Annotated in this window: 91 protein-coding genes and 4 pseudogenes; 38 read left to right on the forward strand and 57 right to left on the reverse strand. The window is 40.7% G+C overall.

What is annotated here, in order from left to right:
• A partial coding sequence (locus tag BV372_RS35865; protein WP_086682508.1) for a hypothetical protein occupies positions 1-1,535 on the forward strand: 1,535 nt, incomplete at its 5' end.
• Between the two features lie 141 nt (positions 1,536-1,676).
• On the opposite strand, the gene BV372_RS02055 is transcribed toward BV372_RS35865, so the two are convergent.
• Positions 1,677-2,141 (reverse strand): CYTH domain-containing protein, encoded by a 465-nt coding sequence (locus tag BV372_RS02055; RefSeq protein WP_086682511.1) that lies wholly within the window; start codon positions 2,139-2,141, stop codon positions 1,677-1,679.
• Between the two features lie 215 nt (positions 2,142-2,356).
• On the opposite strand from BV372_RS02055, the gene ppk1 reads away from it, so the two are divergent.
• Positions 2,357-4,525 (forward strand): polyphosphate kinase 1, encoded by a 2,169-nt coding sequence (gene ppk1 / locus BV372_RS02060; protein WP_086682514.1) that lies wholly within the window; start codon positions 2,357-2,359, stop codon positions 4,523-4,525.
• 29 nt (positions 4,526-4,554) lie between these two features.
• Positions 4,555-4,713: pseudogene (locus tag BV372_RS34950) on the forward strand (ISKra4 family transposase); the annotation flags it as partial.
• Positions 4,714-4,855: 142 nt separating this feature from the next.
• On the opposite strand, the gene BV372_RS02065 reads toward BV372_RS34950, so the two are convergent.
• Together BV372_RS02065 and BV372_RS02070 are read right to left on the reverse strand one after the other, a co-directional pair.
• Positions 4,856-5,059: a ChaB family protein gene (locus BV372_RS02065; protein WP_086682516.1), complete on the reverse strand. Its 204-nt coding sequence runs from the start codon at positions 5,057-5,059 to the stop codon at positions 4,856-4,858.
• A gap of 252 nt (positions 5,060-5,311) precedes the next feature.
• Complete coding sequence (locus BV372_RS02070; protein WP_086682519.1) at positions 5,312-5,755, reverse strand: pyridoxamine 5'-phosphate oxidase family protein; 444 nt, start codon at positions 5,753-5,755, stop codon at positions 5,312-5,314.
• Between the two features lie 305 nt (positions 5,756-6,060).
• Between BV372_RS02070 and BV372_RS02075 the strand changes: the two genes are divergently transcribed.
• Together BV372_RS02075 and BV372_RS02080 are read left to right on the forward strand one after the other, a co-directional pair.
• Positions 6,061-6,504, forward strand: a complete 444-nt coding sequence (locus BV372_RS02075) for a CAAD domain-containing protein (RefSeq protein WP_086682522.1) — start codon at positions 6,061-6,063, stop codon at positions 6,502-6,504.
• 200 nt (positions 6,505-6,704) lie between these two features.
• Positions 6,705-6,899 (forward strand): hypothetical protein, encoded by a 195-nt coding sequence (locus BV372_RS02080; RefSeq protein WP_086682525.1) that lies wholly within the window; start codon positions 6,705-6,707, stop codon positions 6,897-6,899.
• 31 nt (positions 6,900-6,930) lie between these two features.
• Here BV372_RS02080 and BV372_RS02085 read toward each other — a convergent pair whose 3' ends face one another.
• Positions 6,931-7,356, reverse strand: a complete 426-nt coding sequence (locus BV372_RS02085) for a hypothetical protein (RefSeq protein WP_086682528.1) — start codon at positions 7,354-7,356, stop codon at positions 6,931-6,933.
• Between the two features lie 153 nt (positions 7,357-7,509).
• Between BV372_RS02085 and BV372_RS02090 the strand changes: the two are divergent.
• Positions 7,510-7,701, forward strand: a pseudogene (locus BV372_RS02090) (hypothetical protein); the annotation flags it as partial.
• A 36-nt stretch (positions 7,702-7,737) separates the two neighbouring features.
• Here the strand turns inward: BV372_RS02090 and BV372_RS02095 are convergent.
• The 9 genes from BV372_RS02095 to BV372_RS02130 form a co-directional block, all read right to left on the reverse strand.
• Complete coding sequence (locus BV372_RS02095) at positions 7,738-9,087, reverse strand: hemolysin family protein (RefSeq protein WP_086682531.1); 1,350 nt, start codon at positions 9,085-9,087, stop codon at positions 7,738-7,740.
• Between the two features lie 318 nt (positions 9,088-9,405).
• Positions 9,406-10,188: a nucleoside phosphorylase gene (locus tag BV372_RS02100; protein ID WP_086682534.1), complete on the reverse strand. Its 783-nt coding sequence runs from the start codon at positions 10,186-10,188 to the stop codon at positions 9,406-9,408.
• 101 nt (positions 10,189-10,289) lie between these two features.
• Entirely contained in the window at positions 10,290-16,307 is a 6,018-nt protein-coding gene (locus tag BV372_RS02105) for a hybrid sensor histidine kinase/response regulator (protein ID WP_086682536.1), read from the reverse strand.
• 257 nt (positions 16,308-16,564) lie between these two features.
• Positions 16,565-16,789 (reverse strand): DUF433 domain-containing protein, encoded by a 225-nt coding sequence (locus tag BV372_RS02110; protein ID WP_086682539.1) that lies wholly within the window; start codon positions 16,787-16,789, stop codon positions 16,565-16,567.
• Positions 16,790-16,885: 96 nt separating this feature from the next.
• Positions 16,886-17,284 (reverse strand): type II toxin-antitoxin system VapC family toxin, encoded by a 399-nt coding sequence (locus BV372_RS02115; RefSeq protein ID WP_086682542.1) that lies wholly within the window; start codon positions 17,282-17,284, stop codon positions 16,886-16,888.
• Complete coding sequence (locus BV372_RS35870) at positions 17,274-17,411, reverse strand: hypothetical protein (RefSeq protein ID WP_179197944.1); 138 nt, start codon at positions 17,409-17,411, stop codon at positions 17,274-17,276. Before BV372_RS35870 ends, BV372_RS02115 begins: the two co-directional genes overlap by 11 nt.
• A gap of 49 nt (positions 17,412-17,460) precedes the next feature.
• Entirely contained in the window at positions 17,461-17,682 is a 222-nt protein-coding gene (locus BV372_RS02120) for a type II toxin-antitoxin system HicB family antitoxin (RefSeq protein WP_086682545.1), read from the reverse strand.
• Entirely contained in the window at positions 17,679-17,906 is a 228-nt protein-coding gene (locus tag BV372_RS02125) for a type II toxin-antitoxin system HicA family toxin (protein ID WP_086682548.1), read from the reverse strand. Before BV372_RS02125 ends, BV372_RS02120 begins: the two co-directional genes overlap by 4 nt.
• Before the next feature lie 39 nt (positions 17,907-17,945).
• Entirely contained in the window at positions 17,946-18,188 is a 243-nt protein-coding gene (locus tag BV372_RS02130) for an antitoxin family protein (protein ID WP_086682551.1), read from the reverse strand.
• 269 nt (positions 18,189-18,457) lie between these two features.
• On the opposite strand from BV372_RS02130, the gene fusA reads away from it, so the two are divergent.
• The 5 genes and pseudogenes from fusA (at position 18,458) to BV372_RS02155 (ending at position 23,541) form a co-directional block, all read left to right on the forward strand.
• Positions 18,458-20,470: an elongation factor G gene (fusA, locus tag BV372_RS02135; RefSeq protein WP_086682554.1), complete on the forward strand. Its 2,013-nt coding sequence runs from the start codon at positions 18,458-18,460 to the stop codon at positions 20,468-20,470.
• Between the two features lie 264 nt (positions 20,471-20,734).
• Positions 20,735-21,268, forward strand: a complete 534-nt coding sequence (locus tag BV372_RS02140; protein WP_086682557.1) for a DUF433 domain-containing protein — start codon at positions 20,735-20,737, stop codon at positions 21,266-21,268.
• Positions 21,243-21,644 carry a DUF5615 family PIN-like protein gene (locus BV372_RS02145; protein WP_256973062.1) on the forward strand — a complete coding sequence of 134 codons (402 nt, stop codon included), beginning with the start codon at positions 21,243-21,245 and terminating at the stop codon, positions 21,642-21,644. The genes BV372_RS02140 and BV372_RS02145 overlap by 26 nt, the downstream gene beginning before the upstream one ends.
• 156 nt (positions 21,645-21,800) lie before the next feature.
• Positions 21,801-21,980, forward strand: a pseudogene (locus BV372_RS02150) (hypothetical protein); the annotation flags it as partial.
• A gap of 64 nt (positions 21,981-22,044) precedes the next feature.
• The gene (locus tag BV372_RS02155) at positions 22,045-23,541 is read left to right on the forward strand and encodes an NAD(P)/FAD-dependent oxidoreductase (protein WP_086682562.1); all 1,497 of its coding nucleotides are present in this window, start codon (positions 22,045-22,047) and stop codon (positions 23,539-23,541) included.
• Between the two features lie 344 nt (positions 23,542-23,885).
• Here the strand turns inward: BV372_RS02155 and BV372_RS02160 are convergent, their stop codons facing one another.
• Positions 23,886-24,665, reverse strand: a complete 780-nt coding sequence (locus tag BV372_RS02160) for an RDD family protein (RefSeq protein WP_086682565.1) — start codon at positions 24,663-24,665, stop codon at positions 23,886-23,888.
• 133 nt (positions 24,666-24,798) lie between these two features.
• Entirely contained in the window at positions 24,799-25,653 is an 855-nt protein-coding gene (locus BV372_RS02165; RefSeq protein WP_086682567.1) for a DUF975 domain-containing protein, read from the reverse strand.
• A gap of 79 nt (positions 25,654-25,732) precedes the next feature.
• Here BV372_RS02165 and BV372_RS02170 point away from each other — a divergent pair, with 79 nt between their 5' ends.
• Positions 25,733-26,701, forward strand: a complete 969-nt coding sequence (locus BV372_RS02170) for a stage II sporulation protein M (RefSeq protein WP_086682569.1) — start codon at positions 25,733-25,735, stop codon at positions 26,699-26,701.
• A gap of 91 nt (positions 26,702-26,792) precedes the next feature.
• On the opposite strand, the gene BV372_RS02175 is transcribed toward BV372_RS02170, so the two are convergent.
• The 6 genes from BV372_RS02175 to BV372_RS02200 form a co-directional block, all read right to left on the reverse strand.
• Positions 26,793-28,115: a DUF58 domain-containing protein gene (locus BV372_RS02175; protein WP_086682571.1), complete on the reverse strand. Its 1,323-nt coding sequence runs from the start codon at positions 28,113-28,115 to the stop codon at positions 26,793-26,795.
• A 29-nt stretch (positions 28,116-28,144) separates the two neighbouring features.
• A complete protein-coding gene (locus BV372_RS02180; protein ID WP_218776668.1) occupies positions 28,145-28,690 on the reverse strand; it encodes a type II CAAX prenyl endopeptidase Rce1 family protein in 546 nt (181 codons plus the stop codon).
• 40 nt (positions 28,691-28,730) lie between these two features.
• Complete coding sequence (locus BV372_RS02185) at positions 28,731-29,681, reverse strand: MoxR family ATPase (protein WP_086682575.1); 951 nt, start codon at positions 29,679-29,681, stop codon at positions 28,731-28,733.
• A gap of 51 nt (positions 29,682-29,732) precedes the next feature.
• Positions 29,733-30,839: a DUF4350 domain-containing protein gene (locus tag BV372_RS02190; RefSeq protein WP_086682577.1), complete on the reverse strand. Its 1,107-nt coding sequence runs from the start codon at positions 30,837-30,839 to the stop codon at positions 29,733-29,735.
• A 63-nt stretch (positions 30,840-30,902) separates the two neighbouring features.
• Complete coding sequence (locus tag BV372_RS02195) at positions 30,903-31,511, reverse strand: DUF4129 domain-containing protein (protein WP_086682580.1); 609 nt, start codon at positions 31,509-31,511, stop codon at positions 30,903-30,905.
• A gap of 56 nt (positions 31,512-31,567) precedes the next feature.
• Positions 31,568-32,077, reverse strand: a complete 510-nt coding sequence (locus tag BV372_RS02200) for a DUF2243 domain-containing protein (RefSeq protein WP_086682583.1) — start codon at positions 32,075-32,077, stop codon at positions 31,568-31,570.
• 181 nt (positions 32,078-32,258) lie between these two features.
• Here BV372_RS02200 and BV372_RS02205 point away from each other — a divergent pair, with 181 nt between their 5' ends.
• The 4 genes from BV372_RS02205 (at position 32,259) to BV372_RS02220 (ending at position 38,307) form a co-directional block, all read left to right on the forward strand.
• The gene (locus BV372_RS02205; protein ID WP_086682587.1) at positions 32,259-32,744 is read left to right on the forward strand and encodes an NADAR family protein; all 486 of its coding nucleotides are present in this window, start codon (positions 32,259-32,261) and stop codon (positions 32,742-32,744) included.
• A 490-nt stretch (positions 32,745-33,234) separates the two neighbouring features.
• On the forward strand, positions 33,235-36,018 hold the full coding sequence (locus BV372_RS02210; RefSeq protein WP_086682590.1) for a GAF domain-containing protein: 2,784 nt from the start codon (positions 33,235-33,237) through the stop codon (positions 36,016-36,018).
• Positions 36,019-36,689: 671 nt separating this feature from the next.
• Positions 36,690-37,460 (forward strand): hypothetical protein, encoded by a 771-nt coding sequence (locus tag BV372_RS02215; RefSeq protein WP_086682593.1) that lies wholly within the window; start codon positions 36,690-36,692, stop codon positions 37,458-37,460.
• A gap of 67 nt (positions 37,461-37,527) precedes the next feature.
• Positions 37,528-38,307, forward strand: a complete 780-nt coding sequence (locus BV372_RS02220) for an MBL fold metallo-hydrolase (protein ID WP_086682597.1) — start codon at positions 37,528-37,530, stop codon at positions 38,305-38,307.
• Between the two features lie 23 nt (positions 38,308-38,330).
• Here BV372_RS02220 and BV372_RS02225 read toward each other — a convergent pair whose 3' ends face one another.
• Entirely contained in the window at positions 38,331-39,557 is a 1,227-nt protein-coding gene (locus tag BV372_RS02225; protein WP_086682600.1) for a glycosyltransferase family 4 protein, read from the reverse strand.
• Positions 39,558-40,082: 525 nt separating this feature from the next.
• Between BV372_RS02225 and BV372_RS38290 the strand changes: the two genes are divergently transcribed.
• On the forward strand, positions 40,083-40,211 hold the full coding sequence (locus BV372_RS38290; protein WP_373270736.1) for a hypothetical protein: 129 nt from the start codon (positions 40,083-40,085) through the stop codon (positions 40,209-40,211).
• Positions 40,212-40,240: 29 nt separating this feature from the next.
• Here the strand turns inward: BV372_RS38290 and BV372_RS02235 are convergent, their stop codons facing one another.
• A complete protein-coding gene (locus BV372_RS02235; RefSeq protein ID WP_086682606.1) occupies positions 40,241-40,996 on the reverse strand; it encodes an amino acid ABC transporter ATP-binding protein in 756 nt (251 codons plus the stop codon).
• Positions 40,997-41,244: 248 nt separating this feature from the next.
• Between BV372_RS02235 and BV372_RS35875 the strand changes: the two genes are divergently transcribed.
• Positions 41,245-41,382 carry a hypothetical protein gene (locus BV372_RS35875; RefSeq protein WP_179197945.1) on the forward strand — a complete coding sequence of 46 codons (138 nt, stop codon included), beginning with the start codon at positions 41,245-41,247 and terminating at the stop codon, positions 41,380-41,382.
• Here the strand turns inward: BV372_RS35875 and BV372_RS02240 are convergent.
• Together BV372_RS02240 and BV372_RS02245 are read right to left on the reverse strand one after the other, a co-directional pair.
• Complete coding sequence (locus BV372_RS02240; RefSeq protein WP_086682610.1) at positions 41,353-42,177, reverse strand: ATP-grasp domain-containing protein; 825 nt, start codon at positions 42,175-42,177, stop codon at positions 41,353-41,355. The genes BV372_RS35875 and BV372_RS02240 overlap by 30 nt on opposite strands.
• Before the next feature lie 181 nt (positions 42,178-42,358).
• Positions 42,359-42,787 carry a Fur family transcriptional regulator gene (locus BV372_RS02245; RefSeq protein WP_086682614.1) on the reverse strand — a complete coding sequence of 143 codons (429 nt, stop codon included), beginning with the start codon at positions 42,785-42,787 and terminating at the stop codon, positions 42,359-42,361.
• Between the two features lie 337 nt (positions 42,788-43,124).
• Here BV372_RS02245 and BV372_RS02250 point away from each other — a divergent pair, with 337 nt between their 5' ends.
• A complete protein-coding gene (locus BV372_RS02250) occupies positions 43,125-44,069 on the forward strand; it encodes a pentapeptide repeat-containing protein (RefSeq protein WP_086682617.1) in 945 nt (314 codons plus the stop codon).
• A 75-nt stretch (positions 44,070-44,144) separates the two neighbouring features.
• Here BV372_RS02250 and BV372_RS02255 read toward each other — a convergent pair whose 3' ends face one another.
• The 4 genes from BV372_RS02255 to BV372_RS02270 all read right to left on the reverse strand — a co-directional run bounded on the left by BV372_RS02255 (position 44,145) and on the right by BV372_RS02270 (position 50,067).
• A complete protein-coding gene (locus BV372_RS02255) occupies positions 44,145-44,948 on the reverse strand; it encodes an isopentenyl phosphate kinase (protein WP_256973063.1) in 804 nt (267 codons plus the stop codon).
• Complete coding sequence (locus BV372_RS02260) at positions 44,902-47,943, reverse strand: poly(A) polymerase (RefSeq protein WP_086682749.1); 3,042 nt, start codon at positions 47,941-47,943, stop codon at positions 44,902-44,904. Before BV372_RS02260 ends, BV372_RS02255 begins: the two co-directional genes overlap by 47 nt.
• A gap of 128 nt (positions 47,944-48,071) precedes the next feature.
• Complete coding sequence (locus BV372_RS02265) at positions 48,072-49,208, reverse strand: AAA family ATPase (RefSeq protein ID WP_086682752.1); 1,137 nt, start codon at positions 49,206-49,208, stop codon at positions 48,072-48,074.
• 73 nt (positions 49,209-49,281) lie between these two features.
• The gene (locus tag BV372_RS02270; RefSeq protein WP_086682623.1) at positions 49,282-50,067 is read right to left on the reverse strand and encodes an RNA ligase family protein; all 786 of its coding nucleotides are present in this window, start codon (positions 50,065-50,067) and stop codon (positions 49,282-49,284) included.
• 118 nt (positions 50,068-50,185) lie between these two features.
• Between BV372_RS02270 and BV372_RS02275 the strand changes: the two genes are divergently transcribed.
• Complete coding sequence (locus tag BV372_RS02275) at positions 50,186-50,731, forward strand: hypothetical protein (RefSeq protein ID WP_256973064.1); 546 nt, start codon at positions 50,186-50,188, stop codon at positions 50,729-50,731.
• A 61-nt stretch (positions 50,732-50,792) separates the two neighbouring features.
• Here BV372_RS02275 and BV372_RS02280 read toward each other — a convergent pair whose 3' ends face one another.
• The 3 genes from BV372_RS02280 to rsmA all read right to left on the reverse strand — a co-directional run bounded on the left by BV372_RS02280 (position 50,793) and on the right by rsmA (position 53,081).
• On the reverse strand, positions 50,793-51,116 hold the full coding sequence (locus BV372_RS02280; protein ID WP_086682626.1) for a DUF3082 domain-containing protein: 324 nt from the start codon (positions 51,114-51,116) through the stop codon (positions 50,793-50,795).
• A gap of 90 nt (positions 51,117-51,206) precedes the next feature.
• Positions 51,207-52,160 carry a 4-(cytidine 5'-diphospho)-2-C-methyl-D-erythritol kinase gene (gene ispE / locus BV372_RS02285; protein ID WP_086682629.1) on the reverse strand — a complete coding sequence of 318 codons (954 nt, stop codon included), beginning with the start codon at positions 52,158-52,160 and terminating at the stop codon, positions 51,207-51,209.
• A gap of 33 nt (positions 52,161-52,193) precedes the next feature.
• Complete coding sequence (gene rsmA / locus BV372_RS02290) at positions 52,194-53,081, reverse strand: 16S rRNA (adenine(1518)-N(6)/adenine(1519)-N(6))-dimethyltransferase RsmA (RefSeq protein ID WP_086682632.1); 888 nt, start codon at positions 53,079-53,081, stop codon at positions 52,194-52,196.
• 489 nt (positions 53,082-53,570) lie between these two features.
• Between rsmA and BV372_RS02295 the strand changes: the two genes are divergently transcribed.
• Together BV372_RS02295 and BV372_RS02300 are read left to right on the forward strand one after the other, a co-directional pair.
• On the forward strand, positions 53,571-53,960 hold the full coding sequence (locus BV372_RS02295) for a hypothetical protein (protein ID WP_086682635.1): 390 nt from the start codon (positions 53,571-53,573) through the stop codon (positions 53,958-53,960).
• Between the two features lie 58 nt (positions 53,961-54,018).
• Positions 54,019-54,798, forward strand: a pseudogene (locus tag BV372_RS02300) (formylglycine-generating enzyme family protein); the annotation flags it as partial.
• Positions 54,799-55,207: 409 nt separating this feature from the next.
• Here BV372_RS02300 and BV372_RS02305 read toward each other — a convergent pair.
• The 3 genes from BV372_RS02305 to BV372_RS02315 all read right to left on the reverse strand — a co-directional run bounded on the left by BV372_RS02305 (position 55,208) and on the right by BV372_RS02315 (position 61,348).
• On the reverse strand, positions 55,208-55,843 hold the full coding sequence (locus BV372_RS02305) for a Uma2 family endonuclease (RefSeq protein WP_086682642.1): 636 nt from the start codon (positions 55,841-55,843) through the stop codon (positions 55,208-55,210).
• 132 nt (positions 55,844-55,975) lie between these two features.
• Complete coding sequence (locus tag BV372_RS02310) at positions 55,976-59,746, reverse strand: PAS domain S-box protein (protein WP_086682645.1); 3,771 nt, start codon at positions 59,744-59,746, stop codon at positions 55,976-55,978.
• An 84-nt stretch (positions 59,747-59,830) separates the two neighbouring features.
• A complete protein-coding gene (locus BV372_RS02315; RefSeq protein WP_086682648.1) occupies positions 59,831-61,348 on the reverse strand; it encodes an integrase in 1,518 nt (505 codons plus the stop codon).
• Positions 61,349-61,562: 214 nt separating this feature from the next.
• Between BV372_RS02315 and BV372_RS02320 the strand changes: the two genes are divergently transcribed.
• Complete coding sequence (locus BV372_RS02320) at positions 61,563-62,231, forward strand: sporulation/spore germination protein (protein ID WP_373270737.1); 669 nt, start codon at positions 61,563-61,565, stop codon at positions 62,229-62,231.
• A gap of 39 nt (positions 62,232-62,270) precedes the next feature.
• Here BV372_RS02320 and BV372_RS02325 read toward each other — a convergent pair whose 3' ends face one another.
• From BV372_RS02325 to BV372_RS34955, 5 genes are all read right to left on the reverse strand, one after another.
• Complete coding sequence (locus BV372_RS02325; RefSeq protein WP_086682758.1) at positions 62,271-62,552, reverse strand: CopG family transcriptional regulator; 282 nt, start codon at positions 62,550-62,552, stop codon at positions 62,271-62,273.
• A gap of 134 nt (positions 62,553-62,686) precedes the next feature.
• A complete protein-coding gene (locus BV372_RS02330) occupies positions 62,687-63,286 on the reverse strand; it encodes a ParA family protein (protein WP_086682654.1) in 600 nt (199 codons plus the stop codon).
• A gap of 250 nt (positions 63,287-63,536) precedes the next feature.
• Entirely contained in the window at positions 63,537-64,802 is a 1,266-nt protein-coding gene (locus tag BV372_RS02335; RefSeq protein WP_086682657.1) for a response regulator, read from the reverse strand.
• Positions 64,803-64,863: 61 nt separating this feature from the next.
• Entirely contained in the window at positions 64,864-67,251 is a 2,388-nt protein-coding gene (locus tag BV372_RS02340; RefSeq protein ID WP_086682660.1) for an MASE1 domain-containing protein, read from the reverse strand.
• 1,467 nt (positions 67,252-68,718) lie between these two features.
• Positions 68,719-68,919 carry a hypothetical protein gene (locus tag BV372_RS34955; RefSeq protein WP_143844934.1) on the reverse strand — a complete coding sequence of 67 codons (201 nt, stop codon included), beginning with the start codon at positions 68,917-68,919 and terminating at the stop codon, positions 68,719-68,721.
• Here BV372_RS34955 and BV372_RS02350 point away from each other — a divergent pair.
• Positions 68,918-70,585, forward strand: coding sequence for an MBL fold metallo-hydrolase (locus BV372_RS02350; protein WP_086682666.1), 1,668 nt, complete (start codon positions 68,918-68,920; stop codon positions 70,583-70,585). The two genes, BV372_RS34955 and BV372_RS02350, sit on opposite strands and share 2 nt — an antisense overlap.
• Before the next feature lie 107 nt (positions 70,586-70,692).
• Here BV372_RS02350 and BV372_RS02355 read toward each other — a convergent pair whose 3' ends face one another.
• The 4 genes from BV372_RS02355 to BV372_RS02370 form a co-directional block, all read right to left on the reverse strand.
• Complete coding sequence (locus BV372_RS02355) at positions 70,693-71,004, reverse strand: DUF6679 family protein (protein WP_086682670.1); 312 nt, start codon at positions 71,002-71,004, stop codon at positions 70,693-70,695.
• A gap of 566 nt (positions 71,005-71,570) precedes the next feature.
• Entirely contained in the window at positions 71,571-71,786 is a 216-nt protein-coding gene (locus BV372_RS02360; protein ID WP_086682673.1) for a hypothetical protein, read from the reverse strand.
• 319 nt (positions 71,787-72,105) lie between these two features.
• Positions 72,106-72,894 carry a Nif3-like dinuclear metal center hexameric protein gene (locus tag BV372_RS02365; RefSeq protein ID WP_086682677.1) on the reverse strand — a complete coding sequence of 263 codons (789 nt, stop codon included), beginning with the start codon at positions 72,892-72,894 and terminating at the stop codon, positions 72,106-72,108.
• Between the two features lie 108 nt (positions 72,895-73,002).
• Positions 73,003-73,416, reverse strand: coding sequence for a secondary thiamine-phosphate synthase enzyme YjbQ (locus BV372_RS02370; RefSeq protein WP_086682680.1), 414 nt, complete (start codon positions 73,414-73,416; stop codon positions 73,003-73,005).
• Between the two features lie 134 nt (positions 73,417-73,550).
• On the opposite strand from BV372_RS02370, the gene BV372_RS02375 reads away from it, so the two are divergent.
• Both BV372_RS02375 and BV372_RS02380 read left to right on the forward strand, forming a co-directional pair.
• Positions 73,551-74,057, forward strand: coding sequence for a pentapeptide repeat-containing protein (locus BV372_RS02375; protein ID WP_086682683.1), 507 nt, complete (start codon positions 73,551-73,553; stop codon positions 74,055-74,057).
• Between the two features lie 191 nt (positions 74,058-74,248).
• Positions 74,249-75,202: a DUF4351 domain-containing protein gene (locus BV372_RS02380; RefSeq protein ID WP_086682686.1), complete on the forward strand. Its 954-nt coding sequence runs from the start codon at positions 74,249-74,251 to the stop codon at positions 75,200-75,202.
• A gap of 72 nt (positions 75,203-75,274) precedes the next feature.
• Here the strand turns inward: BV372_RS02380 and BV372_RS02385 are convergent, their stop codons facing one another.
• On the reverse strand, positions 75,275-76,348 hold the full coding sequence (locus BV372_RS02385; protein WP_086682690.1) for a glycosyl transferase: 1,074 nt from the start codon (positions 76,346-76,348) through the stop codon (positions 75,275-75,277).
• An 849-nt stretch (positions 76,349-77,197) separates the two neighbouring features.
• Between BV372_RS02385 and BV372_RS35880 the strand changes: the two genes are divergently transcribed.
• Together BV372_RS35880 and BV372_RS02390 are read left to right on the forward strand one after the other, a co-directional pair.
• Positions 77,198-77,371, forward strand: a complete 174-nt coding sequence (locus tag BV372_RS35880; protein WP_179197946.1) for a hypothetical protein — start codon at positions 77,198-77,200, stop codon at positions 77,369-77,371.
• Positions 77,372-77,482: 111 nt separating this feature from the next.
• Complete coding sequence (locus BV372_RS02390) at positions 77,483-79,459, forward strand: response regulator (RefSeq protein WP_086682693.1); 1,977 nt, start codon at positions 77,483-77,485, stop codon at positions 79,457-79,459.
• A 321-nt stretch (positions 79,460-79,780) separates the two neighbouring features.
• Here BV372_RS02390 and BV372_RS02395 read toward each other — a convergent pair whose 3' ends face one another.
• On the reverse strand, positions 79,781-80,077 hold the full coding sequence (locus BV372_RS02395; RefSeq protein WP_086682761.1) for a DUF3288 family protein: 297 nt from the start codon (positions 80,075-80,077) through the stop codon (positions 79,781-79,783).
• Positions 80,078-80,366: 289 nt separating this feature from the next.
• On the opposite strand from BV372_RS02395, the gene BV372_RS02400 reads away from it, so the two are divergent.
• Positions 80,367-82,817 carry an ATP-dependent Clp protease ATP-binding subunit gene (locus BV372_RS02400; RefSeq protein ID WP_086682697.1) on the forward strand — a complete coding sequence of 817 codons (2,451 nt, stop codon included), beginning with the start codon at positions 80,367-80,369 and terminating at the stop codon, positions 82,815-82,817.
• A gap of 148 nt (positions 82,818-82,965) precedes the next feature.
• Here the strand turns inward: BV372_RS02400 and BV372_RS02405 are convergent, their stop codons facing one another.
• From BV372_RS02405 to BV372_RS02430, 6 genes are all read right to left on the reverse strand, one after another.
• Complete coding sequence (locus BV372_RS02405; protein ID WP_179197947.1) at positions 82,966-84,114, reverse strand: PD-(D/E)XK nuclease family protein; 1,149 nt, start codon at positions 84,112-84,114, stop codon at positions 82,966-82,968.
• A gap of 88 nt (positions 84,115-84,202) precedes the next feature.
• On the reverse strand, positions 84,203-84,793 hold the full coding sequence (locus tag BV372_RS02410) for a 2OG-Fe(II) oxygenase (protein ID WP_086682703.1): 591 nt from the start codon (positions 84,791-84,793) through the stop codon (positions 84,203-84,205).
• Between the two features lie 277 nt (positions 84,794-85,070).
• A complete protein-coding gene (locus BV372_RS02415) occupies positions 85,071-85,640 on the reverse strand; it encodes a peroxiredoxin (RefSeq protein WP_086682706.1) in 570 nt (189 codons plus the stop codon).
• Positions 85,641-85,671: 31 nt separating this feature from the next.
• Entirely contained in the window at positions 85,672-85,935 is a 264-nt protein-coding gene (gene sipA / locus BV372_RS02420) for a regulatory protein SipA (protein WP_086682709.1), read from the reverse strand.
• Between the two features lie 76 nt (positions 85,936-86,011).
• Complete coding sequence (locus BV372_RS02425) at positions 86,012-86,533, reverse strand: Coq4 family protein (RefSeq protein ID WP_256973065.1); 522 nt, start codon at positions 86,531-86,533, stop codon at positions 86,012-86,014.
• A gap of 397 nt (positions 86,534-86,930) precedes the next feature.
• Positions 86,931-87,458: a Spy/CpxP family protein refolding chaperone gene (locus BV372_RS02430; protein WP_086682713.1), complete on the reverse strand. Its 528-nt coding sequence runs from the start codon at positions 87,456-87,458 to the stop codon at positions 86,931-86,933.
• 344 nt (positions 87,459-87,802) lie between these two features.
• Here BV372_RS02430 and BV372_RS02435 point away from each other — a divergent pair, with 344 nt between their 5' ends.
• Together BV372_RS02435 and BV372_RS02440 are read left to right on the forward strand one after the other, a co-directional pair.
• On the forward strand, positions 87,803-89,011 hold the full coding sequence (locus tag BV372_RS02435) for a sensor histidine kinase (RefSeq protein WP_086682716.1): 1,209 nt from the start codon (positions 87,803-87,805) through the stop codon (positions 89,009-89,011).
• On the forward strand, positions 89,008-89,670 hold the full coding sequence (locus BV372_RS02440; RefSeq protein ID WP_086682719.1) for a response regulator transcription factor: 663 nt from the start codon (positions 89,008-89,010) through the stop codon (positions 89,668-89,670). Before BV372_RS02435 ends, BV372_RS02440 begins: the two co-directional genes overlap by 4 nt.
• A 59-nt stretch (positions 89,671-89,729) precedes the next feature.
• On the opposite strand, the gene BV372_RS02445 is transcribed toward BV372_RS02440, so the two are convergent.
• Positions 89,730-90,155 (reverse strand): nucleoside deaminase, encoded by a 426-nt coding sequence (locus tag BV372_RS02445; RefSeq protein WP_086682722.1) that lies wholly within the window; start codon positions 90,153-90,155, stop codon positions 89,730-89,732.
• A 91-nt stretch (positions 90,156-90,246) separates the two neighbouring features.
• Between BV372_RS02445 and BV372_RS02450 the strand changes: the two genes are divergently transcribed.
• The 6 genes from BV372_RS02450 (at position 90,247) to BV372_RS02475 (ending at position 95,195) form a co-directional block, all read left to right on the forward strand.
• Complete coding sequence (locus BV372_RS02450) at positions 90,247-91,038, forward strand: ion transporter (RefSeq protein ID WP_086682725.1); 792 nt, start codon at positions 90,247-90,249, stop codon at positions 91,036-91,038.
• A 175-nt stretch (positions 91,039-91,213) separates the two neighbouring features.
• Complete coding sequence (locus BV372_RS02455; protein ID WP_086682728.1) at positions 91,214-92,188, forward strand: TIGR04222 domain-containing membrane protein; 975 nt, start codon at positions 91,214-91,216, stop codon at positions 92,186-92,188.
• Positions 92,189-92,209: 21 nt separating this feature from the next.
• Entirely contained in the window at positions 92,210-93,001 is a 792-nt protein-coding gene (locus BV372_RS02460) for a TIGR04222 domain-containing membrane protein (protein WP_086682730.1), read from the forward strand.
• Between the two features lie 17 nt (positions 93,002-93,018).
• Positions 93,019-93,876 carry a DUF692 domain-containing protein gene (locus BV372_RS02465; protein WP_256973066.1) on the forward strand — a complete coding sequence of 286 codons (858 nt, stop codon included), beginning with the start codon at positions 93,019-93,021 and terminating at the stop codon, positions 93,874-93,876.
• The gene (locus tag BV372_RS02470) at positions 93,867-94,445 is read left to right on the forward strand and encodes a hypothetical protein (RefSeq protein ID WP_086682733.1); all 579 of its coding nucleotides are present in this window, start codon (positions 93,867-93,869) and stop codon (positions 94,443-94,445) included. The genes BV372_RS02465 and BV372_RS02470 overlap by 10 nt, the downstream gene beginning before the upstream one ends.
• Positions 94,446-94,466: 21 nt before the next feature.
• A complete protein-coding gene (locus tag BV372_RS02475; protein ID WP_086682736.1) occupies positions 94,467-95,195 on the forward strand; it encodes a DNA polymerase beta superfamily protein in 729 nt (242 codons plus the stop codon).
• Between the two features lie 36 nt (positions 95,196-95,231).
• Here BV372_RS02475 and BV372_RS02480 read toward each other — a convergent pair whose 3' ends face one another.
• The 3 genes from BV372_RS02480 to bchM form a co-directional block, all read right to left on the reverse strand.
• Positions 95,232-95,612, reverse strand: a complete 381-nt coding sequence (locus BV372_RS02480; protein ID WP_086682739.1) for a DUF423 domain-containing protein — start codon at positions 95,610-95,612, stop codon at positions 95,232-95,234.
• 68 nt (positions 95,613-95,680) lie between these two features.
• Complete coding sequence (locus tag BV372_RS02485; RefSeq protein WP_086682741.1) at positions 95,681-96,172, reverse strand: hypothetical protein; 492 nt, start codon at positions 96,170-96,172, stop codon at positions 95,681-95,683.
• A 277-nt stretch (positions 96,173-96,449) separates the two neighbouring features.
• Positions 96,450-97,136, reverse strand: coding sequence for a magnesium protoporphyrin IX methyltransferase (bchM, locus tag BV372_RS02490; protein WP_086682744.1), 687 nt, complete (start codon positions 97,134-97,136; stop codon positions 96,450-96,452).
• Between the two features lie 86 nt (positions 97,137-97,222).
• Between bchM and BV372_RS34965 the strand changes: the two genes are divergently transcribed.
• The gene (locus BV372_RS34965; RefSeq protein WP_143844936.1) at positions 97,223-97,429 is read left to right on the forward strand and encodes a hypothetical protein; all 207 of its coding nucleotides are present in this window, start codon (positions 97,223-97,225) and stop codon (positions 97,427-97,429) included.
• Positions 97,430-98,205: 776 nt separating this feature from the next.
• Here the strand turns inward: BV372_RS34965 and BV372_RS02495 are convergent.
• Positions 98,206-100,563 (reverse strand): AtaL-like protein (locus BV372_RS02495; RefSeq protein WP_143844938.1); only part of this gene is annotated, 2,358 nt, incomplete at its 5' end.

The raw sequence follows: 100,563 nt of genomic DNA on the forward strand, positions 1-100,563 counted from the left end.
CGATTGCAGATGAAGCTACCTTCATACAACCCCAGGATTTAATTAGTCCTGTACCGGAGGCGGTGAATGAAGTTCCCGCAGATCTCGATGATGCAGGTGTGAATGTGGGTACACCGATTGCAGATGAAGCTACCTTCATACAACCCCAGGATTTAATTAGCACTGAGACGGAGGGGGTAAGTGAAGTTCCAGTAGATATCAACGATCAGGATATTGATTGGGATGCAGAAATTCCGCAAGAATTCACCATTGTACAACCCCGTACTATAGTTATCCAACCATCTCAGGCGGTGAGTGAGGTTCCCGCAGATATCAACGATCAAGATATTGATTGGGATGCAGAAATTCTCCAAGAATTTACCAATGTGCAACCACGTGATATTGTTAGTCAACCATCAGAGACAGTGAGCGAAGTTCCCGCAGATGTGGTGGAAATTCTCCAAGAATTTACCAATGTACAACCACGTGATATTGCGAGCCAACCACCAGAGGCGGACACTGAAATCAGTGAAGCTATCAGTAATGAAGATGTTGTAGATGAGTTTCGAGTCGATATTGCAGCAGTAGAAGCTCCAGAATTTGTCAATAGCTTTACGCCAGAGTTTAGCCATGAAGACAGTACATTTATAGAAGAAATCGTTAGCGAACCATTACAAATAGTCTATGAAATACCGGAAGCTGTTAGCAATCAAGTTGCTGAAATTAGTAGTGATGATGCAGCAATAGTTGAATCAGTTTCAGAGACTATTATTGAAATGTCGCCAGTTGAAACACCTGTAGAACTCAGTGAAGTTAACGAATTAGAGGCATTAAATAATCAAGACGTTAATCTGAGTACGACAGATACCAAAGAAGTGATTGCAGAAGCTAGGTATTTAGAAACTCCAGAAGCTATTGGCTTTGTACCTTCAACATTCAATGAAATCTCAGACTCAACTAATATTGACTTTTTGGAGAAAACAGAAGAACTAAATGTTATATCTAACCTAGCGAATGAAGAACTAGAAGATGAAACTATGCCTGAATTAACTAGTTCAAAATCTGAGTCAATTAGTCAAACTCTTGAAGAAATTTTTGGAGCAGAACAAGCACAATCTGATGAAATTGCCAACGAAATCCCTGTCAGTGAGCCTCAACAAATGATCACTCAAAAAAACATAGTTCTCATCGCTCACGAAAGCAAAAAATCAGAACTAGCTGATTTTGTGAGTCAGCATCAAGAGTTTTTCTCACAGAGTCTCACTGTTGCGTGGCCATCCATTAGTGAAGTCTTGCGTCAACAGGCTGGTATAAATATCAGTCAACAAATCCCAGCAGCCACATCTGGAGGTTATCAAACAATTAATTCATTAGTGAACTCAGGAGATATTTTAGCAGTAATTTTTCTCAGAGATTTTCTTATACCTCAGCCTGGTCAAGCAAATGAAGAAGCACTGTTGAGAAGCTGCAATATTAACCAAGTTCTACTTGCAACCAATGTACCAACAGCAGTGGCGATCGTGCATTATATTAAACATTTATTGGAGCATCAATAAAAGCATATACTCTACTGCCATTGTTCTCTGCATATGGCAAGTGGTTGATGAACTTGACCGAACACTAATGACGCTGCACCGCACTTATATATCGGGATAATCCCTCTTTTATTCCTCTGGATAAATAAAAGAAGGCAATCATTACCATTGGGAAAAAGGATGCTTGACTAAATTGCTGTTGAAATATTTGGGGTTGTCTGAAACTTCCTCGCCAATCCAGATTGGCAGTTCAATTTGTTGTTGTTCATCACTAAGTTCAACTTCTGCTAATATCAGCCCTTTATTGACACCATCAAACTCATCTATTTCCCAAATCAAATTACCGTACTCTATCCTATATCGAACTTTTTCTATTAAAGGGCGATCGCACAAAGTATCGAGCATTTCCTGAGCATCTTCCAGAGGTATAGGGTACTCAAACTCTGACCTGCTATATTTGACATTAAGACCCTTAATTGTTAAGTAACCTTGGGTTCCTACTATACGCACACGTACTGTAGCTTGTTTTGCCGTAGAAATATATCCTTGAATAAATAGGCTACCCTCAGCTAGCTTTCTCCAGCTATCTCCGCTGACTAAAAATTTTCGCTCTATTTCTTTCGCCATTGTATTTGAGATTGACTGTAATTTGTATTTAAATTTATCATTTAACCTAAATTAAACCTTTATTTAATTAAAATTAAACCAACATGGAAGTATAAAATTAGCTTTATTTAATCGCCATACAAAAATCAAAGATAGCTGATTTAAAAGAAATAGCCCATGTTATCGTAAGTAAAAAATAATTCTGCTTAAATCATTTTAATTTGCTAAAAAGAATTATGGGTAAAGCGAAAAAGACTAGCAAAGATATTAATCTGAATGCTCCTCAGTATTACTTTAATCGCGAACTCAGCTGGTTGGAATTTAATCGGCGTGTTTTACATGAAGCACTAGACCGCCGCACTCCACTACTAGAAAGATTGAAATTTACTGCTATCTTCAGTTCTAATCTAGATGAATTTTTCATGGTGCGTGTTGCACTTCTCAAAGAACAATTTCAAGCACAAATAAACCGGCCAACTATCGATGGACTTACCCCACAACAACAATTAGAAGCAATCTATCAATGCCTACATCCAATGGTGATTGAACAGCATCGTTACTTTGAGCAAGTACTACGTCCAGAAATGGCATCGCATGGCATTCATCTTCTTAATTACATTGATCTTAGCCCAGAACAGCGTAGTTACTTACAACAAATATTTCAAAAAAAGATTTTTCCCGTTCTTACCCCTCTAGCAGTAGATCCTAGTCATCCCTTCCCTTTGATGGCGAATCTTAGTCTCAATTTAGCAGTGGTAGTAAAAGCTCCAAACACAGGAGAAGAAAAGTTTGCTAGAGTTAAAGTCCCAAATATTTTACCTCGTTTTATTTGCCTACCTCAGGAATTGCAACCACAAAATGGTAAGTTAAACCACTGGACAGGTGTTGCTGTAGAGCAGATTATTGCTCACAATTTAGAAGTTTTATTTCCAGGGATGATTATTAAAGAATATCATCTGTTTCGCTTAACTCGTGATGCTGATTTAGAATTAGCAGAAGAAGCTAATGACTTATTATTAGCAATTCAACAGGAATTACGTAGGCGTCACTTTGGTGGCTCTGTAGTGCGATTAGAAATACAACCATCAATGCCTTCTTCAGTACGACAGATGCTGATGGCAGAAATGGAATTGGTTGAGAGTGATATTTATGAAATAGACGGCTTACTAAATTTGAAAGATTTGATGTCTTTGATGAAGTTGCCTCTGCCTGAATTGAAAGATCCAACTTGGACACCGATTATTCCACCTCGGCTGCGTCCTTTCCTTCAATCGCGTAAAATTGCCAATGTCGATAGTCAGAAAACCAGCATTTTTTCGGCAATTCAACAAAAAGATTTGCTAGTGCATCATCCCTATGAATCGTTTAGTTGCTCTGTAGAGAAATTTATTGCGCAAGCTGCCCGCGATCCTAATGTATTAGCAATTAAGATGACACTTTATCGCACTACCGGAGATTCTGAGATTATCGGTTCTCTAATTACTGCTGCTGAGAGTGGTAAACAAGTTGCTGTTATTGTAGAACTTAAAGCTCGCTTTGATGAAGAGAATAATATTACTTGGGCTACTCAATTAGAAAAATCTGGTATTCATGTAATCTATGGAATTGTAGGCCTAAAGACTCACACTAAAATTGTACTGGTAGTACGTCAGGAAGGAGAAGATATACGTCGATATGTGCATATTGGCACCGGAAATTATAATGCTAAAACAGCGAATTTATATACTGATGTGGGGCTACTAAGTTGTCGAGAAGATTTAGGGGCAGATTTAACCGATTTATTTAATTATTTGACAGGCTATTCCTGTCAAGAGTCTTACCGCAAATTGCTAGTATCTCCCGTCAATATGCGCGATCGCATTATTGCCTTAATTCACAGAGAAATCGAACACTGTAAAAACGGCAACAGCGGTCAGATCATTGCCAAAATGAATTCTTTGGTTGATTCCCAAATTATTGCTGCTCTATACGAAGCTTCTCAAGCTGGGGTAAAAATTGACTTGATTATCCGAGGTATTTGTTGTTTGCGTCCTGGAATTCCTGAAGTCAGTGAAAATATCCGTGTTATCAGTATTATTGGTCGTTTTTTAGAACATTCGCGGATATTTTACTTCTCGAATAATGAACAAAATGAAGTATACATTGGCAGTGCTGATTGGATGCCTCGCAACTTAGATCGCCGCGTGGAAGCAGTTACACCAGTTGAAGATGCTGAGATTGTCCAAACCTTGCAAAATATCTTAGCAATCATGCTGGGAGATAATCGACAAGCTTGGGAACTAAAGTCAGATGGTTCTTACGTTCAACGTTGCCCTGAGCAAGATGGAGCAGAACTTTGTGCCCAAAATATTCTGATGGAAAAGACGCAACAATTATCAGTTAATCAGTTGTTTGCCACATTATAAATGCTACAACCAACGTTGATGATTAAACCGAACAAATTTGTTCTATTGGCTCTGGTGCAATTGAATCTACTATTAAACAGATTGACCGTAGAACTAAAATCTTCGCTGCACAATGGCAACTTGAGAATATTCCTCAAGTCATTGCTCATCGTTGCGCTTATCTTAATGAATTAATCTTTGCTCGCTAAATAAAAACTGGGATGCTCCCCTGTTCCCTACCTCTACTTTGTAAGTTCAGCAATTAAATCGGATTACTATATATAAAAACCGAGTCAAACAAATAATGGGTTTCAATAAATTTAGAGTTCATTTATCAAGCGTAGGTATGAGCTATTCTGGCTTTTTATGCCATTGCCCATCATCACCTTTTTCGTAATCGCGTTTTACTGCGCTCCAAGCAACACGAAAGGCACGTTCTTCTTCATCATATTCTTCTAAAGCATTATTAAACGCAGCCCGAAAAATTTCTTGGGCGTGCTTAGGTAAATGTTCTCTTACTGAATCTGGTAAGTCGTCAATTTGTTGATAGGGCATAGATTTGACTCCCTTATCTGAATTTAGTCAGCGATCAGTAGATGTACAGAAATATTTCCAGTCATTGCGGGCGAAATCAAATGAAGCGACGCAATCTCATCCTTTGCAATCGCTAGTCTACCTTAAACTGCGCCGTGTCGACATTCCGCTACCCTAGCCTATCTTTCGGGAACGGGAACACTAAGGGCGAACGCTCCATACCTTGTAGGAAGGTGTTCCGCCAACGCAATGTCATTGTGTAATCAATAATATCTACAAATTAATGGTTTGTTGTTGAAAGTTTGATTGACTATCCCAGTAATCAGCCCTGTTAATTTTTACTTTCAGTAAAGCGATATCAGATTCGTCCAATCCTTGGGGAAACCAGGCTTGCAGTTCCGGCTTCCATAGCTCTTGCATCTTATTACGATCTTTTACAAGTTCTGCGATACCTGAGATGGAAACATATCGCGGCTGGTTCGGTGATGTGAAGCTGATATTGACATGCTGACGATGCTCAATCTCAAATACCTTGTGGGTACTGGCGTTGGTAAAAAACCAGAGTGTGCCATCAGACTCGATATCGCTAGTTTTGTCCATAGGACGACTGTGCAAGCTGCCATCCTCATCGACTGTAGTTAACATGCCACAGCCAATATCTTGAATCAGTTCATGCAGCTTATGAATATGTTGATTCTGGTCAATAGAAGTTGTCATTTACCTTACTCTGTTGTTGATATTGCTTGCGGAGTTAAAAGTTTTGATTACAACCAATTGCCGTGTTTGGTAATTCCCTACTTCAGTATCAACATTTTTTCTTTTTAATTGCGTGAGCCTAAAGATATACTTTTGCTGATATTCACTGACAACCTGAATATTTATAAAGAGAGTTTTGAAAATTAATATTTATTTTCTAACTTTTGAAGGAAATAAATTTTATTCCAATTGGATGATGAAAAGCAACTGAAATAATGCAGGAATGGTAGTGTTATCTCAAAACTCAAATTTTTTTTCTCAAACTTATGCAAGTTCAAGAACAACAATCAGAATATGTTGACGCTACTTTGGCCAACGGCATGGCTACAGTTAAAAGTTCTGAGCCAGGAAATCTGTCAACGATAGCCAGTGCTGAGAAATCTGATGATAAATTTTCAGAAATCGGCAGAGAAATTTCAGATTTTCTGGAGAGACTGCCGCAAAATATAGTTAGTTTCTTTAACGAATACAAGCTGCCAGTCGTCAGCTTTGGTGTGCTGGTTGCATTGATGATTGGTCTGAGAATATTACTTGCAATAACAGATGCATTAAATGATATTCCGTTAGTTGCTCCATTCTTTGAAGTGATTGGATTCGGTTACGTAACCTGGTTTGTCTCTCGCTATTTTCTTAAAGCTTCCACTCGCCAAGAGTTAGCTGGAGAAATTGAAATGGTTAAGAAGCAGATTGCAGACGAGAATGCTTCATAATTACATGGCACGATCGCGCAACTAAATGGCAATCAACCATCGCGAATATAAACAACGCAGAGGGAGTATCTATGAATACTTCCCTCTGGAAGCGATCGCTCAAAATTTTTAGGAATTAAAACTGAAAAACCTACTGGCTAGAACTCAGTCTAGTTGCTGGATTTGAGTAAAATATAAAATAAAATCCAAATTTATAAAAAATGCAACAAGACTCAGTTTTTGTGATATTTCTTGCCTTCGGGTTTATCTGGCTGCTGATGGGAGTTGGCGGTTGGATTGCGCTGCTCAAATCTGAAGGTGAGGAGATTAAGGTTGGCAAATGGGGGCTGATAGTTGCTATCCCGATTTTAATACCGATAATTATTACCCTAATTATTGGGATATTTTACCGCTAATTAGGGTAGGATTTCCTCACCTCAGTTGTCATCAAGTCGGTTGAGGTTGTCTTTGAGAATAAAGTTGATCGCAGTAGATTGCCCAACCAACACCAAATAAACCACTCAGAGAACCTGCGATCGCAGCTACAACACCCCATCCTAAAGGTCCAGTCCAGTTGGTAATCTCTTTCAGAAGTGCCGTACTAGCTTTGCTGACTACATAAGCCGTCCCAGTTGCAGCAATTGTGACTAATCCTAACTCTGCCAGAATTTCCACAAGTTCTTTTCTAGATAAATCCTCTTCAAAATAAATTTTCCAAATGCTGGTGTACATGAGGACATCAGAAGCAGTTAAAAGAATTTGTTTAGGAATTTCTCCACCAGGAGTTGGTGCGGCTGAGGCTGTACCACTACCAACAGCATAAGTAGCGATCGCTAAACTAGCTTCTAATCTTTTTTTACCTAGACTACTCACAGTCTTGTCTCCGTAATTATTTAAATATTATGTGCGCTGTCATGTTCATTACTATTGTGGCAATTTAATTTTGGGACTTCTGATTTTTCGAGTTGTAGCTGAACCATGTTCCATAATTAAAAATGAGATTCTCACCGTCAGGACTGCTTCACGATGTATCAAACAGACCCACCGCGATCGCCAAAAGATGTCCTACCCACGATGTACGATCTCAAGAGCGAAGACCCAGAGGAACCTGGTTTGCCAGATCGGGTTCATATATTCCAACCTCGTCTCTTAGACGAAACCTTTCGTCCTCCTAATTACCCGCCAGACCAAATTTTGGTTGCTAGCGACCTAAATCTTATAATTAGCCATCTTCAAAGCAGACAATTAAAAAATTTAAGAAGATACTTCTGATTTTTTGTGCATAGGTACAACCAACACTTTATCTACTCGGTTGCCATCCATACTAACTACTTCAAAGCGTAGTCCCAACCACTCAAAATGTTCAGCGATCGCGGGAATATGTCCCAGTTGGTTGACGACAAACCCCCCTAAAGTTTGATAGTTAACTCCTGCTTGAGGCGACAATTTTCTAATTTCTAAAATTTCTTTAAATTCGTCAATCGGTAATAATCCATCTAACAACCAAGACCCATCTTCACGCTGCACCACATCAGGGTCAGCTATATCTTCACTCGATGGGATTTCACCCACGATCGCTTCGACAATATCAGTGAGTGTCACCAAGCCCTGGATTACGCCATATTCATCCACGATTACGGCAATATGATTGCCCGATTTTTTAAATAACTCCAAGAGTTTCAGTGCGATCATGCTTTCCGGCACATACAAGATTGGTTTTAATATGGCTTGCAGTTCAAAGGGTTGAGTCGGATTTTGGGCTAAAAATTCTTTGGTCTGCACGACACCTAATAAGTTATCGATGCTGTCCTGACCGACTGGAAAGAAAGAATGGATACTTTCGATGACTTGGCGGCGAATTGTTTCTAACGGGTCATTAATATCAAGCCAGACTAGTTCTGTGCGTGGTGTCATAAATGCACTGACTCGTCGATCGCCAAGATTAAACACCCGTTCTACTACATCTTGTTCAGCTTCCCCTAACAAACCCGCTTCATGGCTAGCCGCCACTAAAAGTTTTAGTTCTTCAGTGGAATGCAGCAATTCTTCGCTACTTCCTGGTTCCAAGCCAATCAGCTTCAGAACAAAATTTCCTATGTTATTTAAAGCCAGCACAGCCGGGCGAAATATAGCCAAGTAAAGTTCTAATGGTTTGATGACCGCAAAGGCTGTTCTTTCTGTGCGCTGGAGTGCTAGGCTCTTGGGGGCTAATTCTCCCAAGACAATGTGCAGAGCCGTGATGATTATAAAGGCAATCAATACTGATAGGGTATGAGCGCTAGTCTGCGCTAAAGATGTTGGCAGCCAATGGAAAGCAGGTTCAATGAGTACAGCCAGTGCTGGTTCTCCCAGCCAACCTAAGCCTAAGGAGGACATAGTAACGCCAAGCTGGGTAGCTGCTAAATAAGCATCCAGTTGATTCACTGCTCGTTGTAAAGCTTTTGCACGAGGGTGCTCTTCCGCCACCAACTGCTCGACACGACTACGGCGTAGCGCAACTAAAGCAAATTCAGCTGCTACAAAGAATCCATTGGCTAGCACCAAGACAATTACAGATAGTAACTTCCCGGCGGTAAGCACACTGAATGGACTGCTGGCAACCATTTATTTTAGACCTCGTCTCAACTTTAAACGCTTTTATCTTGTCCTACTCATACCCTGATTAGCAATCCGCCCTAAACTACTATCAAAAGGTTAAATAACAAAAATTAGTAGGAAAGCGCGATCGCCTGTATTAAATTAGTAAATTTAACGCCAAACGAAAATTCAATAGATCTGTAGTAACTACTAGTCTAATTACTATTTGCAGAGGTATTTATGCCCAGTTCATATCACTTTAAAAAAACACTGCCGGACTGGAAGTTTTAGCTAAAATTTGGTAATAATCAGTCCAATAGCAGATGAGGCACTGTTGTTTGACGACTAATCAAATTTTTCTAAATTCGTGGCTGCATATACAGCAGTAGTGATCGCATTTTGCACAGCAATATCTTTCTGGGGATAGATGATATTTTCTGAAACAGTTCGCTGAGCAACTACACCACAAACAGCAGCAGCCGCAAATTGATACACTCCTGCCATTTTAAACAGTGTGCCGCATTCCATCTCATAGTTTAAGATATTCAAATGTCGATATTCTTCCGTAATCCCATGCAGCGATCGCATCAAATATGGATTGGCTGAATCTGTGCGTTCCTGTCCTTCGTAAAATGTATCTACCGATGCGGTAATTCCTAAATGATGCTCAAAGCCTAAATCTTGCGCTGCTTTCACTAAAGCGACTGTAAGAAAAGGATCGGCTGCGGCTGGATACTCCACAGGTGCAATATCATTAGCTGCACCTTGGCGACACAATGCTGCACTGCTAATGATAATGCTACCAACCGACACATGAGGTTGAATTGAACCACAAGTCCCAATCCGAATAATTTGCCGGATTCCTACCTGTACCAACTCATTCACTACAATACTTAAGGAAGGCGCACCCATGCCACTTGTAGCAGATAAAATCGGGCGATCGTTGCCTAAGTATCCTATATAGGTATTAAGTCCACGATTCTGTGACAATAATCGCACATCCCGCAAATGAGTTTGAGCAATTAAATGCGCACGTTCAGGGTCGCCAGATAACAATGCGATACTGGGAGGTAATGCACCTAGATCTTCTTGACCAAAGCCAATATGATAGAAGCGTTTACTAGCCATACTGTTTTTCTAAAATATCGTTTCTAAGTAAAACTAAAAATTAGATTGAGTTGGGCATATTCTGCTTTGGCATTTGCAATATACTTCTAGTGAAAACCCGATTAATCAAACCTTTGAGGATTTTTCAGAAACTCTCGAAGTTGTTTACCTTTAAAACTTTTAGCAAGTTGACTTACATGAGTGGCAAACGCTACCCATTTTCTATCTAATTGTTCTAGTTTTTCGGCTTGTCGGATAATAGCTCGTAAGTCACCCTTCTTTGCTAAATCTAGCAAGATTGCAACTTCTGCTGCGGGGGGAACAATAAATTCTGCATTGAGTATTTTAGATTTTATATTCGGATCTTCTTGCTCTTGATTACCAATTTTCACCTCTTCATAAACCCATTCCAAACCTAAATGAATCCCTATTTTTTCTAAAAGCTCAGATAGTCTGAATGGTTTGAGAATAAAATCATTGAAACCAGCTTTTTGACTCTGTTGTTTATCCAAGTCAAAAGCGCTAGCTGAAAGAGCAATTACTACAACTTCTTTTAAGTCTGGTAACATCCTGAGACGACGAGTTGCTTCAAAACCGTCCATCACGGTCATGACTAAGTCCATAAAAATTAAATCTGGCTTAAATTCACGCGCTATCCTCAGGCTATCTAAGCCATCTACTGCTTCCATGACTTCAAACCCTAAAGGCTCTAGTAAATTTGCCAAAACAGAGCGATTTGCCCATTTATCATCTACAACTAAAACTTTGCGTTTAGAACTAACAAAACTGATGATGTTACTTTGATCGATATTTTGAATATTAGTTTGTTGGAAAACTTGAGGTAAATCTAAATCTAGCCAAAAAATACTTCCTTTGCCTAAAGTACTTTTAACCTTGAGTTCACCACCCATCATCTGCACTAATTGTCTACTAATTGCCAGTCCTAATCCTGTTCCTTCCGCTTTACGACTATACTCACCAACCTGCTTGAACGGCAAAAATATTTCTTCTAATTGCTCTTGTGCAATGCCGATACCTGTATCTTCAACTTGAAACCGCAGTTTCCCATTTTCAGAGCCAACCTGGAAAGTTATACTACCTTTTTCAGTAAATTTTACTGCATTACTCAGTAAATTAATTAAAACTTGGCGCAATCGTTTTTCGTCTGCTCGAATGGCTTTTGGTAGAGGAGAAAGCGCCTTGTAATTTAGTACAACTCCCTTTTGTTCAGCACCAATGCGGCAGATTGCAACAATACTTTCTAGAAATTCTACTAAATTAAACTCTTTAATATAAAGCTCCATTTTACGAGCTTCTATTTTAGAGATGTCTAAAATATCACTAATCAGTGTTAATAGATGTTCACCACACTGATGAATTATGTTAATCCCATTTTTTTGCTGACTAGTTAAAGTTTTATCTTTCTGAAAAATTTGCGTATAACCTAAAATACCATTGAGTGGGGTACGGAGTTCATGACTCATGCTAGCGAGGAATTCACTCTTAGCGCGGTTAGCGGTTTCGGCTACTTCTTCTGCACGTTGGCGATCGCCAATTTCCTGTTGTAGTTGTAAATTTTTATCTTGTAACTCTAGCGTTCGGTGTTGTACTTTTGCTGCCAGGTTCCGGTTATATTCCTCTAAATCATTATAAAGACGCGCATTTTCAATCGAGATTGCTGCTTGAGATGATAAAAGTTGTAAAACTTCCAATCGCTGTGGTGTAAATGCTCCCACAGTCAAGTTATTTTCTAAATACAGAATGCCAATAACTTTACCTTGATTAATAATCGGCGTAGATAAAATTGATTTTGGTTTATGGTTGATGACATAGCTGTCTGTTGTAAATACTCCTTCACGGGTAGCATTGTTTAAGACAACATACTGCTGAGTTCGATGCACATAGTTTATAACAGATATGGGTAACTGTTCGCTTGATTCTACAGGTATGGGTTGCTGTATATTTATCTCATTTTTTCCGATACTGCCTGAAGCTTTGATAAATAGTTTCCCTGAGTCCTCTAAAATCAAAAATCCTATTTCTGCACCAGCACTTTCAATAACAATGTGCATTAATTTTGCTAGTAGCTTATCTAACACTATTTCCCCAGAAAGAGCTTGTGAGGCTTTCATGACTGTGGCTAAATCGAGAACTTGAGAATTACTTCCAGTCGTGGCTATTTTTGTCAAAGTATTTTCTGTATTGATGTTTGCGATGTTCTGCGATGTCTCAAGACAAGCCACTTCGTGTCTACGCATAATCAATTGGGGATAGCGTGCTTCTAAATCTTTGACTTTAGCCATCGCTCCCCAATGGCTATAAGCTTGGTAAGCATTAGTCATATAGATGCGGGCAATGGTTTGTTTACCCCATGACAGATAAAATTTAGCAGCAAGTTCGTGAGCGAGGGCTTCTTCGTTGATGTACTGGTTTTCCTTAGCAAGTGCGATCGCTTTCTCATAATTTTCTATTGCCTCTATTTTTTCACCTAAAACTCGATGCTGTTCTGCCTCCACTAGATAGAATTTGTGTAGATAATTCATTGGGGCATGATGTGCCCATTTCAGCAATTTTTCTTGATTATTTTGTACGCGTTTAAGAATTTCTTTTTGCCCAAACTGTGGACTATCGATATACAGGGCAATCCGCACTAAAGAATCATAGAAATAAAAGAGACCAACCGTTACCATTCCTGTAGCTGCCGCAAAATAACTTTCTAATTGAACGATATTTTCCAGCGCTTGAGAGTAGTCTTCAAACCAATAACAAAGAACAAATTTGTGGAAGTATAACAATTGAATAGCTACTTGGTCGTTGCTTTGCTGATGAATGGGAAGCATTTTCTGCTCATCGTAGGCTTCACCCTTTAAAATGCAAGAATTTTCAGCCTTTCCCATCATGTTTAAAACGGCTTGCCAAGTGATTTCGTGATAATGAAGTGCTGTTTCTTGCTTGAGTTGTTTAATAGTATCTCCGTAAGTTACTGCTTCTCGTTCAAGGACAGTTAGTTGTTGACCACTTAAATATAAGAAAAGACAGTATTCAAATGCACTAAAGGCAGCATATTCTAAATCTCCAGTCTCTAGTCCGTTAGAGTAATCTGAGCGAAAATGTTCTGAGGTATTCCTAAGGTGTTCTTTCCAATGTCGGACAAAGACATTTACCATGTGGCTGGTCTTGGTGCTGATTTCTTTAGCATTCAATTTTGACAGTAAATTCAAAGCTAATTGACCAAACTGATAGCCTTGCTCAATATCTCCCGCAACCCCGCACAGAAGAAAGCCATAAAGGGCATAAGCAAAGGGAGAAACAGCAGCATTGCCGTATTCGACGGATATACCGACCTGTTTCAACACCATTAGAGGTATCAGTTCTGGCGTAACGATGAAGGTAGCAACAAATAAACTTGATAGCAGCCTCAAGATTGCCAATTTATCAGGGTCGGTCATTAGAGGTAAGTCAATTAAATCAGAAGGTTCTTTTCCATTCAAAATTAATGCAATTTCCTCAAATCCTTGCCCAATATCTGAGTGGTTCACTTTTTCAGGAAATTCCACCCCCAATAACTTTAAGATTTTTAGCCCTGTATTAACCGCTTCTTTGGGCTGGTTCTGTGATACGTAAGCTTGAATCTGGACTGTGTACAGCTTCACTGTATCTATTAGGGAATTAGCGCGGTTTTGCACTATCTCAACAAATCCCTGCATCCGCTTAAAGTCACCACTGAGGTAGTTTGCTTCTACTGCTTCGGTATGTAACGCTAATGTTAGTTCATACTGACTATGCCAACTATCTTCTGTAAGCAGTGCTAACCCTGCTGTGAGGTATTTAACAGCAGTTTCATAGGCTGTTGCTGCTTTAGCTTTTTTACCTGCTATTAAATTCAGTTTAGCTAATTCATATTTTTGAGTTTCTTGGGAGATTAATTCAACTCCAATATTTAAATGATTAACAATCTCAAATATATTTTCTTCTATATCTTTTTCTGATGTATTTTTCAGCAGCAATTCACCTAGTTTTAGGTGTGTTTGCTTTTGTAAACGATCAGAAATTAAAGAATAAGATGCTTGCTGTACTCGGTCATGCAAAAATTTGTAAGTAATTTTTAAATGCTCAGTTGCAATTTCGGATTCAAAAGTCAGAGGGATTTTGTAGGCATCACTTAAAGGTATAATTAAACCTGCTTGCAAAGCTTCCCACAAATCATGAGCAGTTTCAAGCTGAGATTTTTCATTAACAATTGCTAAAACTTCTAAAGTGAACTTATCTCCTATACAAGCAGCTATTTTCAAAACATTAATTGTTTGCAATGACAGTTTTTGAATCTGGCTGACCATCAATTCGACAACATTATCTGTAATATTAATACCTTGTAGCTGCTCAATATCCCATTGCCAAATACCTTGAGAAAAATTAAATTTTATTAAATTATCTTGATGCAGATATTTAAGTAACTGTGTTAAGAAAAATGGATTACCTTGGGTTTTATCAAATACTAAATTAGCTAGTGGCTTAACTATTAATGTGCTGCTATGTATAGTATCAGCCACTAATTCATTCACGCAGTCAATGTTCAAAGGTCGCAAAATAATATTATTAATACTTCTAAACTGTTGAATCTGCTCTAATGTCTGTATTAAGGGATGAGTAGCACTGACTTCATTATCCCGATAAGCTCCGATTAATAATAAATATTTGCTTTCCTGATCGGTAATAATTAACTCTATTAATTTTAGAGAAGCTGAATCCACCCATTGTAAATCATCTAAAAATAAAACTAGAGGATGTTCCTGTTTAGCAAAAACATGAATAAACTGTTGAAATACCCGATTAAAGCGATTTTGGGATTCTGTTCCACCCAATTCTGGTATGGCAGGCTGAGAACCAATAATGCGTTCTACTTCCGGTATTACATCTATGATGATTTGACCATTTTCACCAAGCGCTACTAATAGTTGAGATTTCCAATTTTCTAACGATTCAGTACTTTCGGTTAACAGTTGCTGCATTAATTGTTGAAAAGCTTGAGCTAGTGAAGCATAAGGGATATTACGTTTAAACTGGTCGAATTTACCCGAAATAAAATATCCTCTCTGGTGCACAATTGGCTTATGAATTTCATTTACCAAAGAAGATTTGCCAATTCCAGAGTACCCCGATACCAGCATCATCTCTGTTTGACCGTTGCTGATACGCTCAAAAGCATTTAATAATATATTTACTTCTGCTTCTCTGCCATAAAGTTTTTGGGGAATGAGAAATTGACTGGATAAATCTAGCTGTGCAATAGTAAATTCAGTAATTTGACCGTGGTTTTCTAATTGCTGTAAACATAATTCTAAATCTGCTTTTAACCCCAAAGCGCTTTGATATCTATCTTCTGCTGTCTTGGCTAAAAGTTTCATCACAATCTCAGAAACCATCTGCGGAATTTCTGAATTTATTTCGTGAGGTGAAGCTGGAGTTTTAGCAATGTGGGAGTGAATTATTTCTAACGAATCATTGCTATCAAAAGGTAGCAAACCAGTGAGCATCTGATACAACGTGACACCCAAAGAATAAAAGTCGGTACGATAATCAAGAGAGCGATTCATTCTGCCAGTCTGCTCAGGAGACATATAGGCAAGTGTACCTTCGATTAAATTGGGGTTGTTGATATTTGGGTTTTCTCTTGATAAGTATGATGCAATGCTAAAGTCTATAATATTAATAGTTAAGTTTTTAGAATTAATAACGATATTTTGAGGTTTAATATCTTTGTGAATAATATTATTTTGATGTATCCGAGCAATTGTTGAAGCCAAAGAAATAGCAATTTTTAAAAAATTACTTAATTCAAAGTTATGAGTATCGATGAAATTTTTTAGGGTCTCTCCTGTAAAATCTGACAATATTAATGCCAGCCCATTTTGATAATTTTCTAAAGTCAGGGATTTTACAACTCCTTCTATATTCAAAGATTGGAGTATTTGATACTCGTGTCGCAATCTAGCAAGCTGTTCTATAGTCGGATATTCACTTTTAAGTGTTTTAACGATCGCAGAGGTTTTATCTGACTCTCTGACAGCGCGATAAACACAAGTGTTAGTACCGTCATACAAAACTTGAACGATGTTATAACCAGCAATGTTGATACTCATGTTTATCTTTTCGCTTGTAGAATGGCATTGTTTTACGATCGTGACTAACGAGAATACGTCCCTGTTGTACTGCGCCGCCTACACAACTTTCAGGAACCTCTAACTTCAATCACTTCCCCTGGAGCAGAACCGTGAAGCCTTCTTGACTCATGAGCCGCAGCAATTCACCGTTCTTTTTTCCTGTCCATCCCATCTCGACAACTGTACGTATTTCGTAATCAGCAAGTTCACGCTTTAAAGGACGTGGAGCACATTCATCAAGAAGGATTCGCATAGCCTGTCAGCATTTCCTTCGCTAATTCAAGGGCTGCGATCGCCTGCTCACGACTAACACTAGGAAAATGGTCTAAAAACACATCCAATGAATCACCAACTTCAAGATAATCAAGCAGAGTTTTTATTGGCACGCGAGTTCCCACAAAAACAGGGGTTCCCCCCAAAATATCGGGGTCACTATGAACAACACGGGATGTTAATGTCATAACAAATTCAGCCAAATGGTTGCCAGTCTTTTCTTTAATCCTAATCTAGGTTCTTGTCGTAGAATCTCCGTCACGATTGTCTGATTCAAATCAGTATCAGCCTGATAGAGAACACTCACAAAGGTAAGTACAACACAACTCCCTTCCATTCTGCTTGTTCACTAAAATCAAGTTATGTTGTAGTGCAAGGGCTGCAATCCAAATATCATTCTCAGGTAAAGGACGACCTTGGAGTCTTAACTTGTTTTTGACATCCCCATATCTGTGAGCAGTTTCGGCATCACATACAAGCACTGCGCTGTTGGCAACCAACTCATCCACTCTTGCCAAATTCGCTTGGGTTCGCCCCGATTTTCTTGCGCCGTAATACAACTCACCAATTGCAATACTTGGAATAAAGACTTCGTTGGCTTGAGCAAGGTTGTTTTTGATGACTGCTTCATCTGCGAAAAGAACAATGATGATATTGGTATCCAGCAAGTACCTACCACTCATTGATGTCTACCTGTTCACAGTCTTGCTCAATTGCCTCACGCATTAACTGGAGATCTTCAGGTGGTATTGAACCCGCAAACCGCAGCAATGGGCGATCGCTATCTGTAGTCATAACATTCGCATTCAACAGCAGATAACCTCTCTGCGTTCGGGTGCATTGAGGTTATTATGCCAGCTTAAGAAGCCATTGGAAGCGTCCTAGGCTCAGGAATAAGTTCACCTTCTGATTGCCAAGCTTCCAAATACATTTCAATAACTTCTTCACCGTTATGAATTGCTTCCTCACGAGTTTTGCCGTGAGTACAAGGCATCATGACTAGGTCGGTAAACTCTGGGATTGTGACCAGGAAAAGCTGATCTTCATCAGACCATTGAATAATCATGCTATATCGATTCATGAATCTTCGTCTTCCTCCCTCAACTCCTCTAGTTCAGTCAGTAACTTTTCTAGTTGTTTCTCCAGGTAGAGTGGCACATCATCTCCATCTTTGCCTGGGATTGTCAGTGTTTTTCTCAGGAGAGGATGCCGCCAACGCTCATGGCTACCCTTGCCGCGCTTAGGTAAGTAAACAAATCCTTCACGCGCAATCTGAGCTTTCAACTCTCGAATCTTTCTGGGCATGGATATTATTTTGGCACCTCAGCCTATTTTCTCAATTTGTCAACGGCGTTCATGCAACATATCCCGTGTAAACCGAGGCGCATTAGCGGGAATAGGGTTTTGTTGCATTCGCTTAACAAGTAGCTTGAGAAAATTTTGCCTAGCGCTAATATCAGCGATTTTGGGTGGAACAACTTGGGGTGATTGCACAAAAAGCTCAACTTCAACACCTTCAGGCAAGTCGCAGGCTGTTTGAAGAATGAATGTACCACTACGGTAAATTGCTTTTAAGGCTTGGGGCATAAAAAAACTCCATATTGGGAGTTAGCCAGGTGTATATTGGTTAACGCTGTTTACAGTCTAGACTAGACAATGCCAACTCCGAAACCAAGAATAAACACTATTTTGAGATAACTTCTCATCTCATAACTTTTTCGCCGCCAGCCATTTTAGCGATCGCTACCACTATATTTCTTGGATAATAAATTGTTTTGTATTACAATTGTAATATACATAATGTTACTGCTCAGGCGGTAACTGTTTTTTTTGCTTCAATAATCAAGGAAGTCATTATGATTCCCCGAGAACGCATCCGGAATATTGGTATTTCTGCTCACATCGACTCTGGTAAAACTACGCTATCGGAGCGAATTCTCTTCTACACAGGCAGAATCCATGCAATTGAGGAAGTCCGGGGAGGCGGCAAGGGTGCAACGATGGACTTTATGCCAGAAGAAAAATTACATGGTATAACCATCACTTCAGCTGCTACCACCTGTCAGTGGCATGATACGCAAATCAACTTAATTGATACACCAGGACACGTGGATTTTACCATAGAAGTTGAGCGTGCCCTGAGGGTATTGGATGGGGCGGTGATGGTGCTGTGTGCTGTGGCGGGTGTACAGTCCCAGTCGATCACGGTGGATCGCCAGATGAAGCGATATCGTGTGCCGCGTATAGCATTCATCAACAAAATGGATCGCATAGGTGCAAATCCGTTTCGGGTTGTACAAGCCATGCGCGATCGCTTGCAGTTGAATACCTTGTTACTCCAGTATCCCATCGGTAGCGAAGACCAATTTCAGGGGGTGATTGACCTCATAGATATGGAAGCTTCGTACTTTGAGGGTGAAAACGGCGAACATTGGGTGAAAAAGCCAATTCCTGACGCACTTGTAGAGGAGGCACAACAAGCACGAGATAAAATGCTTGATGCTTTGTCGCTATTCTCGGAACGAATGACCGAGATGCTATTAGCAGGGGAGGAGATTCCGTCAGAACTGATTTGGCAAACCATCCGCCAAGCCACCTTGAGCTTGCAACTAACACCAGTATTGCTGGGTTCGGCATTCAAAAACAAAGGAGTGCAGAACTTGTTAGATGCGATCGCGCTTTATCTCCCATCGCCTATAGATCGGGAAGTGGTGAAAACTGTAGAGTCTGTTAGCCTTTACCCCAACCCTGACGATCCCTTAGTCGCGTTGGCATTCAAACTCACTGTGGAATCCTTTGGACAGTTGACCTACACCCGGATTTATTCGGGGACATTGAAACAGGGCGATACTGTTTACAATTCCCGTACCGGACAACGAGTGCAAATTGGTCGGTTGGTGAGAATGCACGCCAACAAGCGAGAAGAGGTGAAAGTTGCCGAAGCAGGGGATATTATCGCGCTGTTGGGTGTGGATTGTGCCTCTGGCGATACCTTTTGTAGTGGGGAACCACTAGTATCTTTAGAGAAAATGTTTGTCCCAGACCCAGTAATTACACTGGCTGTGACACCCAAAAAGCAAGAAGATAGCGATCGCCTTTCCAAAGCACTCAACCGCTTTCAACGAGAAGATCCAACCTTCAAACTGAGCATTGACCCGGAATCAGGCGCAACTCTGATTTCTGGTATGGGTGAACTCCACTTAGAAATCTACTTGGAGCGCATTCAACGGGAATATAACACTGAGGTATACGTTGGTAAACCCGCAGTAGCATATCGAGAAACGATTGGTAAAAAAGCTTACTTCGACTATCGACTGAAGAAGCAAACTGGGGGATCTGGTCAATACGCTCATGTCAGTGGCTGGATTGAAGCGACAGACGAGCCGTTTGTCTTTGAAAGTAAGGTAGTTGGAGGTGCAATTCCCAAGGAATATATTCCTGCTTGCGAGAAGGGTTTCCGCGAGGCTATGCAATCAGGCCCCCTAGAAGGTTATCCCGTTACTGGGGTAAAAGTCGTGCTGGAGGGTGGTTCCTATCACCCAGTTGACTCTTCCGAATTAGCATTTCGGTCAGCGTCCCATCAAGCACTTGAGGGTGCGATCGCTAAAGCCAATGCCTACATTCTCGAACCAATTATGCTGGTAGAGGTAGAAACACCAAATGAGTATTTAGGTAGAGTGCAGGGTGATATTTCCTCCCGCCGGGGTTTGCTATTGGGTTCCCAAACCATGCAAGCATACTCAGTGATTCGGGCGGAAGTACCCCTAACACGAATGTTTGGCTATTCTACAGACTTGCGATCGCAAACTGCGGGGATGGCAACTTTCACAATGGAATTTGCTTGTTACAGACAAGCTAGTAGCCAATAGTTGATATAACAAGAGGGTAGATCCTTGGATCTACTCTCTTGTCGATCGTTAGGAATTTTTACTACTGCTGGAGTAATCCCCACTTCAAGCGCAAACTCCGCAGCTTTGCTCAAAGGCTAAATTATTGTCAACACTATTGAATAAATGCTAAAATATTCCCTATAAAGGGATTAATTTAAAATAGCAAATTTCATCAAAATATATCTTATAAAAAGTTTCAAAAGTAACAAAATGTTTATAGTTTAAAGCTGGAAGGTAATATGTATGTATATAGAAACTTTTACCCCTACTGAAGCTGCCGCATTTGTTGAATTACCAACAAAGAAAATTTATAAGGAAGTAGAACACAAAATTTTTCCAGAAACTAATCCTCCAAGAATTAATTTTGCTGCATTAGTTTATCTACGTTTAATTAAAGAGATAGACTTCATGACTGTTGATTTTCGTTCATCTCTTTATCAAAGCTTGATTCGAGCATTAGAGCAAAAATTACCAACTATTGAAATAGGAAAATTTGTCAAAATAGAAGTTGAGCTTATTGCCAAGGAGGTATTAGAATTTATCAAACGTTTTCAGGCTTGGAAAGAAAATTTAGTTTCTGATCCCAACATCATGGGTGGAGAAACAGTATTTCCTAATTCTCGGCTTACGGTTCGTCATATTGGTTCAATGCTTGATAAAGGCGAGTCGCTAGAAGTTATACGCGAAGACTATCCTTATTTGACTGAAGAAGATATAAAATTTGCTCAAGTCTACGTGAAAGCTTACCCAAGTGTTGGACGACCTAAAAAGCATTAAATTCCTCATTGACGAGGATATTTCACCAGCCGTTGCACGTTACTTGTGTAACGAGCTTTTTATTGATGCAATTGCTGTTAGAGATAGGGGATTACTTGGTGCAAAAGATTATCAAGTTTTAGAATATGCTTTTAATGAAGAGCGTATTCTTGTAACAGCAAACGTTCGAGATTTTGAAAAGTTTGCTCGTACTACAGAAATATACGCTGGCATTGTATTTATTTGCCAGGGTGATTTATCTCGAAATGAGCAAATCGCTATTGTAAAAGAAGCTGTGAATGCAATAAATGCTGAATTAGAAAATGGACGCGATATGTTGAATCGTGTCCTATACATGGAAGAAGATGGCACTAAAAGGTTTGAGGCTTTTGCGTAAAAGCATCTTATGATGTGCAGACGCATTTGGCTTGAGTGAGATCAGCAACGACCAATTTTGGATGAGAATGGTTAAATTGGTCAACTAAAGGCTGAAGTATGAAGAAATATAAATTACTTATATGGTCGAATTGTGGAATGTCACTGAAATAAGCGTATCTCCTCCCGCCGGGGTTTGCTATTGGGTTCCCAAACCATGCAAACATACTCAGTGATTCGGGCGGAAGTACCTCTAACACGAATGTTTGGCTATTCTACAGACTTGCGATCGCAAACTGCGGGGATGGCAACTTTCACAATGGAATTTGCCTGTTACAGACAAGTCAGTAGCCAATAGTTGATATAACAAGAGGGTAGATCCTTGGATCTACCCTCTTGTCGATTATTAGGGATTTTTACTGATGAATATTCCCCAAAGTCAATCTATAGCACATCAGTTCACAGATACACCTATCAACAAAATCTACGATGTGGTTATAGTTGGTGCTGGGCCTGTTGGTTTAGCAACTGCTGTTGGTTTACGCAAACGTGGTATTGACAATATTGTGGTAATAGACCAGACTCGTGCTTTTCGTCAAGTTGGTCAGGTAGTGGATCTTCTGCCTAATGGGTTAAAAGCTCTGAAATATGTAGATCCTAACGCATATCAAGCAGTCAAAACAGCGAGTCTTACTTTCGCTAATTCACAGCAGTCTGACGACAAGAAAACCACCGAAGTCATGGGACCAAAACCTCCAAAAGCTTCACAAGAATGGGTATCTAAAAACTTTCAGGGGCAAAAAGTTCGGTCAATGTCTCTGAGTTTTGATGTTTGGTTGAATGATTATGGTGAAGGTCGAGTTTCAATTTCTTGGTATGATTTGCAGACTACCTTAAGGCAACTACTTCCCGAAGACCTAGTTAAACCTAATCACCGTTGCATTAATGTTGTGGATGAGCAGGAAAATGGATGTGTCCGGCTCGATTGCGTTAGTAGCGCTAGTGTCGAGGCTAATCCCTATGCATATTGGGCAGAGGAACAAAATAATCATGATACACAGTCCCAAAATTTAGACAGCGCTTCTCGACCATCAATCACAAAATCATTTCGAGCTAAGCTAATTGTGGCAGCAGACGGTATTAACTCTACAGTTCGTAAAATACTTTATGCTGATAGCTCTAACCAAGCATTTGCCACGCCAGAATATTCTGGATTTGCTGCAATATATTGTAGAGAAATACCTGACATACCCAACGAACTGCGATCGCAGATTGAAGAGAAATTTTTGGCAGGCTCGCCAATTGTCACAATAGCTAACTACGATCTGAGCGCTCGCGCTTTTAGTGAATCTGCGAGAATGATGTTAACTAACAGACAAGGAATGAGCTATTTAGTGCATGTACCTGTACCTTTGCATTCAGTGCAAGGGAAGTCTGGTAGTGATTTACTTGAGTTGATTTTGCAAGAGTTAGAAAAAGCTGGTTGTTCCAATGAACTAAAAGAATTAGTGCGATTATCTCCGCCAGAGAATATGTCACAACGTCCTTATTACATTCATCGTGCCGCTATATCTGAGAATATCTTACTAGCCTGGAGTGCAGGACGAGTTATATTAGTTGGTGATGCTGCACATGGTATGCCTCCTTTTATGGCTCAAGGAGCTAATCAAGGATTTGAAGATGCAATGGTAGTTACAACATTAATTACTAATATTGCTAAACAAAATAATTGGGATAACAAGCAAGCCATAGCCTCAGCCTTTGAGAAATATGAGCATCTTCGTCGCCCGTTTATGGAATATATTCAACAGGCAACATTAACACAATTTCCCAACTTATCAAACCAAGCATGGCAAGAATATAGCCAAAAAGTATATACCCGCAACTTTGACCAAATAATTGCGGGATTATTAGTGTAATACGAATTTATTCAAAACCAAATTTGAACGTGCCTATACGCACCACTAGCAGGATCATTCCTGTACATTACAGCAGTTTCCAGGTTATTGAACCACACTTCCAAAGTAGGGGCACGGCACCAGTAAGATTATTGTATGTACCGGAAGATTGTGGATGTTCCCTACCGCGTACTCTAGTTAGTTGAAAAACGCTGTAATTCTTGAAAACGATTAAAAAATATCAACTTACCCTCTACTATTGAAGAGTTACAATCACTTTGATTGTGAGATATTAGGTCTCAATCAAAATCAGACAGGTCGTGCTATGAAATCTCATTCCCACTCTCTTGTGGATGGGGAAAATGTCAATATTCTGTCTGTTTATAAGCTAAATAAATAGCTTCTAAAAATACATCAGGTGCAATACCTACGGGCATTTGCTCTAAGTTAATAATAGCTTGAATTTGTTGGGATAACTTTAAGGATAGTGAGGCTCTTGCCCTAGGCGACATTCCACCACGTCTTTGTAAATACTCTCGAATCACAGCAAAATCGTCTGGTAACAATGGTGATAAATCAGCAATTTGGCTCAGTTCCTCATGGAGTGACTTTGCCTGTTCTGAAATAGTTAAAGTTGCTGAAACTGCGGGTATTTGGTCTTGAATGACAATTGTACCTGCCGCGAAATCACCTAAGCGCTTTTCTTGACGACCCAACATAATTAAAAAAGCGCCGATAAACAAAAACTCATCAATGGGACGCAGCAAACTACGTAAAGCAGCTTGTTGTAATCCAATTGGTCTGCCATCATCTCGCACAACGCGAATTTTAGCAAAGCGTTTACCAAGAGTTTGCCCTTGCCATAGAGTTTCACAAAATACGAAATAACCTGCATAAATTGCAAACGTGATCAGGAAAGCGATCGCCATCATCCACAAAGCTAAAGTAGAACCGAAAACTGTTACCCAAAAATCTGACAGTTGTACTAGAAGTATCCAAAAAATAATGTAAAACGCCAGTAAAATAAGGGCTAAAATATGATAATCAATTATTAAAGCCCAAGCGCGATTACCAATTCCTGCAAGGGTAAATTCTAGTTCTACACTTTCTGGGGTACGGAATTTAACACGATTAAAAAGGTGCATAAGCAATTTAAAATTCGCTCATTAGAAAGCGGTTATAATAAACTACGTTCATCAACAACCTAGGAGAAAAGTACAAGAAGACAAGGGAAAGAGAACAATGACAAATGACCCTTGACTTCAGCAGTACTAGCATTTAAATTTCGCGATCGCGTAACTTCAAACCTAAGCCTTCACGCCGACTCCGCAGGTCATAGTAAATAACAGCTTTGATGGTTTGCCAAAATGGAACAATAACCGCCCCACTGGCAAAACTCAAACCTAGGATTAGTAAGAATGCCAACACAGCAAAAGCACTAGATCCCTGTTGTATCAAAGGCATGAATATTAACTGAATGACAGTGGATAGAATTTGAACCAAAATTTGAAGAGGTATTGTGATCAAAAAGGCCACAAACCCGATCAATAAAATCCGCCACACGTAACCTTGAGTTAACTCCCAGCTACGACCGATGGTTGAGGTAGCATCAACGTTATCCTCAATTGCAAGGGGTACATCCACCAAATAAAAACGTGTCAACAGCCATAAAACTGCTACAAATGCCGCCACACCTAAAATAAAAGCGATTAAACTGACCAACACAACAGCAGCAGGACTTGCTTGTTGACCTATCCCACCCACCACTACAGCGGCTAAAACCCCAACTAAAACAAATACAAACCCGACACCAAACACAACTCCCATACCTACAATCAACATTAACAGCATCGTCAGTAAAAACTGCCATAATCGGGAATTGACATAACGTTCACCAGCAGCGATGCTTTCGGGCTGATCGACCAAATCTCCAAAAGCCAAGCGAGAAATCAGTGCTGTCAGGGCATAAAACTTTGCCCACCCATAAACTGGAACTAGTATCCAAAGATAAGCCCTCAGAGCCAGTAAATAGTATTCCTTGAGGTGAGAACGATACAATCGTATTCCTGCACTCACGACATTTCCAACACTAAGGGGTTGCATGGGGCTGGGAGAACCAAAATCACCAGACATGATGTTAAATTTTCCTCGCAAGTACGGAGATGAATTGAGGCTATCTTAAAGTACACTCAACCCAATCCTTCTAAAATTTATGAATATTCAACGTTGGATTGCACGACGGGAAATAAATTGGCAGCGTTTGGATACCCTGTTACGGCAGTTAGAAAAAAAAGGATTAAAGTCGCTGCGGGCAGTGGAAATTCGGGAATTAGCGAGTTTATATCGTTCCGTGGCGGCAGATCTGGCACGTGCCCGTACTCAAAAAGTCGGCAATACTTTGATACACAGTTTACAATCTTTAACAACTCGTGCCTATACGCAGATTTATCAAGGTTCGCGCCGTCAAGAATGGCAAGCTGTGGTGGAATTCTACAGATGGGGGTTACCAGCTTTAGTACGGCAAACATTCGCATACATCGCTGCTGCTACGTCCTTATTTTTGTTGGGGGCATTAGTGGCTTGGTGGTACGCCTGGCAAGATCCAACTTTTATGTCGCTGATCGTACCCGAAAGCTTGATTTCCCGAGTGCGAGATGATCATAAATTGTGGATGGGGTCAATTGTCGGCATTGAACCCCTAGCATCTAGCAGTATTATGATTAATAATTTGTCGGTTTCCTTTGGGGCTGTTGCTGGTGGGATGACAGCTGGAGCATACACAACATATTTAATGTTATTTAATGGTTTATTGATTGGTGCTATTGGCACGTTGGTAGGTCAAAATCATCTTGCCTATCCGTTTTGGGCGTTTGTGTTTCCGCATGGTTCCTTAGAATTACCTGCTATCTTTTTTGCTGGTGGTGCAGGATTATTATTAGCAAAAGCAATATTATTTCCTGGTGAATACCGTCGTCGTGACGCACTCAAATTCTACGGTTCCCAGGCGGTGCAGTTAGTATTTGGCATTGTGCCAATGTTGATAATTGCTGGCACTATTGAAGGCTTTTTCTCTCCTAATCCCAGCATTCCAGACCCTTTAAAGTATCTTGCAGGGATGGGTTGCTTTGGGCTTTTGGTGATGTACTGTAGTCGCAAACGTCATTCAGGAATGCAGAGTTAATTATTATCTGTACTTATACACATTCTCTTCTTTGACGTTCTACCCTACAAGAAGCCGCTAGCCTGCGGCAACCTGACACGAACGTGTCTATTTATAATTGATTCCGTGCTTTGAGTTGCAAATATCGTTCAACCAACTGATCTGTAATTTGATTAGCTGGTGCATCAAGTACCAACACACCTTTTTGTTTTAATTGGGCAAATGCAACTTGTCGCTGTGCTAATAAATCTAAAGCTACTGCCCGAATATAAGCATCTGTGACATTTTCAGTCAAGCTATGTGCCCGACGATCGACTTGTGGATCTCGGAGTGTGACGCAAAATGGCAGATAACGGGGCGCTAGCCGAGAAAGGGCGGCGAGGAGTTCGGTAGAGGCGGTGACATCAACTATGTCGGTAATTAATACTACTAGTGCCCGGCGACTTTGCTGCTGGACAAAATTGGTTACTGCTCCTAAATAATCAGATTCCAGCAATACTGGTTGAACGGGAGTCAGCCGATCAATTAACTGCGTAAGATGATTTTGACCGCGTTCGGGAGGAATCCATGTATGCATTTGACGGTCAAATACACCCACTCCGACGCGATCGCCTCGATGTAATCCCGCTAAAGCTAAGGACAAAGTTGCATTTAAGCCCCAGTCAAATCGCTGCAATCCCTGCACTTTTGCTGTCATTAACCTTCCGCGATCGAGCAAAATCACCAAAGTTTGCTCTTGTTCTGGTTCTAAAACCCTTACCAATGGTGGTGTATTGCCATAGGCCCCGACTCGACGGGCAGTAGCTTTCCAATCAATCAAGCGTAAATCATCACCAGTGCGATAGTTACGCAGTTCGGCAAACTCTGTACCAATACCCATGCGGCGTTGGCGGATCGATCCAGAAGATTGTAGTGCTAGACGAATTGAAAGCGATCGCAACCCCACTAAATCTGGATAAACTTTCACCCGCAGATTTTGGGGAATCTGCCAATCATCCCAAGCTAATCCCCAAAATCCCAATTGTCGTACCTGAATGTTTCCCCAAGAAAATTCTCCCCGCTGTGTTGGGTTGACGGTATATGTCAATTCCTGGGTGCTGTTCATCGCTACATTAGCTTTTAGTTCCGGTGCAGAAACACCAAAGCCTGTGGGGTAGTAGTCACGGATTTGGATGGCAGCATTAACATTCTCCGATGTTACCTTTAGCACGATGGTATTATCTCGACCAATAGACAATCGCGATGGAATTTCGCGACTAATTTGCACGCGATCGCGCCTCACCCGCAAACCATCCACAATCATCAATCCTAGGACGAGGGCATCAAATAACAGTGCGATCGCAATGCTTGCCGGAATACCGAAAAACATGGCTAAGATAGGGGCGATCGCAATTCCGATAACTAATAACAAATAAACTCTGCTTGCTGGAACCATTTTTGATATCTACAAATTTAATAAATTAATCAAGTATTCAGTTTTTCATAGCCACCAAAAAATACTAACCAGACTACTACAATCACCCAATGCATCACAACAGATGGCCACAAAGACCCACTTTGTAAATAAGCAATAGTACAAATAATTCCTAAAAGTGCTGCCTGTAATAAAAAAACTGGATTCATAAATGTTGGTAATCCAGCTGGATATGCTGTTAAAGCATTTAGAGGATGGTAAACAATGAAAATTGCCAAACTTATACATCCCCAAAGCCAGTTTTTAGTTCTTGAAACATCCTCTGTAATATGAGGCAACAGTAAAACTCGAAAAAATATCTCCTCGGTGATTGCAGGTGTAAACAAGCAAATTAATAAAATTTTGAGGATTTTTTCTAATGTTAATTGGGTCAAACTAAATTTCAAAAATCCAAAATATAAACCAAGTGGTAAAGAAATTAATGTATAAAATCCTAACAGGATTACTACTGAATTCATCCAAAAATAGGAAGCAGGAATCGTTGATATTGCTTTCTTCAGACGATGAATTATCTTTAAATTAACTAAACTATTCAATTGGTTTCGCATTCTGTATTTACTGACTCATCCTCATCTCTCATCGAGGAACTGGAACTTGATTAATTACCGACGCAATTACAGCATCAATTTGTAAACCATCCAGCATTGCTTCTGGCTTGAGAATCAAACGATGACGCAACAATGGTGATGCAACGGCTTTAACATCATCTGGCGTCACAAAATTCCTTCCTTCTAACCATGCAGCGGCTTGAGATGTCTGCAACCAAGCACCAGCTGCGCGTGGCGATGCACCCAAAGCTAATTCGGGATGTTGGCGTGATGTTTTTACCAATGCTAGAAGATAATCAATAATCGCCTCAGATACCTTAACTTCTTTGACTGCTTGCCGCGCCTGTAAAATTTCGTTGACTGTTGCTATGGGTTTGAGACGATTAATATCTCCACGTCGCGCCGCAAACCCAGCCTGACGATTGAGTAACATTTGCTTTTCCGCAGCTTGTTCGGGATAACCTACGGCTAATTTGAATAAAAACCGATCTAGTTGCGCCTCTGGTAAGGGATAAGTACCCTCAAATTCTAGAGGATTTTGTGTTGCAATTACCCAAAATAATTCTGGTAAAGGTAAACTTTCACCATCTAGAGTTACCTGCATTTCTTCCATTGCTTCTAACAGCGCCGCTTGTGTTTTAGGGGGAGTGCGGTTAATTTCATCTGCTAGTAGTACTTCAGTAAAAACTGGACCTTTTTTTAGAGTAAAACTGCGACTATTCAAATCAAAAATATTTGTACCAGTAATATCTGATGGCAGCACATCTGGCGTTAATTGAATCCGGCGAAACTCTGCTTGAATTAACTGTGCCAACACTTTGACTAAAAGTGTTTTACCAGTTCCCGGTACTCCTTCTAAAATTATGTGTCCACCTGCTAGCAGTGCCACTAGTAGCTGTTGTACAAGGCTAGATTGTCCTACAATTATTTGGTTAAGCCCTTTTCCCAGGTGAATTAAACTAGAATGAATTTCGCTCATATTAGGTTATTAAATACTTATGCAAAGATGCAATTAGCGTTATCAAAAATTTCAAAAACTTAATTTAGAATTTTTAATTTCTTTTAAGGTTCGCCATTGCCCCAACCAGCTTAACAGTTCTCGTTCACTCATGGGGCGTTTTTGCGATTGTCGCTTTAATACTGTAGCTAGTTCTATTGAACTAGTACCTGTTTTTTCAACCCAGATATCAATCAAGGCTTGGGGTTCTAGTAAGATTTCCCCTAATCCTAAAGCCTTTTGTAGTTGTAGCTGTTCTTCTTTGCCCACCATTTCCACAACAAAATCGGTGGATTCAGCTTTTTGTAAGACTCCTGCTAAAGCTTGGATATATGCTTCGCTATTATCTAAAATAGGTGTTTCTAAGGCTACTGGTTTACCAAAGCGGCGATTTTGCGCCCAAATTAGAACTAGCAACAAAATACCTGCCTGCAATAAAGCCACAATTAAGGGTTGATGAGCAAAATAACTAAATAAGTCGGCTTTACCTTCTTTTTTGCGCACATCAGCATCTTTATAGCCATGAATGTATTCATCAACAAAGATGGCGTTATTTTGTTTGCTGACCAAATCTGCAAGAAATTTAAAATTACTTAAATAATCTTGATAGGCATTGGCTGCTAAATAGGGAGTTGTCGAAAAAATAACTTTTCCTTTGCCATACTTTTGTTGCCAAACCACAGCACCGAAGCGATCGCCTAAATAAACTTCTTTTTGCTCGGCTTTCTGTTGCCGTCTGCGTGTAGCAATCTTCACATCGCCAAAGGGCGATTTTTGCATAGTGTTAAAGTCTGCTGCTGTTGTTTGGTAACGCACACCCAAAATTACTAAGGTATTACCTTTTTCTATCCATCCGCGTTTTTCCGAATTTATAATTGGTGGATTGAGATTGCTGTTTACCTGTAGCAAGGTAACTGGGCTTTTCTGTGCTTTGATATTATCCCAAGGCTTTTGCCAGCGCTTGATTGAAGTTCCTTGCTCTTGCATAAAAGCATACCAAGCACCATAGCCATCCGCAGCACGGTTATAGGTGGAACCATTACTGATTGTGGTGTTTCTGGGAGCCGCTATCAAGCTTACTAAAATGATGACCGCCAGAGCGATCGCTCCCAGCCAAGCCAAGCGGTTTGAACGCTTCATATTGTATACGAGTTAATGCTGAACTTATTGTCATTTGTCATTAGTAATTTATTCCTCATCTCCCTAATCCCCAGCAATTTCTCGATACGCCTGCTGGCAATGCTCATAATTTTCGGGCAAAATTTCAGCATCGCCAAAACACAATTGTTCGTGAGTAGTAATTAAAGTTTCATAGGGCTGGATGGGCGTTACAGACGATCGCAGAAATTGTAAATATTCGCCATCAGTGCGGCTAGGTTGGTGGCGAACAACGCTAGTATCATGCAAGTGCTGCAATATTGCTTGATATAAACAACGGCAAGCTTCTCGGTAATTACCCTGACGGTAAAATTCTTGCGATCGCGCCAACCACAAACTAACGGATAACTCACTGGTCATGGTTGTTTTGCCAGTTGCAGTATGATTGCCTCTTCTATTCATCCAAGAATACAAATAAGGACTGAATTCTCGCCACAATAGCCAAACCAACCAAACTACGAATACACCTAGTACAAGCCAAAACAGCAGCTTCAGCAATTCACCTAGCCAAGGACTTATTGACCAACCAGGAGGTAATCCTGGTAATGCTGATTCTAAGCGGGAAAACTGATATTCTATCCATTCTCCCACTTGTTGTTGTAACTGAGAAAGCTGCCAATCCCAGCTGGTTTTTTCAAAGGTGTCTGTGGACATAGAGGATGATCAAGGAGATGGGAAGGGAAGGGAGACAAGGAATAAATAACTAATGACTATTGACCATTGATTTTTGACTCTTGACTATTTTGTAATTTGCTACTTTTTATCATGAGCCAACCAATGACAACAAGTAGTGCACCAAAGATGAGAAATCCCAAATCCCAAGCTAACTGATTTGGTCCTGGTTTCACATGGTGGATACCAAGAATTTGGTGATCGATCAGCCCTTCAACTACGTTGAACAATCCAAAACCGAGGAGTATAGACCCGATAAAAGTTTGTGATGACCAAGGAACATCATCACGCCCGCCAGCCCGCCATAACAGGGCTATTCCCACCACAGTCATCACCCAATCTAAAGCATGAAATAACCCATCCCATACCATGTTCAAATCTATATTTGAGGTGCTGTTTAGGGGTCGAACATTACTTAACATATGATGCCATTGGAGAATTTGATGCAGCACAATACCATCGATAAACCCTCCTAGACCTAAACCAAGGAAAATCCCAGCAGTAATTAGCGGCGTAGATCGGTTAATGCTCTCACTTTTGGCCTCCATACTCAACCTCATAGACAGGCATTTTTACCACCATAGAATTTTTTGGCGAGCAATATCTTCTGTCTTGAGGCAAATGCTAGCGTTCTGTTTAAAGTGGACAATTTGCTGTTAGGGAGTCCTTGAAGACGCTAATCACCATATACAGGCATGATATAAGTTGATATTCAAGAGCAATTTTCAAATGACTATTTACTTTTATAAGGTTTGGCAGCCTTATGGCTGTTTTTCTAATTTTTCTCCTCACGGAATTCAAATCCAAGGTATTTACTGGCCAACGGTTGAGCATTATTACCAAGCACAAAAGTTTGTTGGCAGCATAGATGCGGTAATTATACCCGTGATCCATAACGCCCAAACGCCAGAAGAAGCTGCTGCTTTAGGCCGCTGTAGTACTCGCCAAATCCGTGCAGACTGGGAACTTGTCAAAACTCAGGTAATGCGAGAAGCTGTACTCAAAAAGTTTCTCACTCATGCTGAGATTCGAGATATTCTCCTATCTACAGGCAATGAAATTTTAGTGGAAAACTCCCCAAAAGATTATTTCTGGGGCTGTGGTGCAAATAAAACTGGTCAAAACCATCTTGGTAAAGTTCTAATGAGTGTACGTGAAGAAATCTGCAAGTTATTATCTGTGACAGCAATTGCCGAAAAATACTTGCAGCATTAATTACATTGTACGCTTGGTATTTCACAGCCTGAGGGGAATTTAGTTATTCCCCTGATTAAATAGGCTTTCACTCTGTAGCGTTCGTGAGATTTAATTATTCCTTTGCAAATGAAATTTCAGGTTTAATGTAAAGCTTTATACTAACCATAGAAAAAAACGTGAAATTTTTTAATTTGCATAATATTACCGTATACATATTAAGATTTAAGGTTATAAAATTAATTGTTTAATAATTAACTTTTTCTTAAGCATTTAGCTTTGAAACTTCAAGATTTTCCGTAGGAAATTCAGGTAAGCATGAGTTCGATAGACCTTTTCCATGCAGTCTTCTCTTTCTTTGAATAGAGAAGAGTAAAGCCAACTAAGGGTTTTAAATATCTCCCTGACAAGAAGATATTTCTGGAAACAGGTTAAATCAAATTCAGCGAACAACTTTATTTAAGGAAAAGTTGAAGATTATTTTTATACATTACTTTAGTTTATATAACTAATGGCATTTACCGAGCAACCAAGTGGGTTGCAGCAAACCTTTGATCCAGAGGGTTTACTGCACAGAATGACCAACCAGATTAGGCGATCGCTTGAACTCCCAGAAATATTAACAGCTACTGTTGCTGAGGTTCGTTCATTTTTGGGTACAGACCGAGTGATGGTCTATCGGTTTGATAGTGATGATAGCGGTGAAGTTATTGCCGAGTCTATTTACGAGCAGAGGTTGCCATCTCTATTAGGGTTGCACTTTCCGGCAAATGATATCCCCCAGCAGTCAAGAGAGATGTTTATCGCAGCCCGACAAAGGGCAATTGTGGATGTAGCTAATGGCAAAATTGGGTTATCGCCACTCTGCTCACCACAAACCAACGAACCCCTAGAAACAGAGAATATCCACTATCGACAAGTAGACCCATGTCATATTCAATACTTAACGGCATTGGGCGTACAGTCTTCGCTGGTAGTGCCAATTTTACATCGCGACCTGAAAGAGAAATCAGCGAAGCCAGAACTTTGGGGATTGTTGGTATCACACCACAGCCAAGCACGAAGTATTTTGCCCTGGGAACTGAAATTATTACAACAAATTACCGATCAGGTAGAAATTGCGCTCGCGCAAAGCAATCTCCTCTCGGAAGCCCGTTCCCAGCGACAACAACAAGCCCTAATTAACCAAATTGCCATTCTGTTGAACCAACTGCCGACAATCCAATTCCAAACAGCCTTAGAATCTACTATTACGGCTTTTGGTGGTACAGGTGGCAGACTTTACATTGAGCAGAGTAGAGAACTCTATACCTGTGGCGAACAACCACAATTACCTCACGATTCAAAAAACATTGTCATTGAACAGCATCCCGTATGGCAAAACTGGATAGCTGAGTGCAAACAAGGTCAGGTTTTAGCAATTCCAGACCTTTACAAAGAAACGCATTTGCGAGTTTTAGCGGTGGGGTTTCAACCTACTAAGATTCGGGGAATCTTGGTAATTCCGCTATATTACCGCAATAGTTTTCTCGGTGTTCTCAGCATTTTTCGTCCAGAGTTTGATACCGAAATCTTGTGGGCTGGACGCTGCGATCAAAACCAGCGACAAAGACAACCCCAGCTTTCCTTTGATGTTTGGCGAGAACAGAAAAAAGGCCAAGCACCTGAATGGAAACTTGAAGATATTGTTCTAGGACAAGCCTTGGGCTATCACTTCTCAATGGCAATTCAGCAGCAGCAAATGTACCAACAGGTGCAGCTACTGAATACTAACCTAGAACAGCGGGTGCAGGAGCAAACTGGTGAACTAGAAAAATCATTACTGTTTACCAAAGTGATCAAGCAAATCACTGAGCAAATACGCAGTTCATTAGACTTAAAAATTACCCTGCAAACTATTGTGCAGGAAGTCCGCCCCCTGCTAAATTCTGACCGAGTGTTAATTTACCAGTTATCAGGTGAATCTGATGGTCATGTAATCGTAGAAGAAATCAATGGCAGCTATCCATCAGTTTTGGGAATCAAAGCACCGCCAGAATGTTTTCCTGATGAGTATGCTAGTCTTTACGTTCAGGGAAGAGTGCGGGCAATTAACGATGTGTCCACAGCTACTTTAAGTGATTGTCATCGCGAGTTTTTGCTGAATCTGCAAGTGCAAGCTAACTTAATTATTCCCATCAACATGGGTACGCAACTATGGGGATTACTAATTGCTCATCAATGCGATCGTCCGCGAAATTGGCAAGATGCAGAAATTGAGTTAATGCTACAGTTAGCAGATCAGGCAGCGATCGCTATTCAGCAAGCACAACTCTATGAACAAAGCCATACTGCGGAAAATCAGGCCAAGGCTAAAGCTCAACAGTTAGAGCGAACTTTATATGAACTGCGACAAACACAAACACAATTGATTCAAAACGAAAAAATGTCTAGTTTGGGACAGTTAGTTGCAGGTGTAGCACATGAAATTAACAATCCCGTTAACTTTATCTACGGTAATCTGTCTTACGCCAATGACTACACCGAACAACTACTAAAACTTTTACGCCTCTACCAGTCGCACTATTCCCAACCCGATAGCGAAATTCGCTCGTTAGAAAAAGCGATTGATGTGGAGTTTGTGGCAGAAGACTTACCAAAAATTATCTCTTCTATGCAAGTTGGAGCCGATCGCATCTGCTCAATAGTCCAATCTTTACGCAATTTTTCTCGCTTGGATGAGGCGGAACATAAACCTGTTGATCTACATGAAGGCATTGACAACACTTTACTAATTTTGCAACATCGCCTGAAATCCACTGTCAATTTCCCCGGTGTGAAGGTAGTCAAAGACTATGGTGACTTACCGTTAGTCAGATGTTATGCCGGACAAATGAATCAAGTATTCATGAATATTCTTAGCAATGCTCTTGATGCTTTGCAAATGCACGCAGACAATAATCAATCCTTTATCCCTTCAATATGTATTTCAACTAGAGTCTCAGCAGATAATTCCTTTGTGCTGATTCGGATTGCCGACAATGGGCCGGGAATGACAGAAGACGTAAAAAGGCGGATTTTTGACCCGTTTTTCACAACTAAGCCTGTGGGCAAGGGTACAGGACTGGGGCTAGCTATCAGCTACCAGATTATTGTTGAAAAACATGGTGGAATCATTGACTGTGTGTCAGAAGTTGGTAAGGGTACAGAGTTCTGGATGGAGATAGCCCTTAATCCACAATGCAAAGTCAATAGTCAATATATCAATTCTTTACTCCCATCCTCTGAAAGATGGCAGGTTAAAACTAATTTTTAAAACTTAAGCAATAAATGAGCAATAGCTCAGTGAGATAAAAATTTGCATGAGATTATTTGAGCGATTTGTAAAAAATCACTTCATATTTCGACAATATTTATCAATAGCAAAAGTAAAGTTTGTTAGCAAAAAAGACTCTAACAATTCTCAGGTGCTAATCTAGTAATTGAAGCTAATAAGCTTCCCTGGCAGATATAACAGCTGCATTTGAAATTAAGTTAGAGGTATACGCTGTTTGATTTTACGTCTGTCTCGCCAACAAACAGCAACACCCAACGCGAAAACTGATATTTCCTCAAATACTAAACATCAGGGGGCGCTGTAACTACTTTTCATTGCTTTATTACTAAAGTGATGGAATTTAGTACATCCCTGGCTAGGATAAACAATCAGAGGAAAGTGTTCAGGGAGTAGAGGTTTGGGTGTTGTTTTGTTTAATACTCACCTTCGCTGCATTCTGTGAGGTCAAGGGTCAATAGTCAGTAGTTCTTGGATTTGAGACTCTGGACTGAATGGTACGGAGATATTTTTGAATGAATTTTTCCCACGTCCCCGCGTCGGCTTATCTTAGCTCCATTCGACTTTGGACTTTAGACTTTTGACTACCTGAAGCAAAATTGGTATAAGCTTGTACGAAGTTGAATAGCAAAAGTCAGTTGAAATAGCGCCTTATGTCAATTATTGCGCTCAGAGCATGGTACATTCAAGATTATGAGCCGATTCCCGAACTGGAAAAACGTCAGCCAGACATTCGTCTGAGTAAAAAAAGCCTGCTGAGATCGGGATTAAGAGCAGACTTTTTAGAAGACAGTGATGAGGTAAAGAAATCGACTTGGTTTGGGCGCTATCTGGAAGGGGAAAATATTGAATTTTATATTGAAGGTAGTGGTGGCTATTGCGTAGCTAATATTGACTTGATTAGCCATGAAATTTATTTCACTAAGCAGGCGATTTTAGCTCAATTAGACCCAACAATTTTTTTATGCTATCAAACTGAGTATGCCGCAGCGAGTGATGCTTTGCGAGAAGGGGTACAAAAAAGTTTAGAAACTTTGAACTTGCGATCGCGCCTTCCCCTAGCATTAGTAGAATCATACCGTCCTAGCAATGGTCCTTTACGGCTTTCTGTCGGTATTCTGCGAAAAATCCGTAAGAGTTTATTGTTTATTGCAGACACCACAGCGATCACTAGCATTAATGGCAAAGAAACTACGCAATTGATTCCTAGCCCAAATGTCTGTATTGAAATGGGCTATGCCATCCAAAGTAAGCGATCGGAACAAATTTTACTAGCGCAAATGCAACGCCCAGACTTAGAAGGAGACTTTCCTTTTGATTTACCAAAGCAGCAAATTCTCCAATTCCAAGACAGTAAAGAACTGAATAAAATCCTTACAGGCGCAATTAAAGCCCAGCTAGCAAGGTTTAAGTTGTTTTTTTGAAACTCCTACTCTGTTAAGAATTAAAAAGCAATTCATAATATAAGGCAGGTGTTATCTTCACTGTGCTATGCATTTAACTTGGTTAGACAGCAATAGTTGGTTGATTGAAATTGGTGGCAAACGCATACTACTTGACCCTTGGCTAGTTGGTACATTAACCTTCAGCAATTTAGATTGGCTATTTAAAGGTACTCGACCGCAAGAACGGCCAATACCAGAGAATATTGACCTGATTCTGCTGTCTCAAGGTTTGGAAGACCATGCTCATCCACCAACACTTCAGCAGCTCGATCATCAAATTCCAGTTGTGGCTTCTTTGAGTGCAGCAAAAGTAGTGCAGAAGTTGGGTTACACCTCTATCACAGCGCTTACTCACGGTGAAACTTTCATATTCAATGATCAAGTAGAAATCAAAGCTACTCCTGGTATGTTTGCAGGCCCGAATACAGTAGAAAATGGTTATCTCCTCAAAGAGTTGGAGAGTGGTTTAACCTTGTACTACGGCCCTCACGGAACTCATGACCCCCAAATTAAGCAGGCTGCACCAGTTGATGTGGTAATTACACCCCTGATTGACTTGGCACTACCTTTAGTGGGGCCAATTATTAAAGGAACAAACAGTGCTTTAGAAGTAGCAAAGTGGTTGCAACCGCAGATAATGCTGCCCACCGCGGCGGGAGGAGATGTCATATTTGAAGGATTGATCAACAAATTTCTCCAGGCTGTGGGTAGTGTTGAAGAATTTCGTTTGTCGTTAGCAAAGAACAATCTCACCACTCAAGTAATTGAACCATTACCAAGTGATCGCATTGAACTGCAATTAAACAAGCGAGCATTAACCATCTAAGTTTTTCTCAATGCACTGGGAGGTCATTTGGCTTCCACAGTGGTCTTATTCGCCGCATCCTTGATCAGTTGAATATGTTTAGGTAGTAAATCAGCTAAGGCGTAACGCTCTAGCACAGTTTTCCGAGCATTTACGCGAATTTGCTCCATCCGCGTTGAATGGTCTAAGACTTCATCAATGCGGTCAGCAATCTTCTGCGGCGAGAAGAAATCGACTAACAAACCGTTTTCGCCATCTTGAATAATCTCGCTCACCGGTGCAGTATCAGAACCTAAGACTAAGCATCCTGTAGACATGGCCTCAATCATCGACCAAGAAAGTACAAACGGTCTGGTTAAATAGACATGTACAGATGATGCTTGAATTACTTGCAGATATTCTCCATAAGGCAAAGTCCCAGTGAAGTGAACCCGTGATAAATCGAGGGGGACTTTTTTCAGCATCAGGTCTTTGTAGGTACTACCTTCTGGTAAGGATTTGCCGTAGCAAACTCTATCTGCGCCAACAATTACTACATGGCAATTTGGTCTTCGCTCTTGTACATAAGCAATGGCTTCAATGAACTGAGGAAAACCGCGATATGGCTCCATACCCCTAGCTACATAGGTGACAATTTCATCCACACCAGAGAGGTCGAGATTAGGCAATACAAGTTTAGCTTTTGGATTAGGTTGAAAAAATTCTGTATCAACTCCATCGTGCAGCACGGAAATCTTACCTTGAAATTCTGGGGGAAACTGGGATTTTTGCCAATTCGTTGGTGATAGACCGCGATCGCAAGTATATAAATCTAGTAATATCGGTGCGTTTTTTAACCGGATACGTGCTACATCATCAATAGTTAGTGGCTCTGTGGGGTCAAAATCTGCGTCTGAGCCATGAGCATGATAAAACCATTCAAAATAACAGATTAGTGGTGTATCTGGGAATGCATCCTTAACAAATAAAGTTGGTCCCCAACCAGAATGACCGCAAATTACATCGGGTACAAAGCCTCTTGCTTTCAGTTGCTCAGTCAGCTTATATACTGCTTGACCATGCAAAACTGCACCTTCTAATGGGCGGACGTAATGATGGGTTGTAGGGTGAGGATCGCGGCTTGGTTCAAAAATAGCCTTATGGATACCAGGTAGAGTGACTTCTCGATTTTTAGTGGCGAATACAACCAGGTTGTTTGGATCTTGCGCCAGATTTAGAGCTACGTGGCGGTACTGGGCTGGAAAATTGTTATGGAGAAAAAGAACTCGCATACAGTTAAAGCTAGAAGCTGGGGGATCGGGTATGTTTTCAAACTTGTTATATCCTAAATAAAAACATGCGATCGCCTGTATTTTGTGATGGTAGCCCTGTCAAGGTGAATAAATAATCTGCTTTCATGGGCTAATTTTTGGTGATTAGACTTAGTGGATTATGGTTTTAGTTGGAAAACACACCCTAGAGATTTACCATACTCTTTGCCTAAGTTGAAAAGCTAATTCTCACAATTTAGATATGATTGCTATAGTAAAATTGCCTAATTTAATAATATTTTTGATGCCTTCATAGGGGTCATACCCATAATTTCATCTAGCTCAATTTGCTGTGTGTTTATTAATTATGTAAGAATTACTATTATTTCTGCTACAGTGTAATCTCCAAGTTAGAATATGATTGTTTATCAATTTCTAGACTAATTTTTTGCGGCGTCAACTCTAATTTAGCGCGTGAATTATCCAGGAAAGCTACAGATATATGCCCCATCGATTACTTCCCTTGAAGAACGTGACTGGAAGGTTATGACCGAACTCTTTGATAGGGAAGATAGCGATGAAATTGAAACCGATATCAACAGCAGTCTGATGTTGATGATACCTGAACCATTTTGGGGAGATGATCCTTTTGAATTCTTGCGCGAATACCTTTAAAAATTAAAGATTCAAAGCTTTGACAATTTTTAAACAGCCTTGAGGCGGCTGAGGAAAGTTCGCAGGCGATCGCTTTGGGGATGTGTCAGAACTTCATGAGCAGCACCTTGTTCTAACACAAGACCTTGATCTAAAAATATCACCCGATGTGCGACTTCCCGAGCAAATTGCATTTCATGGGTGACTACTACCATTGTCATACCCTCTGCCGCTAGTTGCTGCATGACTTGTAGAACTTCGCCAACCAGTTCCGGATCTAAAGCGCTGGTGGGTTCATCAAACAGCATAATCTGTGGATTCATACATAAACTGCGGGCGATCGCTACCCGTTGTTTCTGTCCGCCAGAAAGTTGTTCTGGATAAGCAGATGCTTTGTCAAACAGACCAACTTTTTCTAGATACAATCCTGCCAATTGGGCACTTTCTCTTGGTGTTTTTCCCAATACTTTACGCGGAGCCAGCGTCAGATTTTCCAGCACACTCAGATGAGGAAACAGATTGAATTGCTGAAAAACCATGCCTACTTGTGTTCGTAGTTGTCGCAAGTAACTATAGTTGATAACAGGTTGGGATAAGTCGATACCGTTTACTACTAAACGCCCATAATTAATACTTTCTAAGCGGTTAAAGCATCTAAGTAGAGTGCTTTTACCACAACCAGAAGAACCAATCACTGCAACCACTTCTCCTCGGTTGATTTCACCAGTGATTCCTTTAAGGACTTTCAGGGAGCCAAAGCTTTTTTCGATATTGTCAAAAATAATGGCGGGAATAGAGTTGTTCATTATCAGTATTAACTACTCTCTAGTCGATTGTAATATTTTTAACCTAGACGCAAGCTGCTTGCAGAGCTACTACTAAAATGCAGAATTAGTACAGAAGAGAGAAGGAAGAAAAAATTAATTATATAACTGGATTCTGTTTGATAGCGTTTTTCGTACAGTACGCTAAGTAGCCTAAACATATCAAGAAACACATGATTTCCTCAAGGCAACCCTACCACAAACCAAGGTTGCACTGGATGCAGCAGTAGGTGTTAGAGCCGAAGGTATTGTTGGGTGGACTATTTCCCGAAATGCGATCGCCGCGTTATGGACAGGCTTGGCTCCTTAGCAGTAGTTTAAATGTAGGCGATCGCAAGTTAACCATTCACAGATGCGTAATCTTCTAAAGCTGCTTTGGCACCAAATTCTATAATCAAACTCAAGTCACATCCATATTCTCCACTACAGCTAAAGGAGCCAAGTTCTAGTATGTGAAGCTCACCTGCTGATTCACAAATGTCTACAGTGTAAAGAGATTCTGGATACCAGTTTACTGTTTTTAGTACGTTATTCAAGTAATCTTCTAAATAGCCTCCTTTGATAATTTCATCTCTTCTTTCCTCCCCTACTAAATATAGTGAACCAGTAATTGCTTGATTTTTGTAAACAAAAAATCTCCATTCTCTAGTAATTGGTTGCTGACCACTGACTAGTACTAAAGTTGTCTCATCTCTTTGCAGTTCGCTGCCTAAAGATTGCATAGTATTTAACACATTCAAATTAAACACTCCAGCACGAAACGATTTCATATTGCTATCAGGTCTAATAAATAAATTTCCATCAGAATCAAAATAATCCATAATTTCTTTTCTTCGACGGATTAGTTCACCTAACGATAGAATAAAATATTTATTATTCAGTAAATAGTGACCAAAATAAGTATAGTATGTAGAACAACGCAGATTCTTTTCATCCATATAAGCTCCTGGAATCCAAGAGGTTCGCAAAATATTTCGACCTAAATTTAGAGTCCCTCGAAATAACACACACTCATGTTCGGGAAAATATTCGTTTGCATCTCTAGGATGAAATCTGAGGTAGTTTGTCTCTTGCCAAAAGTATCCTTGTCTTTTCAATTCTTCTATAAATTCTTCATCCTTATCAAAAATATGTCTTTCAATCAACCAATTAACTTGTTTCATAGCTATCTTATTTGAGCAGATGATGCTCGATACATTTGGGGAGAAGTATCGAGATTATATGTCTTTTACTGGGCGAGTAATACCAAAATTTCTCTCTAGAGCAACTTCATAAAGCTGAAAAATTTTATCCGCTTGGTGAGGCATTGTTGCATGAATAGAGAAAATAGGAAATTTTACCTTTTTAAATCTTTGGTTGGGGCTTACGTGCAAAAAATTCAATCCGATAGTCGCTCACCTCAAGACCTACTTGCGCTTCTACAGCAGCAATAATCTCTTGAGGAAGGGTCACCATCACATCTATGACTTGTCCATCATCCAAACAGTGCACATGGGAGTGGCAAAAGGTGGGATGGCTATAAAGACAACCTTCTGCTTTTTCAATGCGCTCAATTACGCCAGTATTCACCAAAATATTTAAATTTTGATATATCGATGTATAACCAATTTTCTTGTTTTGTTGACGCAGGCGATGGTAGATCGCGCTTGCACTTAGATGCTCATCAGTATCCCATAGCAGTCTCAGGATGAACTGGCGCTGCTGACTTAAGCGCATTCCCCGTTCATGGCAATACTCTAGAGCATCCTCGTAGGATTTGAGTTGCGGAGCCATAAAATTAAGCTCCTAGAGTCACTTTTCAGGGATAGATATATATTACACAAAATCAGCGTATGCATACCTAGTATGACTACACATTGTCAAGTTAGGGTAACGATTGTTATTACATACTCATATCCAGTATGAATAATTATAAAAACCGAGCGTACTTTCCATGTAATTCTTACAAAATTGAAGTAAGCAAAGTTGTGGAGAGCGATCACATCCTCATGTTGTACAACTACAGCAGATGTTTTTTTGAGTAGGAAATAGCCGATGCAATATGCAAGGTAAATTCCAGATCTGAGGTAAAAGCCTACAAGCCTGGAGATGAAGTTGAGAGGCAAATAATATGAACGCCGAAGACCTCCTGAGGCTTTATGCTGTAGGAGAAAGAGATTTTCATACCGCAGATTTACAAGGAGCACACCTGCAAGAAGTAGATCTAAGTGGGGTAATTCTGAAGAAAGCAATCTTGTCTGAAGTAGACCTCAGTGGGGCAAATCTAGTTGGGGCAGACCTAAATGGGGTTGTTCTCAAGCAAGCTAACCTGAATGGAACACGTCTACATGGATCGCACTTAGTTGGGGCAGACTTATATGAGGCTAACCTAACCAATGCAGACCTAAACGGGGCAGTTTTGTGGAGAGCAACTCTTAACAAAACAATTTTGAGTGAAGCAAACCTGAGTAGGGCAAACCTGGATGAAGCGATTCTTAGCGGGGCAAACCTGAGTAGGGCAAACTTAAAGGGAGCAAAGCTGAGTAAAGCGAACCTGAGTAATGCATATCTAACCGAGGCAAACCTTGGTCGGGCAACTCTGATTGAGACAAAACTGATTTCGGCAGATCTGCGTGGAGCCAGTCTGGAGTTTGCTGAACTGGCTAAGGCAAACCTCACAGAGGCAGACTTAAGCCGCACAAATCTAGAGGGTGCCAACTTGAGTGAAGCAAACCTGAGTAGGGTAAACCTGACTGGAGCGAATCTAACTGGAGTAAATTTGCACAAAGCAAATTTAATTGCAGCAAAATTGATTTTGGCTGGTATGCGTGGGGCAAACTTGGAGTTCGCAGAGCTGACTCAGGCAAACTTAACTGAGGCAGATCTAAGTTGGGCACGCTTATCTAAAGCAAACTTGAGTGGTGCATACCTACGCCGAGCAATTCTCACAGACCTAGATCTGGATTCAGCGATCCTGCGTGGTGCAGATTTATTTGAGGCAAAGCTGAGTCAAGTAAAGATGAATAACGTAGACCTGAGTTGGGTAAAAATGCCTGATGGCACAATCCACTTTTAACTAATGTCCATGCTGCTGCACAATACCAATTTTTTCACCAAAAGTAGCAGTATTTTACTGCTACTTTTTATCTGATCATGATGCTCTAATTAATGTGCCTAGAGGCGAATTTCCCAACACAGCATTAGCCAAATTGCCTGGTATATTTCCATCAATTATCCAGCAATCAATTCCTAAATAGGAGATAGACATAAACTCTTCAACTTTTCTGGACATACCACCAGTAACATCTATAGATTTACTTTCACCTAGAAAAGCTTTTATCTGAGAATAGTTCGCTTGAGTAATATTAGATATTATTTGCCTTTTTTGGTCATATACACCTGGATAGTTCCCAGCATTTATTAGCCGAATTTGAAACTTTTGTTTTTTGTGAAAATATTTAGCTAATTCTGCTAATAAAGTGTCTGTAGAGAGGATAGTACCACCAATTGCTTTATCTAAAACCACATCACCAAATACTAAGGGAATCAAACCTGCTTCTAAACTGTTTTCTATAGCTGAAAAGTCAATTTTGATTAGCTTTTTATCTTGAGTAACTGCCATAGTTACAGGTGGTAGGCTAATTACTGGCAAACCCGTTTCTAGAAAAATCTTCGCTAGCAGAAAATTTAGATCTAAAGCATCTTGGTGAACTAAACAAAAACCCAGTTTATCGACATCAGATTTCAAGCCCTCAATGGTATTGTATTTTTTCGCTGACTGATGACCGAACGAGCCAGCACCGTTGCCAATAATTAATTTTAGATTAGGATTTTGATTTACAATCTGAGTTACTTCCACAACCAGTTGTTGCATTATTTCGGGTCGAGCAGTATAAGGTTTATCCTTATCAGTAATTAAAGACCCGCCCAGCTTGATTAATGCCAGATTCATCATGAAATGATATCACCTCAAAACTACTATTTTGAAAATTCAACTGTGATACAAAATCTTTCGCTACCTGCTCTATGGTATTGTTATGAAAATTAGGAGGAAGATTCAAGCCCAGAACTAAACGAGCAGTATTCTCCATTTTCTGAATACCTGTCCAAGGACGCACAAAGATATCTAGTTGCTCAAGCTGAATAATTAACCCAATGATATAACCTTCTAAAATACCGCAGCATTTTTCTAGCTCATTATTATCTTGATTACTCACCCTTAATATTAAGAAAAATTCTGATTCTTGCTGTAATCCTACTGGCTCAAATAAAGATGTCCACTTCTCCTCGCCAGCTAAAATTTGCTTAGTTAGTGTTCCACCTCTAGCAAATTCACGACAGAGTATCTGTGCGGTAGAAAGGGTGACGTTACGAGCAGTATTTTGACATGGTTCTATTGATGTGACTACAGGTAGCCAGTCTCGTGGTGATTGTACCTTATATTGTCTGCCTGCATCTGTAAGAGAGATCGCCTGCTGCCAATTATGTTGGTGTAAAAGTTGGAAAAAATTAACCAGTAATTCCTCTAAGCTCGATTTTGATTTTTTGTAAAAGATGCAACTCCATGCACAGAGTAAAGCCCAAGAGAAACCACCAAGGAAACCCCAAGCATTGCTGTAAATATCTCTGGCTTTAGCCCATGCGCGTACTGCTCGCAATAGCTGTCGGAAAGTGTCAAGCGATACATATTTACCAGCTACATCTGTAATTACATCTGCTTCCCAACAACCGATAATAGCTTTTAAGCTAACTGGGTCAATGTTTTGTGGAGTTTTCATCTCCAATTGCCAGTTTTGGGCCCGTGCGTAAAGTAAATCTAGAGATATTCCTTCTAATTGCAAACGCAGTACTGGTACTCGTGCATCTAATACTAGTTGACTGTGACACAATCCTTGCAACCTTTGTTGGACGCTAACTAGAAAAGCTTCCCCAGATAGATAAGTTGGAATCACACACACAGTATCCAAATCGCTTTCGGGACTTTGTACGCCAAGACGCGCCGAACCTAATAACTGTAGTGATGGTTGAAAACCCAAACATTCTGCACAAGCTTGAGTCACAACTTCTAACACAGTTTCACGCTGTAATTGCTGTGCTGGAGTTAGTTCAGGTTCCAATTGGTTAACCAACTCTCCCAATTCGGAAGAATGCGTGACTCCTCTTTCTCCCAAATACACAATATGTCTCACCTCAAAAGGCTCATCACCTCGACGGCTAATTAAGGCGATAGAGTCAACTGTAAAACTAATTGGATGCCATTGCGGTAATTCAGCAAAGGCTGCTTCCGGACTGGGGAATTGTCCGACGCTGAGGTGGGGTGTAAAACCTGCTTTTGTTTTGCTGCTTTGTTCGTTACATTGCGGAAACAGATTTTGAAGTACCGCCTGTAACTCATGCAATGCGTTTTCAGGTTGGGTGACAGGGCGCAACCAGGCTGTAGAACTTTTGCGGTGTGTAAATGTTTGGAAGTCGGCTAAGGTAATTTGAAATGGTTGCAGTTGAGCAAGTGCAGGCGCAATAATTTCCACGGCTTGAGCAAAATAGGATTCTGGTAAAAAGCCGTAGAGTAAATTAATGTGAGCCATCCAACGCTCAACTCTGGCATCATAACGCTGACGAATGGTTTGGATAGCAGGTAAAACATTGTCTGGCGGAATCACAACTACAGCACTTTGATAAACTGGGCGCACTGTAGATAGAGGAGACACATCACTCGGAGTGAGAAACATAGGCTTCTCTCCGCGTCGCTGCGTCTGTGTTTCTCCCTGTCTTCTTGCTGAAAGAACTGCACGAAGACCAAAATGATCGGATGGATAAATTTTCCCCTCTGTATCTGCTATTGGTTCACAAGCAAACAAGTCAATTGACTGCGCTTGCCAATCATTGTTTTGACTTCGCAGTAAAATGCGATCGAGCCTAGCTGGTATTCCCTGTAAACTCATCAACGCTGCTAAGGGGTTGCGTTGCGGGTCAAATGTATAACCAGCTGCATCGGGATGTAGTTGTTGCCAAATATCAACAAACCCAGCACCCGCTAATATCTCTTCTTGTTCGTTACCTCGCGTATTGAAGTCACCAGCTATCAAGCTATTTCCTGGTAGCTTTTGGAGATATGAAACTATGGTAGCTAGCTGATGCTGGCGTTTTTCTAAGGCATTTTGAGCGTAATCGCTGGTTAAATGTACGGCTGCAATGTGCAATAATTGACCGTTAATTTCACAACTCCCCACCAATACCCGCTTGTGTCCAGAAAACTGATGCTCAACGAGTGTAAAAGGCAGACGCGACAATAATAAATTACCGTAAGGTCGCACTGTTTCGGCTACGCTGGATTCGGATATGTAATAATTGCCTACCCAACTTTGTGATAAAAGCAACTCTACTAAATCTGGCGTCGCTTCTTGGATGGAGATAATATCGGCGTTACATTGACGTAAATGCTCAACAATTGCTGGTAATCTTTTTTCAGTTTCGATTTTATCCTGTTCGTAGAGGTCACAAAGCACGTTAAAACTAGCGATCGCCAAACTTTCTAAATTGACGGCTGCGGCTGGTTGTAAATTTGGTTGCCAACCTTGGATATCGTATTTATAAACAAGTCGCGGATTGAATATTGCTGTGCTATCTAACACAGTGACAACTTTCTCTTCGACATTCTCTGTAGTCTGGGTTTTCCACGCCGCAGCAGGTAACTCTCCACTGGAAATCAAATCCAAATGCTGTTCTCGATCCCAAACAATCACATCTCCACAACGGATATAGCGGATGCGATGCCAAGGAATATCTCCATCTGTCACCCATTGTGCCAGAGGTTTTTCTCGCATTCCTGTAGATGAAAGACGTTCTTGATAACCGACAACAAAAGCGCTGCTATCAAGACGTACATCCCAGATAATGCGATCGTAAACTTCGCGGCTGGTTGCCATTTTTTTCTTTTCTGATTTTGACATCTTCCTTTCTTCCTGAATCACGAGAAAAAACCAAGCTATGTAACGAAAAGTAAAATCTTTGGATTTGGCTCGTAGTTGCGCTAAAGCGCTAAAGCGCAACTACAAACCATGTATCGACTCTGCCTTATTTAATGCACCAGCCAATCCACTGCCTGAGCTTCAGTAATATCAGGCACATCTAGGCGCTGCCTCATCCGGGAAAGTACTTTCTCTGAAACTTTGGCAGTGCGTTCGCAATTTCTCCGCAGCAGTTCTTGCCAAGTTGTTTCCAAGTAAACTATGCGAATGTTGGCTTGATAGCTAGCAAATAGCCTTACCAGCATTCCCCGCAATTGGCGGCTGAGATTGGTTGCATTCCATACAAAAGATTTTCCATCTCGCATATATTCTTTAGCTAAGGCTTTAGCGGCATTTGCTACTACGCCTTGGTCATCTTCTGGCTCGACACCCATTGTCTGCCGCAGTTTATCTAGGGAAATTACTTCCCAGTCTGGTATATTTTCTTGAATCCAAGTATCTTTTCCCGAACCAGGTAATCCTGACATCATCACCACCTGCAAGCGGGTGTCATTGTAAGCTTCATAGTCTGGATTGCCATTTTCTTTTTGGAAATACACAAACCGACTATGCGCCGATGGGAATGTTCGCGGTTGGTGAAAGCAGTGATTTTCCTGACAAAATTCGCGAAAAAATTCGATACGTTCGATTAATTGTGCTTGGTCATCACAATAACGTCCTTTGACATCTGCTTCTGCTAGCAAACTCAGCATATCGCATCGAATGATTTGGCTGGCTTTGATAACTGCGCGTTCGGGGTTGGGTTTGTCCCAAAACCACAGGGGTAGACTGCCGTATTTAACCAAAGATGCGATCGCTTCTCGTTCTTTAAATGGTACTTGCAAATCCCAAAGAATCTGCTGTGCCATTTTTGCGCCTTGGAGTACGTGACCTTTCGAGGAAATGGCTCCGTCTGCTGCTATTTCAGTCGCAGCAGGTTTGGCGACATCATGCAGTAAAGCCGCCGCAAACAAAAGCGATCGCTCTTTAGCAGGTAATGCTCGCCATTGGGGTAAAGCTACTAATGCCTCACATACTAATTTTGTATGAACGAGAACATTTCCTTCTGCGTGGTAACGCGGATCTTGGGGACAATCAGCAAGCGATCGCAGCCAATCAAATTCTGCTTCCAATGCTGACCAATTGATCGACCAATCGGTTTCGCTTGGACAATAAGGAAAAGACCAAGATTGCACAGAGGAATTCATAAATTTTGTAGAGGGAGGGTGGGGAGTGTGGGGAGTATTGCCTATTGCCTTCTTGCCCCATGACAAATGACTACTACCCAAACAAATCAGCATCGGCACCCAGAAGATTAGGTATAATCGGACGGTTGAGCCAATGTCCATCGGATTGTTGGATGGTAGTTAAAAAGCTCGAACGCACGTATTTATAACGCGCAGTCACCGTATCTTCTGGTTCAACTTTGATGTATAAACCTTCCATCAAAGAACTTTGGTCAGTTTGTTTGAGGGAACGCTCAACATCGAGTCTTTTTTCCTGACAAATTTCGCCCAAACGTTGCAGATATGCAGGGGTTTGATAATGAGACTTACCCAGCAATCCCAACAGTTGTTTATAAGATTGGAGTTTGCCAGAAAACAGCACGGGTACAGAAACTAAAGGCAATCCAGTTAGTAATTGCTGGCGGCTTTTGGTGCTGAGAAATACCTGCTTTTCTAAATCCAGCACGTCGTATTCTAGAAAGTAATGGGGTAAGGCATCATAAAATACTGTGTGCTTGGCGTACAGCCATTCTCCAAAGAGAATATAGCGACTTCCCAATACTTGCCAAAATGCTAAAGCGTGAGTATGCGCCCACTGTTTGAACAAGTTAAAATGCTTTTCTCGCACTCCACCTGTTAAATAGTGTCCCCGGCTTTGCAGTCGAATTTGACCATCAGCCGCAAAACTAATTGCAGCATTTGCACCATCAACTTTTTCTTCAACTACTACGTACTGTTGTTTGATTGCATCAAAGGAAATACTATCGAGGTCTTCATCCCCAGGTTGCAATCGCGAACCCTCTATGTGATGGGTACGCGGATATTTATAAATTTGTTCCATGACTTTATACCTTGGCGACTGCAATCAAATAATTTCGCGACGAATTGAAACGAATAAGCAAGTTTCCTAGATGCTTTGATCTCAGGATTGCTAGCATTCGTCATTGAACTGAATTTGATTGAGACGAGGGACTACATATGCCGTTACCGTAGTTTTCCAAGAGTATTACTTTTATAATACATATACTTCACAAGCTGAGGCAATGTTTCCGGAAGCATCCCACTTCGAGGAAAAACTTTTGGGTCTACAAGAAATTGATACTAATAAATTTATGCTCCAATCCCGATGGTTTCAGATATTGCGTTCTCTGGGATTAGAGTTTTGGTTACCCTTACCTTTGTTGGGATTAGCCTTTTGGCTAGGATGCGGGTTTGTCATGGATGGGGTGTTAACTCGCTCTTACCAAACCATGAGATACATAAAGGTTGATGCTCAATCGGCAAAGCAGCCTAACAGAACCATACTTTTAATCCAAGCAGAAATCAACAAGCGTTTAGGTATTTCCAGAGTTAAAGTTAAGACAGATTCCCCAGTGGTTAAGGAATTAGAATTTAAAATTTTAGTTACAGATTTAAGTCAACTGGAAGCAGCTATTAGCCAAGAGTTAGGATTACCTGTTGAGGATGTGAGGAAATTGATGCAAAATCAACCGCAGAAAAAATAAGTCAACAGTCAAAGGTGATGACTTACCTCATCTAAAAGTTTCTGACTCTAGACTCTGGACTTTATAACTCTGGACTTTTTTTCAACTTTTGCACTAATATTTGCACAGCCAAAGCCAATAGACCAACAGCGACTAGAGCAAATATTCCAGAACCCAAGGCGACTAAGCCGACTACCAATGTACGAACGGCGGAGGTTAGTCTGACCACTAATTGATTATCTGAATGGATGGGTTTGTTCGCAAAACTTGTGGCGATCGCAATCATCAACGAATATAGTGCGTATCCTAATCCTCCCGAAATGATCGCTCCAGTTACACAGCGTAACGGACTGGTTTGTACCTGTGCTTGAGCATCTGGTTGGGGAAGCGAATTTGGATCAGTCATAACAATTTTAGATTTTGGATTTTGCGAAAAGTTGTAAGGAGGGTTTCCCTCCGTAGCAAACTTTTTAAGACGGATTTTGGATTGACCATCCTAAACTGACGATGCGATTTTAATTCCATGTGTAGCTGTTCTTGTCACAAACAATTCTAGATCTTCGTCAAGAATGGCGGCTCTTATTTGTTGCTTCACTGCTTCGGCTTGCTGTTGCGATTCAACAAGAGCAAAAACTGTTGGGCCGGAACCGGACATCATTGTTCCTAAAACGCCTGCCTGTGACGCAAACAATTCTCGCAGTTGCAGAACTTGCGGATATTCTGGCAAGACTACGCGCTCTAAATCATTATGCAATTTTTGAGCGATGTCTGCTGCATCTTTATTGGCGATCGCTTTGACTATTGGCCCGGAATGAACTGCATTAGCACGGGCTACCAAACTAGCGGTATCTTGAATATAAGTATTACCAAACTGCTGCCGATAAGTTTTGTACGCCCAAGCAGTGGAAACTTCCAAGCTCCGATATTTTGCCAATACTATATATATGTTGTCTAAATTCGGTAGGGGAGAAAGTTGCTCGCCTCTACCTGTAGCGATCGCTGTTCCACCTGCGATACAAAAGGGTACGTCTGAACCTAGGATAGCTCCTAATTCTTCTAGTTCTGTCTGAGTTAGTCCCAGATTCCACAGTAAATCTATCCCCACCAACACTGCTGCGGCGTTTGTCGAACCTCCAGCCAACCCAGCTGCTACAGGAATATGTTTGTCGATGGTAATTTCTACACCACCATACTTGGCAAAGGTATCGGGAAATTCCTTCACCATAAGTTCGGCTGCACAATATGCCAGATTACTTTTGTCTGTAGGTACTTGTGGGTGGTTGCTGTGGACGCGAATATTGTCTGTACTTAAAGAACGCACACTAATCTGGTCTGCGAGTTCGATACTTTGCAGTATCATGGCTAACTCATGAAATCCATCTGGGCGATCGCCAATGATTTCCAGATACAAGTTGATTTTAGCAGGGGCAATTAAGCTGTAGGAACGCATAAGAATTTTGGATTTTGGATTTTGCGAAAAGTTCTAAGGAGGGTTTCCCTCCGTAGCAAACTTTTCAAGACGGATTTTGGATTGTTCTCCAAAATCGTCTAAATCATCGGTTACAAGTAACTGATTGGCTAGAGTTACCCATTGGGAGACGCTGAGGTCTTCAGCGCGTACCTGGGGATTTATCTCTAATTGTTCCAGTAAGTGGGTCAGGCGATCGCGTTCTACTACTGGTTGTAAATTATTTCGTAACATTTTCCGTTTAGCTCCGAACCCCAACTTGAGTAAATTCTCTAATTTTCGCGGGTTAATTGCTGGTGTTTCTATTTGTCGAGGACGCAACCTAACCACTGCTGAATCTACTTTTGGTGGTGGATGAAATGCACTTGCTGGCACTGTACAAATTAACTCACATTCTGCTAGATATTGCACCCTTATGCTCAATGCTCCAAAAGTTTTGGAACCTGGTTTAGCATACAACCTTTCTGCTACTTCTTTCTGCACTAATAACACTATTGAATCGAACGGTTGGGGATTGGGATTAGCAATAGTACCAAGGAGTTTTTCGATTATCGGTCCTGTGATGTTATAGGGGATATTAGCAACTACTTTATTTTGATTTTGAAAATTAGGAAATGCTCCTAAATTACCTGCTAAATCTAGAGTCAAAAAATCTCCTTGCATGAGGAGAAAATTTTCTCTTTTACCCAGTTGCTTTGCTAATAAATCACACAAATCGCGGTCGATTTCCACAGCCACCAAAGATTGGACCAATGGTAATAAACGACGGGTCAGAATACCTGTTCCGGGGCCAATCTCCAGAACGCGATCGCCCTCTTTACACTCCGCCGCCTTCACAATTGCGTCCAGAGCCTTTTCACTTTTGAGCCAATGCTGAGCAAACAGCTTGCGCGGTCGCACCATCTATTTTCCTCTGTATATATAGTTTCTAGCGTTTCGTAAAAAATCCGTTTCTTACTTTTTTCTTACTTTTTACTACCCTTTTTTGACCCATTTACCTCACTTTGCTATTGACTTTTGTGTCTAAGTATGGTTTATAACTGCCAAAGTGTGGCAACCTGCCAGCGCGGATTTTGATTGTATAGCCCTGACTTCCAGCCGCTATAAGATTTCAGAAAATCAGACTTTAACTATTCTCTATGAAGATGTGAATAAAGTGAAATTTAGGCGATCGCTTATTATAGCTTGATATTAATTTTTAGAATTTTTAAACGCAGAGGGGCACGGAGGTAGCGCAGAGTAACGCAAAGGTTTTGGAATTTTACTCATGACTATATTAACTAATTCCTCTCTGGACCTCCGCGTGAGAAAAATTTTATCGAAATCACCATTGATACCGTTGTATATATATATGGTAGTTTTAGAAAATCTTAGATAAACACTTAATTCATCATGTCGGAAACACCTTCGGATAGCATTTGGATTGTGACCGATGAAACTCCTCAAATATCCATTCCTGACGGTACTAGAGGCGGCATTACTAGAGGAGGTGACTGGGGAGAGGAAACAAGAGAAATTACCAGAAGCAAAGGAGCCGGAGATGCAGTTAAAGTTAGTGCACAAAAATTAGAGCAAGAAATGTCTCACTTTCTGCAAGTAGTGGGACGCTTATTTAATCGTGCAGAACAGCAAGCTAAAGTTAACTCCGGGATGCAGCTAGAAGAAATTGAACTCTCGGTAGAAATTAGCGGTGAAGGGGAAGTAAAGTTAATTGGCAGTGGTGCTAAAGCTAGCGGTAAAGGAGCAATTAAGCTGACCTTCAAACGGCAAGAACCAAAATAAGATGGTGAAAAATTGGGCGATGCCTTCGGCAACCCGAAACGGGAACGCGATCGGCACTAAATACTTTGTAGAAGACTTGGGGAATGGTGTCATCTTAGAAATGGTGCAAATACCAGGAGGAAGCTTTATGATGGGTTCGCCAACAAGTGAAGCACACAGAGGTAACCCTGAAGGTCCGCAGCATCAAGTACAAGTACCTCCATTCTTCATGGGTAAATATGAAGTCACTCAGGCGCAGTATCAAGCAATTATGGGTAGTAATCCTTCTAGTTTCAAAGGAGAAACAAGACCCGTAGAACAAGTTAGTTGGGATGATGTAGTAGAATTTTGTCAAAAGTTAAGCCAAAACACAGGACGCACCTATCGATTACCTAGCGAAGCCGAATGGGAATATGCTTGTCGATCTGAAACGACTACACCGTTCTATTTTGGCGAAACAATAACGACAGAGTTAGCGAATTATCGAGGAACAGACTGGAATTATCAAGGTACATTGTACTCAGGCAATTACGGTCAGGGTCCAAAAGGTCAATATCGTGTAGCACCAACAAATGTCGGAAAATTTCCGCCTAACTCTTTCGGCTTATACGATATGCATGGAAATGTATGGGAATGGTGTCTAGATAGATATCATAAAAATTACGAGGGAGCGCCCAAAGACGGCAGTGCATGGCTGAGTGGGAATAATAGTGTTGAGCGGGTGCTACGCGGTGGCTCTTGGAACTACAATCCAAGGTACTGTCGTTGTGCTTATCGCGATCGGTTTCCGCATAAGGTTAGTACCCACATTCCGCAGGTTAGTTTGAAAATCTTGGTATTTTCTCTAAACCCACTCTGAGATGGTTTTCAGGCATTAAACCTCTATTCTGCACTCTGCGATCGCAACTCTGGTAAGTGTCAAAATTCAGGTTATTGACACTATTCTCAATAAATTGAGCCTGTTTGAGACTAAAAAATTCGCTCACCACCCATAGATGATAAAAAGCGTGAAATTGTTGCCATAAATAGGTTTTAACCGTTTTACCAAAATTCATGTTTTAATAAAACAACCTGCGGAGGGCAAAATTTTGAGTACAATTACTCATGCGGAATATGGGTTAGTAGCTTCCATGTTGGTTTTCGGTTGGTGTGTGTGGTTGCGTGAGTGCTCCCAAAAGTCAGGCGTAGGTTAGGTTGAGGAACGAAACCCAACATTCTCTACTACTACACCCATGCGGATGTTGGGTTGAACGACAATGAAACCCAACTCATATTTGCTCTCTTACCCAAACCCGAAACGCCCTCATCGCTGCATTTCTCCCCTCAGTTTTACTCCGCATTAAGTATTCAGGAATAACTTGAGCAATAGGTAAATTCGGAAAAATAGAACTAGTAGATGCTACATATTTACCATTAATCAGCACATTAATTTCTAATCTAGTGCCATTCCAGCGCCATAATTCAGGCACACCCAAAACTTCATAGTTATTAAACCGAGTGCGAGAGGTAATATCAATTTCAATTGCTAAATCTGGAGGTGGGTCAATTGTTAAATCAATTCTGTCTTTTCCACGAACAGCAGCTTCGTTTTGAATATAAAAACAATCATCAGGTTCTACCCCAGCATCCATTTTTTCTTGGTCAAAAGTAGTAGAACCCAAACTCCAAAATTCAATATCGAGTTCTTCTAGTAGCGCCTTTACAAAGTCCCCAATAATAACCTTAGCTACCTCATGCTCTGGTAATGGAGCCATTATTTCCAAAATTCCTCGACTGTAAGATATCCGAGAAGTGCGATTTTCGCCCAATTCTGCCAAAATATTTTTGTATCCTGACCAGGATATATTTTTAATCAATAATTGATGACCGGCAGGTACAATTAGTTGGTTGAGTTTAAGTAACATAACTTGCCTCGCTTCTACAGTTCACCTAACTCTCACCAATTTCATCATACAGCCAGTAGTATGTGTTATGCCATACTCAAGAGCGATAAAAGGCCCTACTATTTAAATTAACTGTTTTAAATTTTGAATTCTTTACTGTTGAACTTTTGGCTGAGTAACGGGAATCTCAATTACAAATTCTGCTCCTTGTCCTGGTACTGAATTACAAGATAATTTACCACTATGTTTATCTACTACAATTTGGTAACTAATCGATAAACCTAATCCAGTTCCTTTACCCACATCTTTGGTAGTAAAGAAAGGGTCAAATAATTTAGATCGGATTGCTGGAGGGATTCCCTTACCGTTATCTGAAATTCGGATAGCTACGCGATTCCTATTGATAACTTCTGTACAAATGCGAATCTGTGGATTTGTCATTTGCTCAAAGTTATTTACTAATGACTCTTCTAAAGCATCGATAGCATTACTTATAATATTCATAAACACCTGATTTAATTGACCGGGGTAGCAATCAATCAGGGGAATTTTAGCATATTGTTTAATTACCAAAATTTCTGGATGATCTGGTTTGGCTTTTAGACGGTTGTGTAGAATCATCAAAGTGCTATCAAGTCCTTCATGGATATCTACCTGTTTAAATTCAGCTTCATCCAAGCGGGAGAAATTGCGGAGCGATAGAACGATTTCACGAATGCGCTGAGTCCCTACCCGCATAGACTGGAGAAGTTTTACTAGGTCTTCCTTGAGAAAATCAAGGTCAATATCTGCAATTTCTGCTTGAATTTCTTCTGGAGGCTCGGGATAGTGTTGTTGATAGAGTTCCACCAGTCGCAACAAGTCTTTGGTGTATTCGCTGGCAGGAATCAGATTACCATGAATAAAATTAACTGGATTGTTAATTTCATGGGCGACACCTGCAACCATATTACCTATTGAGGACATTTTCTCACTGTGGATAAGTTGGGTTTGGGTGCGTTGTAGTTCGCGCAACATATCTTCCAAATTTTGTGCTTGTTGTTGTAATTTAATTTCTGCTTGTTTGCGTTCTGTGATGTCAGTTGATACACCCAAAATTTGCTTGAGATTTCCTTCATCAGTACGGTTGAATGGCGTTTCCCGACTGTAGAGCCAGCACCATTCACCGTTGGCTCGTCTGACTCGAAATTCAAGCTCAACAATATCACCATCTTTAGCGGTAAGAAATTTCTCATGGTGATGCCTGATTCTGTCCAAATCATCTGGATGCATAATGGTAGGAATCAGATTTTCTCCCATCTGGTAAATTTCTACATTAGAGTAACCGAGAAGAGTAGCAATTTCTTTATTTGCGTAAACATTGCGTTGTTCTTCTAAATCGAAAATGTAGAGAATATTAGGAGAAGAATCGGCAATGCGTTGAATGAAGTGTTGGCTGGCTTGGAGTGCTTCTTCTGCTTGTTTACGCTCAGTAATATTAAACGTTGTTCCCACAAGTCGATAAATTCGACCTTCGCTATTTTTTAAAGGATTGATTGTGGTAAACCACCAACTTTCTTGACCGTAAAAGGTTAGACACTCTTCGTATGTGATAGCAACACCTTTATCTATACAGCTTTGATATCGTTGATGTATTCCTGCACCTTCAACAGTACCAAACACATCCTCTGGAGTTTTACCTATAACCTGTGCATTACTAAATCCTGTTGCTTTTTCTGTAAGTGAATTCCAGCCAGCAAACCAAAGCTCACCATTTTCTAGAACGTTAATCACAAATATTAGTTGATCGACACCATCGTAAATACTGCGTAAGAATTCCTCTTTTTCTTGCAATTTATCTGCTGCTTGTTTGCGTTCGCTGATATCACGAGTAATAGTTGCCAAACATAAAGGATCGCCAGTCTCAGAATTCTTAACCAAGAACATACTGAAGTCAACTGGGATTGCTTCTTCAGTTTGAAAGTGTCGGAAACGATATTCCCCCTGCCATAAACCACATTCCATAACAGCAGGTAGAATGCATCGCCCCATATATTCTCTGTCTTCTGGCAAGATACAATCAATAATCCTGAAGTCTTCTACTGCTTCTAAATTATCAACACCAATAAGCTTGAGTCCAGCTTCATTAATAAAAATTGGTTTTCCTTCTAAGCTGGCAAAACCAATGAAGTCACTGCTGTTCTCAATCAAAGAAACAAATCTTTGTCGTTCTTGTTCAGCTTGCTTGCGTTCTGTGATGTCAGTCGCTGTTACCACCAACTGAGAAATTCGTGAGGTGCTATCTAAAAGAGGTGTGATATTTAATAGCCACCAAGTTTCCTGTTCATGAGCATAGAAAAACTCCTCATAGAATATAGTCTTGCCCAAATTGATGCATTCACGGTAGTGTTGGCGATAGTAATGTGCCATCTCAGCAGGTAGGGCCTCTGCCATTGTTTTTCCTAAGAAAGGTTCAAGGGGAATTAGACTATTTCTGAGCATGGCTGGATTGAATTTAATGTAACGAAACTCTCCGCCATCATCTAAAACATCCAAAACAAAGATGCCATAGTCCACACCTTCCCAGATGCTTTGCAAAAACTGTGCCTGCTCTTGTAGTTGTTGCTGTATTTGTTGGCGTTGGCGTAGCCCGTCGTAGACATCGCTAATATCAAATAAGCAACCATACCAGAGAATTTCTCCTTCTGGCTGGCGTTCTGGTCGAGAGAAGGCTTTAATCCATTTCTGCTGACCGGACGGAGTTATCATCCGCCACTCATTTTCAAAGTTTTGCAGAGTTTGGGCAGATTGAACAGTTTTTTCTTGAATCAGAGGAGCATCTTCAGGGTGAATATGAGCAAATACTAACGACGCATCTTCTTTTATTTGTTCTGGCTCTACTCCTAAGATGTCTCGACATCGCGAAGAAGCATAAGGAAAAGACATTCTACCATCAGGTGTTAGCCGAAATTCATAAAGCATCCCTGGTACATTATCTGCTAATCGTTGCAACCTGGCTTCGCTACAACGCAAAGCTACTGTACGTTCTTCAACTCTGGCTTCTAATTCTTCATTGAGTTGTTTGAGTTCTGCTTCTACCTGCTTGCGGTTAGTGATGTCCAATAGTACGCCACAGAAGATAATCTCTCCTTGGTCGTTTCGTATAGGAGTTGAGTCTCCTTGCCACCAAACAATTTCTCCGTCGGGCTTAATCAACCGTCCTTCGTAGTGCCAAGGAATGGAATTTTCTATTACCTCTACTACTGAAGCAACATAGTTTTCAATATCCTCTGGGTGTACGCGAGCAAAAAAGCTATTGAAGTCCTGTATCATATCTGCTGCTGTAATCCCTGCCAGTTCCCAAATAAAGTCGCTGATATAGTCGACTCTCCAAACACCATTACGGTTGGTGAACTGAAAAATTGCACCAGGTACATTAGCGGCAATATCTCTTAAAAGCTTTTCGCTCTTTGTTAAGGCTATTTCTGTCTGTTTGCGATTAGTAATCACTTCAGTAAAGATGATGATGCCACCAATTGCACCAGAATCTTTGTACCAAGGATGAATCTCCCACTTTACCCATTCGGTTGTCCCGTTAGCACGAGGAAAGGCATCTTCTGCGGATTTCTCAATGGCACCTGCTAAACAACGTTGGTAAATTTCCCGCCAATACTGAGGAATCTCAGGGAATATTTCATAATGAGAGCGGCCAATAATGTCCTCATCACCCAAGCTGTAATCTTCCCGCCAGCGCCGACTAGCTGAGAGGTAGCACATCTGACGGTCAAATACAGCGATCGCAGCTGGGGTGTATTCTATAAACAAGCGCATCTGCTGTAGGCTATTTAAGCAGCGATTAGACTCCACTATCTGACGTAGTTCTATCAGCTCTTGTTGAAGAGATTCGTAAGTATTTTTATCTACAGAGATGAGATTGCAAGTCATAGTTTTGTTACTTGCTAGCTAGGGAAATAAAGGCAACTACAGCACTTATTGTTCCCTACTCAATTCAGCAAACAACCATTATGGCTAAAGAATCTTCTTTGTGTCTTCGTGTCTTTGTGGTTCAATATTTTTGATTTCAAATAATTCACCCAACTGATGCTGAATCAATAACCCTTTAAGTGTTGCATTTTCAGCCTTTAAAGCCTGAGTTTCAGCTTCTAATTCACTAATTCTGGCCTTCAATGCTTCCTTGGTTGTACCTTGTCTGTGAATTACAACTTCTCGATAAATTGCTAAATTTGCATCTTCGTTCATCCATCTTTGATATGTCTTGGTATGCTCTTGCACTGTATGTCCCATGTAATCGGCCATCGTTTTAATGGGAACTTGCAGTCGATGCCCACGTATGGCATAAGCATGACGTAATTCATAAGGTCTAAAACCTAGATTCGTAACTCTAAATCTGATATAAACTTTTGCCGTTTTATTACTTAGTTTCCCCTCGTTGTAAGGGAATTTCACATTTTTTAAATCAAACAGTTCCACCCAATGGGGATGTAATGGCGGAATCCCACAACTGCGTTCACCAGTTTTAGTTCCATCGGTCAAACTAGGATTTAAATTTACTACATGAAAAGTATTTTGGGGATTAGTAAAGGCTTCTATATCTACAGCAAATAATTCATGAGGCCTTAAGCCATAAGTGGCTAACATCCCATATGCCCATTGCCATTGTTTAGGTTGTGTCAGATTATCTTTACTAGCATATACTGATAAAGGCAGGCCAATTTTAGTAAAGCCTTGGATAATTTCTTCATCTGAGGGGACTTTGCGAATTGTTGGATATGGTTTAGGAGTGGCATAAGCATCAATTGTTTTTAAGCCATTAATACCGCAAAATTCGCAAAACTTTTTCAGTTGCCATACTAAGAAAAACCGCCCAGATGTATTAGGTTTAGTTCTTTCTAATGCTTTTTCTATAGCATATAAAGACATTGGTAGATGTTGAGGTAGTTTTTTCAAATGTCTCAGATAATGAGTTTCCCAAGTACGTATGCCTTGCCTATTCTTCTCATGAGTTTTCCAAAACTCCCGCTGATAATCTTCAATCCATTCACTGATGAGTTTGGTAGAATTTTCCTGCTCTGGAAAAAATACTTTTTGAGCTTGTTTTCCTAGTAACTCTGGTGTCCACCGGAATTGTTTTGTCATCAATAACAAATCTAATTCTCGTGCTTTTACTACTGCTGTTTTCACACCTACATCATTAGCAGCAAACCCAAACGAAATGGTATACTGCTTACTTGGACTACCATTTTTTCCTACATCACCAGGTTTACAGGGAAAAGTCCCTTGTAAACCAATAGTTTTCGCACTAGTTAGCTTAAGTTTTACCTTCACTCTTTCCAAACTTAATGCCGAGTTAGCTTGTGCAATAGCGTGTTTTATCCTAAGATATTCGCGCTCTATCTTCACACCTTCGTCTGATGCGGAAGATTTGGCTTTCCATTGTTTCCATTTGGATGGCTCCCATTGGTCAATTCCAACACCATCCCATTCAGCATTACGGAGGTCGTAGTTACTGGATTCATTGCTAGACATAAGCTTTTTTGGCTATTTCTAAATTCAATGGCATAGAGTGAAGTGCTGTGATGGGTTTGAAGATAGCCAATCACAGCCAGAAAGTAAAGCTTTGCAAAGTCCGTAGTTGAGGCTGGATAGACTGACTCAAAATTGACAACTTTATACGGAATAGTTACAAAAAACAGTGTAATTAATAGAACAACCCAACAAGTCCAAAGCTATGAGTAACATGATGAACATAACTAGAAGATATCTCTTACCATTTATTGTTGTGGCGATCGCTACTACTATCAGCAGCTGTAGTTCTAACCCCACCTCTCGTCAGGATACTATTAGCGACGCACCAACGCCAACGACAACATCTAACAGCGCATCATCCCCATCCCCCAGCCAAAGCCCTAGTATGGCTCAACTGAGGGCTAAATCAGACGCTGTTGAGACACCCTTGCCTCAAGCATCCCCTAGAGAAACTACACCTGCCACAAAGTCATCCTCACCCAAAAAATCTCCTACAGCAAGTGCACCTGCTACAACTTCTCAAGTTGACGCTGGCAAAACTACTAATGTCACCCTATACACAAGTGATGCCCAATGTCAACAACTGATTGCCCAAAAAGTTCCAGTATCGGCAGATGAGCCTGTAAACGGTGCAGTGAGTAAAATTTTAGAGCAAAGAGATTCAGGCGACTTTAACTTATCTAGTTATCGAGTTAACGTTAAAAATGGCGTTGCTACCGTTGATTTGCGAGTAGCTCCTAACTCTAAACGGCAATTAGCTTCTCTTTCTAGTTGTGAACAGTTTGCCCTGTTTGGTAGTCTCCGTAAAACATTGACAAGTAATGCTCAATGGAAAATTAAAGATGTGCGTTTTACCGAGAAAGGTCAGGAAATTGTGCTTTAGTCAATTATCTTTATTTGCCTTAAATAATCAATGACCAAGCTAACTATTTCCATCTTTAGCCTGATTATTAGACAAAAGCCATTGCTCAACCAATTCTGTCATGATGTCGCTCATTTGTCGCTCCTGAGAAGCGGCTGTCGCTTTAAGTTTTCGATGCAGTTGCTTAGGCAGATAAATAGTTGTGCGGATATATTCTGGATCGGTACTTTTGCTGAGGGAATTAGGTTGAGCTTCAGTTGGCTGTAGGTTGTCTCGTTGTTGACGACTGCGCGCAGCATCAATTAGGTCATCAAAACGGCTAGTTTTTTTCTTATTATTCAAACTAAACTTCTCCATATGAATTAGTAGACAATTAGCAGCTAGATAACAGACAGATTTAATTGGTGGGCAATGCCCACCCTACTACAAAATTATTAATTTTTAACGAAAGATTGAGTTCATATATGATTATTTAGTCATTTTGAATTTTCTAATATTTCTTTTCCAGCCTCAGCGTAACAGCGCCATGCAATTTGGGCATAAGAATCTTTGACAGCATTGACTGGTACTCCTTCTAAAGCTGCTCTTTGGAATACGGCCAAGCGTCGAATTCCAGATTTAAATACAGGTAACCCTGCTTTTAACAAAGCTGCTCTAGCATCTTCTCCCGCTTTATTGGGATTTGGTGGAATGAGAGTCAGCAAAATCCGATAATTCGTCTTAAATTGCTTAAGTGCTTCAAGCATTTGCATTGTCGCAGCTAAAGCGATCGCGTCAGGAGTGGTAGGTATTACTAGTAAATCGCATCCCTGAGCAATAGTTTTTAGTTCATTGATATCTGGCCGGGCTGGCGTATCAATCACAATATGCTCATAAAGTTTTGCTAGAAGTATCCCCTGCTTTTCATCAGCAACTTTGAATGGCAAACAACCTCGGTTAGACCAATCCAAAGCACTGCGATTGAGGTCGCCGTCCACTAGCAGTGTATCAGCTATGTTCTGAAGATATGTAGCAAGGTGTAGCGCTGTAGTTGATTTGCCAACACCCCCCTTAAACGCCGCCACAGTAATAATCATTTTAGATTTACAAGCAAATAATCCCAAGATTCTACTACATATCTAAACATCTGGACATTTATTGAATGTTTAAACATCTACACATACAAATTTTCAAGCATTTAGATGTTTTGTACTTAAATATTAAGCACACATATAATTAAAAAACGAATATTTGCTATGCGTATGTTAATAAGTAAAGTATAGATTAGCTAGCAAAAAATACACTAAGTATAAAACTAGACGGTTTAGTTTGAATTTTGAACGATCTTCAAACTTCCTCTTTCACAGGCAATACAATCGTAAATTCAGTTCCTTGATTGAGTGTGGAATTAACCTTAATCGCCCCACCATGCTTTTCCACTACAATTTGGTGAGCGATCGCCAATCCCAATCCAGTACCTTGACCAACTGCTTTTGTAGTGAACAAGCATTCAAAAATCTGCTGTCTCACCGCCTCTGTCATCCCAATGCCATTATCTGCAATCCGAATCGTCACAAATTCCGGCTCTAGCATTTCCGTACAGACGTTGATGACAAGAGAATTATCGACTCGCTTTCCTTGCTGCCAAACTTCTTCTAGGGCATCGACGGCATTAGCCAGGATATTCATAAAGACTTGATTGAGTTGTCCTGGATAGCACTCAACCTTTGGCAGGGGAGAGTATTGCCTAACAACTTTGATTTCAGGTCGTTGCCCCAAGCCTTTAAGACGGTGTCGCAGAATTAATAGAGTACTGTCAAGTCCTGGATGTATATCGACCTCAATCTTTACAGATGTGTCAGTGCGGGCAAAGTTTCGCAGCGACACGGAAATATCTTTGATGCGCTCCGTACTTAACTGCATAGAATTGAGGAGGTTTGGCAAATCTTCCAGAAGAAACTCCAGATCTGTTTGGGCGATCGCTTCTTGAAGCTCAGGTGGAAGTTGGGAGTGATATTGCTGGCATAATTGCAGGATGTTAGTAATATCGGCAACATACTCTTGAGCAGGAAGCATATTGCTGATGATGCAGCTAATAGGATTATTCATTTCATGTGCTACCCCCGCCACCAGTTGACCAAGCATAGAGAGCTTTTCTTGTTGCACCAGTTGCACTTGTGCCTGTGCCAACGCCGCTGTTCGCTCTGCTACCCGCTGTTCTAGGCGATCGCTCAGTTGTTTGAGTTGTAAATGCGATCGCACTCTGGCAATCACTTCTGCTTGTTCAAAAGGCTTGGGAATATAATCAACCGCTCCTAAAGAGAGTCCTTTCACCTTGTTTTCCGTATCCGTCAGCGCTGTCATAAAAATGATCGGGATTGTTTGCGTTAACGGATCGGCTTTGAGTTTCTGGCAAGTTTCAAACCCATCGATTCCAGGCATTTGTACATCTAAAAGAATCAGAGCAGGTGGTTTATGCTGTACTAATTCGATTGCACTTTCTCCATCTTCGGCAACTCGAACCGCAAAACCTGCACCTTTTAAAGCTTGTGATAGTACTGACAAATTAGTTGGATTGTCGTCAACAATCAAAACAAAATCAGAGTCTTTCATCGGTTTAAATTTTAAATATTGTTTTTCTAGCAAATAAATTCAAAAACCAAGAATGCAAGATTCAGTTAGCCTGATTGATCCATTGATTTAATAGCTCACGCAGTTTTTTTAGTTGGAAATTTTCGGCAAGCTGAATTACTTGTTGCGCAAAGGCAAAATATATAGGATTGCTCGCTTTCAAGTCGTTCGCTTCATTCACCACACCATCGACGTCGCCCTGTTTCACCAATTCATACAAGCGATTCAATAAGTTAAGAGCAGGTAAATAAATATCATTTGTTTCTTGCTTATTTGCATCAATTTGTGATTTCGCTATATAAATCCATTCCAAATTTAGGTGAACTTGGAGTAATTCCAATAGGGTTTCAGCCGCTACAGGTTTGGGTAAGAAAGCATTCGCCCCAGCCTCTAAACTTTGATTTTGATCGCTTTCAAACACACTTGCTGAGGAAGCAATAATCGCCACATCTTTCAACTGAGGAGATTGCTTTACCTGTTGAATTAGGGCAAAGCCATCCATCACAGGCATGAGTAAATCGGTAATAATTAGGTCTGGTAGAGTGGCAACAGCTCGCTCAATTCCCTCCTGTCCATTACTGGCTTCCATCACCTCAAATCCAATCGGTTCCAGCAAATTGGCAATCACCGAACGATTTTCCCACTTGTCGTCTACAACCAAGATGGTGCGTTTTTTACCCTGATATCCTGCGATCGCTCCCTGCGGCATCTCTCTAGAAGCCGTTGCCCATCCTTTAGCTTCCGGCACATCCACATCAAACCAAAAAATACTTCCCTTACCCAATTGACTTTGAACTTCCAAAGCGCTATCCATGAGGCGGACAATTTGTTGACTGATAGCTAATCCTAATCCGGTGCCTTCCGCCTGTCGCTTGAAATCTCCAACTTGTTCAAAGGGAAGAAAAATTTTCTCCAATTGCTCTGATGACATCCCAACTCCTGTATCCTCCACAAGAAAACGAATTTTAAATTTAGTTATTTGTTGTTTTTCTTGACTCATGACATTTACTTTTAATGTCACTCCCCCGTTATCTGTAAACTTGATTGCGTTTCCCAGGAGATTAATTAAAACTTGCCTCAGTCGTTTCTCATCTGCATGAATTCCAATAGGGAGTTGAACGTCAGGTTGATAGTGAAAGGCAATTACTTTTTGCTCAGCTTTGATGCGGCAGATTTCGACGACTCCTTGCAGAAATGAAGGTAAATGGAAATCAACCGGACATAGCTCCATTTTGCGGGCTTCAATTTTAGACAAATCGAGCACATCGTTAATTAGAGTCAACAAATGAGAGCCGCATTGATAGATAATTTCAATTCCTTTAAGACCTTTTTTTGTCAGGGGTTCAGTCCGTTGGAGGATTTGCGTATAGCCTAGGATACCGTTGAGGGGCGTGCGCAACTCGTGGCTCATGTTGGCGAGAAATTCACTTTTAGCTTGATTGGCAACTTCCGCAACATTTTTCGCCTCTTGGAGTTCAGTCGTTCGTTCTTCAACTCGTCGCTCTAGTTCATCATTAGCTTGTCGGAGTTTCGTTTCTGCCCTCTGGTTTTCATGAGTCATCGCCGAGAGGACAAATGTAGTGATAGCGATCACACAAATGAATGATTGCAGCAGGATGAGTGATTCATTGGGCGAGGCTTGTTTGGCAAAGGAACCAAAGCCGCGAACAGTTCCAAAAACTGCGATCGCAGACACAATCAGTACAAGTAGAGTAGATTCCCGCGCTTTAAACCGTACTGCCGACCAAATCAGCGGGGGAATGATCATGTATTCAATTGGATATCCTCCTGAAAAAGCTACGTGATCGATTGCCATCACCAAGAGCAAGACAAATACAAACTCGGTAATTTGTCGCCGTTCAAAACTTTTTTGAGATTTTTGGAACCATGCCAGCAATAAGGGTGTTACGACCAAAATACCCGTGCTATCTGACGCCAGCCAAGTTCGACACACATCACCAAATGCTGTCCAAGGTGTAATCCCACTGGCACAAAGCGTCAATGCAGCCAGTATTGAACTGATCAGGGGGCTGGGTATAGTTAGGATGATAAATTTAAAGACATCTTGCGATCGCTCTAAAAAATTGCGGCGTTTGATCAAGCGATGAATCAAAAAAGTTGCAACAACAGGAGTGATGAGATTAACAGCAGGAATGATGCTACTAATTAATAAATTGTTTTTGAAAAAAAGAATATAGCTAACAATAAAATCACTCACAAATAATATAGGCCAGACACGATAGCCTACCAGCAACATTGCTGCTAAAAACACACCAAGTGAAGGCCAAAATACTGATGCACCATTGACGAATGTCATGGATAAACCTAGATATCCAAGACAGAGGTGAACAATAGGTATAATTAGCGCTGCTATCACAAAGGGGGGATCGAGTTTAAATAGAGATTGTGGCTTGATTGTAGTCTGCTGCATTTCTTGCCTCCGTGCAGATAACTGAAGGACAGTAACCCTCAGAAAAGGTTATCAACCTTATGATTCCCAAATAGGCGTTAACCATTGACGCTAGGATATCTACTAATAGAAAAACTCGAAAATAGCTAATGGAAGAAATACCAATTTGTACTGAATTACTCTTCCCCAAAGTATTGCCAAAATTACTGAATAAAACTAACTAATAAATACTACGATAAACAAAGCAAGATACTAGATAAATCTCCGTATATTTTCAAATTAAATATTTTTTAAAGTCATACAGCTAAGTTTTAAGTACCAAATTATTAGCTACAACTAAGTAGGACTTTTTTATAGTGAAAAATTGATGAATTAAATGACATTTATAACTTAGAAGTTTCTCCGTAGGCGGCTGCGTACTCTACTACGGGGAAGCAAGCTAAGCGTAGGGTTTTTAACGCAGAAGATTACCCAAAGAGCTTGTCGTCGGTAGTCCATCCGTGAAGCGAGCTTTCAGAATGTAAAAAAACTTTGTGATACCATTTCTTGATAAAGACAGGACTTACGCAAAATTATAAAAAAACGTAGACGCGTTCGCGGTAGCGACGCCAGGAGCGTCAGCGTTGCCGCAGGCTAGCGGCTTCCAAGGGTACCGCAAAGGAAAGAGGGTTTTAGAGAGTTCTTGCTTAAGCGCTAAAGATGTTCCTAATTAGCCAGGGTCGGCAGGCTTTGTATGTATTCTCAGTTCACACAGAATTGGTATTAGGAGACATCATCTGCCAAAAGCGTTTCACATTGAAGTGAGGGGTGTTACCTCTAATCCGCCATCAGTCCTAATCAACTTCTGCCTTCTTTATGCCAGGGAACCTGTCCACCGGATTGGATAACTTAGTGCTCTCTGCATGATTTTCAAGCTATTATCCTGAAACATCACAATATTTAATTCAATAATTTATATATAGGCAAATCAAATAAAAATCCGGAATAAAATATGTATTCCAAATAAACAATGAGTAACTTCGTTAATTTAGGAATTGGGTAATTATTGCTAACAAGCCTAGAACGCCACTCTTGTAGCAATCACAGTTGATGTACACCTAGATGCCAAGAATGCTATATAGATAGATAGACAGGTCGGCTGAAAAAGTCTACAATCAGAACTTATGATAGTAAATTTACCTATTGTCCAATCAACCTAAGCATAGTAAAGATTTTCTAGTGTTTCAGCCTTGATGCCGAAGCGCCCTATTAATATTATGAAAGTCTTTTAGTAAAGGGCAGCAAACCAAATGGATGTAAAGCTGATTTTAGTGGGATTAACAGTCGTATTTACGATTTCGTGCTTGTTTTTTGGCACAAAAAACGGATTTTATGACTCAGATAATTATCACGGCAATGGCTCTGCACATTGACAGAGGTCTGAAGGTCGGCTTCTGACCCTCAGAACTTCGGAAAGGAAAACGGGCAAGAGGAAAATTTCCTTAGCCCCTAGTTTGAGGGCTTCTCGTTACCCAACTTTTCCGAACCAGAGCGGGTTCGGCGGAGGTGTCCTCCCCCATCAAAAATCCGCATTTTCAGGGTGAAGGGGCGCAAAATAAAACTTACCCCTGGGTCACAAAACCAAAATACCCACAGTTTTTGGCTTTTGGGATATTTCCATGACAATGAGGTTTGAGGGGAGGAGAACATGAGAGATAATCTTTCATCGTCCTCTCGTATTGATGCTGATGAGGCAGCTAGCGAATTAGAATGTTTGCCTTATAGTGTCCAGCATAATGATGAGGGCGTATGTTTATTAGTACGGATGGGTCCGTACCGCATCTTGCTTGATTGTGGTTTGGGGGATATTTCATCGCTGGTGAAGGAGCTAAAACAGTCGGCACGCCAACGAAATTCTCCCTTACCAATAGATTTAGTTTTGATCAGTCACGCCCACCCAGATCACGCTAGAGGATTGCTGTCACTGCATAAGGCTTTCCCTCATTTAGCGATATACGCCAGCGAGGTAACCAGCAAGTTACTGTCATTAAACTGGTTAGACCAAGATCCACAAGAAATTCCCCAATTTTGTCAAGCCTTACCGCTGCGATCGCCTGTGGAATTTCAAGAGGGCCTGGTAGCAGAGTTGTTTCCCGCAGGGCATCTACCAGGGTCAGTGGCGATTCTACTCACCTACACCACCCCAAGGCGTACTTACAAACTACTGTATACAGGTGACTTTTTCTTATCTAACTCGCGGCTGGTAGAAGGCTTGCGTTTAGAAGAATTACGGGGATTAGAGTTAGATGCTCTAATTATTGAAGGTACTTATGGGACATCGCGCCATCCTCACCGTCGTAACCAAGAAAATCAACTAGCAGAGCGAATTCATCGAGCGATCGCAGATCGCTGTTCTGTACTGCTTCCCACACCTGCTTTAGGTTTGGGTCAAGAACTACTAATGCTTTTACGCAGCCATCACCACTTCACAGGTAGAGATTTGGATATTTGGGTTGATGGTGCTGTAGCTATCGGCTGCGATGCCTATCTAGAACTACTGGCCCATCTCCCCCCATCAGTACAAAACTTCGCCCGTCATCAACCATTGTTTTGGGATGAAAGGGTACGTCCCCGTGTGCGGCGTTTGCAAGCAGAACATCGTGCCAATATTGGTAAGTCCCCCTGTATTGTCCTTACTGACTCTACAGGTGATTTGAGTAAATACTGCCAAAGCGAAACAGGCCCTTGGCTAATTCTCCTCCCAGAAAAAATAGATATAAAAGTTCAAAAACAATATTCAGCACCCACGACCATTGAAGGCTATCTCCTCGCCCAACATAGTGATGGTCCTGGTACTACCCAGCTAATTCATAATTTGCGACCCCAGCACGTCATTTTTGTTCACGGTTCCCCTTCCTACTTGGCAGATCTGACTGCCTTAGAAGAGTTACAAAACCGCTACCATTTGCATTCACCTTCTGCTGGGATGTTGGTAGAACTGCCTATTGGTGACACATTTATACAACCAGCTGCGCCAGAAACTAATTATGAAGGCGAACTGACAGAGTTAGGAACTGTAATCACAATTACCATCCCAGATGCAATTACAGCTGATCCCCGCTGGCGATCTTTTGCTGATACAGGTTTAATCGAAGCCCGTTGGCAGGGTGAAGAAATAGTATTACGGGGTTTATCGCAACGAGAATTACTCAATCAAAGTAGCGATCGCTATACATTGACTGATGTTGAATGCTGTGGAACCTGCCGACATCAACGAGGTCAGCGATGTTGGAACCCTAATTCCCCCTTGTACAACTTCAAGGTAACTCTTGAAGGTTATTGTCCTGCCTATGAACGGTTAAATGAGAATGAATAGGGGATTGGATAGATGAAGGAGACGCAAACAAATGACAAATGACAAAAAAGTTAAGAGTCCAGAGTGGAAATATTGACTCTGGACTCTTGACTCTCGACTATTTTGATTTATTCAGGATTTGAATCAGTGTAACGGTTATGGATACGCTCAGCTTCCGGACAGTCTTCGGTTAAAAGAGGTTCTACATTACCGCGTGGCACTGAGGCTAGCTTTTGGGTTACAGCACCAATACTTTCGAGCCGAACCATCTCTTCCCAAGAACAAACTTCATCTTCTTCTTCTGTTTCATAGCGTAGGGTCACTAAATCTCCCTCTATATCAATGATGCGGGCGCGTTCGATCCAGCGTTGCTGGTCCCGCAAAAAAACACATACCTCCCGCCCATCGCAACACAATTGATAAATCTTGCGGTGTAGCATGTACTGCTTCTGCCTTTTTAAACAACGTAGTTAAACCTTTCAAAATTGGGTTTTACCCCAGTGCATAATACCCTTAAGAAGCCAGTTTTACAGTTACGTGTAACTACGTATTTTGACCCAAACCAAAGACTTGCGTGTAGTTGTCAGAATCTTTGGAAATGTTGGGTCATCACTTCATAGTTACTACGTTGGTGAAACTAAAACTTCTTCAGGTTCCTTCAGCGAATGTATTCTTCATAGAAGTCATACAATTCGGGATTTATCCTAACTAGGTTAATCCTTGCTGGTGAGTTCTTCCTACCATTATGTAATAATAGATACTCCGAAACAAGCATTGATTGCGGTTGTTTGAGTTGCCTACTTGTAGTCATTGGCATTGCTGGGAAGTCCGGGAACTCGGCTGTACTTTTACCCCTATGTATTTGATCTTAACTCATTCTCTGGCTGTCCTGAATGGTTTTAGACAACAACATCTCAAGAGTTTTGAGTTTAGGGTGTTTTGACTGATGTGACACGTCCCGTTTAGGAGCAACTATGCAACGCCAAAGTCAATTATTGTCAGGGTATCAGCAAGATTTGTTCCCTAGGGGAAATTCCATGATTAATTTCGAGGATGCTTCTCGTTTAATTTGACCTGCACGAACCGCATCGGAAAGCGCGGCTAAAGCTAGCAAATCATCTGACTGATAACATTTCGTCGCTAGAACTTGATGGAGCAGACCCTCAGATTCAACACTAAGACATCCAGTTTGGAAAGCAGATTCAACAATTGTGCGAATCATTTTGATTAGGGCTTAGTTAGCAATTTGTTACCTCCATTATGAAATAATTTATAATTTTACAAACTGATATAAAACAGCAAGCAATGGTGATTATAATTACATTATTTTGTGATCTCCATCATAGGAACCTTTATACTGTCTGACTCTTGAATTGTCGATATATTAATAGACTTAGGAAATAAATAATCCACAATTTTCAAGCCAAGAGTAGAAACTAGACCTCAATATATGATAGTTAAATATACACTAGTTTTAAGTAAATGCCGCAAAAAAAATTTGACATTTTCAATTCTACTTAGGAATAATAATATACATAAAATTACGGCAAAACCTGCCGGAAATCCTCATCTTGATCGCTCAATTGTACCCAATCTAGATTTAAAGACCGTAATTTTTGCACCAAGCGATCGCAAGCCGGGCGTTCAGTAGCGTAATGTCCGGCGTCAATCAAAACCAAACCGCGATCGCGGCTTTCTTGGAATTGATGGAACTTACAGTCAGAAGTTAGATAAGCAGAAGCACCAGTTTTCACTACCGCCGAAATATAACTAGCACCCGAACCCCCCAAAACTGCAACTCGAGAAATTTCTTGGTGTAAATCGGCAGTTGGTGAAACAATCAAATTTGGAGGAGCAAGACGGGTGTGGATTACCGCCAATAATTCCTTTAATGTCATCAAAGGCTGTAATATGCCAACCCGACCATATCCTAAACCATTTTGTGTAGGGACTATGGGGGTAACATCCTTGAGTTCTAAAATCTGAGCCAAAACATCAGCAGTCCCATCCTGTACTTGGTCGAAATTGGTATGAGCGCTGTAAATACCAATATTTTTGGTAAAAGCCAACCGCACCATATCCGCGATCGCTTCACCACGGCGTAGGGATTTGGGAGGGTTAAATATTAGGGGATGATGGGCAAAAATTAGATTAGCATTACAGGCGATCGCTTCATGCATCACCGCCAAAGTTGGAGTTAAACACACCAAAACCCTAGCTGGTTGTTGTAAAATCCCTGGCTCAACCTGCCAACCGCAATTATCCCAGTTTTCACTCCAAGCAGGATTTGCCCATTCTTCAAACCACGTAATTAAGTCAGCAATTTCCATTAAATTTTAGCAGCTACCAAGCGGGCTAATTATTTTATGCCCAATTAAGCTAACAGAAAACTGTGGCTTAAGTAATATTTAACGATCAGCCCCATCAAGCAAAAAGTTCTAACCAGAGATGTGGACAACCAACTCTCTGACATGACTCCGCTGACGATGCTCCCAAACATAAATTCCTTGCCAAGTACCCAAAACCAAATGACCTCGATTAATCGGGATATGTTCAGAGGTGTGGGTGAGGGCTGTACGGATATGTGCCGGCATATCATCAGGGCCTTCCGCATCATGAATGTACTTGCCTGATTCTGGTACAAGTTTCGCCATAAAGTTAGCCAGATCCACCAACACATCAGGATCGGCATTTTCTTGAATCACTAAACTAGCTGAAGTGTGGCGCAAAAATAGAGTACACAGTCCAGTTTCCACCCCCGACTCAGCAACGATCGCTTCAATTTTTGAGGTGATATTTTGAAAAGATTTGCCAGTAGTGGAAACTCTGAGTAGCTTTTGGTAATGAGTCATCTGCAATGAGTTAAAAGTCCACTGAGCGTCAGAATACGCTTGCTAATTGAGAATATATCACACAACTTGGGAAGAGGTGGTTTGTCCGGTGACTGGGTTGCTGTTGTCTTTTATGGAGGTTGAAATTATTGACTATGGAAACAGTCAAGACTACTGGGGAATTATTGCAACGTTATGCTTCTGGAGAAAGAGATTTCCCAGGAATTGACCTAGAAGGTCGTGTTAGAAAAGATATCTCACTCGAAGGAACCGACCTGAGTGGAATAAACTTGGCTGGTGCTAACTTGGCTGAGTGTCCTCTGGAAAATATCAACTTCAGAGGAGCTAACCTTGAAGAAATTTGGTTTCAATCCTCTAACATTCGGGGTGTTAACTTCGAGGGTGCTAACTTGCGAAACGCTAATCTCACTCACTCGCTTGCTGATGGTGCCAACTTCACAAATGCTATTTTGACTGGAGCCGATCTCAGATGTGCCAGTATGGAAAATGTTAATTTGACTAGAGCCAATCTGAAGGATGCTGTTATTGGCGGTAGTTATACTGGGGAAGACATAGATTTTGAGGAAAGTGCTCCTTACTTGAGAGATGCTATTTTCTTCGACACCATTATGCCCGATGGTAGTATTCAAACTAATTCCTAGTGCGATCGCTCCTAGCTCATAACTTGAGTTAAGTAACGAATTCCAAGTACCTATGGCAACCTTGAGTATACGTGAATTAGAGATGCGATCGCCTAGCATTTTTGAAAGTAAATCGTCTTTGCTGTGGCAATAATCGACGCTGGAGTATTCTTTACTATATCCGTCGAATAAATGCCAAATTCCAAATCCAGATGACTGAGGAAATAGAAAGAGCCGATAATGATTCACCCTGGAAAGAAATATTAGAAGCATACTTTCCCCAAGCCATGCATTTTTTCTTTCCAGAAACAGCCAGATTAATTAACTGGGAACGTCCCCATGAATTTCTAGATAAGGAATTTCAGCAAATAGCCCGTGATGCTGAACAAGGAAGAAGATACGCAGATAAATTAGTCAAAGTTTGGCAAATTCAAGGACAAGAAATTTGGCTATTAATTCATGTAGAAATTCAAGCCAAACCGGAAGAGAGCTTCGCAGAAAGAATGTTTTCCTATAACCTGCGGATATTTGACAAATTTGGCAAACCAGCAATTAGCTTGGCGATTTTGTGCGATGCCGATCCAAATTGGCGACCAAATCAATACAATTACAATTATCCCGATACTAAGCTCAATTTTGAATTTGGCACCGCTAAACTTCTCGATTATCAAAACCGTTGGCAAGAGTTAGAAGCTAGCGATAACCCATTTGCAACGGTTGTCATGGCACATTTGAAGACGCAGCAGACGAGTAAAAAACCAGGAGAACGCAAAAGTTGGAAATTTAGCTTAATCCGGCGATTATACGAACAAGGACTGCAAGAAAGAGATATTCGTAACCTCTACCGATTTATTGACTGGGTTATGATTTTACCAAAAGCATTGGAAGCGGAATTTTGGGAAGAATTTAAACAGTTTGAGCAGGAGAGAACTATGAGCTATGTAACAACTGGTGAACGTATTGGCTACGAACGGGGACAACAGGAACAAGCGCAAAGTCTCGTCCTACGCCAAGTAAAAAAACGGGTGGGAGAGTTAGCGCCAGAAGTTCAAGAACGCATTCAAGCCCTTTCCTTAGTGCAATTAGAAGCGCTTGGCGAGGCTTTGTTAGATTTTACAAGGCTAGAGGATTTACTTAGCTGGTTGGAAGCAAATCCTCCAGGTTAGGATTTTCAGGTGTGGGAATGGTTGATCTGTAGCCTCTAATTAAGTGCGATCGCTCCTAGCCCGTAAATTGAGTTAAAAATATTTTAGGACAGCATTAGCGATCGCTTCATTGCCATCTTTAGCAATTGGTTGAGATATCTTTGGTTGCAGAAGAGATTGATGCAGAAAATCCCAACTACCTTCAAACAACTCAGTTGGGCTAAGGATTTGATGTTGATTATAATTACTCAACCCTTCAATTAAAAAAGCCGCTTCCGCAAAATCTTCGCGAGTAACGGTAACAAGCGGTACTTGCAAACGGGTAGCCTCCGCAAAAGTACCGTAACCAGGTTTAGAGACAACTCGCCCACAAATCGGCATAAAATCTACAGGTCGGTGTTTTCGGTCAGTAATTTTCACTAAATTAGGTAAATCTGGCGCAGATGGATCGAAAACAATGAATTGCCAATCGGGGAAAAGGCTCAGATTATCGTAGGGAAGCTGCTGTAAACCCAAGCCGCCGAAAGTCAGCAGAATCGTTTTTACTAGGGGTGCGGTAATCCCCCAACTTGCACGCAAATCCTCAGCAGCGTAGCGGGGCGAACCACCTGTTAAACCTACATCTATAATATTGGTGAAAGCTGACATCGGTTCATGGAAAGGGAGGCGATATAAGCGATCGCATTTTGAATAACAATCACTAATCCAGTCAGCAACTTCCAAAAATTCCCCGCCCCAGTCGCGATAAATTAAATCCCAGCCAAAATTACTAATCGACCAGCAGGGAATGTTGGCGGCTTTGGCAATTAGGGACGCGAGAAAGGGAATATCAGCCAAAATCAGATGGACACGATTTTGACGGATAAAATTGACTTCCGAAGCAATTAAAGAATGTTGCTTTTTTTTAATTTCTAATAACTTTGCTAAAGTGGCTGCTTTATCCATTGTCAAGCTATCTGCTTGCACCACACCCAAATCAAATGCTCTAGGGCGATGGATAAAATCGCCTTCGATATAGCACTCTAGTAACCAGCGTGGTGCAGTAGTCACCATAATGAGCAGAACTTCGGGACAGAACTTTTGAATAGTTGCGGCGACTGATGCCATGCGAGTAGCATGACCAAAACCGTGGTTAGTAATAGCTAGGTATAAAATTGCGCGTTCCATAATAGATAAGAGCAACAGCTGAGAGGGAATGCATCTGCAAGCCACAATCAATTTACCGGGTTCTGGCAACTTTGGGTGATGATTTTGGCAAGTGAGGCGGGACTGTAATGGCTGAAGTGAAAACCCCGCAACTCAAAGGCTGTCTTGCTGGTAGTAAGGAGATGGGATAATGAATGCGATCGCGTTGATTAGTTAGTCACTCTGCTCAGAGTAGGGTGAGAGAGGCACAGGATTAAATGCGTTGTAACTCAACGTTATGTTTTAGTGCATAACGGCAAAATCATCTTTCATCAAGCTTTTAGGTAGTTTGATGATCTGAAAACAGTCTACTTAATATTTCTTTTATAAATAGTCTTTAAAAGCAGTGTTTAAAGTAGGTTATCATCAAGAAAAATTCCGGTTTCACATTAAAATCCAAGCATTAGCATTGCTCAAGCAAAAATAGCAGAAATATTTTTGCTTGAGCAACAAATTCCTCAAAAGAGCCGTAATACAAAAGAAACAGGAATAAAACTGGTAATTAACAGTCCATCAGTTAAGTTTATGGGCAAAGGAGTGTTTTTTAGATAACCATCACTAACTGCGTACACCAAGACGCATAAAAAACTACCTGAACCCTTCTACACCTTTGCTTAGTTTTCACAAACTTGGTGATGTTTGTCATGGGCGGCATCGAAGTTACTTGAAGTTAGTTATAGCTCAGGAAGTATACCAGACTTAAAAGGAATGATAGTAATTGCTGTTTCAGCTAGCGTTGTTGATTGCGCTCACCAAGATACTCAGGAAGTTGGTTGTGACGGTTTTCTACCCAAACCTGTTCGGTAATAGGATCTTTAAGAAAACTGAAAAATGCATTTAGGCTGGGAATGGGTTAATCGAGAAAACGAGCGGAAGAATTCACGTCCCACTTCAGACTTACTACTGCCAACTACCCTTATAGTTATCTCTAGTGAGGAGATTGCTAGCTTTGTTGATGTAGCAATGAAGTGTCATCTACGAGCTATTGTCAATCGAAGCTACTAGAGTGGAAGATAGAGATTGACAATGGATGCTATTTGCTACCCATATCTGTCAACTTGCTAAATTTTTAAAGAAAAACAAATTCGCCTTTTTTAACATTTGTTAGAGGTATTAATGAGCGATAATGCTACTAACCAAGGTGTCATCTTAATCGTTGATGATAATCCTACTAATTTAGAATTATTGCTCGATTTTCTAGAAGAGTCAGGGTTTAAAGTTTTAGTAGCTGAAGATGGCATAAGTGCAGTGGAGATGGCAGAATATGCCTCACCAGACTTAATTTTATTAGACGTATTGATGCCAGAAGTCGACGGTTTTGAAACTTGCCGACGGTTAAAAAGCAATCCAGAAACTCAAAATATTCCGGTAATTTTCTTAACTGCACTTGTAGATAAGGTTGATAAAGTTAAAGGGTTGAATTTGGGAGCAGTGGATTACATCACTAAACCACTGGCACATGACGAGGTTTTAGCTCGCATTAAAATTCACATGCGCCTGCAAAACCTCACGAAAAAACTCACCGAGCAAAATCAGTGTTTGGAAGCGGAAATCTTTGAACGCAAGCAAGCAGAACAAAGAATCCGTGAACAAGCAGCTTTGTTAGATATCACAACAGATGCAATTATCGTACAAGACTTGAATAATCAAATCCGATTTTGGAATCAAGGATCTGAACGTCTGTATGGTTGGAATCAAGAAGAAGTGCTCACAAGAAATGCTAATAAGCTGCTTTATCAACAGGAGACATTATTTCAACTGCAAGACATCCAAAAAAGTTTAATGAACTGTGGCTTATGGGAAGGAGATTTACATCAAACTACCAAAACTGGTAAAGAAATTATCGTTGCTAGTCGTTGGACAGTGATGCCCGATTTGGCAGGACAACCTAAATCTATATTAATTGTTAACACTGATATTACAGAGAAAAAACAACTCGAAGCGCAGTTTTTGCGAGCACAGCGTATGGAGAGTATTGGAACTCTAGCAAGCGGTATTGCTCATGACTTAAATAATGCGCTCACACCAATGTTGATGATAGTTCAACTCTTAGAAATAAAACTTGCAGATGAAAATAGCAAACAATGGCTGGCAATTTTAGAAACAAATATTAAACGAGCAGCAGATTTAGTCAAACATGTGCTGTGTTTTTCTCGAGGACTTGAAGGAAAATTTAGTACATTAGAGATAAACGATGTCATTTCTGAAGTTGAACAAATTGTTAAACAGACATTTTCCAAATCTATTGCAATACATGTTGATATTCCCAGGCAAAGCCTTTGGAACATCTCAGGTGATGCTAATCAACTCCACCAAGTAGTATTGAATCTTTGTATTAATGCTCGTGATGCTATGCCAGACGGCGGTATTCTGAAGATTTCTGCCAAGAATGTCTGGATTGACAGCGAATGTGCTCGCAGGAATATTGATGCTCAGGTTGGTCCTTATGTAGTGCTTACCATATCCGATACAGGCAAGGGTATTTCAAAAGAAATAATCGATCGGATTTTTGAGCCTTTTTTCACAACAAAAGAAGTCGGTCAAGGCACAGGGCTGGGACTTTCAACAGTCATGGGAATTGTTAAAAGTCACAATGGTTTTGTGAAAGTAGTAAGCGAATTGGGAAAAGGAACAGAATTTCAGATATATTTGCTAGCTACACAAACAATTGAGACAGAAAATACATTAACAGGCTATGATGATTTACTCACAGGAAATGGAGAATTAATTTTGGTTGTTGATGATGAAGAATCAATTCGGGAGATTACGAAAACTGCTTTAGAAAAAAATGCTTACAATGTTTTAGTTGCTAAAGATGGAATTGAGGCAGTTGCCTTATATACAAAACATAAAACAGAGATTAATGTCGTCTTAATTGATATGATGATGCCATCTATGGATGGGCCGATGGCTATCCGTGTACTGAAAAAAATTAATCCAGAAGTCAAAATTGTAGTAGTTAGTGGATTGACTTCTAATCATGAATTAATTGCAACTTTAGATAATAGCATCACAAGCTTTTTACCAAAACCCTATACATCACAAGAATTGTTAAAAACTGTACAGGTTACACTTTATTCAAACTCACGCTAAAAACACACGCAATGCAGTCTTTAGACTTGAACAGAGCATTATGAATTAGTAATAGCGAGAACCGAGCGTCACTCGCCGGGCTTGCCACAAGCTATTATAAACAGGACTTACGCAAGCAAAATTTGTCATTGCGACCGGAACGTAGTGTAGGGAAGCAATCCCAGAAATTCAGGCGATTACGTCGCTACCCTACCCTGCGGGAACCCTCTACCCTGCGGGAAGCTAACGCAACGAGGGAACGGGAACGACTTCGTCGAACGCTAGTAATGACGGAATTCCGTGACTTTTGCGTAAGTCCTAATAAATTACGAATTATTGTGACTAATTCCAGTCCTGTTCTTCCTTTTTGCCGCGACTTTTATAAATTCCCCCAACATCGTGGATCTGGCGAGTTTTTTCAAACAACTGTGTTTCCGTCAAACCCCAACGCTGCAAGACTTTATCTAAGTCTTGTTGGATGTCGCGCGCGCCCGGAAAGCCTTGATAACGAATCAAGAGCCGAGCTAGTTCTGCTAAGTTATGGTCTGTCGCCTCTTGAGCTAGTAAAATATCAATAGTGGGGCGATCGCGGTTATGAAGAGGATGCTGTTGGTCTTTACTTCCGGATGCTTCAGCCATCGTCAGTCCTAAGTTATGAGTCTTGAGTTTTAAGTGTAGCTGAGAGACGGAGAGTAGAGAAGCCAAAACCAACACTGAAGAGGTAAATGTCAAATCCATAACTTCTCACCTCCTGAATATTCCACTCAGCACGTTAGCGACGGCAACCACACCTTAACTCTTACGGCTCTCACCACTGTCATTGAACTTTAAATAAAGATACATTGTCATTAAGAAAATACATGAAAGTTTAGATAAGGGTGAATGATATTTCACCCAAAGCCAAGCAGCAAGGGAGCAAGAACCCGCTATGTTTGAACACTTCACTTCCGAAGCAATTAAAGTAATTATGCTAGCTCAGGAGGAAGCACGTCGCCTGGGACACAACTTTGTAGGAACAGAGCAAATTCTCCTCGGGCTGATGGGAGAAGGAACTGGGGTTGCTGCTAAAGTGCTGACCGAATTGGGCGTTACTCTTAAAGACGCACGTCGCGAGGTCGAAAAAATTATTGGTAGGGGTTCTGGCTTTGTACCACCGGAAATTCCTTTTACTCCTAAAGTAAAAAGCCTCTTTGAGCAATCGTTTAAAGAAGCTCATGGTCTGGGGCACAACTACATTAATACAGAACACTTACTCTTAGGTTTAACCGAGGCTGGTGAAGGTGTAGCCGCCAAAGTACTGCAAAATCTCGGCGTTGACCTCAAGAGCATCCGCACTGCGGTGATTCGTTATTTAGGTGAAAACGCAACAGTTTACGCTGCGGGTAATGGACCAAAGCGCACCCAAGCACTCAGTCTAGAAGAGTTTGGCAGAAATCTGAGCAAACTGGCACAAGAAGGCAAGCTAGACCCGATTGTTGGTCGTGATAAAGAAATTGAACGTGCCATTCAAATTCTCGGACGTCGGACTAAGAACAATCCAGTGTTGATTGGTGAGCCGGGAGTTGGGAAAACAGCGATCGCCGAAGGTCTGGCTCAACGGATTATCAACCAAGATGTTCCCGAAGTTTTGCAAGACAAGCAAGTAATCAGCCTCGATATGGGCTTGCTAGTCGCAGGAACTCGCTTCCGGGGAGATTTTGAAGAACGCATCAAGAAAATCGTCGATGAGATTCGCACTGTCGGCAATATCATCCTCGTGATTGATGAAATTCATACCTTAGTTGGTGCTGGGGGAACAGAAGGCGGCTTAGATGCAGCCAATATCCTCAAGCCTGCTTTAGCTAGAGGTGAACTCCAGTGCGTTGGTGCAACCACACTAGATGAGTACCGTAAGCACATTGAGCGTGATGCAGCCTTAGAGCGCCGTTTCCAACCGATTATGGTAGGCGAACCCACAGTCGCAGAAACCATTGAGATTCTCTATGGCTTGCGGGGAGCTTATGAGCAACATCATAAAGTGACAATTTCTGATGCAGCTGTAGTCGCAGCCGCCCAATTGTCAGACCGCTACATTAGCGATCGCTTCTTGCCAGATAAGGCAATAGACTTGATTGATGAAGCTGGTTCTCGCGTGCGTCTGCGCAACTCTCAGATTTCTCCTAACAAAGAACTGAAGCGCGAATTGGCTGGTGTCACCAAAGCCAAAGAAGATGCAGTCAGAATCCAAAATTTTGATACAGCTGGTAAGCTACGCGATCAAGAATTGGAACTGCAAGCAAAACTGCACGCCGAAACTCAAACAGGTACATCAGGCAAAACTCCCGTCGTGGATGAGGAAGACATCGCCCAAATCGTGGCTTCCTGGACTGGTGTCCCAGTCAACAAGCTCACAGAATCAGAATCCGAGCTACTGTTGCATCTGGAAGACACACTTCATCAACGGCTCATCGGTCAAGAACAAGCGGTTACCTCTGTATCTCGTGCCATCCGTCGCGCCAGAGTTGGGTTAAAGAACCCCAATCGACCAATCGCCAGCTTTATCTTCTCCGGTCCTACTGGAGTTGGGAAGACAGAATTGGCGAAAGCCTTAGCCGCCTACTTCTTCGGCTCAGAAGAAGCCATGATTCGCCTAGATATGTCCGAATACATGGAAAGCCATACAGTCTCCAAGCTGATTGGTTCACCTCCTGGTTACGTAGGCTACGACGAAGGCGGACAACTTACAGAATCCGTGCGGCGCAAACCATACACAGTGCTGCTATTCGATGAAATCGAAAAAGCACACCCCGATGTATTCAATATGCTGCTGCAAATCTTGGATGACGGACATCTCACCGACGCCAAAGGTCGGAAAGTGGACTTCAAGAACACCTTGATCATCTTGACATCTAACATCGGTTCCAAGGTCATTGAAAAAGGTGGCGGTGGTTTAGGCTTCGATTTCGACAACCAAGCCGATGCTAGTTACAACCGCATCCGCAACTTAGTAAATGAAGAACTCAAAGCTTACTTCCGTCCAGAGTTCCTCAACCGTCTTGATGAGATTATCGTCTTCACCCAGCTTTCTAAGGATGAAGTCAAGCAAATTGCTGACATCCTCTTACGTGAAGTTGCTGGTCGTTTGACAGAGAAGGGTATTACCTTAGAAGTCACAGAACGCTTTAAAGAACGTGTAGTTCAAGAAGGTTACAACCCCAGCTACGGTGCTAGACCATTACGTAGAGCTATTATGCGTCTGTTAGAAGACTCTCTGGCAGAAGCTTTGCTAGGTGGTCAAATCGTAAGTGGAGACACAGCCATTGCTGATGTTGACGATGATGGTCAAGTGCAAATCCAAAAATCGGAAAAACGGGAGTTACTGTTAGCAAATGTTGGCTAATTTTATACCGTGTCACTTTTGCTGTAACATATGAGAACCATTCCACATCCTGCCTGCCGCAGAAGAGCGAGAGAGGAGTATCTTTGATAGAACTGAAGTGAAATGGTATTAGCTCTTTAAAACCCTGGTAGAAATACCAGGGATTTTTTTAGGGAGTTGTTGAATGCGCAGGATGAAGTCGCTTCGTCAAATCTTCTAACTCCCGGCCATCAAGCAGCAATTCAATCACTTCACGACCTTGCAAGATAAATCTGTCAACTTGCTGTTCAAAGGTTATAGTACCTCGTAAAACCTCAGCTAGAGGTTTTCTTAAATGTAGAGGATGCCAACGATTAGGTTTTGTTGCTTCAAATCTGTGATCGTGAAAATCCCATTTACCGGAATTGGCTTTCAATCTTGAGCGCAATTTAGTATATTCCTCAGAGTGAAAAAAATCCCCTTCAACGGTCTTCCACTTATCTATAGCAAAATCTAGAATTAGACAAAAATCGGGGCCTAGATGTGAATTTGAAGGCTGCACGCAATGATCTGAACCATCTAGAAGAACACCAATGAATATACCTGGAAACCAACCATCTAAAATATCTAACCCTAATCGTCCCCATTGAGGTTTTACAGGCATACAAGGAATCGGCGCATCTTTTTTCAATCCAATTCTCTTTGAAACCCAACGCCAATCTGCGTCAGCAGTACGTAAGGTTATGCTTTGCAAGTTAGGTTTTATTGATTGAGCAGGTATATAAGAAACTATACTTTCATAAGAAACTGGTGCTGCTGGCCCTAAATTTTCCTCAACCAGCATATCCATAAAACCACGAACTAGACTATCGTCTGATTTTGTTTCTACCCAAGATTTCAAAAATTTATATATATCACTCCAAGTTAGAGCCAAGTCAGGATTTTGTTCATGTTGCCGAGTTGATCCAGTAATCAGAATTAATTTATATCCTTGTGACCATTTTAAGTTGGTTTTTGCATAGTCACGATATTTGGAGAGTTGCTCTGGACTTAAGTATGACCATACCTTGTGTTCAAAGATAAAGGCAAACTGTCCAAGATCTGCCACCATATCTATTTGTCCACCAGGGAAGGTATGTTGTGTTTGCCACGCTGGTATTGTATGAGTTAAAGAAAGAGGTTCTGGTAATTTAGGATTGAGATAAATTACAAAATCACGAGCAAGCTCCTCTTTATTTCTCAGAAGCCAAGCAAAACCTTCGGTAATAAAATTCTCAATTGGATCAAGCTCTTGGCTTTTGGGATATTTACGTAGTGCGCTAAACAAGCTATCTGACAAGCTTTTATCCTCCGTAGCTTTAAAAGCCTTCAAGGTAGCATATAGAGCCAGGTATTGTCCTTATGCGATCGCCCCACTAATGAGTAGTTCAATATACTTTCGACATTCGACGGTACATCACATCTGAGCGTAAAACGTACTTTCGTCCTTGGATAACAGGAGTACCTTCATGTACTAGTTCGTGGACAAAACACAAAGCCATACCTGTAACTGGAACAACATCTATAGTAGGCAAATGGTCATAATATCGACGCGACAGATGAAAACGGGTTTCACCACTAGAAAAACCTTCATTCAGGTAAATCATGAAAGTCAATAAACTTTCCTCGCCGTTAGGTCTCTGATAAGAACCATCATGATGAATCGCAAACCTCTGGCCTGGATCATAGCGATAGAAACGAAAACGCTCATTCAGCCCCAAGGCTTGCCATTGCCCAATAGTATTAGGTATAAGATTTGACACTCGCTGCCATAAATCAAAAGCTCGTTCCTGGTCATCTAAAATGACACGCTGATTATTGCGGATGTCGGGACGTATTTGAAAACCTCGGATGGTATTAATCGGAGCATCTGTATAACCAATGTTTTCGGTTAAAGTAATATACTCAGTGCATTCTTCTGGTGAGAGAATATTATCCAACGTGAAAATTTCGTTGCCAAGCAAATTTTTCTTGGTCATGGTTGAGTATGAGTGCATTTTTTGTAATGACGCACATCATCTTTCATAGTTTCAATCGCGATAGCGCTAATAGCGATCGCAATCACCGTATTGAGTAATAAATTCATCAACGGTTAGAAGTTTTGGGGCTGATTTAACCATTGTGATTGTTCCTGATCTACGGCAAGCCGCTTCTCTGCGAGACGCTACGCGAATGCGTCTACGCCAATTCCTAAGTAATAATTTTAGTTTAGGGATTGGCGATCGCGATCAACTCTAGCAATTCTCAAAAATCTTGCTACACATTACTCCCTGCATTTTTGCGTTGCAACTCCTCAAGTCGCGCTAGTACTTCTGTGCTGTGAACATTGGGATTAACTTTAACAAAAGTCTCTCGCAAAATGCCCTCTGGATCGATGACAAAACTGTGGCGCATAGAGACGTAACCAATCCAAGAACCATAAGCTTTACTCACTGCGCCTGTGGTATCTGCCAACAGAGGGAATTTTAGCCCCTCTGAATCACAAAATTCAGCGTGGGAATCAACATCATCCGCACTCACACCAATAATTTGCGTATTCTTATCGATGTATTTGGGCAAGTCTTGCTGAAAACGACGCGCTTCTATCGTGCAACCAGAGGTGAAGTCTTTTGGGTAAAAATACAGCACTACCCATTTACCACGCAATTCTGAGAGAGAAATTGTCCCATTACCTGTGTTGGTTGGCAAAGTAAACTCCGGTGCAGGTTGATTATTTGCTGGGAGTTTACCACCAAGCGCATCAGCAACAGAAGTAAAATTCAGCCAACTGAGGAGAGCAACACAGCTGGCAAATAATATGCCCAAAAAAGTACGGCGAGAAATCATGTGCAGATAAGAATTATAGCTTTACATAAGTTTACAATTCTTCGTTGCTATTTGGCTCTGGCTCAGATTCGGGAGGAATATCTGTACTTTCGATATATTGGCTATCGAGGAGAAAAGCTCCCTTCGCAAAGCGAATACCCCAATATCCACCAGGACGACGATCCATCACTGTACCTTCTTCGCCAAGATGAATTACATCAGGGGGGCGGAGCATGGGCATAGGGTCAGCCGTTTTGACGTAAGCTGGTAGTGCGACAACCCGAACTTTACTACCAATAATAAATTCTTTAGACATTTTTGATAAAACAAGGAGTTTTGAATTAACTCATAACTCAAAACTCCGATCTTTTGCTAGGGGCTAACCGATTTTTTTAACTGTGACTGTTGGCTAGACGAAACAATGCTTGCACATCAGTTAAGGGTAAGTACCAAAGTAATTCTGGTTGCCAAGTATCTAGGTCTAAGTGGGAGTGGTAACCGCGTTGGTATGCTTGCCATAGTTTGTCCCAACTAAGCTGCTGTCGTTGATTTCTGTAAATGATGCGTAACAGTCCTAGCCCTAGCATCAGATTAATGAGTCGAAACTTAGATCCTAGTAGAAATGCTTGTACTTCTGCTTCCCCAATTAGGTCAGTACCATAACCTGTGATAACGTGAATAGCATCGTGGAGTTGTTTGCGGCGAGCACCTGTGGTGAAGGGTTTGAGGTTGTTTTGCTCCAAGAAGTCAGTCAAGCTTCTACCAAAAGTCCCCAGAGGAAGCAATCGCAATTCCTCTATGTAGACAATTTGAGGAACAACTAGTCCCTGTGCTTCAGCTTGGCGGTCAAGTAAATCTAATAGCTGTTGCAAGCGAGGAACAGGATTGGAAGAAGCGCTGAGGGGTTGCATCATACTCTTGTGTTTAAATGATTTGGCAAATATTTTTCAGTCAGTCGTAACTGAACTCAATTTCAACTTGAATTACTTACCAGTGTTATGAAAAATGACTGAGCATAAGCGCTCAGTCATTTACTCTATATTCACTAGAATAATGTTGATAATTTCGTACCATTCTTAAGGTTATACCAATTTGAAAAAAGAATGCGACAGATGGATTCCCATCAAGCAAAACACACAAAGCAATTCCCAATCCAAAATCTAAAATCTAAAATGGTATTATATTTTTAGTCAATTCATTGTTAATAAATTCTCCTCGAATTGAAGTTAATTTAGGAATGCGGTAGACAGTGGTATTGTGCCTTTACTGATGATTGTGCAAAAGCTTAGTTTCGCACAACGGTGCTAGAGTCTAAGGTTGTGTACCTTGGTTAGAATGGCGTTGTTGCCAGCGCGCACGTGCATTTTCGCGCAATTGCTGAAATTTTGCCTGTTGTTCAGGAGTTAGTACTGCTTGAATTTTTTGTTGTGAAGACTGCATAATTTGCTTCATTTGAGCTTTTTGAGCTTCAGTTAAATTCAGCGCTGCAAAACCTCCCTTGGGACGTTGACCTGGCTGTTGGCCGGCTTGACGCTGACCTCTTTGTGCTTGACGTGCTTGGAATTGCGCTTTTATCTGGTCTCTTTGTTCTTGGGTGAGAACTGCTTCCATTTGGGTACGAGTATCACGGCGAATTGCTTGTATTTGGCTTTTCTGTGCATCCGTTAACCCCAATTGTTGCCATATCCCGTTCTTACGAGCTTTTGGTGTTTGTGTATTTTGAGCTTGTGCAACTAGTCTATTGGAAGAAAAACCTTGTTGCGCTTTGACTGCAAAGGGGGTAGCAGTTAAAGTTAAGGCGATCGCTCCAGCTACTAGTGATAATGCTTTGACTTTCATGGATAACCTCGTGTGTTGTTTCCTTATTTCGATGTCACCATCATAAGAAATCATTTTGATCGACTACATGAGGAGAAAGTCATGAATACACCCATGACTTTGGTCATTATTTACTTGTGAGCAATAATACTAGTCATTTAATGTAAATTAAACTAGAGTTATAAAACTGGTTACAAGGTGGATAATTTTTATATTTATCTTTAAATCCATTTGCACCTAACTAAGTATATGTGCGTAAATAAATTATATTAACAAATTAAGTTTAATACTTAGTCTTAATACTTTAACTTAATCATAGCAATCTACTTTTTATAAAAACTATTAACACATTTAATTTAAATAACATGAAACGTCCAATTAAATTTCACAATCATCCTTTTCGATTTCTACTTTATTTAGAGTGGATATTGCTAGCGATCGCTACTATCAGCGCTGTAATGCCATATCCATCACCAAAATTTTCTAGTCGGTTTCCAGAAATTGCAACTGCAAGTTTGATTATTTTTGGATTAATGGGTTTGCGACTGCCCACTGGTAATAAAATCACTAAAATAATTTATACTGCTTTTGAAGTTTTATTAATTTTAATTACTGGCTTTGTTGGGGGTAGGGCTTCTAGGCTTTTTCCTTTTATCTACATAATTTTAGTAACTCGCAGTTGCTTAATTTTTAATTTATCTGGGCGTTTAGTAGTCACATTTATATCATTTATTTTATTTCTGTTAACATTACAGCAGAGGTTGCATAACTTTCCAGTATCGCCACAAGCACAAGAGCGTTTTCAATTCTTTACCCTAAGCCTGTCTCTATTATTTGGGTTAAGTTTAATTTTTGTATTACTGTTGATGAATACAGTATTATCTGAACGTCAAAGTCGCGAAGAACTAGCTATTGCTAACGAAAAACTTCGTCAATATGCTCTACGAATCGAAAATCAAGCAACCCTAGAAGAACGTAATCGCATCGCTCGCGAAATTCATGATTCTTTGGGACATTCGCTAACAGCGTTAAATCTACAATTAGAAACTGCTTTAAAACTTTCACAATCTAACCCGAGTAAAGCTCAGAGTTTTTTAGCGAGAGCAAAAGAATTAGGTTCTAAAGCATTACAAGATGTCCGACAATCTATTTCTACTATGCGTTCTCATCCCTTGCAAGAGCAATCTTTAGAACAAGCGGTTCGAGGATTATTAGAAGATTTTCAACATGCAAATGGTTTTTCACCAATTTGTATAATTAATCTAGAAGATTCTCTACCCAATGAACTTAAAACTGCTATTTATCGAATCATTCAAGAATCTTTGACAAATATTTCCAAACATGCACAAGCCACAGAAGTTAGGATAGAACTAGATAAAACTCCTAGAAGTTTACGTTTAACTATTGAGGATAACGGGAAAGGCTTTGATTTTAAACAAAATACTACTGGTTTTGGATTGCAAAGTATGCGCGATCGCACTTTAGCGATCGGAGGTGTATTTAATATTCTTAGTGCCCCTGGCTATGGTTGTAAAATTACAGTTGATATTCCCCAAATGAGGTTGAATAAATGATTAAGGTATTGCTAGTAGATGACCAAAATTTAATTCGCCAAGGATTAAGAGCATTATTAGAACTAGAAGCAGATTTAGAAATAGTGGGAGAAGCAGAAAATGGTGAAATGGCAATTGATTTGGTTGCGCAACTACAACCAAATGTAGTATTAATGGATATTAGAATGCCCATCATGGATGGAGTTGCAGCTACCAGAGAAATTCAAAAGCGGTTTAGCAATATTAAAGTTTTAGTATTAACAACTTTTGACGATGATGAATATGTAAAAGCAGCCCTAAAAAATGGCGCAATGGGTTATTTATTGAAAGATACACCCTCGGAAGAATTAGCTTTCGCTATTCGCGCTGTTGACAAAGGTTATACTCAACTAGGTCCGGGAATAGTGAAAAAACTTTTGACTCAGTTTCCTACTTTAGAAGCAACTCAGTCACCACCAATACCGCCTAGTTTGGCAGAACTTACTCCTAGAGAAAAAGAGGTTTTAAGCTTAATTGCTCAAGGTGCTAGTAACCGCGAAATTGCCCAAAAACTTTACATCTCTGAGGGTACGGTGAAGAATCATGTCACAAATATGTTGAATCGCTTGAATTTACGCGATCGCACACAAGCTGCAATTTTTGCTAATACATATTTGTCTTATTTAACTGAGTCTGATTAACTTTTTTATTCTACGCAGGGTAGAATAAAAAGTAAGTTATTCTTATTTAAGTAATAAGGTTATTTAAACAATTTCAGGCATTCTGTTTTTAAAATGCCTTGAGTCACCTTGATATTTCTAAATGACTTAGCAATTACCTCTTCACAAGATATATCAATTTGTGACTGATTGACAGAAATCAAATCTTGAATTGAAGCACCATATACAATTTCTGATATACCCGTCCAAATACAAGCGGTTGCACACATTGGACAAGGTTCGCCAGTTGTATAGATACTATAACCTGACAAAGAAGGATTTTTAAGTTTAGCTGTTAAACTACGAATAACATTGATTTCTGCATGAGCAGATGGATCGTTATCTCGTCTTACAGTATTATGACCTACGGCAACTACTTCGTTATCTTTCACAATCACTGCACCATAAGGAGCATCACCTTTTTTTGCCTCTGTCAGTGCTAGATGCATAAAAGAATCGTGGTTCATATTAGCTAGTAAATTGAAAAAGTTACTTGTTAAGAATATCTCATTTTGAATATTATTTCTGCGAACTACTGAAAAATAGCTACTGTCAATTATGTTACTAAGCAGAGAAAAAGCTGAATTCTACTTAACAGATCTAGATACGCCAGTAGGACAAGGGATTAATTTAACTATTGCCGGACTAGTTTTTTTGTCATCAGGCATTTTTGTGGCAGAAACTTATAATATTCCTAATGTTGTTCGGCTCCAGTTAAATATTGTAGATACTGCTATTTTTATAATTTTTGTAGTTGAATATATCATGCGTCTATGGAGTGCAGAAAATAAAATTAAGTATTTTCTCAGCTTATATTCAATTATTGATTTAATCGCTATTTTGCCATTTTTTCTGGGAGCAGTAGATTTAAGCTTTATTCGATTGCTACGATGGTTTCGGATTTTAAAATTAATCAGAGTTATCGATCAAAGATTTTTCTTTGGCAGCATCAGTAGTGAAGATGGAGTAATATTTGCGCGAATATTATTTACATTATTTGCGATTATATTTGTTTACTCCGGCTTAATTTATCAAGTGGAACATCCAGTTAACCCGAAAGTTTTTACCACTTTTTTGGATGCATTGTATTTCTCAATTGTCACAATGACAACTGTGGGTTTTGGCGATGTGACACCAGCTTCAGAATTAGGTCGATGGCTTACAGTATTGATGATTTTGACAGGTATAGCACTAATTCCTTGGCAAGTGGGCGATTTAATTAAGCGATTGGTAAAAACTGCTAACCAGGTAGAAACAATTTGTGCGAGTTGTGGTTTAGCTTTTCACGATACAGATGCTCGGTTTTGTAAAAGCTGTGGAGCTAAATTACCTGCTATGAAGGTTGAGTAATTAGAGGTAGCTTTACGTATTATGGTACGTGTAGTATGATTGTAATGTAAATGTTTTCCGTAAATGTTGTGACTCATGGTGTTGAAATACATTGTTTGAGACCTTTAAATCTATGGGAATTCTAAATTTAGAATTCTCGAAAGGTTGAGTGGTGTACCAATCAGGAGTAAATTTTATGGATGCCTTGTTACATAACCCAATTGCAGATATGTACGGGCCAGATTTTCTACTGTTGTACAGCAGCGTCATTATCTTGATAACGATCGCCTGTGGATGGCTTGTACAAGATCCCACAAAAAATCAATCTTTGCCTTTAATTCCGAGCGAACCAGACCCCTACGAAATTGCTTACTTGCGTTCGGGAGTATCAGAAGTAGTAAAAGTAGCGATTTTGAATTTAATTCAGAGAAATTATTTACAAATCGCTGAAAAAGCCATTAGCAAAACAGCAAAACTTCGGAATTTGTCTGAGCTAGAGCCTATAGAGCGTGAGGTTTTTTCTAGTTTTTGCTCTACCCCATCAATCAAATCTATAGAGTCAATAGCTGAAAAAGTGCAACCATACTGCCAGATTTACGAAGAGCAGCTAAATGATGAGCAACTGCTATATGCTCAAAAATGGCAAGCAGCGAATATTCAAGTTGGCTTGATTGCGGCGACAATTATTTTGGCCCTAGGCGGTTATAAGCTCTTAATCGCTTTAGGAAAGGGACGGCACAATGTAGGCTTTCTAATTGGCGTGGGTATCCTGTCAATTATCTTTATTCTATGGTTTGTCAGCAGGCGATCGCACCTAAGCCTTCGAGGCAAGGCTTATCTGCAACAACTGCAACAAACATTTGCTGACTCGAAAACCAAGGTAAAATTCGGCTCCCCTTCTGCATTTGACAACAACTTAGTCCTAGCACTCTTTGGCGTTGAGGCGCTGGCTGGTACTTCCTACGATTCATACTACAAAATATTCTTTCCCCCAAAATACTCAAGAACAAGTAGCCAGCAAAGAAGCTCTTCTTCATCTGGTAGCTCCTGTAGTAGTGGTAGCTCTTGCGGGGGCGGGAGTTCTTGCAGTAGTGGGAGTTCTTGCAGCAGCGGTAGTTCCTGCGGTGGTGGTGGCTGTGGCGGTTGCGGTGGTGGCGGTTGTGGAGGTTAGCAAGATTTAAAGTCTCAAAATATGTCAAATCAACCTATTCCAAGTTCACAAACACAAGCGCCAACAATTAAGTTGCTAATTGCTGCTGTGGCAATATTGGTAGTGGTGGTGATCGCTAAAATAGTTCCAGATATGCGAGGGACTGACTTTCTGGTGTTGTATGGTGCAGTAATTACCATGACACTGCTGGGAAGTGCATGGCTAGTACAAGACTCTACAAAAAACCAACCTTTACCTTTAATTCCGGCTGAACCAGATCCTTACGAGATTGCTTACTTGCGTTCCCAAGAAATGGGAGTTGCTAAGGTAGCAGTCATGGACTTAATCCAACGTGGTTATTTACAAATAACTGAAGATTCCATCAAGCAAGCAGAAAATCATGGTGATGTATCTGGGCTAACACCAATACAGCGCGAAGCATTTGATTGGTTTTCTGTCTCAACTAAAGTCAGGTCATCTGGACACTTGTTAGCGAGCAAGTTACAGCCGCACTGTACAGTTTATCAACAGCAACTACAAAATCAGCAACTTTTGAATTCTGAGCAAGTGAAACTTAAAACACAAGGAATTGGCTGGATAGGAACTTTGATTATTGTCGGTTTGGGTGGTTTTAAGTTTGTAGTAGCCTTATTAAATGGACACCGTAACGTGGGTTTTCTCGTCGTCATGGGGTTTTTTTCACTACAGCTTTTATGGACTGTTTGTCAGACAAATTTTCTTAGCAGTTTGGGGAAAAATTACCTGAAACAACTGGAAACATCATTTGAGCAATTGAAACAGAAAATCAAAGCTGACATTCCTGAAGAAACATAAGCCAACTAATAAATACAATGATAAGTCTTCCACCAGACATGATATTATCTCGTCTCCCGACTTTAGGTGTAGGGTTAGGTTTTCGCCAACCATTTAAAAGCGATTTATTTCTCAACCGTCAGCAAGTAGACTTTCTCGAAATAGTGGCGGAACACTATCTAGATGCACCTTGGCACAAACAGCAGGAATTAGAAGTACTAGCGGCGCATTTCCCGATAATTCCCCATGCTATTAATTTGTCATTAGGCAGTGCTGAGGGTTTGGATCGAGATTATTTAAGAAAACTAGCAGCCGTAATTAAGCAGCTTAACCCGCCTTGGTGGAGCGAACATATCTGCTTTACCAAAGCAGGTGGAGTTGATATCGGACATTTATCACCGCTACCTTATACCCAGGAAGCTGTGGAAGTTGTTTGTCGCAACATAGCCGAGGTGCGCCGTTGGATTGATGTGCCATTAATTTTGGAAAATATCACTTATATGGTGACGCTTCCTGGTGCAGAGATGACAGAAGCCCAGTTTTTAGCGGAAGTAGTAGAACGTGCTGATTGTGGGTTACTGTTAGATGTGACGAACCTGCATACTAACGCTGTGAATTACGGCTATGATGTGCATGACTTTCTCCAACAATTACCTATAGAACGTGTAGTACAGTTGCATTTCGTTGGTGGACATTGGCATGATGGTGTGTTGATTGACAGCCATTCTCAGTCAACCCCAGTCGAGGTTTGGCAACTCATGGATGAAGTGTTAGCCAAGGTTCCAGTTAAAGGGATTGTTTTAGAAAGAGATGAAAACTTGCCACTGTTTGCAGAATTAGTCGGAGAACTGCAACAAGCAAGACAAATCGGTAGGAGTCATCATCGATGGGGTTAGTACAAACTCAGCAAGTTTTAGCCCAACTTTATACCAATTCTGAATTGAGAAACCGTTTCTTTGCTAACCCGCAAACCGTTGGCGCAGAATTGGGATTGAGTGAAGCTGAAACACAGCAGTTAGCTGAAATCTCTGCACAGCAGGTAAATATTTTTGCGAATTCTCTCAAATGGAAGCGGTTGGGAGAGGTACGCGAATTACTCCCACGAACTGCAAAAGTGTTAGGTAAAAACTTCAACGATCTATTTTGGCGATATGCCGAAACCCATATACCACAGGGTATTAAGAAACATCGAGAAGATGCGATCGCATTTGCTAACTTCATCCAACAACAAGATATAGAGCCAGCTTGGGTAAGCGATCTGGTACGCTACGAAAAAACCTGGCTGTTAGCTTATGAATCTCATCGCTGCTTGCAAGTGTGCTGGTTTCGTTATCCCGTTGACAAACTAGGAAGTGGAGACAACATTCCACGCCAATTAACTCTAGCAATTTGGTGGCGGTTAACAGAGCGATCGCGTACCAATTTTGCCAAAATATATTTTTGGGCTGCGAGTTGTGATTCTTAGATTGCTTAAATTTAGCTCAATATGGATCTTCCCGCTGCTATTAACACCATTATTCAGCAACAACCTTACCCACTTTTATTTACTAGTATTAGCGGTTCTCATTTATATGGCTTTCCGTCAATTGATTCTGATTATGACTTGCGTGGTGTACATATTTTACCCATAGAAAAAGTAATTGGCTTAAATACTGGGTCTGAAACTATTGAAATATCAAAAGTTCGTGATTCTGTACAAATTGATTTAGTAACTCACGATCTCAAAAAGAATGGCTATGTTTTAGAGCAATTGTATTCACCTTTAATATTACACAATCTACCAGAATATGAAGAATTAAAATTTATTGCTAAAGATTGTATTACTCGTCATCACAGTTACCATTATTTTGGTTTTGCGGCAACACAATGGAAACTTATTGAAAAAGAACAGCTACATCGAGTCAAGCCATTACTTTATGTTTATCGAGTATTATTGACTGGAATTTATTTAATGCAAACAGGGATAGTCGAAGCTAATTTAATCAAGCTTAATGAAGTGTTCAATCTACCATATATTTCTGATTTAATTTCCCAAAAGCTAGCAGGTGGGGAACATTCTTATTTATCAGATGTTGATATAGCTTTTCATCAAAAAGAATATCAGCGATTGCGCGATCGCTTACAGGATTCCTACGTAGCCAGCCGACTACCTGAAGTACCTGTAGCGAAGGCGGCTTTACATGACTTACTGCTACGCCTAAGAATTAGGAGTTAGAAATAGCCAATTCTTCAGTTCTAACTCCTAACTCTTTTAAAATTTTAAACTCCAAGCGGCAAAGGCTAAAGCACCCCAACCAGCTAGAAAAGCTGCACCTCCCAATGGTGCAATTGCTCCTAAAGATTTAACACCAGTTAAGCTAAGGGCGTACAAACTCCCTGAGAAAATAGCAATACCAATAATAAACAGCCAACCACTTGCTATCAGGGTAGATGGGGGCGACTCGGCGCGACTGAGCAGTAGTGCTACTAGCAAAAGAGCTAGAGCGTGGTACATTTGGTAACGAGCGCCAGTCTCAAAAATTTCTAGCGATCGCTCGGTGATTTTTTCCCGTAAGGCATGGGAAGCAAAGGCACCAGCGGCAACAGATAAACCGCCTAAAACAGCTGCTATGCTTAAAAAAAGCTGCGTCATTAGACCTAGCCTTAAATTGGTGTAGAATTTAGCAGATTAGAAGTATTAACTGCTAATTGAGATTTAAGTTAAATCTCAAAATGATATGATATAGCGCCGTCTTCGCTCACCTTAAAATTAGCATTGAATTCTTTAGCTTTCTCATCTAAATATTGCCTAGCGGTGATTGCAGGTAGTTCAGATTTAATTGCAAAACCGACAAGAGTCATTCGCCCTTTATTTTCTTGTAGCATTTGATAAAAAATCGATTGCAGGCGATCGTTCATTTGTTGATTTATTGCCTTTTTCTCTTGCCTGCTTTGACGATACAATCCTAAACTTAGCCATCCCCCTAAAATTAGAGTAGGAACGCCAAAAATTAGACCTTGCCTAGCAGTAGCATCGAGTAGATAAAGAGCATCTTTATTTACAAATTCTGGTGCATAGTCTTCCTCCTCCGTTGGCGTTGGGATGGGTTTCAATATATTATGTTTCTCAATTCCTGCTGAGACTGATAGCGTTAAAAACATGAATCCGAGTGTGAGTAGCCAGCCTGCGGCTAATTTTTCAGCAGTCTTCATAGTTGCATCTCAGATTTGAACCTTGTTTGCGATTCTAACCTTACTTTGACTCAGGTTGAATTAATTGCAAAAATCTAGCAATAATTTTGTGAAGAAAGTATAAAAATTTGGTAGGCAAGGATGAGGGGGAACGAAGGATACGCGTTAAGAGTGCAAGGTTACAAATTGTGGCAGTCAAAAGTCAATAGTTATGGATTGTAGACTTTTGACTGCCTTAAGGAAAGAATGTGCAAGTTTATTTGCGCAACAGCTGATCAACCTGAGTATTTCACAATCGTTACATACGTGTAGCTTCTAGCAGGCGAGAAAAGTAAAAGCGAGTCTTAGTCATCGCTTTTCGTTGTACGGCAAAACCGTTAGTTTCGAGAATTTTCATGACATCAGCTTCGCGGTGCAGATAGGCGCGAGTTGTCTTACTCGGCCCAGGAAAGAAACTGCCAATTTTCTTGAGTAAAGTCAAAGCGCAGGTTTTAGGTGCAAAACTGAGAATAAGCCGTGACTGTGCTAATGAACACAGGTGAGAAATCATCTCATCTGCTTTTTCTTGAGGGTAGTGAATGAGCACATCCAGACAAATCACAGTGTGGTAGCTACCATTTAAGGATTCTAAATCTTGCACAGCAAACGTGGGATTTTCAGCTTTTCCTAAGGTTTGTAAGGCTCTCTCTTTGCCCTCTGTCACCATTTTTTCCGAAATATCGCTGGCATAGACTTTAGCACCATCTGCTGCCAAGGGAATGCTGAGACTACCTACACCACATCCAGCATCGCAGATTGACAAGGTTGCTAAATTGTTATCAGCTTTTAACCAGCCGATGACTGTATCCACAGTTTGTTGATGTCCGTTGCGGATGTCTAGCTGGACTTTGTTAACTTCACCATCGCCGTAAATCCGCTTCCATCGTTCAAACCCTGTGGAATTAAAATACTCACGAACAATCGTTTTATCGTCGGCTGCGTTCATAAAGTTTGATTTCTAAGGGTTCCCAATGCTTAAAATTATCATTGATGGGAACCACAAAGTACGCTCGTTTTTACAGATTTTTCGTAATGTCTCTCAGCCCAGGGCTAAAATGCGATCGCTTGTTCTTGACTAAGGAAAGAAAACGAGACACTGCAATTACTGCAACCATCAGTCGCTTGGCTGAGAAACCCTACAAACAGTGCTGTCTCAACGCCTCATCAGTTGATTCTTCTGGGAAATTTGGTATAAATTATGCAATCATCGGCGTTCTGTACACAGCAGATTGCAGGTGATATCATGCCCGCTAAATTAGTTGCGATATGTCCGCCGCGAACGTAACGAAGTGCAGTGTTCGCGGAGCGTTCCCGAAGGGTAGCAATCCCAAAACCTTTGCGATTGCTACTCTTCGAGAACGCTTTCAGCGAACGCTTCGCTCGCAATGACAAGTGTTCAAGCGGACATAATTATGAGGCCCTGACGCAGGTTTTGAATTACGGAAGTTCGTGTGGGAACACTAAAAGCTGAACCTTAAGGATTCAAGCATTAGCGGACATCACGTTAGCGAACAACTCTACAACGGTTCAAGAACCCTAGTTTATCGCGGATATAAAGAGCAAAGCCTACAGCCTGTAGTCATCAAGCTGCTGAAAAATCCTTATCCCAGCTTCACTGAACTCTGCTTAGTAATTTGGGCAAATATGAATGGCACTAAGACAAGCTGAAAGCTTTGATTTTTCAAGCTTTCAAAAAATGATCGGCTCGTTGAGATTAAGAATACGCCAAGCAGCTTGACGGAGTTTTCCCATTGGAAGCAACGCTAGTTCTCCTTTTTTCTTAGCCGTTTGCATAATCAATAAAAGCACCCAAGTTTCCCTGAGGAAAAATGAGTGCTAATAAATAACAACATTACAAATATCATCTATCTGCCTTGATAGACCGAAGTAGCTATAACAATAACAGCTATTCAGTAAATAAACTGCAAGCGAATTTACAAATGTTTTGTTAATAATGCTACTTCGATAAGATATAAGGTGAGGTTCAAGGGAAAATGCTAGTGCTCAGATCAATTTTAAATGCGGACACCAGTCTGAGAAGCATCTGGATAAACTCGCCATTCGTAAATCTTATCGCCATCAAAACGATAGATATCGACGCAAGGAACTTGAACGAATTTTTTGTCCAGTTTCTGAATATAATTAGCATCCATTTCTAAAATAATGGTGTTGCCAATCTCCCACATCCCTCGTGTATTGTGGGTTGTAAGTTTGAGAGTTTTATAGATATGAGTTAACAAATCTCGACAGGCTTCTGGTCCAACTACAGGGTCGTTTGCACCGATTTTGTAAAGTAAATTGGGAGTAAAGAATGTCACAAATTCATCCCAATTTTCGGCGTGCAAAGCTTCATACATTTTCTCCAGTTTTTTTGTCAATGAACCGCCAGAGGTAGCAGCTTTAGGCTGGGCTTCATCATTATCAAAGACAAATACCGGATCGATATTCATATAAATTCGCAGTTCTTGGACTTTATCGCCTTTGAAGACAATTGTGTCGCAGCAAGGAAGTGTAAACACTTTACCGTCATGGCGAATGTAAGTAACATCCATTTCACAGATAACTGTGTCTCCTACTTCCCACATATGCTTAATGTGGTGATAAACTTTGGCAACTGTTGCCAGGAAACCAACAGAAGAATCTCTAATACCTTGCGGGCCATAAGCAACTGGAAAGTTGCTGAATTGATAGTGGGCGTCTTCGGTGTAGAACTTAACAAAGTTTTCAACATTCATCGATTCGCCTGCTTGAAACATCCGCCGGACAATTTCAGATTTTGCACCAACAAATGTCTGTGAATGTGCCAATGTCATTGTATTTTTATCCTGGTTATTTTTGCTTTCAATGATATTTTTGAGATGTTGAACAGCTTGGGCGATCGCTTCTGGTTGAGAAGCTTTAATAAACCATTGGGCTTCTATTTGTTCAAGGGCTTTGTCACTAGTAGGTTGTAAATTTATTGTGTAAGTTAGAATCGGCACAGTCCCAGCATTGCCATTGTCAAGTAATGTCACCTGGTTACTTAACTCACCAGTGAAAAGTGGATGCTCCACCACAGTGAATGTTACTTTTCCAGCTTGCTTGTCCACAGTGACTCTTTCTTTCATGTGCATTCCCGGCGTTTTAATTTCGCGGAGAATGCCATTGTCATATCTCTCTAAAATCTTTAATTCTTCAACTACATGAGGAATATATGGTTGGGGGTTTTGCATTTTGTCCATTAAAACATCCCAAACAGTTTCCAAGGGAGCATTAACAGGAACACTGTATGTAGCATATAGTCTTTGACTATTTGATTTTGGTTTTTGGGAATTTAAAAACCAGTAATTTGTCCCATTAGCTTGGTTATATTCCGCCTCTGCTCTAGTAAAGTTTTCTTTGGCTTTACGAGTAACTTGATTGAACTCCAGCTGTTCGCCGTTTGGTCCTTTGCAGTACAATAGTGCCCACCCTTCAAAATCGCCAGTAAAATCTGTCTTGGCAAATTTGGGGGCAAGCTTTTTCATTTCTTCTGCTGAGTTAGCCCGAATAATACGGTTAACAACTACTTCGGTCAGTCCCCGTCTTTGACATTCCTCTTCTAATTGTTTTGCAAAAACATCAATATCTACATCATCTTTCACATAGAAGGAAAGGTGCGGTGCATTGGTGTAACCAACAGCAGAAGGTATTTTTTCAAAAGCATTCGGTGCAGCAACTGTTAAGTTAGCATCACGGAAATGAATGATTTCAACTACTGTGTTGCCAAAAGAAATGAATCTGACATCTAAAGACATGTCTGAACCATCTCTGATGTTGGCAACTCCTACAGACTTTGGATCAATTCCCTTTTCAATGGCCTCAACCTCCTCTTTTTGAAAGAGCAAATTGTGCAAAGCTTCACCGTAAAATCCATCTCCACCAATAGCAACTTTACCTCCCAAAACTTCAAGGTAAAATTCTAGAGATTTTGGCATGTCATAAACTGTCAGACCAAAGTGTTGTACACCTTGCAGGTAATGCCCTAATCCCGACTTACCATTCTGCTGATTTTGCTTGCTATTCATTAGAGAAACTATCCCTTCTTTGAGTTGATTTGTTGCTCCCACTTTTACGATTAGATCCGCAACATTAGAACTATATTGACCAGCCAAAGTTATCTTGCCATCGTAAACAAAAGTGTAAGCAGCTTGCTCTGGAAATGGTAAAAACCGCTGCACATACTTAGCCTGGTCTTGAACAGCAGCAGCATATTCTTTTGAGGCAAAGAATCTTTCCATTTCTAGATGATTGGCAAAGGCAATTTCAAAAGCAGCTTGATACTGCTTCTCTGGGGCTTCATAATGAGATACCCCAGGCGCATCTGGGCGAGAAGTATCTACTTCCTCTAATAA

It is taken from the genome of Nostoc sp. T09 (assembly GCF_002154695.1).
In the GTDB taxonomy this organism is placed as follows: Bacteria; Cyanobacteriota; Cyanobacteriia; order Cyanobacteriales; family Nostocaceae; genus Aulosira.

Coding starts and splice junctions, on each gene's coding strand:
- BV372_RS02055 (WP_086682511.1), bottom strand. CDS start 2,141: ATGGCGAAAGAAATAGAGCGAAAATTTTTAGTCAGCGGAGATAGCTGG.
- ppk1 (WP_086682514.1), top strand. CDS start 2,357: ATGGGTAAAGCGAAAAAGACTAGCAAAGATATTAATCTGAATGCTCCT.
- BV372_RS02065 (WP_086682516.1), bottom strand. CDS start 5,059: ATGCCCTATCAACAAATTGACGACTTACCAGATTCAGTAAGAGAACAT.
- BV372_RS02070 (WP_086682519.1), bottom strand. CDS start 5,755: ATGACAACTTCTATTGACCAGAATCAACATATTCATAAGCTGCATGAA.
- BV372_RS02075 (WP_086682522.1), top strand. CDS start 6,061: ATGCAAGTTCAAGAACAACAATCAGAATATGTTGACGCTACTTTGGCC.
- BV372_RS02080 (WP_086682525.1), top strand. CDS start 6,705: ATGCAACAAGACTCAGTTTTTGTGATATTTCTTGCCTTCGGGTTTATC.
- BV372_RS02095 (WP_086682531.1), bottom strand. CDS start 9,087: ATGGTTGCCAGCAGTCCATTCAGTGTGCTTACCGCCGGGAAGTTACTA.
- BV372_RS02100 (WP_086682534.1), bottom strand. CDS start 10,188: ATGGCTAGTAAACGCTTCTATCATATTGGCTTTGGTCAAGAAGATCTA.
- BV372_RS02105 (WP_086682536.1), bottom strand. CDS start 16,307: ATGAGTATCAACATTGCTGGTTATAACATCGTTCAAGTTTTGTATGAC.
- BV372_RS02110 (WP_086682539.1), bottom strand. CDS start 16,789: ATGACATTAACATCCCGTGTTGTTCATAGTGACCCCGATATTTTGGGG.
- BV372_RS02115 (WP_086682542.1), bottom strand. CDS start 17,284: ATGAGTGGTAGGTACTTGCTGGATACCAATATCATCATTGTTCTTTTC.
- BV372_RS02120 (WP_086682545.1), bottom strand. CDS start 17,682: ATGAATCGATATAGCATGATTATTCAATGGTCTGATGAAGATCAGCTT.
- BV372_RS02125 (WP_086682548.1), bottom strand. CDS start 17,906: ATGCCCAGAAAGATTCGAGAGTTGAAAGCTCAGATTGCGCGTGAAGGA.
- BV372_RS02130 (WP_086682551.1), bottom strand. CDS start 18,188: ATGCCCCAAGCCTTAAAAGCAATTTACCGTAGTGGTACATTCATTCTT.
- fusA (WP_086682554.1), top strand. CDS start 18,458: ATGATTCCCCGAGAACGCATCCGGAATATTGGTATTTCTGCTCACATC.
- BV372_RS02140 (WP_086682557.1), top strand. CDS start 20,735: ATGTATATAGAAACTTTTACCCCTACTGAAGCTGCCGCATTTGTTGAA.
- BV372_RS02155 (WP_086682562.1), top strand. CDS start 22,045: ATGAATATTCCCCAAAGTCAATCTATAGCACATCAGTTCACAGATACA.
- BV372_RS02160 (WP_086682565.1), bottom strand. CDS start 24,665: ATGCACCTTTTTAATCGTGTTAAATTCCGTACCCCAGAAAGTGTAGAA.
- BV372_RS02165 (WP_086682567.1), bottom strand. CDS start 25,653: ATGTCTGGTGATTTTGGTTCTCCCAGCCCCATGCAACCCCTTAGTGTT.
- BV372_RS02170 (WP_086682569.1), top strand. CDS start 25,733: ATGAATATTCAACGTTGGATTGCACGACGGGAAATAAATTGGCAGCGT.
- BV372_RS02175 (WP_086682571.1), bottom strand. CDS start 28,115: ATGGTTCCAGCAAGCAGAGTTTATTTGTTATTAGTTATCGGAATTGCG.
- BV372_RS02185 (WP_086682575.1), bottom strand. CDS start 29,681: ATGAGCGAAATTCATTCTAGTTTAATTCACCTGGGAAAAGGGCTTAAC.
- BV372_RS02190 (WP_086682577.1), bottom strand. CDS start 30,839: ATGAAGCGTTCAAACCGCTTGGCTTGGCTGGGAGCGATCGCTCTGGCG.
- BV372_RS02195 (WP_086682580.1), bottom strand. CDS start 31,511: ATGTCCACAGACACCTTTGAAAAAACCAGCTGGGATTGGCAGCTTTCT.
- BV372_RS02200 (WP_086682583.1), bottom strand. CDS start 32,077: ATGGAGGCCAAAAGTGAGAGCATTAACCGATCTACGCCGCTAATTACT.
- BV372_RS02205 (WP_086682587.1), top strand. CDS start 32,259: ATGACTATTTACTTTTATAAGGTTTGGCAGCCTTATGGCTGTTTTTCT.
- BV372_RS02210 (WP_086682590.1), top strand. CDS start 33,235: ATGGCATTTACCGAGCAACCAAGTGGGTTGCAGCAAACCTTTGATCCA.
- BV372_RS02215 (WP_086682593.1), top strand. CDS start 36,690: ATGTCAATTATTGCGCTCAGAGCATGGTACATTCAAGATTATGAGCCG.
- BV372_RS02220 (WP_086682597.1), top strand. CDS start 37,528: ATGCATTTAACTTGGTTAGACAGCAATAGTTGGTTGATTGAAATTGGT.
- BV372_RS02225 (WP_086682600.1), bottom strand. CDS start 39,557: ATGCGAGTTCTTTTTCTCCATAACAATTTTCCAGCCCAGTACCGCCAC.
- BV372_RS38290 (WP_373270736.1), top strand. CDS start 40,083: ATGACCGAACTCTTTGATAGGGAAGATAGCGATGAAATTGAAACCGAT.
- BV372_RS02235 (WP_086682606.1), bottom strand. CDS start 40,996: ATGAACAACTCTATTCCCGCCATTATTTTTGACAATATCGAAAAAAGC.
- BV372_RS02240 (WP_086682610.1), bottom strand. CDS start 42,177: ATGAAACAAGTTAATTGGTTGATTGAAAGACATATTTTTGATAAGGAT.
- BV372_RS02245 (WP_086682614.1), bottom strand. CDS start 42,787: ATGGCTCCGCAACTCAAATCCTACGAGGATGCTCTAGAGTATTGCCAT.
- BV372_RS02250 (WP_086682617.1), top strand. CDS start 43,125: ATGAACGCCGAAGACCTCCTGAGGCTTTATGCTGTAGGAGAAAGAGAT.
- BV372_RS02255 (WP_256973063.1), bottom strand. CDS start 44,948: ATGATGAATCTGGCATTAATCAAGCTGGGCGGGTCTTTAATTACTGAT.
- BV372_RS02260 (WP_086682749.1), bottom strand. CDS start 47,943: ATGTCAAAATCAGAAAAGAAAAAAATGGCAACCAGCCGCGAAGTTTAC.
- BV372_RS02265 (WP_086682752.1), bottom strand. CDS start 49,208: ATGAATTCCTCTGTGCAATCTTGGTCTTTTCCTTATTGTCCAAGCGAA.
- BV372_RS02270 (WP_086682623.1), bottom strand. CDS start 50,067: ATGGAACAAATTTATAAATATCCGCGTACCCATCACATAGAGGGTTCG.
- BV372_RS02280 (WP_086682626.1), bottom strand. CDS start 51,116: ATGACTGATCCAAATTCGCTTCCCCAACCAGATGCTCAAGCACAGGTA.
- ispE (WP_086682629.1), bottom strand. CDS start 52,160: ATGCGTTCCTACAGCTTAATTGCCCCTGCTAAAATCAACTTGTATCTG.
- rsmA (WP_086682632.1), bottom strand. CDS start 53,081: ATGGTGCGACCGCGCAAGCTGTTTGCTCAGCATTGGCTCAAAAGTGAA.
- BV372_RS02295 (WP_086682635.1), top strand. CDS start 53,571: ATGTCGGAAACACCTTCGGATAGCATTTGGATTGTGACCGATGAAACT.
- BV372_RS02305 (WP_086682642.1), bottom strand. CDS start 55,843: ATGTTACTTAAACTCAACCAACTAATTGTACCTGCCGGTCATCAATTA.
- BV372_RS02310 (WP_086682645.1), bottom strand. CDS start 59,746: ATGACTTGCAATCTCATCTCTGTAGATAAAAATACTTACGAATCTCTT.
- BV372_RS02315 (WP_086682648.1), bottom strand. CDS start 61,348: ATGTCTAGCAATGAATCCAGTAACTACGACCTCCGTAATGCTGAATGG.
- BV372_RS02320 (WP_373270737.1), top strand. CDS start 61,563: ATGAACATAACTAGAAGATATCTCTTACCATTTATTGTTGTGGCGATC.
- BV372_RS02330 (WP_086682654.1), bottom strand. CDS start 63,286: ATGATTATTACTGTGGCGGCGTTTAAGGGGGGTGTTGGCAAATCAACT.
- BV372_RS02335 (WP_086682657.1), bottom strand. CDS start 64,802: ATGAAAGACTCTGATTTTGTTTTGATTGTTGACGACAATCCAACTAAT.
- BV372_RS02340 (WP_086682660.1), bottom strand. CDS start 67,251: ATGCAGCAGACTACAATCAAGCCACAATCTCTATTTAAACTCGATCCC.
- BV372_RS02350 (WP_086682666.1), top strand. CDS start 68,918: ATGAGAGATAATCTTTCATCGTCCTCTCGTATTGATGCTGATGAGGCA.
- BV372_RS34955 (WP_143844934.1), bottom strand. CDS start 68,919: ATGTTCTCCTCCCCTCAAACCTCATTGTCATGGAAATATCCCAAAAGC.
- BV372_RS02355 (WP_086682670.1), bottom strand. CDS start 71,004: ATGCTACACCGCAAGATTTATCAATTGTGTTGCGATGGGCGGGAGGTA.
- BV372_RS02360 (WP_086682673.1), bottom strand. CDS start 71,786: ATGATTCGCACAATTGTTGAATCTGCTTTCCAAACTGGATGTCTTAGT.
- BV372_RS02365 (WP_086682677.1), bottom strand. CDS start 72,894: ATGGAAATTGCTGACTTAATTACGTGGTTTGAAGAATGGGCAAATCCT.
- BV372_RS02370 (WP_086682680.1), bottom strand. CDS start 73,416: ATGACTCATTACCAAAAGCTACTCAGAGTTTCCACTACTGGCAAATCT.
- BV372_RS02375 (WP_086682683.1), top strand. CDS start 73,551: ATGGAAACAGTCAAGACTACTGGGGAATTATTGCAACGTTATGCTTCT.
- BV372_RS02380 (WP_086682686.1), top strand. CDS start 74,249: ATGACTGAGGAAATAGAAAGAGCCGATAATGATTCACCCTGGAAAGAA.
- BV372_RS02385 (WP_086682690.1), bottom strand. CDS start 76,348: ATGGAACGCGCAATTTTATACCTAGCTATTACTAACCACGGTTTTGGT.
- BV372_RS35880 (WP_179197946.1), top strand. CDS start 77,198: ATGCATTTAGGCTGGGAATGGGTTAATCGAGAAAACGAGCGGAAGAAT.
- BV372_RS02390 (WP_086682693.1), top strand. CDS start 77,483: ATGAGCGATAATGCTACTAACCAAGGTGTCATCTTAATCGTTGATGAT.
- BV372_RS02395 (WP_086682761.1), bottom strand. CDS start 80,077: ATGGCTGAAGCATCCGGAAGTAAAGACCAACAGCATCCTCTTCATAAC.
- BV372_RS02400 (WP_086682697.1), top strand. CDS start 80,367: ATGTTTGAACACTTCACTTCCGAAGCAATTAAAGTAATTATGCTAGCT.
- BV372_RS02410 (WP_086682703.1), bottom strand. CDS start 84,793: ATGACCAAGAAAAATTTGCTTGGCAACGAAATTTTCACGTTGGATAAT.
- BV372_RS02415 (WP_086682706.1), bottom strand. CDS start 85,640: ATGATTTCTCGCCGTACTTTTTTGGGCATATTATTTGCCAGCTGTGTT.
- sipA (WP_086682709.1), bottom strand. CDS start 85,935: ATGTCTAAAGAATTTATTATTGGTAGTAAAGTTCGGGTTGTCGCACTA.
- BV372_RS02425 (WP_256973065.1), bottom strand. CDS start 86,533: ATGATGCAACCCCTCAGCGCTTCTTCCAATCCTGTTCCTCGCTTGCAA.
- BV372_RS02430 (WP_086682713.1), bottom strand. CDS start 87,458: ATGAAAGTCAAAGCATTATCACTAGTAGCTGGAGCGATCGCCTTAACT.
- BV372_RS02435 (WP_086682716.1), top strand. CDS start 87,803: ATGAAACGTCCAATTAAATTTCACAATCATCCTTTTCGATTTCTACTT.
- BV372_RS02440 (WP_086682719.1), top strand. CDS start 89,008: ATGATTAAGGTATTGCTAGTAGATGACCAAAATTTAATTCGCCAAGGA.
- BV372_RS02445 (WP_086682722.1), bottom strand. CDS start 90,155: ATGAACCACGATTCTTTTATGCATCTAGCACTGACAGAGGCAAAAAAA.
- BV372_RS02450 (WP_086682725.1), top strand. CDS start 90,247: ATGTTACTAAGCAGAGAAAAAGCTGAATTCTACTTAACAGATCTAGAT.
- BV372_RS02455 (WP_086682728.1), top strand. CDS start 91,214: ATGGATGCCTTGTTACATAACCCAATTGCAGATATGTACGGGCCAGAT.
- BV372_RS02460 (WP_086682730.1), top strand. CDS start 92,210: ATGTCAAATCAACCTATTCCAAGTTCACAAACACAAGCGCCAACAATT.
- BV372_RS02465 (WP_256973066.1), top strand. CDS start 93,019: ATGATAAGTCTTCCACCAGACATGATATTATCTCGTCTCCCGACTTTA.
- BV372_RS02470 (WP_086682733.1), top strand. CDS start 93,867: ATGGGGTTAGTACAAACTCAGCAAGTTTTAGCCCAACTTTATACCAAT.
- BV372_RS02475 (WP_086682736.1), top strand. CDS start 94,467: ATGGATCTTCCCGCTGCTATTAACACCATTATTCAGCAACAACCTTAC.
- BV372_RS02480 (WP_086682739.1), bottom strand. CDS start 95,612: ATGACGCAGCTTTTTTTAAGCATAGCAGCTGTTTTAGGCGGTTTATCT.
- BV372_RS02485 (WP_086682741.1), bottom strand. CDS start 96,172: ATGAAGACTGCTGAAAAATTAGCCGCAGGCTGGCTACTCACACTCGGA.
- bchM (WP_086682744.1), bottom strand. CDS start 97,136: ATGAACGCAGCCGACGATAAAACGATTGTTCGTGAGTATTTTAATTCC.
- BV372_RS34965 (WP_143844936.1), top strand. CDS start 97,223: ATGTCTCTCAGCCCAGGGCTAAAATGCGATCGCTTGTTCTTGACTAAG.